The following is a 112631-nucleotide window of genomic DNA, read 5'->3' as shown; positions in this document are numbered from 1 at the left end:
CGCCTGCCCGGCCAGCGCACGGCGCTGGAGCCGGTGGTGGGCGGACTGGTGCGTGTCATGAACAAGGTGCATGCCGGGAGGGGCCTGGACATCAGGGTAGTGCTGCCCGATGCTCCGCTGTTCTTTGCAGGCGAGGCGCAGGATCTGCAGGAAATGCTGGGCAACCTGTTGGACAACGCCTGCAAATGGGCGCAGTCCACCGTGCGGCTGCAGGCGCAGGCCCTCGGCGGGCGGCAGCCACAGGTTGTGGTCAGTGTCGAGGATGACGGCCCCGGCATCGGTGCCGCGCAGCGTGCGCAGGCTGTGGAACGTGGCGTGCGGCTGGACGAGACGGTGCCGGGCACGGGGCTGGGCCTTGCCATCGTGCAGGACCTGGCGGCCATCTACGGCGGGCGGCTGGACCTGGAGCCGGCCGACCTGGGCGGCCTGCGGGTGGTGCTTGCGTTGCCCGCCGCGCGGGAGGCTGTGTAAAAAGGCCTGCTGGAGCGGCACCGGCGTAAAAAAGCCCGCCGAAGCGGGCTAAGGCCCTGACAAATCCCCTCGATCTCTCGAATGTCGCAAAGCCTTGGACTGGACGTGGAGAGCCTATCACCCGCCGTGGCGTTTGACCATCAGGGGAACGATAGGCCGTGCCACGATATTTGGGACCTTGGGCGGCCGGACGGCGCGGCTCGCCGCGCGGTGGGAGGCAAGAAAGCCCTCAGCGCTTGTGAAATATGTCTTGGCTGCTCTTGATTCAGGAGCAGATCAGAGCCTGCTCTCCACGCTGTTGCGCATGGCGATCTGGGCCACGGCATCCAGCGCGCCGTCCACCACGGTCTGCTGGGAGAGCACGTGCAGGGCGCCTTGCTGGATGAGCCGGTCCACCAGCCGCAGGGTCATCGACTGGGTGTGGCCGGAGGCGCTGGTGAAAAGGAAGAAGGTTCCGTTCGAGCCGATCCACGACAGCTGGGTCCGCTCCCACTTGCCTGTCACCAGCAGGTTCACCCAGCTGCCGATGGCCAGCGGGGGGATGCCTGGCGCCTCGCCCGCCTCGGGCGCCGGCACGGGCTCCGGCCTCTCGGACTCGGGAGACTGCGAGGATTCCATGAAGCCCGACTCCCTGGCTTCGGAGGGCGCGACCCAGGGCTCTTCGTCCTCGAGGGGGGCGGGCTGCGCTGGCGCCGCCGCCTTCGCCTCGGCGGGCGGTGCGCAGGGCGCGGGCGGCGCAGCGGCCGGCCTCGGCGTGGGCTTGAAGGCCTGCTGGTGCAGCTGCATCAGCAGCGCGAAGACGGCCTCGGTCCGGTCCGGGGGGTAGTCGATGGACGCCAGCCCCTCGCGCAGCTTGGCCAGCAGCTTGGGAAGCAGGCGCGCGAGCTGGCCCGTGTTCATGCGCGTCAGCTCGGGCTGCGCGCTCCAGATGAGCGCGTCCACCACTTCCTGGTAGCGGCCCGGGTCGGTGCTGCCGGTCTTGTCGGCCAGGCGCGCCTCGGCCATGACCTTGGCCCAGGGGCCGAGCAGGAAGCGGGAGATGGCGTCGGGAACCTTGCCGATGTCGGGCAGCAGCCAGATGTCGCGCGATATCTTGGCCGCCAGGAGGTGGCGCTGCTCCGCGTGCTGCAGCGCCTCGATGGCGCGCAAGCGCTCCTGCTTGCCCGCCTGCTCTTTCTGCTCCCATTTGGCGTGCAGCTGCTGCAGCACCTGCTCGAAATCGTGGGGGCCCTCGATGGTGGCCGTGGCCAGCGGGCCCGCAATGTTCATGAGCGACCGCATGAAGCTCTGGAAACCGGGCGCCTCGGTGCTGTTGAAGGCGAGGCTGCGGTCGGTGATGTCCTGCAGCAGGCGGCGCGCGGAATGCTCCTTGTGGCTGAAGAAACGGGGGTCGGCCAGCGCCAGCTGCATCAGCGCGGGCTCCAGCGCCCGCACGAACTGCTGCACGGGCCACAGCAGCCGGCTGTCGCGCGCGATGTTGTCCACCATCAGCGCGACTACCTCCATGCTCAGGGCCTGACCGAGCCCGCTGGCGTGCCGGCGCGGCGTGGCCGCGGAGCTCGCTCCCTCGCCGCCGCCCGCCGGAGGGCGCTGGTTTCCCAGGCGCTCCATCATGTGGCCGACCTGGTTCATCTCCTGCAGTGCCTCGAAGGCGGCGGGCACGGTGATGGCGAAATCCGTGGGGGGTGGATCGAGCGCCGGAAGCTGATCGGGGTTCTCGAACTCGCGCGCGAACCGCTCGGCGAAGTTCTCCTGGGGCGCAGGCCCGTGCTCCGGTACCGGGGCGGGCTTGTCGCTGAGTTCGCCCAGCAGGAGCCGGCGCAGGCGGTCGAGCGTGAGCAGCGGGTCGGCAGCCCCCCCCGAGGCGGACAGGTCGGTGTCGGCGGCGAAGCCGGGGGACGCGCCGCCCTCGGCCGGCGCGACATAGACGACCTGGCCGTCGGCCTGCCGCATGGCGTAGCCCACGGGCTGCACGCCGCTTTGCCGCAGCTGCGCGGTCTGGGCGAGGTACAGCCCGCGCAGCTCTGTACCCAGCGCCTGCGCCAGGTGCCCCATCCAGTCGTGCCGCACCTGGTCCGTGACCTGCATCTGCGACACCACGGCCTGCAGCGCCTGCAGGAAGACCTCGGGGCGCAGGGGGTTCTGGTCGGGCAGTACTTTCGGCAGCCCCTGCGCCGCGCACACCAGGGCGTCCAGGTCGGCCAGCGGCCCCTCGACGGCGGAGATCAGGATCTGGCGGGCACGGGCACGCTCGACGCTTTCGCTGATCTGCGACTCGTCCATCAGTTCGAGTTCATCGAAATGGACGGTGAACAGGGAGCGCGAGGATTTTTCATCCTTGCGCGTGGTTTCCTGGTCGAGCGCCTTGCGCAGCGCGTCGGGATAGCGCTCGCTCATCACGAAGGCCAGCCGCGAGAGCTGCTGCCGTGCTTCCAGCATGGCATGGTGCTCGCCGGGGGTGCGGGCGGTGTCCAGGCGCGCCTGCAGGGACATGCGCGCGGCCTCGGCGACGAGCTCCATCAGGTGCCTGGACTCCGCCACCATGCCGTGCACGATGCGCTGGTACGGCGAGGCGTGGCTGTCGGAGGGGGCAGGGGCGGACGATGCGGTGTGTTTCAAGGCCATCTTCTCTGAAGAGATACCGGTAGCCATCATGGTACGCGGCAAAAAGGGGCCGAAGCCCCTGGTTGCCCTCTATTCCAGGCGGGTCAGGCCTGGTGACTGCCTGGCGCGGGCGACCTACCCGCCGTGGAACTTGACCACCAGCGGCACGATCAGCAGCGCCACGATGTTGATGATCTTGATCAGCGGGTTGATGGCCGGGCCGGCGGTGTCCTTGTAGGGGTCGCCCACGGTATCGCCGGTCACGGCGGCCTTGTGGGCCTCGCTGCCCTTGCCGCCGTGGTGGCCGTCCTCGATGTATTTCTTGGCATTGTCCCAGGCGCCACCGCCGGTGCACATGCTGATGGCCACGAACAGGCCGGTGACGATGGTGCCCATGAGCAAGCCGCCCAGCGCCTTGGGCCCCAGCAGCAGGCCCACCACGATGGGCACGACCACGGGCAGCAGGCTGGGGATCACCATCTCCTTGATGGCGGCAGTGGTCAGCATGTCCACGGCCTTGCCGTACTCGGGCTTGCCCGTGCCGTCCATGATGCCGGGGATGGTGTTGAACTGGCGGCGCACCTCCACCACCACGGCGCCGGCCGCGCGGCCCACGGCCTCCATGGCCATGGCGCCGAACAGGTAGGGGATCAGGCCGCCGATGAACAGGCCGATGATGACCAGCGGGTCGGACAGGTCGAACGTGATGGCGCGGCCGTAGCTCTCCAGCTTGTGCGTGTAGTCGGCGAACAGCACCAGCGCGGCCAGGCCGGCCGAGCCGATCGCATAGCCCTTGGTCACGGCCTTGGTGGTGTTGCCCACGGCGTCCAGCGGGTCGGTGATGTCGCGCACGCTGCTGGGCAGCTCTGCCATCTCGGCGATGCCGCCGGCGTTGTCGGTGATGGGGCCGTAGGCGTCCAGCGCCACCACGATGCCCGCCATGGACAGCATGGACATGGCCGCCACCGCAATGCCGTACAGGCCCGCGAGCTGGTAGGCCGAGAGGATGGCCAGGCACACGAAGATCACCGGCCAGGCGGTGGATCGCATCGACACGCCCAGGCCCGCGATGATGTTGGTGCCGTGCCCGGTGGTCGAGGCCTGCGCGATGTGCTGCACGGGCGAGTACTGCGTGCCGGTGTAGAACTCGGTGATCCACACCAGCGCGGCCGTCAGCACCAGGCCGGTGGCGCAGGCGCCGAACAGGCGCATCTGGCTGCCGCTGGCCATGATGGCGTTGTCCGGCATGATCCACAGGGTGACGAAGTAGAAGGCGATGAGCGACAGCACGCCCGCGATCGCCAGGCCCTTGTACAGCGCGGGCATCACGTTCTTCATGCCGGGCGAGGCCTTGACGAAGAAGCAGCCGATGATCGACGCCACGATGGACACGGCGCCCAGCGCCAGCGGGTACACCACCGCATTGACCGGAGCCGCCGCCACCAGCAGCGCGCCCAGCACCATGGTGGCGATCAGCGTCACCGCATAGGTCTCGAACAGGTCGGCCGCCATGCCGGCGCAGTCGCCCACGTTGTCGCCCACGTTGTCGGCGATCACCGCGGGGTTGCGCGGGTCGTCTTCAGGGATGCCGGCCTCCACCTTGCCCACCAGGTCGGCGCCCACGTCGGCGCCCTTGGTGAAGATGCCGCCACCGAGCCGCGCGAAGATCGAGATCAGCGACGAGCCGAACGCAAAGCCGATCAGCGGGTTGAGCAGATTGGCCAGGTTGGCCGTGGGCGTGAGGTTGCCGTTGCCCGCCAGGAACCAGTAAAAGCCCGTGACGCCCAGCAGCCCCAGCCCCACCACCAGCATGCCGGTGATGGCGCCGCCACGGAACGCCACGTCCAGCGCCGGGCCGATGCCGTGCGTGGCGGCCTGCGCCGTGCGCACATTGGCGCGCACCGACACGTTCATGCCTATGAAGCCGCAGGCGCCCGAGAGCACCGCGCCCACCACGAAGCCCACGGCCGTGGTGCCGTCCAGAAAGATGCCGATGAGAACCGCCAGCACCACGCCGACGATGGCGATGGTCTTGTACTGGCGGGCGAGGTAGGCGGCGGCGCCGGCCTGGATGGCGGCGGCGATCTCCTGCATGCGGGCGTTGCCGGGGGCCTTGGCCAGGATCCATCCCCGGGCCCAGATGCCATAGGCCACCGCAATCAATCCGCAAACCAGAGCCAGTATCAGAGGGGCAGTCAGCGCTGTATTTCCAGCCATTCGTCACTCCTTGAAATATTCAGTTGCACGGAAGGAAACATCACAACGCGGGACGGTGGTGCTTCCGTTGCGTTGCTTCCTCGTGCTCCCTGGGCATTTCGCGGCAGGAGTCGATTGGCCAACGGGCCCAATTTACAGGCAAACGCCGGTTTGCAAGCGGGCAGAAAGGGGCGTGCGCCTAAAATCAGGGTTAATCCCGACGCTTCATTGCGCTGCGTCAGCGCCGGATGCCTCGCGGGTTATCGTTTTCAAACCACTATCCAAAGACATGTCCCTCAACAACGTCCCCCCAGGCAAGAACGTCCCCGACGCCTTCAATGTCGTCATCGAAATCCCGATGAACGCCGACCCGATCAAGTACGAAGTGGACAAGGAATCGGGCGCCATTTTCGTGGACCGTTTCATGACCACGGCCATGCACTACCCCACGAACTACGGCTACGTGCCGCAGACGCTGTCGGGCGACGGCGACCCGGTGGATGTGCTGGTGATCACGCCTTACCCTCTGTTCCCCGGTGTTGTCGTGCCCTGCCGCCCGCTGGGCATCCTGATGATGGAAGACGAGGCCGGCGTGGACGGCAAGGTCATCGCCGTGCCCACCTCCAAGGTGCTGCCCATGTATGACCACTGGAAGACCATCGACGACGTGAACGCCATGCGCCGCAACGCCATCGCCCATTTCTTCGAGCACTACAAGGACCTGGAAAAGGGCAAGTGGGTCAAGGTGCTGGGCTGGGAAGGCCTGGACGCCGCCAAGAAGGAAATCACGGACGGCATCGAGGCCTACAAGAAGTCCGGCAACGCCTGATTCCCGCACCCGGCCTCCGCACCGGCCGTTCGTGCCGGATTGGAGTCCGTGGAGGCCGCCAGCGATTGATGGTAAATCGCTGGCAGCTATCAAAATAGAAGCAATTGGTGAAAGCGCGCAGGTTCCTGGCCTGTGCGCTTTTTTCATGGCCGGGGGGCGGCACGCCCGCGCGGTGCCGGTCTGCCGCGCCCGGTCCCGTCTGTCATGGTCCCGCAACACGGCCGCCCTAGGCTCTGGCGCTTTCCTGGTTCATTCATTCCATTCAATCAACGGCCCGACAGGGCGGGAGCGGCGGCGATGGCACTGGTGCATTCATGGCGGCGCATGGCCGTGGGCGTGGCAACCGCCGTGGCGATGGCGGCTGCATTGGCGGGCTGCGGTGGCAACGGTGACGATGGCCGCGCACAGCCCATTGCCTCGCTGCGGCTGCTGGGCAGTGCGTCACTGCCCACGGGCACGGTGTTCGAAGGGGTCGAGTTCGGCGGCATCTCGGGTCTGGACCGGGCGGCGGACGGCAGCTACTGGGCGATCTCGGACGACCGAGGCGGCGAGCGGGGCACGCCGCGCTTTTACAACCTGGGCATCGACTACGGTGCCAGCGGCAACGTCACGGTCAAGATCAACCGCCAGGCGAACATGCTGCGCGAGGACGGCACGCCGTTCCCCGCCACGGCCCGCACGGTGGACCCCGAAGCCATCCGCACCGCACCGGACGGCAGCCTGTACTGGGCCTCGGAAGGCAACTGGAGCCCCACGGCCGCCAGCCGCTTCCAGCCGTTCGTGCGGCAGATGACGGCCCAGGGAGCCTTCGTGCGCGAACTGGCGATGCCCGCCATGTACCGCTACGTGGACAACGCCACGGAAGGCGCGCGCAGCAACAAGGTCTTCGAGGCGCTGGCGGTGGCGCCCGACGGCACGGTGTACGCGGCCAACGAGGACGCGCTGGTCCAGGACGGGCCCCTCACCACGCTGCAGGCCGGCAGCGTGGTGCGCGTGACGGCCTTCGACCCAGGCTCCGGCCGGCCCCGGGGCCAGTACGCGTACGCCTTGCCCCCGATTCCGGTGGACGCGGCCCCGGGCGCGCCGTTCGGGCCCGACAACGGCCTGTCGGACCTGCTGGCCGTGGGCAACGGCCAGTTCATCGCGGTGGAGCGTGCCTTTGCCTCGGGCGTGGGCAACACCATCCGCCTGGTGTGGACCGAGATCACCGGCGCCACCACCGATGTGATCGGCACCCCGCGCCTGGCGGGCGCCACCTATGCGCCCATGACGCGGCGGGTGCTGCTGGAGATGCCGCTGGCCTACCAGGGCGTGAAGCTGGACAACATCGAGGCCATCACCTGGGGCCACACGCTGCCCAACGGCCACCGCACGCTCGTGCTGGCGGCCGACAATAACTTCACGGCCGACACCCAGGCCAGCCAGTTCATCGTGTTCGAGGTGCTGCCGCAGTAGCGCCTGGGAGCGGCGCCCGGTTGAGGCGCCCGGCGGCCGCCCGGTGCCCGCCGGCACGGCGTGGGCAGCTATCGAATTGGAAGCGTCTGGAGGCCGCTGCGGCCGCAGGCCGCGCCCGGCGTGGACGCCGAAACCGTGAAACACCTGAGAGAAGATGCCGCGCCGGACTGATAGACTGGCTCAGCATTTTGTTACAAATGGGGGCGGCCGTGGCGGCGCCCTCCGGAAGGGTGATTCATGAAAATTTCCGATCTGCGCATCGGCGTCAAACTGGGCGTGGGATTCCTGTCGCTGGTGCTGTTCACGGCCTTGCTGGGCGCCATCGCGCTGGTGCAGATGTCGCGCATCCATGCCAATGCCGACGAGATCGCCACCAACCTGCTGCCCAGCGTGTCCCAGACCGGCGAACTGCGGGTGCTGCTCAACCGCATGCGCCGCTCGGAGGCGGGGATGGTCACCGCGCGCAACGCGGCCGAGGTCAAGGCGTTCTCCGAACAGGTGGCCGCGCGCCACAAGGACCTGGACCGCGTCGAAACCACGTACGAAGCCCTGATCGACATCCCCAGGGAGCGCGAGGTCTACGGCGCCTACAAGAAGCGCAAGGCCGCCTATGTGGAGCTGCAGGCCAAGCTGATGGACATCGCCCGGAACGTGGACTTCAGCACCACCGAAACCCTGGAGCTCACGAGCGACGCGCTGGGCATGCTCTATGCGGGCGAGTCCGAGGCCGCGTTCGTGGCCACCGCCGAGACACTGGGCGAGCTGCAGAAGATCAACACCGAGGCCGCGCAGCAGGCCAAGGAGGATGCCTACCAGGTCTTCTCGCTGGCGCGTATCTGGGTGCTGGGCACGCTGGCGGTGTGCGTGGCGCTGGCGGCGGTGCTGGGCATCGGCATCACCCGCGCCGTGACGGGCCCTGCGCGCCATGCCGTGCAGGCCGCCCGTGCGATCGCCGGGGGCGACCTCACCTCCGAGGTGCCGCCCGGCGGCAAGGATGAAATGGGCCAGTTGCTCACCGCCCTGGGCGAGATGCGCCACAGCCTGGCGCGCGTGGTCTCGGGCGTGCGCGGCAACGCCGAAGGCGTGGCCTCGGCCAGCTCGCAGATCGCCTCGGGCAACAACGACCTGTCGGCCCGCACCGAGCAGCAGGCCTCGGCGCTGCAGCAGACGGCCGCCTCGATGGAAGAGCTGGGCTCCACGGTGCGCCAGAACGCGGACAACGCGCGCCAGGCCAACCAGCTGGCGATGAGCGCCTCCACCGTCGCCCAGCAGGGCGGCGACGTGGTGGCCGAGGTGGTGGACACCATGAAGGGCATCAACGACAGCAGCCGCAAGATCGCCGACATCATCAGCGTGATCGACGGCATTGCGTTCCAGACCAACATCCTGGCGCTCAACGCGGCGGTGGAGGCGGCCCGCGCGGGCGAGCAGGGCCGGGGCTTCGCCGTGGTGGCGGGCGAGGTGCGCAGCCTGGCCGGGCGCTCGGCGCAGGCCGCCAAGGAAATCAAGGCCCTGATCGGCACCAGCGTGGAGCGCGTGGAACAGGGCACCGCGCTGGTGGACAAGGCGGGCGCCACGATGACCGAGGTGGTCGGGGCCATTCGCCGCGTGACGGACATCATGGGCGAGATCAGCGCGGCCAGCAGCGAGCAGAGCCAGGGCGTGTCGCAGGTGGGCGAGGCGGTCACGCAGATGGACCAGGCCACGCAGCAGAACGCGGCCCTGGTGGAAGAGATGGCGGCCGCCGCCAGCGCGCTCAATGCGCAGGCCGGAGACCTGGTGAATGCGGTGGCGGTGTTCAAGCTGGAGGCCGGGGCGCAGCCCGGAACGGCGGCGCCGGTGCGGCCCCCCGCCGCGGCCATGCCCGCGGCCCGGCGGGTGGCGGCGGCACCCCCGCCGCCCGCGCTGGCCCCGCGCGGCGGCACGGCGGCGGCACGGGATGGCCATCGCAACAGCACGGCCCCTGCCGCCCACCTGCCAGCCCCCCGGCCCGCGGCACCGCCCGCCCCCAAGCCCGCCGCCGCACCGGCGGGCAGCGATGACGATTGGGAGAGCTTTTGAGCGGGAGCCTGCGAAGAATGCAAGCCAAATAGGCTGCTAGCGCTTGATACCCGAGCGCTGGCAGCTATCAAAAACAAAGCACGCGGGAGGAGGAGTCCTCGGGCGTGCTTTTTTTCTTGCGCGGGCGGCTCAGCGTTCCGGGTCGGGGTAGATCAGCTGAAGCCCCGGCAGGCCCGGCCGCTCGAAGGGCTGCCACATGGCGTCCGGCCCGTGGGGCTGTGCCAGCCGGTCGGCCACGGCCCACCAGGCGCTGGGGTTCAGGCCGATGCCGAAGTGGCTGGCGACCACCTCGATGTTCTCGGTGTGGGGGTTGTGCGCGGCTGGCGACTGGATGCTGCCGCGCCAGGCCACCACGCCGTCGGTGCGCGAGTAGATGCTGGTGGTGGGCACGGGCGGGGCCTCGGGCAGGTTGTAGCTCTCGGTTTCGCGCTCGATGCTGCGGCCGCTGGCGAACTGGTAGATGCGCCACGCGTTCGTGGAGGTGTGCGGGCCGGCGAAAGGCGTGCCCAGCGTCACCACGCAGCGCACCAGGCCGGGCATTTCCTTGGCCAGCTCTCGCGCATAGATGCCGCCCAGGCTCCAGCCCACCAGGCTCACCTTGCCGCCGCTGGCCTCGCTGGCCTCCTGCAGCTGGCGCTTGGCGGCTTCCAGCACGCCGTCCCTGGGGCCCAGGTTCAACCCCTGGCCCCAGCCCTGGGTTTCGTAGTTGCGCGACTCCAGGTAGCGGCGCAGCGGAACCGTGGTGGCATCCCCCGCCGTGAGGCCGGGGAACACGATCACCGTGTGGCCATCGCCCAGCGGGGCACGCTGCAGCACGGGCCAGGCGGGCAGCACCGCGCCAAACTCCCAAGGGGCCCGCAGTTCCAGGGCCAGCAGCGGCAGGCCTGGCGGCGGGATGTCGGCGGGATCGGTTTCTTTCTTGCTGAAGAAGGGCATCGGTTCATCATTTCAAACAAAGCGGGGCGCCATGTCGTGTGGCTTGCGGGTGTGCCGTGCAGGGCCTTCCAGGAAAAGAAGGGAAGGGCTGCACGGCGCACCGTGGGCGACGGTAGCATTTTTTCGCGGGCGGGCAGGGCGCCCGAATGGAGCTAGCTCTCCAATTCCAGGCCGCGAGGCCTGCGCTGGCGCCCCGGGGACGGCGGGCCCCGCGCCGCGAGGCAGGTCCTGGCCATCGCCGGCTGCTATGCTGCTGTGCCCGCGCCCGCACGCATCCGCGCGGCCCGCCCCGCCTGCGGGAGACCGTCCAGACGTTCCTCGGCCCCTCCATCCCTTGCTTTCCGAAAGCCCGCGCCATGATCGCAGCCCCTGCCTCCTCGTCCCGTCCCGCCGCAGCGGCCACCGCCGCCGCGCCTGCGGGCGAGTACCTGACCTTCCGGCTGGGGGCGGAGGAGTACGGCATCGACATCCTGCGGGTGCAGGAAATCCGCTCCTACGAGCAGCCGACGCGCCTGGCGCATTCCCCGGTTTTCATCAAAGGAGTGATCGACCTGCGCGGGCGCATCGTCCCCATCCTGGACCTGCGCCTGAAGCTGCAGTGCCCCGAGGCAAGCTACACCGAGTTCACGGTGGTCATCATCCTGGACATCGGCACGGCCGTGGTGGGCGTGGTCGTGGACGCCGTGGCCGACGTGGCCTCGCTGACCGCCGACCTCATCAAGCCCGCCCCCCAGTTCGAGCGCCAGGGCCACGTGGACCCGGCCTTCATCACCGGGATTGCCAGCCTGGGCGAGCGCACGCTGATCGTGATGGACATCGAGGCGCTGCTCAGTAGCGAGGAGACCGGGCTGATCGCCCAGGTCGCCAGGTAGGCCCGCAAGGCCTCACGGCGGGGGCCTGTGGTTTATCGCCCTCACGGCGTTCGCAAACGTAACAGAACGCGCTATGCTGGGTGCCAGGGGCCCCGGCCCGGACCGTGCGCGTGTACCGGTTCCAGGGCGGCGGGCCCGCCCTTGGGACGTGTTGGTCTTCCGCCGGGAGTTCTCTCATGGTTCGCGGCTCCGACTCTGCTGATTCCCGCACTGCCCGCCCGTGGGGCGGTGCCTGCCTGCACGGGCCCCGCATCGCCCGCAATCCCGCTCTCCTTCGCCCGCGCGCGCCATGGCGTCATCGCCTCGACGGGCGCCCCGGGCTGCCGTCCAGTTCCCGGTCCCCTTTCTCTTTCCCCACTTCAGGAGCGCTGCCATGAGCCAGTTCAAGATATCCACGCGCCTCGCCGGCTTGCTGGCGGCGCTGTGCCTGCTCGTTTTGCTGGTGGGCGCGGCGGGCCTGTTCGGCATGGGGCAGTCCAACGCGGGGCTCAAGTCGGTGTATGACGACCGGGTGGTGCCGCTCAAGCAGATCAAGGTGGTCGCGGACATGTATGCGGTCAACGTGGTCGATACCGCGCACAAGGTGCGCGACGGGGCCATGACGCCTGCCCAGGGCCAGCAGTCGGTGGCCGATGCGCGCAAGGCGATCGACACCAACTGGAAGGCCTACCTGGCCACGCACCTCGTGCCCGAGGAAGCCCAGCTGGTCGAGCGCTTCAAGCCCCTGCAGGCCAAGGCCGACGCGGCCGCCGACACGCTGACCGGCCATTTCCGATCGGGCGACACGGCGGCGCTGACGGCGTTCGCCGCCAAGGAGATGTACCCCGCCATCGACCCGCTGCAGGACGTGCTGGGCCTGCTCATGCAGGTGCAGCTGGACCGGGCCAAGGCCGAGTACGACCGGGCCGAATCGAGCTTTCAGGCGATTCGCGCCGTCGCGCTCACGGCCGTCGTGCTGGGCATCGTGCTGGCGGTGCTGATGGGCGGCGCCATGATCCGGCAGATATCGCGCGCCCTGGGCAATGCGGTGCAGATCACCGATTCGGTGGCGCGGGGCGACCTGACGGTGCCGATCGATGCGCGGGGCAGGGACGAGATCTCCCTGCTGCTGGGCGGCCTGACCACCATGCGCGACAACCTGGCCCATGTGGTATCGGGGGTACGCGGGAATGCGCAGGGTGTGGCGTCTGCCAGTGCCGAGATTGCGTCGGGCAACAACGACCTGTCCAGCCGCACCGAACAGCAGGCCAGCGCGCTGCAGGAGACGGCGGCGTCGATGGAGGAGCTCAGCTCCACCGTCAAGCAGAACGCCGACAACGCGCGCCAGGCCAACCAGCTGGCGATGAGCGCATCCACCGTGGCGGGGCAGGGCGGCGATGTGGTGTCGGAGGTGGTCGAGACCATGAAGGGCATCAACGACAGCAGCAAGAAGATCGCCGACATCATCAGCGTGATCGACGGCATTGCCTTCCAGACCAACATCCTGGCGCTCAACGCGGCGGTGGAGGCGGCGCGCGCGGGCGAGCAGGGGCGTGGCTTCGCCGTGGTGGCGGGCGAGGTGCGCAGCCTGGCCGGGCGCAGCGCCGAGGCGGCCAAGGAGATCAAGGCCCTGATCACCGCCAGCGTGGAGCGCGTGGAGCAGGGCTCGGTGCTCGTGGACAAGGCTGGCGTCACCATGACCGAGGTGGTGTCCTCCATCCGCCGCGTGACGGACATCATGGGCGAGATCAGCGCGGCCAGCAGCGAGCAGAGCCAGGGCGTGTCGCAGGTGGGCGAGGCGATCACGCAGATGGACCAGGTGACGCAGCAGAACGCGGCCCTGGTGGAGGAAATGGCCGCGGCCGCCAGCAGCCTGAGCCAGCAGGCCCAGGCGCTGGTGGGCGCGGTGGCGGTGTTCAAGCTCTCGTCCGACCAGTCCCGGCCCGTGGCCGCCGCTGCTGCCGCCGCCGTCGCGGCGCCGCCCCGGCCCGCCCTGCGGGCGGCGGGTGCCGCGATGCGCCCCGCCGGCGGCAAGGCGGCCCCCGCCGCGCGGCCACCTTCCATCGCGGCGGCCAGGCCGAAGTCCCCTGCACCGCAGCCCGTGGCGGCGGGCGCGGAGGATGACTGGGAGAGCTTCTGACAGGCGCCCGGGCTGGAAGGGGCCGGAAGGAGACGGGGCTGGGGCTGCGGCCTCTCCCTCAGCCCGTGCCGGCGCCGTGCGGAGCCAAGGCGGCCCTGGCCTCTGCCCCCGGCGGCGCCTGCCTGAACGGGCTGCGCTCCTGCAGTTCGTCCAGGTAGTGCTGGACGCCTTCGCTTTCGCGCGCCAGGAACCGCTCCACCGCTTCGGCGAAGGCCGGGTGCGCCAGCCAGTGGGCACTGGTGGCCTGCACCGGCAGCAGCGCGCGGGCCATCTTGTGTTCACCCTGGGCACCGCCTTCAAAGCGCCGCGCGCCGTGTTCGATGCACCACTGCAGGGGCTGGTAGTAGCAGGCCTCGAAATGCAGGCAGTCCACGCGCTCCAGCGCCCCCCAGTAGCGGCCATACGCCACGGGTTCATGGGCGTTTGGGCCGCTGGCGCTTGATGAATCCGCGCCGACAGCTATCAGACTGCTGGCAATGGGCCGCCCGTTGCGTTCGGCGATGAAAAGCAGCCAGGCGCCGGGCAGCTGCGCGGCCATGCGCGCGAAGAAGTCGCGCGTGAGGTAGGGCGGGTTGCCGTGCTCGAGGTAGGTGCGCTCGTAGCAGCGGTAGAAGAAATCCCAGTCCGCCTGCGGGATGTCCGTGCCGCGTGCCCACCGGAACGTAACGCCCGCATCGGCCACGCGGCGGCGTTCCTGGCGGATCTTCTTGCGTTTTTCCTGGGACAGGCTGGCGAGGAATTCGTCGAAGCTGCGGTAGCCGTCCCCGCCGCCGGGCGCGGGAGCCTGGTTCTTCCAGTGGAATTGCACGGTGTGCCGCAGCATCAGGTCGCGCCCCGCGCAGGTCCGCGCGTCGTCGTCGCTGGCAAACAGCACATGCACGGAAGAGACGTTTTCCTCCCCGCACCACTGGCACACGGCCTGCACCAGCAGCGCGCGCGTGGCCTCGTCGCGCGCCATCAGGCGCGTACCGGGCACGGGCGTGAAAGGCACGGCCACGACGGCCTTGGGGTAGTACGGCACGCCGTGCTGCTCATACGCGCTGGCCCACGCCCAGTCGAACACATACTCGCCGTACGAATGGCTCTTGAGGTACAGGGGGCAGGCCGCGATCAGCGTGCCGTCCTCCCACAGGGTCATGAACCGGGGGGCCCAGCCGGTGCGTGGGGTGGCGCTGCCGCTTTCGTGCAGGGCGGCCAGGTATTCGTGCCGCATGAAGGGCGTGGGGTGGCTTTGCCGGGCGAGCAGGGCGTTCCAGGCGTCGGCCCCGACGTCGAGCGGGGATGCGAGTACGCGGGCGATAATGGCGGCTTCAGCCATGCGATCCCCCGCTCCACCCCCGGTGCCGCGGGTCCGCAGTGGCGGTATTCAACCTGGCCGCAGGGGCCGATTCCAGTTCCATGACGCTCTCCATTTGCACTGCGCAGCTCAACTTTGTCGTGGGCGACATGCCCCAGAACGCGCAGAAGATCATTGCCGCGGCCCGCGAAGCCCATGCCCGGGGTGCCCGGCTGCTGCTCACGCCCGAACTCGCCATCTGTGGCTATGCCGCCGAAGACCTGTTCCTGCGCCCGGCCTTCATCGCGGCCTGCGATGATGCCGTGAAAACCGTGGCCCGCGAGACGGCAGGGTTGAAAGGCCTGGCCATCGTGCTGGGCCATCCGCAGGCGGTGTCGCCCGATGCGCCTGCGTTCAGCGCCTGCCTCAATGCCGCCAGCGTGCTGCGCGAGGGCCGCATCGAGCAGACCTACGCCAAGCGCGAGCTGCCCAACTACCAGGTGTTCGACGAGCGCCGCTACTTCGTGGCGGGCAGCGCGCCCTGCGTGTTCGAGGTGGAGGGCGTGCGGGTGGGCCTGCTGGTCTGCGAGGACGCCTGGTTCGCCGCGCCGGCGCACGATGCGGCGGCCGCGGGCGCGCAGCTGCTGGCGGTCATCAATGCATCGCCCTTCCACCTGGGCAAGAGCGCCGAACGCGAGCAGACCATGCGCGAACGCGTGGCCGAGACCGGCCTGCCGCTGGTGTACGCCCACCTGGTGGGCGGGCAGGACGAGGTGGTGTTCGAGGGCCGCTCTTTCGCGCTCAACGCCGACGGCTCGGTGGCTGGTCGTGGTCCTGGGTTTGAAGAAAAACTGGTCTTTGCGCAAGTCCAGCAAGCGCAGGATGCTATCAAAATTGAAGCAGACATCGCGCCGGAGAAAAGCCTGGAGGCGGACCTGTGGGACGCCCTGGTGCTGGGGGTGCGGGACTATGTGGGCAAGAACGGATTTCCGGGCGCGCTGCTGGGGCTCTCGGGCGGCATCGACTCGGCCCTGGTGCTGGCCATTGCCGTGGACGCGCTGGGCGCCGACAAGGTGCGCACGGTGATGATGCCGTCGCCCTACACGGCCGACATCAGCTGGATCGATGCGCGCGACATGGCTGCCCGCCTGGGCGTGCGCTACGACGAGATCTCCATCAAGCCGCAGTTCGAGGCCTTCAAGGCCGCGCTGGCGAGCGACTTCGCGGGACTGGCCGAGGACACCACCGAGGAAAACCTGCAGGCGCGCATCCGGGGCACGCTGCTCATGGCGCTGTCCAACAAGTTCGGCGCCATCGTGCTCACCACGGGCAACAAGAGCGAGATGTCCACGGGCTACTGCACGCTGTATGGCGACATGGCGGGTGGCTTCGCGGTGATCAAGGACGTGGCCAAGACACGGGTGTTCGACCTGGCGCGCTGGCGCAACGCCAACGATCCGTATGGCACGGGCGCCAGTCCCATTCCCGAGCGCATCATCACCCGCCCGCCCAGCGCCGAGCTGCGCCCCGACCAGAAAGACCAGGACAGCCTGCCGCCCTACGAAGTGCTGGACGCCATCGTGGCGCGCTACATGGAGAACGATGAGCCCATCGAGTCCATCATCGCCAGCGGTTTTGCGCGCGCCGATGTGGAGCGTGTGACGCGCCTCATCAAGCTCAACGAGTACAAGCGCCGCCAGGCTCCCGTAGGGATTCGCGTCACGCGCCGTAGCTTCGGCAAGGACTGGCGTTACCCTATCACTAGCAAATTCAGGGCGTGACGCTTCGGCGCTGCGCTTTCAGCCCCCATTTTTTACATCCTCCAGGAGACCCGCCATGAAAATGATCACCGCCGTCATCAAGCCCTTCAAGCTCGAAGAAGTCCGCGAAGCCCTGGCTGAATGTGGCGTGACCGGCCTCACCGTGACCGAGGTGAAGGGCTTTGGCCGCCAGAAGGGCCACACCGAGCTGTACCGGGGCGCTGAATACGTGGTGGACTTCCTGCCCAAGGTGAAGGTCGAGGTCGTCGTGAAGAGCGAAGACGTGGACCGCTGCGTGGATGCCATCGTGAGCGTCGCGCGCACGGGCAAGATCGGCGACGGCAAGATCTTCGTCACCTCGGTGGAGCGCGTGGTGCGCATCCGCACCGGCGACCTGGACGACGCCGCGGTCTGAGGGGCCGCGCCCGCCTGGCCGGGGCCGCACGGGCTCCCGCAAGGAAAAGGCACGCAAGACACACAAGGACAAGGCACAAAGCGAAAGGGGCGGAAAACCGCCCCTTTCGCTTTTGTTTTGTTGTGTGGCTGCCGGCAGCGCGATGCGGGGGTGACCCCGTACCCGCGCGGCCCGGCCGTCAGATCACGGCACGCAGCGGCACCGGCGCCTGACCAGGGCCGGCGGACTGTACCAGCGTGCGCAGCAGCGCATCGGCGTCGGCGGACGCATGCAGCAGTCCCATCTGCCATTCGCCCATGAAGCCGCTGGCCACGCTGTGGTCCAGGAAGCCCATCAGCGCGTCGTAGTAGCCCGCGACATTGAGCAGGCCCAGCGGCTTGTCGTGGTAGCCCAGCTGGCGCCAGGTCCACACCTCGAACAGCTCTTCGAAGGTGCCGATGCCGCCGGGCAGGGCCAGGAAGGCGTCGCTGCGCTCGGCCATCATCGCCTTGCGCTCGTGCATGGTCTGCACGATGTGAAGCTCGTCGCACAGGCGGTTGGCCAGCTCCTTGTCCACCAGCGCCTGCGGAATCACGCCCACCACGCGCCCGCCCGCCACGCGGGTGGCCTCGGCCACCGTGCCCATCAGCCCGCTGCGCCCACCGCCATACACCAGCTGCCCGCCACGTTGGCCGATCCACTGGCCCACGGCCTTGGCGGCCTGGGCGAAGGCCGGGTTCTCGCCAGGGCGCGAGCCGCAGTACACACACACTGAAAATGCCGGTTCAACCATGGAAGATCCTCTGAAAAACAGCCGCGCCCCAGATGCCCATGCACAGCAGCAGCGCCAGCAGCACGGCGGCGCTGCCCATGTCCTTGGCGCGTTTTGAAAGGTCGTGCCATTCGGGGCCGATGCGGTCGATGGCGGTCTCGATGCCAGTGTTGAGCAGCTCCACGATCATCACGATCACCACGGAGCCTGCCAGCAGCGCCACCTCCACCCAGCTGCGCCCCAGCCACAGCGACAGGGGCAGCAGCACCATGGCGGCAATGGCCTCCTGGCGGAACGCCTTTTCGTTCCAGCCCGCGCGCAGGCCTTCCAGCGAATAGCCGGCGGCGTGCCAGATGCGGTTCAGGCCCGAGCGGGCTTTCTGGGGGTTGGCGGGCGCGATGGGCTGCGGCGGAGATAGGGACATGGTCCGGGCATTGTCTCGCACCCGCGTGACAGCTGGCACGGCGAAGGGGTGGCGGGGGGCTACTTTTTTGGCAGCTCGAAGTGCACCAGGCGGGTGCCGGCCAGCGCGTCATGCCAGAACTGCCGCTGGGGATGAAACCGGCTCAGGATGGCCCAGATGGCGACCCAGCCGAACAGCAGCACCAGCACCTCGAGGGCGGGCACGCCGAACAGGTAGGCGGCCAGCGGCGGCAGGAACCAGACCCAGCTGAGCAGGTAGCGCAGCAGGGCGCGCGCCTGGGTGATGGGGCGCCCTGCGGTGTCCACCACGCGGATGAGCCAGGTCTTCTGGGCCAGGGTCTGGCCCTTGGCCCAGAACCAGGTGAAATAGATGCCAAACACCACGAACAGGAAGGCCTGCAGGGCATGCCGGTTGTCCAGCGCGTGGCGGGTCTGGCTCAGGGTGCCGAACAGGTAGCCTGCGATGAAGACCACCCCGAACATCAGCATGCCCTCGTACAGCCAGCACGCCATGCGGCGCCACAGGTTGGGCGTCGCGCCGATGCCGGCGGCTGAAGGCGCAGGGGAGGAGGGGGCGGCCGGCGGCGTGCGGGCGGGAGGGGAGGCGGTCATTCCAGGGGGCGAAAGCGAGGCAGGAGCAAGGCGGGAAAGGCCGGCCGGCGGTCTACTGAGGATACAGGCCTGAATTGTCGGGTGTGACGATGGGAGCCGGGGCGGCGGGCGCTTCCGCGGAGCCTGCGCCCAGCGGTGCCAGCGCCGCCGGAACCGCCACGGGTACCGAGATGGGCGCGGTCTCCACCACCGTGGAGGCCGGATTCTGCGTGGGCACGCCCGATGCGGGTGGCGCCGCGGGCGTCACCGGCGCTGCCACGCGCGGGAGGCTGTGGTCCAGCACGGGGGGAATCTTGGGCGCATTCGGACGGCTGGGGTTGGCCTGCGTGGCCGCTGGCACCTGGGCCAGTTTCTTGGGCGACACGGGCCGCAGCGCCGTGGCGGCGCCCTTGGGCTTGGGCGCCGCACGGGCCGCCAGGGCGCGTTTTTCTTCCTCGGACAGGGCCAGGTAGGCCTCCCACTGGGCGCGCTTGTCGTCGGGGGCGAGGCGATTGGTGACCGCGTAGTTGAGCCGGGCCTGGTTGCGCTGCTGGGCGCTCAGGCTGGCCCAGTCCGCCATGCGGTCGTGGAACTTGGCCTGTTCTTCCTCGGGGAGCGCGGAGAAATTGGCCGCCAGCGCGAGCCAGCGGCGTTTTTGCGCCTCGCTGATCAGCGCCCAACGCTCCGCGAGCGGGTACAGCGCCAGCTTCTGGGGCGTGGTCAAGGTCTCCCAGCCCGGACCGGTCTCGACCTGCGGCACCATCGAGGTGCCATGGCGCGTGGGCGAGCGCGCGTTGTTGGGGCTGGCCACGGCCGCTTCCGCGCCGGCGGGCAGCAGGGTGCCGGGTGCCATGCGCATCTGCACCAGCACCTGGCCACCCACCGCCGCGAGCACGCCCAAGAGCGCCAAAGCCAGCACGAAGGCTGGCAGGGCGGGGGAAGCGTCAGAAGGGCTTGGGTGCATGCAGTACGGTGTCGGGCAGCTCAGTTCGGCTGCGCGGAGGTCTTGAGAAATTGTACGAAGCCCGGGTCTGCGTAGGCTGCGGGTGGCAGATCATCGGTCAGCAGCGCGGCATCCACCTCGGCCACGTCATTGGCACTGCTTTCGTCCTGGGCAATGTTGATCACGACCAAGCCCACCACCAGGGCCATCAGGGGAACGGCGGAAACCAGCGCACTCCACCAGCCACCGCCTTCACTGCCGCCGCGGCCCAGCGTGGCGCTGCCGCCCGCGCCGTGGATGACGGCCGCAGGGGCTGCCAGGCGCACTGGCACGATGTCTTTCTTGCGCTTGGCCAGCGCCTGCACGCGCGAGGCGCGCAGCCGCTCGGAAATGTCATAAGGCAATTCGGCGGTGCCGCTGGACAACCGCGACGCGACGCGCAGCGCAAAGCGCTCTGCCGCAGCTTCTGCCTGTGTCGATGGGGTCTGTACAGTGTTCATGGCTCGATTCCTTTGGCCTTCAGTGCCTTGCTGAGGGTTTGTATGGCACGAAAACAGTGCGTCTTGACGCTGCCTTCGGAGCAGCCCATGGCGGCCGCCGTTTCTGCAACATCCATTTCTTCCCAGTAACGCATGAGGAACGCTTCCCGTTGACGTGGCGGAAGCTCGGCGATTTCAGCCTCGATACCGTGGAAGATCTGCGCCCGGCGGGTCAGATCCTCGGCGCTCTCCGCCCGTTCTCCACCATCCGGTCCTGAATACGCCTCCAGCAGATCAAAATCCATGCCATCTTCGCCGGGGCCCTCGAAGTCGCTCATGCTCGAAAACAGTGCATTGCGTGTCTTCTGGCGCCGGAACCAGTCCAGGGTGCAGTTGGACAGGATCCGCTGGTACAGCATGGGCAGCTCCGCCGCCGGCTTGTCGCCGTAGTGCTCCGCCAGCTTGAGCATGCTGTCCTGCACGATGTCGAGCGCCGCTTCCTCATTGCGAACGTGGTAGACCGAACGCTTGAAAGCGCGCTTTTCTACACTTTTGAGGAAGTCGGAGAGTTCTTGTTCGGTTGCCAAGACGGGTCAGCCCGGGAGGGGATCGGTGCCGGTGAGCGCGCAAAAATGTGGCTATCCGACACGTGGAGCCTTTGATTATCGCATCCGCCAGGGTTTTTTTAGGCTGCCTGCGGTTTTACATGTGTTGCAGTGCGATAATCGCTGCTGCAATTCAAAAGGCAAACGGGTCACGGTCCGGCGCGGCAATCATCCCGCCCATGTCCTTGGCCTCAAGTTCCAAGCTGGCTTCACAAGAGCGCGTGCGAGGGGCACCCAAGGTTTTTCGTCAGAGAAATTCACAAAGGTTGATCGATCATGGAAATCTCCAAGGCTGAACTCACTTCAGCTGCCGCTGCCACGCAGGGCAATGCTTCTCCCGCTTCCGGCTCGCAGGACCTCATGGGTTCCGAGATCCTCATCAAGTCGCTCCAGGCCGAGAACGTCCAGTACATCTGGGGCTATCCCGGCGGCGCCGTCCTCTACATCTACGACGCGCTCTACAAGCAAGACACCATCCAGCACGTGCTGGTGCGCCACGAACAGGCCGCCGTGCACGCCGCCGACGGCTATGCGCGCGCCACCGGCGAAGTCGGCGTGGCCCTGGTCACTTCGGGCCCCGGCCTGACCAATGCGGTCACCGGCATCGCCACGGCGTACATGGATTCGATCCCCATGGTGATCATCTCCGGCCAGGTGCCCACGCCCGCCATCGGGCTGGACGCCTTCCAGGAGTGCGACACGGTCGGTATCACCCGCCCCATCGTCAAGCACAACTTCCTCGTCAAGGACCCGCGCGATCTGGCCATGACGATGAAGAAGGCCTTCCACATCGCCCGCACCGGCCGCCCCGGCCCCGTGGTGGTGGACGTGCCCAAGGACGTTTCGTTCAAGAAGGTGCCCTACAGCGGCTACCCGCAGTCGGTGGAAATGCGCTCGTACAACCCCGTGCGCAAGGGCCACGGCGGCCAGATCCGCAAGGCGCTGCAGTTGCTGCTGGCTGCCAAGCGCCCCTACATCTACACCGGCGGCGGCGTGCTGCTGGGCAATGCCACCAATGAGCTGCGCACGCTGGTGGACATGCTGGGCTATCCGGTCACCAACACGCTGATGGGCCTGGGCGCCTATCCCGCGTCGGACCGCAAGTTCCTGGGCATGCTGGGCATGCACGGCACCATCGAGGCCAACAACGCGATGCAGAACTGCGACGTGCTGCTGGCCGTGGGCGCGCGCTTCGACGACCGCGTGATCGGCAACCCCAAGCATTTCGCGCAGAACGACCGCAAGATCATCCACGTGGACATCGACCCGTCGAGCATCTCCAAGCGCGTGAAGGTGGACATCCCGATCGTCGGCGACGTGAAGGACGTGCTCACCGAGCTGATCTCCATGATCCGCGAGAGCAGCACGCGCCCTGACGCAGGTGCTCTGGCCGCCTGGTGGGACACCATCGAAGGCTGGCGCAAGCGCGATTGCCTCAAGTACAGCATGGGCAGCAGCGACGTCATCAAGCCACAGTATGTGGTCGAGACGCTGTGGAACATGACCAAGGATGCGGACACCTACATCACGTCCGACGTGGGCCAGCACCAGATGTGGGCCGCGCAGTACTACCGTTTCGACGAGCCGCGCCGCTGGATCAATTCGGGCGGCCTGGGCACCATGGGCGTGGGCATTCCCTACGCCATGGGCATCAAGCTGGCCAAGCCGGACTCCGAGGTCTTCTGCATCACGGGCGAAGGCTCGGTGCAGATGAACATCCAGGAGCTGTCCACCTGCCTGCAGTACAACACGCCGATCAAGATCTGCTCGCTGAACAACCGCTACCTGGGCATGGTGCGCCAGTGGCAGGAGATCGAATATTCCGGCCGCTACAGCCACAGCTACATGGACGCGCTGCCCAACTTCGTGAAGCTGGCCGAGGCCTACGGCCATGTGGGCATGCTCATCGAGCATCCCAAGGACGTGGAGCCCGCGCTGCGCGAAGCCCGCAAGCTCAAGGACCGCACGGTGTTCATGGACTTCCGCACCGACCCCACCGAGAACGTGTTCCCGATGGTGCAGGCCGGCAAGGGCATCACCGAAATGCTGCTGGGGTCGGAAGACCTTTAAGCAAAATCGGGCTCCAGCGCTTGATTGGCAAGCGCAAGCAGCTATCAATTTGATAGCTATCACTTTTTGACGAATCTATTGCCTGCCAAGCCCGTGCATTACCGTGCACGGGGGAGGGCAGCGAAAAGAGGAATCTCTTCATCATGAAACACATCATTGCCGTTCTGCTGGAAAACGAACCCGGCGCGCTCTCGCGCGTGGTGGGCCTGTTCTCCGCCCGTGGCTACAACATCGAATCGCTCACCGTGGCGCCCACCGAGGATCCATCGCTCTCGCGCATGACGATCCAGACCACGGGCTCCGACGACGTGATCGAGCAGATCACCAAGCACCTGAACCGCCTCATCGAGGTGGTCAAGGTGGTCGACCTCACCGAAGGCGCCTACACCGAGCGCGAGCTCATGATGGTGAAGGTGCGCGCCGTGGGCAAGGAGCGCGAGGAGATGAAGCGCATGGCCGACATCTTCCGTGGCCGCATCATCGACGTGACCGAGAAGAGCTACACCATCGAGCTCACCGGCGACCAGGGAAAGAACGATGCCTTCCTGCAGGCCATCGACCGCACGGCCATCCTGGAAACCGTGCGCACCGGTGCCAGCGGCATCGGCCGAGGCGAACGCATCCTGCGTGTCTGAAAAGGCGCCTGAGCGCTTTCCAGGACAATACCCCGTTTTATTTTTCAACCCGAACAACGCATTTCAACCGGAGCAACCCATGAAAGTTTTCTACGACAAAGACTGTGACCTGAGCCTGATCAAGGGCAAGACCGTTGCCATCATCGGCTACGGCTCGCAGGGCCACGCCCATGCACAGAACCTGAACGACAGCGGCGTGAAGGTCGTGGTCGGCCTGCGCAAGGGCGGTGCCTCGTGGGACAAGGTTGGCAAGGCCGGCCTGAACGTGATGGAAGTGAACGACGCCGTCAAGGCCGCCGACGTGGTCATGATCCTGCTGCCCGACGAGCAGATCGCCGAGGTCTACACCAACAACGTGGCCCCGAACATCAAGCAGGGCGCCTCGCTGGCCTTTGCCCACGGCTTCAACGTGCATTACAACCAGGTCGTGCCCCGTGCCGACCTGGACGTGTGGATGGTCGCTCCCAAGGCCCCTGGCCACACCGTGCGCAACACCTACACCCAGGGCGGCGGCGTGCCCCACCTGGTGGCCGTGCACCAGGACAAGTCCGGCAAGGCCCGCGACCTGGCCCTGTCGTACGCCATGGCCAATGGTGGCGGCAAGGCCGGCATCATCGAGACCAACTTCAAGGAAGAAACCGAGACCGACCTGTTCGGCGAGCAGGCCGTGCTGTGCGGCGGCGCCGTCGAGCTGATCAAGATGGGCTATGAAACCCTGGTCGAAGCCGGCTATGCCCCCGAGATGGCCTACTTCGAATGCCTGCACGAGCTCAAGCTCATCGTGGACCTGATCTACGAAGGCGGCATCGCCAACATGAACTACTCGATCTCGAACAACGCCGAGTACGGCGAGTACGTGACCGGCCCCGAAGTGATCAACGAGCAGTCGCGCGCCGCCATGCGCAATGCCTTGAAGCGCATCCAGAACGGCGACTACGCCAAGATGTTCATCCAGGAAGGCCGCCTGAACTACCCGAGCATGACGGCCCGCCGCCGCAACACCGCCGACCACAGCATCGAAGTGGTGGGCGGCAAGCTGCGCGCCATGATGCCCTGGATCGCCAAGAACAAGCTGGTCGACCAGACCCGCAACTGATCTCCTGTGCGAAGCACGAAAAGGCCACTTCACAGTGGCCTTTTTTGTTGCCGGGCCAACCCCTGGCGCAAAGCCCGCCCGCTACGTGGGCGCGCGCTCACCTGTGCCGGGGGCTGGGGCGCTTCCTTTGGCGGGACGCCTGTTGGCAGGCGCTACACTGCGGCCTTCGCCTTTTGCGCGTGCGGCGCGCCGCCTGTTCCGTGGGTCAGGGTTGAAAACTATAAATTTAATAGCAGCTTGCGCAATATAGGCAAGCGCTGGAGGTCTATTTGATGCATGACGGCAATGAATCCACCGACAACCCCGGTGTGATGGTGCGCAAGCGGCGCAAAGGCATCTACATCCTGCCCAACCTGTTCACGCTGGCGGCCCTGTTCGGTGGTTTCTATTCGATCGTGATGGCCATGAACGGCCGGTTCGACATGGCGGCGGTGGGCGTCTTCTGCGCCATGGTGCTGGACAGCCTGGACGGGCGCGTGGCGCGCATGACCAATACGCAGAGCGCGTTTGGCGAGCAGATGGATTCGCTGTCCGACATGGTCTCGTTTGGAGCGGCGCCCGCGCTGATCGCCTATGAGTGGTCGCTCCAGGGCCTGGGCCGCTGGGGCTGGATCGCCGCGTTCGTGTACTGCGCCTGCGCGGCCTTGCGCCTTGCGCGCTTCAATGTGAATACCAGCGTGGTGGACAAGCGCTACTTCCAGGGACTGCCTTCGCCAGCCGCCGCCGCCCTGGTGGCCGGCTTCATCTGGCTCATGACGGAGCTGGGGGTGCATCCGGGAGAAGACCTGTGGCTGACCTGGACGCAGACCACCTGGGTCATGTTCGCCTTCACGCTGTATGCGGGACTCACCATGGTGACCAACGTGCCGTTCTACAGCTTCAAGGACGTGCAGATGAAGAAGAGCGTGCCCTTTGCCGCCATCGTGCTGATAGCGCTGGGCATCGCGGTCATCAACATCCATCCCCCCATCGTGCTTTTCGGCGTGTTCGTCTGCTATGGGCTGAGCGGCTACGGCGTCTATGCCTGGCGCAAGGCCAAGGGCCAGCACAGCAGCGTGATCAGCACGTCGACCGATGAACCCGATGAGCGCGGACTCCACAAGTGACCACGGCGGCGGGTCGTGACTTGTGCTACATTGCATCGCATGAACACGTTTGCACTGGCCCTACTGCTACCTCCCCACGGGCGGAGACAGTAAGCGCACGCGCACACTTTTTCCACACAGGCCCGTATGCACCCGCAACGGGCCTTTTGTTTTGGGCGCCAGATTTTTGACGTTGCGGGAACCCCACCCACCGATACCAGGAGAACAACATGGCTGACAAACTGATCATCTTCGACACCACCTTGCGCGATGGCGAGCAATCCCCCGGCGCCTCGATGACCAAGGACGAGAAGCTGCGCATCGCGCGCCAGCTTGAGCGCCTGAAGGTGGACGTGATCGAAGCGGGCTTCGCGGCCAGTTCCAACGGCGACTTCGAAGCCGTGCAGGCCATCGCCAATGCGATCAGGGAATCGACCATCTGCTCGCTGTCGCGCGCCAACGACCGCGACATCGCGCGCGCGGCGGAGGCCCTGGCGGGCGCCAACAGCGCGCGCATCCATACCTTCATCGCCACGAGCCCGCTGCACATGGAGAAGAAGCTGCGCATGACGCCCGAGCAGGTGCTGGAGCAGGCCAAGCAGTCGGTGCGTTTCGCCCGCAACCTGGTGGCCGACATCGAGTTCAGCCCCGAGGATGGCTACCGCAGCGATCCCGATTTCCTGTGCCGCGTGCTGGAGGCCGTGATCGCGGAAGGCGCCACCACCATCAACGTGCCCGACACCGTGGGCTACGCCATCCCCGAGCTCTATGGCAACTTCATCAAGACGCTGCGCGAGCGCATCCCCAACAGCGACAAGGCCGTCTGGTCCGTGCACTGCCACAACGACCTGGGCATGGCGGTGGCCAACTCGCTCGCTGGCGTGAAGATCGGCGGTGCGCGCCAGGTGGAGTGCACGATCAACGGCCTGGGCGAGCGCGCGGGCAACTGCTCGCTCGAAGAGGTGGTGATGGCGGTCAAGACCCGCCGGGACTATTTCAACCTCGACCTCAACATCGACACGCAGCACATCGTGGCTGCCAGCCGCATGGTCAGCCAGACCACCGGTTTCGTGGTGCAGCCCAACAAGGCCGTGGTGGGCGCCAACGCGTTCGCACATGCCTCGGGCATCCACCAGGATGGCGTGCTCAAGGCGCGCGACACCTACGAGATCATGCGCGCCGAGGACGTGGGCTGGAGCGCCAACAAGATCGTGCTGGGCAAGCTGAGCGGCCGCAATGCCTTCAAGCAGCGCCTGCAGGAACTGGGTGTGAGCCTGGAGAGCGAAACCGAGGTCAATACGGCGTTCACCCGCTTCAAGGAGCTGGCGGACCGCAAGAGCGAAATCTTCGATGAGGACATCCTGGCGCTGGTCAGCGACGAGAGCGTGACCAGCGAGAAGGAGCAGTACGGCTTTGTCTCCCTTTTTCAGCAGAGCGAAACGGGTGAGCACCCCCGCGCGCGCATCGTCTTCACGGTCGACGGCCATGAGGTGCGCGGCGAATCCGAAGGCAACGGCCCCGTGGACGCCTCGCTCAAGGCCATTGAATCGCACGTCAAGAGCGGGGCGGAGATGGTGCTGTACTCGGTCAATGCCATCAGCGGCTCGACCGAGAGCCAGGGCGAGGTCACGGTGCGCCTGCAAAACAGCGGCCGCGTGGTCAATGGCGTGGGCGCGGATCCGGACATCGTGGTGGCTTCGGCCAAGGCATACCTCAGCGCGCTGAACAAGTTACAAAGTAAAGCTGACCGGGTGGCTGCACAAGGTTGAATGAACAATTTATAATTTCATTCACTTTCTCGGAAAGTCGCGCAAGGCATTGATCTTGCGCGACTTTTTTTGATTCTGTACACTGCTCAACACCTATTACCGTTTGGAGCACTTTGATGCACCATCGCCACCGCGCCGCAGTGAGCCGTTTCTTTCAAATTTTGAGCGTTGTCGCCGTGAGCGCCGTCCTGGCTGCCCCGGCCGCGCACGCAGGCGAGCGCAAGAAAGCCTCGGACAAAAAACAGCAGATCAGCACGGCCACTGCCAAACGGGGCGTTGCGCCCCGCAAGGTGGCTGCTGCCTCCACCAGGGCCGTGCGCGTGACGGCCAGGACCTCCAAGGCCGCCACCCGCGTGGCGTTCGTGCCGGCCAAGCAGTCCTTCGGGCAGATGGCGGGCCTGCACGAGGTCAACGATCCATTGGATCTGAAGTCGAGTGTGGCCCTGGTCATCGACCAGGACACGCATGAGGTCCTGCTGAGCAAGAATGACCATGCGGTGCTGCCCATCGCGTCCCTGACCAAGCTCATGACCGGGATGCTCATTTCCCAGGCCAAGCTGCCGATGGATGAACCGATCACCATCACGCAGGACGACGTCGATACGGAAAAGGGCAGCCGCTCGCGCCTGACGGTGGGTTCTACGCTGACCCGGGGCGAGATGCTGCATCTGGCCCTCATGTCCAGCGAGAACCGGGCTGCGCATGCGCTGGGCCGTACCTACCCTGGTGGCCTGGAGGCTTTCGTGGCGCAGATGAACGCCAAGGCCCGTTTGCTGGGCATGACCGACACCCGCTATGTGGAGCCCACGGGGCTGTCCAGCCGCAACCAGTCCAGCGCCCGGGACCTGGCCACCTTGGTGAATGTGGCGCACAGCGATCCCTTGCTGCGCGAGCTGTCCACGTCTCCGGGCTATGAGGTGGCCGTGGGCCCGAGAACGCTGCAGTACAACAATACCAACGGGCTGGTAAAGAACCCCACCTGGGATATCGGACTGCAAAAGACGGGCTATATCTCCGAGGCGGGCCGCTGCCTTGTGATGCAGACGCAGATCGCCGGGCGCAAGCTCATCATGGTGTTTCTGGATTCCGCGGGCAAGTTCAGCCGGCTGGGGGATGCGGAGCGCGTGCGCCACTGGGTGGAGTCGATGCCATCCCTGGCGACCCCGTTGCAGGCCCGGGCCGGAAGCAATGGCTAGCCGATAGCGGCAGCTAGCTTCCCGCGCCAGCGGCCCCGCCGGGGCCGTGGTGCCATCGAAGCGCATTGATCATCCATGGGCCGACCAGGCATTGCCCGCCTGTGTCGGCTTTTCATTTCATGCGTGGTGGCTTCTGGGGTCGTGGTGCGCCGCTCAGCGAAGGCCTGCACGCAAGCCGGCTTCGCTGGATGCCGATGCCTCGGTGCTGGTGGGTACGTGGCCCAGCGCGAGCGAGATCTCGTTGGCCGTGGCTTGCAATTTGGGCAGCCACCCTTCGTCCAGCCGGTCCGCCGGGGCCGATATCGACAGACCCGCCACCAGCTTGCCTTGGTCATCATAGACGCCGGCGGCCATGCAGCGTACGCCCAGTTCCAGTTCCTCGTTGTCGCGGGCAATCCCGTACTGCCGTGCCTTGGCGAGTTCGCGCTCAAGGTTGGGCAGCTGGGTGATGCTGTTGCGCGTGTGTCCCGCCAGCCCGGTGCGCGTGGCGTAGGCCCGCACGCGCTGGGGATCGTCCAGGGCCAGGAAGAGCTTGCCCGTCGATGTCAGGTGCAGGGGGGCGCGCCCGCCGATGGCGCGTACCACCTGCATGCCCGAGCGCTCGCTGTAGGCGCGCTCCACGTAGACAATCTCATCCCCCTGCCGCATGCTCAGATTGACCGGTTGCTGGATCAGCTTGTGCAGGTTGCGCATGGGGGTCAGGGCGGCATCGCGCACGCTCAGGCGCGCCTTGACGAGGTTGCCCAGTTCCAGCAGGCGCATGCCCAGCCGGTAGCTGCCGGATTCCGGCCGGTCCACGAAGCGGCCGATCGTGAGGTCGTTCAGGATGCGGTGCGTGGTGGAGGGGTGCAGCCCCGTCTTCTCGCTGATTTCCTTGAGGGAGATCGCCTCCTCGCGCGACGCCAGCACATCGATCAGCGTAAACATGCGTTCAAGCACCTGAACGCTGGGTTTGGCAGGAATGCTGGGATCGATTTTTTTCATGGGCGGCGATGCAATGAGGGCCGCAGCATTTTATCTTGTGAAATTCAATCCTGCATTCAGGCGCCTTGTTCGGCGCGGTGCCACGCGCCATCGGTGCGGACTTCGTGGGGGTGAAAGCGGGCCTTGTAGTTCATCTTGGGGCTGGCTTCGATCCAGTAGCCCAGATAGACATGGGGGAGCCCCAGGGAGCGCGCCTGCGCAATCTGCCACATCACGTTGTAGGTGCCGTAGCTGCAGTGGGGCTCGGGCTCGTAGAAGGTGTAGACCGCGGAAAGCCCGTCGTCGAGCACATCCAGGATGGATACCATCTTGAGCGCGCCGGGCTCGCCGCTGGCATCCGTTTCGCGGAACTCCACGAGGCGCGAATTCACCCGGCTTTGCAGCAGGAACTGGGTGTACTGGTCGATGCTGTCATGGTCCATGCCGCCGCCCGCGTGGCGGCCATTCTGGTAGCGCAGGTAGAGCTGGTAGTGCTCGGGCACGAAGCACAGGCGCAGCACGCGCGCCTGCAGGCCGCCATGTCGAACGGTCGCTCGCCGCTGGCTTCGATCGGGTTGGAACTCATTCACGAGCACGCGCAGCGGAGTGCAGGCCTGGCAGCCATCGCAGTAGGGACGGTAGGTGAACATGCCGCTGCGCCGGAACCCCTTGGCGACGAGGTCGGAATACACGTCGCTCTGAATCAGGTGGCTGGGCGTGGCCACCTGCGACCGAGCCTGTCTGTCCGGCAGGTAGCTGCAGGGGTAGGGGGCTGTCGCATAGAACTGCAGGGTTTGCAGTGGAAGGTCGTTGAGTTGCGTCATGCCGTGGACACGGTGGAGGGCAGCAGCCCGTTCCAGTATACGGGGTCGAAGGCCCAGGGCGGTGGCGGAAGGTGCTGGGTCTTCTGGATCTCGGCCAGGAACTGCGCGCGGGGAATCTCCCGGGCTCCCAGGGAGGCGAGGTGGCGCGTGTTCTGCTGGCAGTCGATCATCGCAACGCCGTGGTGGCGGCACAGGCCCACCAGGGCCGCGAGCGCGATCTTCGATGCGTCCGTGGCGTGGGCGAACATCGATTCGCCGAACACTGCCTGGCCGAGGGCCACGCAGTACAGGCCGCCCACCAGCCGTCCTTCAACCCAGGTCTCGACGCTGTGGGCATACCCTGCCGCATGGAGGCGGATGTAGGCTTCGATCATCTCGGGCACGATCCAGGTGCCCACTTGGCCATCGCGTTCCTTGGTGGCGCAGGCCGTGATGACTTCCCGGAAAGCATGGTCCACGCGGATCTGGCAGGCTGCATCGGTGCGGAATGCCTGCAGCGTCCTGCGCAGGGAGCGGTGCAGCCTGAACTCCGCGGTGGGCAGCACCATGCGGGGATCGGGGGCCCACCACAGGATGGGCTGCCCCGGGCCGTACCAGGGAAAGGTGCCTTGGGCGTATGCCGCCCGCAACTGCGCCACCGCCAGCGCGCCACCTGCCGCCAGGAGCCCGGGTGCGGGGTCCTGCGGTCCCCATGCGGTCGCGGGATGCGGCAGACGGTCTTCGGGTTCCAGCCAGGGCAATTGCGGGGGCATGGGATGGTGCGCGGGTAAACAACAACGACAAGGAGACTGGCTTATTGTCCGGCAACCCGGGCGTGCGCGGCGCGGATGAAGCCGGCGACAAAAAAGCCCACCATGCGTGGGCATGGTGGGCTTTCTGAGTGGCTCCTCGACCTGGGCTCGAACCAGGGACCTACGGATTAACAGTCCGGCGCTCTACCGACTGAGCTATCGAGGAATGATCGGTATGTAAAAGGCCCCGCGTACACATGCAGGGCCTGCAAATTCTTGGCTCCTCGACCTGGGCTCGAACCAGGGACCTACGGATTAACAGTCCGGCGCTCTACCGACTGAGCTATCGAGGAACAAGACTTAGATTATATACATAAAAAATGGGCTCCAGCCGCTTCGCTGATGTACCCGACGATTTGCACGGTGCCCCGGCCGGGAGTGCGGGGCGCATGCCTGGCTGTCGATGCTGCCCATTCGCTCACTGCGGCTCGGGCCTGCGCCACAGCCAGGCCAGCACGCACGCCATGCAGGTGATGGCGAGCACGGCGATCCAGGTGCGCGTGCCCGTCGCAAACAGCACGATCCCACTCAGCACCATCAGGCACGTGGCGCTCCATTTGGCGCGCCGGCTCACGCAGCCTCCCTGGGCCCAGTTGCGCAAGAGCGGGCCGAACAGGCGGTGGTTCCAGAGCCAGCGGTACAGCCGGGGCGAACTGCGGGCCGCAGCCCATGCCGCCATGAGAATGAACACCGTGGTGGGCAGCCCGGGAACGATGACGCCGATGATGCCCATCACCAGGCACGCCACGGCAAAGACCAGCAGCAGCCAGCGGGCGGGCCATGGCAAGGGGCGCAGGGGCGGGGCCGTGTCGGTGGAGGCCTGGTCTGGAGGAGAGTCCATGCCGGTATTGTGAATGGGCGCGCCGCTGCGCGGCGCGCCGACACGCGCTATGCTGCCGCAGGCTGGCGCGCGCCAGCCGCTTTCGCAGAAATTTCACACCGATGACCATCCACACCATCCTGAAGATGGGCGATCCGCGCCTGCTGCGCGTTGCCCAGCCCGTGACTGCATTCGATACAGACGATCTTCATCTTCTGGTGCGGGACATGTTCGACACCATGCGCTCCGTCAATGGGGCGGGGCTTGCCGCGCCGCAGATCGGCGTGGATCTGCAACTCGTGATCTTTGGCTCCGGCGAACGCAATCCGCGCTACCCCGAGCGTCCGGTGATTCCTCCCACCGTCCTGCTCAATCCCGTCATCACGCCGCTGGGCGATGAAGAAGAGGAGGACTGGGAAGGCTGCCTTTCCGTGCCGGGGCTGCGCGGCAAGGTCCCCCGGTGGGCGCGCATCCGCTACACGGGGTTCGATCCTTACGGCGACCGCATAGACCGCACGGTGGACGGCTTTCATGCCCGTGTGGTGCAGCACGAGTGCGACCACCTCGTTGGCAAGCTGTACCCGATGCGGGTGCGCGATTTCACGCAGTTCGGCTTCACGGAAGTGCTCTTCCCCGACATTAGCGCCGCCGAGGACGACTGACGGGCGGAACCAGCGCCCGCTTTGGGGTCAACGGTGCACGAGCACCGGGATCTTGCTGTGCGTGAGGACCTTGAGGGTCTCGCTTCCCAGCAGGATGCCCTGGAGGCCGCGGCGGCCATGCGAGGCCATCAGGATCAGGTCGCAGCCCTGCGCGTGCGCGGCGTCGATGATGGCTTCGTAAGGATGGTCGCTGATGCTGGTCAGGGTGTCGCAGGGCACGCTGTACTGTGCCGCGGTCTCCCGGATGTAGTTCAGGACCTCCTCGGCCCTCGCCCGGGCCTGGTCTTCCTGGCTCTTGCGCGTGTGTTCGAGCATGGCGGTGTGGTACGCAAGTGCATGGAATTCGGGCAGGGCATAAAAGCCGGTGACCTTGGCGTGGGCTTCGCGGGCAAAGCGCATGCCGCGCAGGATGGCCGCTTCCGACAGCGCCGTACCGTCGGAGGGCATCAGGATGTGCTTGTACATGCTGGCTCCTTGGGGGCTGCGTGGGCAGTCCCGGCAGGGCGCCGGGTCGCCTGCCCGGGTGCGGTGGCGCAACGCGGCTGGCAGGCACCGTGGGCGCCATGAACGCGCCACATGCATGTGGCTGTTATAGGCTCAAGATGGGCACAAGGCAAGCGCCAGCCCTGGCGCACTTCAGCATTCGACAACAGGGGGAAATGCGCCCTGGCGCCTGATTGGCATGCGATGGATGCTATCAATGGAATAGCATCTTGGCGCGCAGCCTTCTCGTGAGGGGATCCACCGCCTGCCCGGAGGCCGGAGACGGGATGCGGTAGGCCGCTAGTCAGTCAGTCAGCCAGCTCGCGCAGCAGTTCGGTCTCGATCTCGATCTGGCGTGCATTGTTCTGCAGTTCGGGGCCCTGGACCAGGAAGGTGTCTTCGACACGTTCGCCCAGGGTGCTGACCTTGGCCAACTGCACGCTCAGGTGGTGCTGCGCCAGGATGCGCGCCACCAGGTACAGCAGGCCCGCACGGTCGCTGGCGGAAATGGCCAGCAGCCAGCGCTGCGCCTTTTCGTCGGGGCGCAGCGTGACGCGCGGGGCGACCGGAAAGCTCTTCACGCGGCGCGACACCCGCCGGCGCGCGGGTTCGGGCAGCGGCCCGCCCGCCTCGATCACGCGCACCAGGTCGCTTTCGACCATATGGGTCAGTTCGCGGTAGTGCCCCGCCTGCGACGAGGCCACCACCTGGAAGGTGTCGAGCGCATAGCCGTTGTTCGCGGTGTGCACGCGCGCATCCAGGATGCTGAAGCCCGCGCGGTCGAAATAGCCGCAGATGCGCGCGAACAGGTCCGCCTGGTCGGCGGCATACACCATCACCTGCAGGCCATCGCCCGCCAGCGACTGGCGCGCGCGCACCACGGGCCTGGCCGTGCCTACATGGCGCGACAGGTGGCGCGTGTGCCAGGCGATGTCCGCCGCTTCGTGGCGCATGAAGTAGCTCACATCCAGCGTGGCCCACAGGGCCTTGTGGGCCTCGAAGGGCAGGGCGCTCAGGGCCAGCAGCACCAGCGCCTCGCGCTTGCGCGCTTCGATCTCGGCGGCGGCATCCGGGGCCCGGCCACCCAGCGTGCGCAGCGTGGCGCGGTACAGGTCTTCGAGGAGCTTGCCCTTCCAGGCGTTCCACACCTTGGGGCTGGTGCCACGGATGTCTGCCACGGTGAGCAGGTACAGCGCGGTCAGGTAGCGTTCGTTGCCCACGCGCTGCGCGAATGCCGCGATCACGTCCGGGTCGGAGAGGTCTTCCTTCTGGGCGATCCGGCTCATCGACAGGTGTTCGCTGACCAGGAACTCGATGAGCCTGGCGTCTTCACGGTCCACGCCATGTTGGCGGCAGAAGCGCCGCACCTCGACGGCGCCGATCTGCGAATGGTCGCCGCCGCGGCCCTTGCCGATGTCGTGGAACAGCGCCGCGACGTACAGGATCCACGGCTTGTCCCACCCGCCCGCGAGCTGTGAGCAGAACGGGTATTCGTGCGCGTGCTCGGCCATGAAGAAACGGCGCACGTTGCGCAGCACCATGAGGATGTGCTGGTCGACCGTGTACACATGGAACAGGTCGTGCTGCATCTGCCCCACGATGCCCCGGAAGACCCACAGGTAGCGCCCGAGCACCGAGGTCTGGTTCATGAGGCGCATGGCATGCGTGATGCCCGAGGGCTGCTGCAGGATGCGCATGAAGTTGGCGCGATTGACCGGGTCGCGGCGGAACGCGCCGTCCATCACCCCGCGTGCGTTGTACAGCGCGCGCAGCGTGCGCGCCGACAGGTCCTTGAGCCCCACGGTGGTCTGGTAGAGCAGGAAGGTTTCCAGGATGGCGTGCGGGTCGCGCTCGTACAGGTCGTCGCTGGCCACCTCGATCAGGCCGGCCTTCTCGAAGAAGCGCTCGTTGATGGGGCGCGGCTCGTGGGTCGAGGGGTTCAGGCGTTCCTCGATGTTCAGCAGCAGGATCTGGCTGAGCTGCGACACGGCCTTGGCCGCCCAGTAGTAGCGCCGCATCAGGCTTTCGCTGGCGCGCATGGGCAGGCGCGAGCCGTCGGGCGCCTGCGAGCGGTAGCCGAAGGACTCGGCCACGGCGGTCTGCAGGTCGAACACCAGGCGGTCCTCATGCCGCCCGGCGGCTGCATGCAGGCGCGCGCGGATGAGGCAGAGCACGGCCTCGTTGCGCTCGATCTGGCGCACCTCGAAGGCGGTGGCCATGCCGCTGGCGGCCAGTTCCTTCCAGTTGCGGCCCAGGCCCGCGGCCTGCGCCACCCACAGGATCATCTGCAGGTCGCGCAGCCCGCCGGGCGACTCCTTGCAGTTGGGCTCCAGCGAGTAGGGCGTGTTCTCGTACTTGTTGTGGCGCTGGCGCATCTCCAGCGTCTTGGCCACCAGAAAGGCCTGCGGGTTCATCTGCAGGCGGTACTGGCGCTGGAATTCGGCGAACAGCGCCGCGTTGCCGCACACCAGGCGCGATTCGAGCAACGAGGTCTGCACGGTGACATCGCCCGCGCTTTCGGCCAGGCATTCGGCCACGGTGCGTACGCTGGAGCCGATCTCCAGGCCCGCATCCCAGCAGCTGCCGATGAAGCCCTCCAGCCGCGTGCGCAGCTCGCTGCCGGCCTCGGGGGCGCTTCCATCGGGCATCAGCAGCAGGACGTCGACATCCGAATAGGGGAAAAGCTGGTCGCGCCCGAAGCCGCCCACGGCCACCAGCGCCATGTCCGCTGGGAGCTGCGCCCGCTGCCACAGCGTGTGCAGCAGGGCGCCGGCCAGCGTGGAGAGCTTGCGCAGCAGCACGCGGATGCCACGCGTGGAGGCGCCCGTGGCCTGCAAGGCGGCGAGCAGGGCGGCTTTGTCGCTGCGGTAGGCGTCCCGCAGGGCATGGAGTTCGGTCATGGTCGTGGTGCGCGCGGATAAGGTGCCATGAAAAAAGCCATGCAAGAGTTGTGCGAGCCAGTGTGAATGCCGGTCGCGCAGGCGTTGCCGGGCCGGCCGTCAGGTGGCCGTGGCCGTCACGAAGGCGGGCAGCGCGGGCGAGCCGGCCGACAGGGTCATCACCTCATAGCCCGTCTCGGTCACCAGCACGGTGTGTTCCCACTGCGCCGACAGGCTGTGGTCCTTGGTCACGATGGTCCAGCCGTCGTTGCCGAACTCCTTCACCTCGCGGCGGCCGGCGTTGATCATGGGCTCGATCGTGAAGACCATGCCGGGCACCAGTTCTTCCAGCGTGCCGGGGCGGCCGTAGTGCAGCACCTGGGGTTCTTCGTGGAACTTCTGGCCGATGCCGTGGCCGCAGAACTCGCGCACGATGGAGAAACCCTGGCCTTCGGCGAATTTCTGGATGGCGTGGCCCACGTCGCCCAGGTGGGCGCCAGGCTTCACCTGCAGGATGCCGTGCCACATGGCGTCGAAGGTGATCGCGCACAGGCGCTTGGCGGCAATGGAGCACTCGCCGATCTGGTACATGCGGCTGTTGTCGCCGTACCAGCCGTCCTTGGTGATCACGGTCACGTCCACGTTGACGATGTCGCCCTTCTTGAGCGGCTTGTCGTTGGGGATGCCGTGGCACACCACATGGTTGACCGAGGTGCACAGCGAGGCGGGGTAGGGCGGGTAGCCGGGCGGCTGGTAGCCCACGGTGGCCGAGATGGTGCCCTGCTGGGCCATGCATTCGGCACCCAGGCGGTCGATTTCCTTGGTGGTGATGCCGGGCTTGATGTGGGGGGCGATGTAGTCCAGCACTTCGGAGGCCAGGCGGCACGCGAGGCGCATGCCGGCAATGTCTTCTGCGCTTTTGATGGTGATGCTCATGGCGTAATTATCCCATCGCCCCCCGCCGGCTGCTTGGAGGCGGGCGGCGGCCCTGGTCCGCCCGGTAAAATGTCGGGCTGTCCACCCACATGCCCAGGCCAGAGCCCGGGCCCGGGTCGGCGCCTCGACCGTACCCCTCACACCCAACAGGCCGCTACCGTGACCTTGCACATGACCACGCTGGCGGGCGGCAACGCCCTCAGCACCTTCCACGCCCAGCAACTCCAACCCGCCCTGGAGGCCATCCACCCCAAGATCAGCGGCATTGCAGCGCGCTTCGTGCACCTTGTCGCCACCGACGCGCCCCCCACGCCCGCCGACCATGAGCGCCTGGCCGCCCTGCTGACCTATGGCGACCCCTATGCGGGCCCCGCCGAGGGCACCGCCATCATCGTCACCCCCCGCCTGGGCACGCTGTCGCCCTGGGCGTCCAAGGCGACCGACATCGCCCGCAACTGCGGCATCGCCATCCGCCGCGTGGAGCGCATCACCGAATACCGCATCAGCCTCAAGGCCGGCCTGCTGGGCAAGGCGCCCGAGCTGACGGCCGAGCAACTGGCCCAGGTGGCCGCCCTGCTGCACGACCGCATGACCGAGTCCGTGGTGGCCGACCGCGCCGCCGCCGCCGCGCTGTTCACCGAACTGCAGCCCGCGCCCATGGAGCACGTCAACGTGCTCGGCGGCGGCCGCGCCGCGCTGGAGGCGGCCAACACCCGTTTCGGCCTGGCCCTGGCCGACGACGAGATCGACTACCTGGTCAACGCCTTCACGGGCCTGGCGCGCAACCCCACCGACGTGGAGCTGATGATGTTCGCCCAGGCCAACAGCGAACACTGCCGCCACAAGATCTTCAACGCCCAGTTCACCATCGACGGCGTGGCGCAGGACAAATCGCTGTTCGGCATGATCCGCAACACCCACCAGCTGGCGCCCCAGCACACGGTGATCGCGTATTCGGACAACGCCTCGGTCATGGAAGGCGGCGAGGTCGAGCGGTTTGTGGCCAAAATGGCCTCTACCGCTGATTCAGCGGGCGCTACCAGCTATCAAAAAAGTAGCGCCACCCAGCACGTGCTGATGAAGGTGGAAACGCACAACCACCCCACCGCCATCTCTCCCTTCCCGGGCGCATCCACCGGCGCGGGCGGCGAGATCCGCGACGAAGGCGCCACCGGGCGGGGCTCCAAGCCCAAGGCCGGCCTCACGGGGTTCACCGTGTCCAAGCTCTGGGGCAGCACGGTCGGCAAGCCCGAGCACATCGCCAGCCCGCTGCAGATCATGGTGGAAGGGCCCCTGGGTGGCGCGGCGTTCAACAACGAATTCGGCCGCCCCAACCTGGCGGGCTACTTCCGCGAGTACGAGCAGGAAGTCGCTGGCGTGCAGCGCGGCTACCACAAGCCCATCATGATCGCCGGCGGCGTGGGCGTGATCGACGCGGGCCTGACGACAAAGATCGAGTTCCCCGCTGGCTCGCTGCTCATCCAGCTGGGCGGCCCCGGCATGCGCATCGGCATGGGCGGCAGTGCCGCCAGCTCCATGGCCAGTGGCACCAACGCCGCCGAACTGGACTTCGACTCCGTGCAGCGCGGCAACCCCGAGATCGAGCGCCGCGCCCAGGAGGTCATCAACCACTGCTGGGCGCAGGGCGCCGCCAACCCCATCCTCGCCATCCACGACGTGGGTGCGGGCGGCCTCTCGAACGCCTTCCCCGAGCTCACGAACGACGCCGGCCGTGGCGCTCGCTTCGACCTGCGCGCCGTGCCGCTCGAAGAATCGGGCATGGCGCCCAAGGAAATCTGGAGCAACGAAAGCCAGGAGCGCTACGTGCTGGCCATCGCGCCCGAGTCGCTGCCGCTGTTCAAGGCGTTCTGCGAGCGCGAGCGCTGCCCCTTCGCCGTGATCGGCACGGCCACCGAGGAACGCCAGCTGGTGCTGCAGGACACCGCCGTGGAGGCGGGCGACCAGAAGCTGCCGGTGGACATGCCCATGAACGTGCTGCTGGGCAAGCCGCCCAAGATGCACCGCGACGTGGCCACGGTGCAGCGCCAGTTCGCGCCCATCGACCTGACCGGCGTCCCGCTGCAAAAGGCCGTGATCGACGTGCTGGCCCATCCCACGGTGGCGTCCAAGCGTTTTCTCATCACCATCGGCGACCGCACCGTGGGCGGCCTGTCGCACCGCGACCAGATGGTCGGCCCCTGGCAGGTGCCGGTGGCGGACTGCGCGGTGACGCTGGCCGACTACAAGGGCTTTGCGGGCGAGGCGATGAGCATGGGCGAGCGCACGCCGCTGGCCGCGATCAACGCACCCGCATCGGGCCGCATGGCCGTGGCCGAGGCCATCACCAACCTGCTGGCCGCGCCCATCGAGCTGCCGCGTGTGAAGCTGTCCGCCAACTGGATGGCCGCGTGTGGCGAGCCCGGCGAAGACGCTGCCTTGTACGAGACCGTGAAGGCCGTGGGCATGGAGCTGTGCCCGGCGCTGGGCGTCTCCATCCCCGTGGGCAAGGACAGCCTGTCGATGCGCACGCAGTGGAGCGACGGCAGCGACAAGAAAAAGGTCACGTCCCCCGTGAGCCTGATCGTGAGCGCGTTCGCGTCGCTCTCCGACGTGCGCGGCACGCTCACGCCCCAGCTCGATGCCACCGAGGATGACACCACCCTGGTGCTGATCGATCTGGGCAAGGGCCAGAACCGCATGGGCGGCAGCATCCTGGGCCAGACGCTGGAACAAAGCGGCGACGTGGTGCCCGACGTGGACGATCCGCAGGACCTGGTGAACCTGGTCAACGCCGTGAACGCGCTGCGCGCCAAGGGCCATGTCCTGGCCTACCACGACCGCAGCGACGGCGGCCTGCTGGCGGCGGCGGCCGAGATGGCCTTTGCGGGCCATGTGGGCGTGGCGCTCAATGTGGACATGCTCGTGACCGAAGGCGACGGCATCAGCGACAGCCGCATGGAGACCGGGGATGCCAAGAACTGGGCGCAGCAGGTCAGCGCGCGCCGCGAGGAGCTCACGCTCAAGGCCCTGTTCAACGAAGAACTGGGCGTGCTGCTGCAGGTGCGCACCGCAGAGCGCAACGATGTGATGCAGGTGCTGCGCGAGCACGGCCTGTCCAGATTCAGCCACTTCGTCGGCAAGACGCGTCCGCAATCGTCGGGCATCGACGCCGGCAAGGGCGAGCTGCAGGTCTGGCGCGATGCCAAGGCCGTGTTCAGCGCCAAGCTCACCGACCTGCACCAGGTGTGGGATGCCGTGAGCTGGAAAATCTGCCAGCAGCGCGACAACCCCGCGACCGCGGACTCCGAGCACGCCACCGCGGGCGCGGCCGCCGACCCCGGGATGCACGTGCACCTCACGTTCGACGCGGCCGACAACGTGGCGGCGCCGTTCCTGAACCTGGCCAAACCCCGGGTCGCGATCCTGCGCGAGCAGGGCGTCAATTCGCACATCGAGATGGCCTACACCTTCACCGAGGCCGGCTTCGAGGCCTACGACGTGCACATGACCGACCTGCAGACCGGCCGCGTCAAGCTCGAAGACTTCAAGGGCGTGGTCGCCTGCGGCGGCTTCAGCTACGGCGACACGCTGGGGGCCGGTATCGGCTGGGCGCGCAGCATCACCTTCAACCCCGTGCTGGCCGAGCAGTTCCAGGGCTTCTTCGGCCGCACCGACACCTTTGGCCTCGGGGTGTGCAACGGATGCCAGATGTTTGCCGAGCTGGCGGACATCATCCCGGGCGCGCAGGACTGGCCACGCTTCACCACCAACCAGAGCGAGCGCTTCGAGGCCCGCCTGTCGATGGTGGAGGTGCTGGAGTCTCCCAGCCTGTTCTTCGCGGGCATGGCGGGCAGCCGCCTGCCGATCGCCGTGGCGCACGGCGAGGGCTATGCCAACTTCAAGTACCGCGGCAACGCCGGCGCGGCCATCGCCGCGATGCGTTTCGTGGACAACCACGGCGCGCCCACCGAGCAATACCCGTTCAACCCGAACGGCAGCACGGGTGGCATGACCGGCGTGACCACGGCGGACGGCCGTTTCACGGCCATCATGCCGCACCCCGAGCGCGTGTTCCGCAACGTGCAGATGAGCTGGACCTCGGGCGACCGCAGCGAACTCAGTCCCTGGATGCGCATCTGGCGCAATGCCCGCAAGTGGGTGGGGTGACGTAGCACATCCTGCTGAGTCGCTTCGCGCCTTCCCCCTTCTCTCAATGGCTTGCCCTGCGGGAAGGGGCGCAGCCGGTGCACGCCCGCAAAGCGCCGCATACGCAGCTTGGCGGCCCTTGCACGGCTGCACGGGCGTTTGGGGTGCGCGGGCCCGGCGGGCTGCTGGCGGCGCTGTCGCGCCGGGCTGCCCGGCAAGTCCTGCTCAGGCCACTGCAGGGGCGCGCTGATACACCAGCAGCCGCCCTTTGTACGCCGGAACATCGGCCAGCGCGGGGTGGTCCAGGCGCTCTTCCACCACGTCAAAACGCAGCGCGGCCATCTGCTTGCTGAAGGCGGAGCGGTTGCCGCGGTTGGGGTCCACGATCCAGATCTGCGCGCTTTCGGCCGCATGGCGGTCGAGGAAGTTGGCCAGGCTGCCTCGTGCGTCGCGCTCGTACAGGACGTCGCTGCCCATGATGAGGTCGAACCGGCCTTGCACATCGGCGCAGGTGTCGGTCAAGTCGGCTCCCCATTGTCCGGTGCGGTACTTGAGCGGCGACATGCGGTTGAGCCGCACGTTCTCCAGCAGGAAGGCCGATGCCAGGGGGTGGCAGTCGCTGGCGGTCACGTCCACGCCGCGCCGGTGGCACACCAGGCTGGCCAGGGCCAGGCCGCAGCCGATCTCCAGCACGCGCTCACCGCTTCGCAGGGGGCGGCTGGCCATGCGGTGCGCCAGCTGGGCCCCCGATGGCCACAGCAGGCCGAACAGCGGCCAGGCGGCGGAAGAGATGCCCAGCGCTTCGGCGGCACCCTCCGGGTCGGAAAACTGCTGCTTGTCCAGAAGCGAGCGGATGATCAGGTCTGCCGCGCCGGTGATGGCGATGTCTTCTTGCTTGGTCAGGTAGCCGGGCATGGCATGGGCGTGAAGCCCGTGCAGGGGGACAAGCCCCGGGGACCCCAAAGTGGTGGGTGAGGGCGCGAGTATGCGCCTTGCGCGCCGCAGCCCCCATGGCGGGCCGCGAGGAGGGCCACGGCGACGGCCTGCGCAAAAGGCTCCCGGGGCCGGGGGGCGGGCGCAAACGAAGACCGTGCGTTGCTATAGTCCAGCCCACGCGCGGCGGCACGCATGCCGCCTTTTCCATTGCTATCTCAAGGACTTCCCATGGCCTCTGGCAGCCTGCTTGCCCTGTTGGACGACATCGCCACCATCCTCGACGACGTGGCCCTGATGACCAAGGTGGCCGCCAAGAAGAGCGCGGCCATGGCGGACGACGTCTCGGTCATGACGAAGGTGGCCGCGCAGAAGACGGCCGGCGTGCTGGGCGACGACCTGGCCCTCAATGCCCAGCAGGTCACGGGGGTACGCGCCGAGCGCGAGATTCCGGTGGTGTGGGCCGTGGCCAAGGGGTCGTTCATCAACAAGGTGATCCTGGTGCCCGCGGCCTTGCTGATCAGCGCGTTCGCGCCCTGGGCCGTGACGCCGCTGCTCATGATTGGCGGTGCCTTCCTGTGCTTTGAAGGCTTTGAAAAAGTCGCCCACAAGCTGCTGCACGCCCCCCACGAAGACGCCGCCGAGCATGAAAGCCATGTGCTGGCCAATGCCAACCCCGCGGTGGACCTGGTGGCGTTCGAGAAGGACAAGATCAAGGGCGCGGTGCGCACCGACTTCATCCTGTCGGCAGAGATCATCGCCATCACGCTGGGGACCGTGGCGTCGGCGCCGTTTGTGCAGCAGGTCACCGTGCTGTCGGGCATCGCGGTCATCATGACCATCGGCGTATATGGCCTGGTGGCCGGCATCGTCAAGCTCGACGACCTGGGCCTGTGGCTGAACGGCAAGGCCAGCGCCGTGGCCAGGGCGCTGGGCTCGGGCATCCTGCGGGCCGCGCCGTGGCTCATGAAGGGCCTGTCCGTGGCGGGCACCGCCGCCATGTTCCTCGTGGGCGGCGGCATCCTGGTGCATGGAGTGCCCGCGCTGCACCATGCGGTGGATGCCGCTGGCGAGGCCGCCGCGCAATGGCCGGTGGGCGCCCTCTGGCATGTGCTGGTGCCCAACCTGCTCAACGCGGTGGTCGGCATCGTGGCGGGAGGCTTGGTGCTCGCAGCCGTCACGCTGGTGCAGCGCCTGCGCGGGAAATCCGCTGCGCATTGACAAGGGCAGGCCGTTTTTCTTGATGTATGTCTAAGGGTTAATACGAGGGGCTTGAGATAGGGCAAGGCCGGTCGAGGGGCATGGCGGTTCAATGGATGCACGGGGGTCGTCCCCGTCCAACCGATGTGAAATCACCATGAAAAAGAACCTGCTGGCAGTAGCCGCCCTCTGCGCCCTGGCTTCCGGCGCCGCCCTGGCGCAACAGGCTGAAGGACCCTGGATGGTCCGCGCGCGCGCCGTGCACCTGGACAGTGCCAACAAGGACAGCACGCCCCTGGGCTTGACCATCAACGACAAGACCATCCCCGAAGTCGATGTCACGTACTTCTTCAACAAGAACATCGCGGCCGAACTGATCCTGACCGTGCCGCAAAAGCACACGCTGAGCGCCTCCGGCACGGCCATCGGCTCGCTCAAGCACCTGCCGCCCACGCTGCTGCTGCAATACCACTTCGATGCACCCGGCTTCAAGCCCTATGTGGGCGCGGGCCTGAACTACACGCGCTTTTCCGGCGTGAAGCTGCCCGCCGGCGTGGACATTGACCGCAACAGCTTCGGCCCCGCGCTGCAGGTGGGCGTGGACATTCCGCTGCAGAAGAATCTGTACCTCAACTTCGACCTGAAGAAGGTCTTCATCAAGACCGACGTGACGGCAGGCGGCGCCAAGCTGGGCACCTTCAAGGCAGACCCCGTGCTGGTGGGCGTGGGCCTGGGCTGGAGGTTCTAGCCAGGCTCCCCCTGAGGCGCTTCGCGCCTTCCCCCTGAGGGGGACGCCTGCGGTGGACCGGCAAAGCCGGATCCACGGTGGCGCTCGCGTTGACGGTGCGCCAGTTTTCATCGGCTATGACGGATCTACGTCCGTCGGTAGAAGGCCAGCGATCCGGCCAGGGCCAGCAGCGCGCCGCCGCAGCAGCGGTCCAGCCACAGCACCGCGCGGCGGTGCAGCAGCTTGACGGCGCGCGCCCCGATGGCGGCGTAGGCCAGCATCACGGCGAAGTCCAGGCCCGCGAACACGGCTGCAATGGCGGTGTACTGCGGCCATTGTGGTGCGCTGGCATCGATGAATTGCGGCATCAGCGCCGAGCAGAACAGGTATCCCTTGGAGTTGGTCACCGCGACCAGGAAAGAGCGCGTGAAGATGCCGCGCGGCGTGGCCGCAGGCCCGGCGGCCGCGCCGTCCGCTGCGGCCAGGTCCAGCCCCCCCTGCGAGCGCAGCAGCCGCAAACCCAGCCAGGCCAGGTAGGCCGCGCCCAGCCACTTCACCACCGAAAACCAGAACTCGGACGCCGCCAGCAGCGTGCCCAGGCCCAGCGCCACGGCACCGACCAGCACAAAATCCGACGCCACGGCGCCCAGCATGCCGGGCAGCGACCGGCGCACGCCATAGCGCGATCCGTTAGCCAGCGCCAGCAGCACCGTGGGGCCGGGCGTGGCGATGGCCACCAGGGCCACCAGCGAGAAGACCAGCAGGGTCGCGAGCGTCATGCCATCACCCCGCAGCCCTGGGGCTTGAGCACCCGCTCGGTGGATGCGGGGTATTTCGCCAGCCTGGAGGCGGGCCGGCGCGGGCGCTGCACGAGGTCGCCCCCGCAGTTGGGGCACACGTGGCCCAGCCGGGCGCCGGCGCAGTCGCTGCAGAACGTGCACTCGAAGGTGCAGATGCGCGCGTTGGTGGCATCGGGCGGCAGGTCCTTGTCGCAGCATTCGCAGTTGGGGCGCATCTGAAGCATGGCAGGGTCCTTGTGAGAAGTCCGTGGGAAGGGCGAGCGTATGCCGGGCGCGCGCCGTTCACAAGGTACAGATGGACCCGTACCGGGCAGTACACCCCGCCCGCGGCGGCCCCTGGCGGCTGCGCCGCCGGCTTCCGCACCCGAAGGCCCGCCCGCGCCATGGGGATTTGGCCTACACACGGCGCCATCGGCTCGGCTCACAATGGCGGACGCGGTGGGGCTTCGCGCCCTTGCCTGGGTACGTGGCAGCCTGGCGGGCATTGGGCTCCCGGGACGGCCCCGTCGGACAGAACCAGCGGCATTGCCGCGCAAGACGTTTCAAGACCCATGCCTTTGCCCAGCCCCAACGACGACATCACGCGTGGCCTGAACCAGCGGCCCGCGAGCATTTCCCCCAAGTATTTCTACGACCAGCACGGCTCGCAGCTGTTCGAGGAAATCACCCGCCTGCCCGAGTACTACCCCACGCGCACCGAAACCGCCCTCATGCAGCAGCATGCGGCCGACATCGCGCAGGCCGTGGGCACGGGGCGCACGCTGGTGGAGCTGGGGGCTGGCAACTGCCAGAAGGCGCGCACGCTGTGCCGGCTGGTGCAGCCCGCGTGCTTCGTCGGCGTGGATATCTCGGCGGACTTCCTGCAGGCGGCGGTGCGGGGCCTGCGCGACGATTTTCCGGGGCTGGACGCGCGGGCCGTGGGCGGCGACATGACCCAGGGCGTGGCCCTGCCCGAGGACATTCCGCGCACGGGACGGCTGGTGTTCTACCCGGGCTCGTCCATCGGCAACTTCGACCCGCCGCACGCGCTGGATTTGCTGGCCCACATGCGCGAGCTGATCGACGATGACGGCGGCCTGCTCATCGGCATCGACCTGCCCAAGGACGTGGAGGTGCTGGAAGCGGCCTACGACGACGCCGCCGGCGTGACCGCCGCCTTCAACCGCAATGTGCTGCGGCATGTGAATCGATTGATCGGCAGCGATTTCGATGTGGACCAGTGGCGGCACCGGGCGTTCTTCAACCCGGGCGAGTCGCGCATCGAGATGCACCTGGAAGCGATGGCTGACTCCGAGGTGCGCTGGCCCGGTGGCGGGCGCAGGTTCGACCAGGGCGAACGCATCCACACCGAAAACAGCTACAAGTACCCGCTGCACGTGTTCACCGACATGCTGGCGCGCGCAGGCTTCTCGCAGGCCCAGGCGTGGACGGACGACCGTGGCTGGTTTGCCGTGGTGCACGCCAGACCCTGAGGGCCCGTATGACCAATATGGATTTTTGCTCCCCGCTTGCCGTGCTGCTGTCGCGCTACGGCGCTGTGCGGGATCACACCGTGGCCTTGGTGGCACCGCTGTCGGCCGAGGACTGCGGCGCTCAGTCCATGCCCGATGCCAGCCCGGCCAAATGGCACCTGGCGCACACCACCTGGTTCTTCGAGACCTTTGTGCTCGAGCCGAACGAGCCGGGCTTCGCGCCCTTCGAGCCCGCGTTCCGCGTGCTGTTCAATTCCTACTACAACGGCGTGGGCGCCAAGCACCCGCGCCCGCAGCGGGGGCTGCTGACGCGCCCGCCGCTGGACGAGGTGCTGGCCTACCGCGCCGATGTGGACCGGCGGATGGCGCGCCTGGTGCCCGCCGTGCTGCAGAACGCCGCGCTGTGTGCGCTGATCGAGCTGGGCCTGCAGCACGAGCAGCAGCACCAGGAACTGCTGGTGACGGACATCAAGCACCTGCTGTCGTGCAACCCTGTGCATCCCGCCTATGGCGCCGCCGTGGTGCCCGTCGGCGACCAGGCGCTCGTACCGGCGGCCAGGCCCCTGGGCTGGCGGCATCTGGAAGGCGGGCTGGTGGAGGTGGGCCATGGCGGAGACGGCTTCGCCTTCGACAACGAAAGCCCTCGCCACCGCGCCTACCTGGCGCCGTACGCACTGGCCTCGCGGCTGGTGACCAACGCGGAATGGATGGCCTTCGTGGAAGGTGGGGGCTACGACAACCCCGCCCACTGGCTGGCCGAAGGCTGGGACTGGCGCGTGGCCCAGGGGCTTCGGCACCCCTTGTACTGGCACCGGCGGGACGACGGCGCCTGGCACGAGTTCACCCTGGCGGGCCTGCGGCCCGTGCAGAGCGCGATGCCGGTTGTGCACCTGTCGTACTACGAAGCGGACGCCTATGCGCGCTGGGTGGGCGCACGCCTGCCCACGGAAGCCGAATGGGAGCATGCCGCGCAGACCGCAGGGACAACTGACGCGCATGGCCTGGAGCAGCTGTTCGGCGCGGCCTGGCAATGGACGCAGTCGAGCTACGCCGCCTACCCAGGCTTTCGCACGGCCGACGGCGCCGTGGGCGAGTACAACGGCAAGTTCATGGTCAACCAGTACGTGCTGCGCGGCAGCTCCTGCGCCACGCCGCCCGGGCACGCGCGCAGCACCTACCGCAACTTCTTCCCGGCCACGGCCCGCTGGCAGTACACGGGTGTGCGGCTGGCTCGTGACGCATGAGCGGCTTTGCGGCGGTATCTGGCGCGCTCAGGGTTCCATGCGGAAGGTGTGCTGCAGCACCAGGCGGGCGGGCTCCCCATTGCGCAGCAGCGGCGCAAATTTCCAGCGGCGCACCGCATCGATCGCCGGCTTGTGCAGCGCATCCTCCCCCGTTCCTGACAGCACGCGCGCGGTGCCGACCAGCCCGCTGGGCATGATCTCGAACGACACCGTCACATCGCCGCGCGCTTTGAGCGAGGTGTCATTCAGGAGGAAGGACGGGTAGCGCGGCAGCGGTGCCTCCAGCAGCGTCAAAGGCGCATCCAGCGGAGGCGAAACCTGCTTTTGCAGCAGTTGCTCGTCCTCCTTCTGGCGGAAGCTGGTGACGTGGGATTCGGTCACATCCACTCCGCGCGGCGGGATGGATGATGTGGAGCTGCAGCCGGCCAGAATCAGCAGGCCGAGAGTGACCGGGGCAAGAGGGGATAGGCGGGACATGGCGATCTTGAATCAGGGAGCGCCCCGCGATTCGCGGGGCAGGTCCTCCAGTATCCCGCAACTGGCGCCGGCTGTTGCCGTACGCTCAGACAGCCTCGAGTGCCTGCACCAGGTCGGCCTGCAGATCATCGACGTGCTCGATGCCCACCGACAGCCGCACCATGCTCTCGCTCACCCCCGCCTTGGCCAGCTCTTCGGGGTTGAGCTGGCGGTGCGTGGTCGATGCGGGGTGCGTGGCCAGCGATTTCGCGTCGCCGATGTTCACCAGGCGTGTGAAGAGCTGCAGCGCGTCGAGGAAGCGTGCACCGGCAGCCCGCGGGTCCGCATCGGTGCTCTTGAGCCCGAAGCTCAGGATGCCGGATGCCTTGCCGCCGGATTGCCGCTGCACCAGCGCGTGGTCCGGGTGGTCGGGCAGGCCCGCGTAGCGCACCCATTCCACCTTGGGGTGGCCCTGCAGGTACTTCGCCAGCGCCAGCGTGTTCTCGCAGATGCGGTCCATGCGCAGGGCCAGGGTCTCGATGCCCTGCAGGATCAGGAAGGCGCTTTGCGGCGACAGGGCCGCGCCGGTGTTGCGCAGCGGCACCACGCGCGCGCGGCCGATGAAGGCGGCGGGGCCCAGGGCCTCGGTGTAGACCACGCCGTGGTAGCTCACATCGGGCTCGTTCAGGCGTGGGAAGCGGGCCTTGTGCTCGGCCCACGGGAACTTGCCGCTGTCCACGATGGCGCCGCCCACGCTGTTGCCGTGGCCGCCCAGGTACTTGGTGAGCGAATGCACCACGATGTCGGCGCCGTGCTCGATGGGGCGCAGCAGGTAGGGGCTGGGCACGGTGTTGTCCACGATCAGCGGCACGCCATGGTCATGCGCCACCTTGGCGATGGCTGCGATGTCGGTCACGTTGCCCAGCGGGTTGCCGATGGACTCGATGAAGATCGCCTTGGTGCGCGCGTCGATGTGCTGCGCGAAGCTGGCCGGGTCGCGCGGGTCGGCAAAGCGGGTGGTGATGCCCTGCTGCGGCAGGGTGTGGGCAAACAGGTTGTAGGTGCCGCCATACAGCGTGCTGGCCGACACGATATTGTCGCCCGCCTCGGCAATGGTCTGGATGGCATAGGTGATGGCCGCCATGCCCGAGGCCACGGCCAGCGCGGCGATGCCGCCTTCGAGCGCCGCGACGCGCTTTTCGAGCACGTCGGTGGTGGGGTTCATGATGCGGGTGTAGATGTTGCCCGGCACCTTCAAATCGAACAGGTCGGCGCCATGCTGGGCGCTGTCAAACGCGTAGGCCACCGTCTGGTAGATGGGCACGGCCACGGCCTTGGTGGTGGGGTCGGGGCTGTAGCCAGCGTGTACGGCCAGGGTCTCGATTCTCATGAAGGCTGTCTCTTTCGTTGAAGGGAAGGGGGTGGCACCACCGGGCTCCACGCATGGCTGGGCGTTGCCGATGTGCCGATGGCGCGGGCCATTCTGGCACTGCTGGCCCGTGGCGTCATCGAATCGTTGGCTATGTGCTTATGACGTTCTTGTGCGCCGTGGGCTCTTTCAGTCAGAAGGCTCGTCCATGGCGCTGTCCATGGGCTCTGGGGTAGTGCGCCGCGCCTGCTGGCTGCGGCGCCAGGCCTTCTCGATTTCCACCACCACCAGCACCACCAGCGCGGCGCCAATGCACAGCGCCAGCTCGCCCAGGCTCAGCGGCTCGGTGCGGAAGATGGGGTTGAGCCAGGGCACGTAGATGGTGGCCATCTGCAGCGCAAAGGTGAGCAGCACGGCGTAGAGCAGCGGGCGGTTGCTCAACAGGCCCAGGCGCCAGATGGGTTCGGATTCGGAGCGGATGGCGATGACATGCGCCATCTGCGCGAGCGTGAGCACGGTGAACACCATGGTCTGCCAGTGCGCGTGGCCGGTGTGCAGGGCCCAGGCCTGCACCGCCAGGCACAGCCCGCCGATGAGCAGGCCCACGCCCAATATGTGCTGCCACATGCCATGGGCAAACAGGCTTTCGCGCGGCGCGCGGGGCGGGCGCTGCATGATGCCGCGCTCGGCCGGTTCGGCCGCCAGCGCCAGGCCGGGCAGGCCGTCTGTGACCAGGTTGACCCACAGGATGTGGATGGGCAGCAACGGAATGGGCAGCAGCAACAGCGGCGCGAGGAAGATGGTCCAGATCTCGCCCGAGTTGCCCGTCATCGCGTAGCGCACGAACTTGCGGATGTTGTCGTAGATGCGGCGGCCCTCGCGCACGGCCGCGACGATGGTGGCGAAGTTGTCGTCCAGCAGCACCAGGCTCGAGGCCTCGCGCGCCACGTCGGTGCCGCCCTGGCCCATGGCCACGCCGATGTCGGCGCGCTTGAGCGCCGGGGCATCGTTCACGCCGTCGCCCGTCATGGCGACGAAGTGGCCCTGGGCCTGGAGTGCCTCGACGATGCGGATCTTCTGCGCCGGGTCCACGCGGGCGTACACCTGCACCTGCTCCACCTTCGCCCGCAGCGCGGCGTCGTCGAGCGTGGCCAGGTCGGCGCCGGTAAGCACCGGGGCATCGCTACGCTTCACAATGCCCAGGCGGTGCGCAATGGCGCGCGCAGTGGCGGGGTGGTCGCCCGTGATCATCACCGGCGTGATGCCCGCGCTGATGCAGTCGCGGACCGCGGCCTGGGCCTCGGGGCGCGGCGGGTCGATGAGGGCGATCAGGCCCAGCAGCTCCAGCTGGTTTTCCACCGCGTCGATGTCGTTGGTGTCGGGCAGGCGGGCGTGGCTGCGGCGCGCCAGGGCCAGCACCCGCAGGCCCTGTGCGGCAAGCTGCTGGGCGGTGGCGAGGACCTTGGCGGTGTCCAGTGCAGCAGCGCCGTCGGGCGTCCAGTGGGCGGTGCACCGGGGCAAGACCGACTCAGGCGCACCCTTGGTGTAGGCAACAAAACCGTGCGCATCGCGGTGGAAGGTGGTCATACGTTTGCGGTCGGAGTCAAACGGTTGCTCCTGCACGCGGGGGCTGGTGGCGTCGAGCCGGGCCTTGTCCAGCCCACCCGCGTGGGCAGCCAGCACCAGCGCGGTCTCGGTGGGGTCGCCCTGCCAGTGGATGCCCGACGGGCCTTCTTCGTTGTGTACCTGCAGCGTGGCGTCGTTGCACAGCGCGGCGGCGCGCAGGGCCTCGGCATGGGCGGGGCCGGGCAGAGGGTCGCCGGGCACCCAGCGCACGCCGTGGGCCATCAGCAGTTCGGCGTGCATGCGGTTTTGCGTCAGGGTGCCGGTCTTGTCCGAGCAGATGGTGGTGACCGAGCCCAGGGTCTCCACCGATGGCAGGCGCCGCACCAGCGCATGCACGGCCACCATGCGGCGCGCGCCCAGAGCCAGCAGCACCGTGACCACGGCAGGCAGGGCCTCGGGGATGGCGGCCACGGCCAGACTGATGGCGGTGAGGGCCATCAGCAGCGGCGCCTCGCCGCGCAGCACACCCACCACAAAGATCACGAGGCAGATGCCCAGCACCGCCAGCGCCAGCCGTTTGCCAAAGGCTGCGAGGCGCAACTGCAGCGGCGTGCTGCGGTCGCCGGTGTCGAGCAGCGTGGCCACCTTGCCCAGCTCGGTGTGCATGCCGGTGGCCACCACCAGGCCACGCGCCCGGCCGTGGGTGGCGGTCGTGCCCTTGAAGGCCATGTTGGTGCGGTCGCCCAGCGCGCCCACGTCCCCGGCCGCCAGGGCTTCGGTCTGCTTGGCCACGGTGACGGACTCGCCCGTGAGGGCGGATTCATCCACCTGCAGCTGCGCAATCTCGATCAGCCGCAGGTCGGCCGGGATCTGGTTGCCCGCCTCCAGCAGCACGATGTCACCCGGCACCAGCGCCCTGGCGGGCACCACCTGCACGGCTCCGCTGCGCAGCACCGTGGCGTGCGCCGCCGCCAGCTGGCGCAGCGCGGCCATGGCCTGGTCGGCGCGCCAGGCCTGCACAAAGCCGATGACGGCGTTGAGCACCACGATGACGAGGATGACCAGCGTGTCGGTGACCTCGCCCACCAGGCCCGAGATGACGGCCGCCCCCAGCAGCACCAGCACCATGAAGTCCTTGAACTGGTCGGCCAGCAGGCGCCACCAGGGGCGGTCTTGCCCTGCCGCCAGTTCGTTGGCTCCGTGGATGGCGCTGCGGCGCAGGGCTTCGTCGGCGTGCAGGCCTGCGTCAGGGTTGACGCCATGGGCCTGGGCCACGGCCTCGGTGGGGTGCAGGTGCGGGGCGGTGGATGGGGACATGCGGCGATCGGTGAGACGGGCCGCACGCCCGCGCAAGGACTTCTTCGGCCTTGCCTTAGTGCGCGACTTGCGGCCGGGCTTTGTAGAACTGGAGCGGGGCTTCCGGCACCTGGTTCAGCACCTGGCGCTTGATCTTGCCCACCACGTGCATTTCACAGGGCTTGCAGTCAAAGCGCAAGGTCAGCTTTTCCTTGCCGTTGATCAACATCAAGGGTTCGGCCTTGATGGTGCCCTGCACACCCGTCACGCCCTTGGCCTGCTTGGGGCAGAGGCTCATGCTGAAGCGCACGCAGTGCTTGGTGATCATGAGGCTGACTTCGCCTTCTTCCTCGTGCGCCTCGTAGGCCGCATCGATCACCTTGACGCCGTGGCGCACGTAAAAATCGTGCGCCTTGTGGTTGAACACGTTGCCCAGAAAGCTCAGCGTGTCCTCGGGGTAGGGCGCTGGCGGCTCGATGGGCGTGGCGCGCTGCAGGCGCTCGAAGTTGCGCGCGCGGTTTGCTTCCAGGTCGGCCAGCGCATCGCGGCGCAGCGCGTTGAGCACCGAGGCGGGCACGAACCAGGGCTCAGTCAGTTGCAGCGCAATGTCGTGAACCGCGAAGATGGTGGCGCCGAAGCGGCCCAGTTGCTCGCGCAGGCTGGCTTCGGCCTTGGCGGCATCGGTGGCAGGCTGGTGCGGCTGCTGCACATCAGTACAGCCCACGTTGCCATCCTCGTCGGTCAGCATCAGGCTGAAGCCGCAAGGCGTTTCGCTCAGGTGCGCCCACAGGCCGATGCGGCGGTCGCTGGACTTTTTCTCCAGCGTGCGCACCCAGTCCATGTCGCGGTTTCGGTTGACCTCGGTGCCCTTGCGCAGGTCCTTGAAGCCTTCCATCGGGTCCTTGGGGTACACGCGCCACTGGCCCACGCTGCGCGCTGACACGGGCTCGGCCACGTTGATGGCCATGCCCACCAGCTCCTTGTGCAGGTCGTAGTAGCACAGGCCGTCGCCGTTGTGCAGCACGGTGGCGGGGTCGCTCACCTCCAGTTCCACGAAGTCGGGCCCTACCTTGGTCACCCAGCCGATGGGCTGGCCCGGGTTCTTGGGGGTGTCGAACGCGCCGATGTCTTCCTTGCGGCCGGTCACGAAGTAGTCGGTGAACTCGCGGTTGAAGTTCTGCAGCGGGTCGGGCGTGAAGGTGAAGGTGGTACGCCCGCTCGAGGACCGGCCCAGCGGCCGACCTTGCGCCTCGCGCTCTTCCAGGATCTCGTCGATCAGCGTGCGGTAGTGGGCGGTGATGTTCTTCACATAGCCCATGTCCTTGTAGCGCCCTTCGATCTTGAAGCTGCGCACGCCGGCGTCGATGAGCGCGCGCAGGTTGTCGCTCTGGTTGTTGTCCTTCATGGAGAGCACGTGCTTGTCGTGCGCGATGAAGCGGCCCTGCGCGTCGGTCACCTGGTAGGGCAGGCGGCAGGCCTGGCTGCAGTCGCCCCGGTTGGCGCTGCGGCCGGTCTGCGCATGGCTGATGTTGCACTGGCCGCTGTAGGCCACGCACAGCGCGCCGTGGATGAAGAACTCGATGTTGGCGCGGCCTGGGGCATCCACCGGCCCCAGCGCCTTGTGCACGGCGGCGATCTGCTGCACCGTGAGCTCGCGCGCCAGCACGATCTGCGAGAGGCCCGCGTCCTGCAGAAAGCGCGCCTTTTCGGGCGTGCGGATGTCGGTCTGGGTGCTGGCGTGCAGCTGGATGGGCGGCAGGTCGATTTCGAGCAGGCCCATGTCCTGGATGATGAGTGCATCGGCCCCGGCCTCGTACACCTGCCAGGCCATTTTGCGCGCGGCCTCCAGTTCGTCGTCGCGCAGGATGGTGTTGAGCGTGATGAAGATGCGGCTGTTGAAGCGGTGCGCGTGCTTCACCAGGCGCTCGATGTCGCGGATGTCGTTGCCCGCGCTGGCGCGTGCGCCAAAGGCCGGGCCGCCGATGTAGACGGCGTCGGCGCCGTGGTTGATGGCTTCGATGCCGATGTCGGCGTCGCGCGCGGGCGAGAGCAGTTCGAGCTGGTGGGGCAGGAGGGACATGGGGCGTGATTATCCCAGGCAGTCCTGTGTCGGGGCGTCTGGCAGCTGATGTCCGAGTGACGAGTCCACTATTAGCCCAGTTAATGACCTGTCAAGTTGCTATGTTTACATATCATTCGCGCGCAAACCTGGGTGTGAATGGCTAGGATGCGGGGCCGAGCCGTGCCCCAAGGTGGTGCACCGGTGCTTGGCTGCCCTTCCTATCTGTTCTGGAGACTTCCAACGTGTTTCGCCGTGCTTCCCGCCCCTTCGTGCAATTGACCATCGCCGCAGCCTGCGCTGCGGCTGCCCACGCGGCCTTCGCCCAGGACGTGCAAACCGTCAAGATCGCCCACGCGGGCCCGGTGTCGGGCGGCATCGCCCACATCGGCAAGGACACCGAGAACGGCGTGCGCCTGGCGGTGGACGACCTGAACGCCCAGAACCTGGTCATCGGCGGCAAGAAGATCAAGTTCGAGCTGGCGGCCGAAGACGATGCCGGCGACCCGCGCCAGGCCACGGCCGTGGCGCAAAAGCTGTGCGACCAGAAGGTGGCGGGCGTGGTCGGCCACCTGCAGTCGGGCACGTCCATTCCTGCGGCGGCCGTCTATGACAAGTGCGGCGTGCCCCACATCACCGCCGCCGCCACCAACCCGGACCTGACCAAGCCCGGCTACAAGACCACCTACCGCCTGATCGCCAACGACAACGCGTTGGGCGCGGCGCTGGCACTGTTCTCGGCCGACCACTTGAAGCTCAAGAGCGTGGCCATCATCGACGACCGCACCGCGTATGGCCAGGGCGTGGCCTCGGTGTTCAAGGCCACCGCCCTGCAAAAGGGCCTGAAGGTGGTGGGCGAGGAATTCACCAACGACAAGGCCACCGACTTCATGGCCATCCTCACGGCCATCAAGAACAAGAAGCCCGACGCGATCTTCTACGGCGGCCTGGACGCGCAGGCCGGCCCCATGCTGCGCCAGATGGAGCAGGTGGGCCTGGGCAACGTGAAGTTCTTCGGCGGCGATGCGCTGTGCACCGAGAAGCTGCCCGAGCTGTCGGGCAAGAGCCCTGCGCTCAAGAACGTGACCTGCGCCACGGGCGGCGCCTCGGTCGACAAGATGCAGGGCGGGGCGGACTGGAAGAAGCGCTACGACGCCAAGTTCCCCGGCCAGTTCCAGATCTACAGCCCGTACGCCTACGACGCGGCCATGGTGCTGGCCGATGCGATGAAGCGCGCCAACTCGGTGGACCCCAAGGTGTACATCCCCTTCATCGGCAAGACCGAGTACAAGGGCGTGACCGCCAACATCGCCTTCACGGCCAAGGGCGAGCTGACCACGCCCGCCGTGACGCTGTACACCTACAAGGACGGCAACCGCGTGGCGCTCAACTGAGCACCGCGGGCACGGCCCGCCACCGCTACGGCCGCCCCGCGCGGCCGTTTTTCATGGGGGTGCCCACGGCGGTTTGCCATTACAGTCGGGCCGGTAGCAAGCCGGGCAGGGCGGTCCCGCCGGCTGTGGTCCGGGCACCCCGCCCGCCAAGGAGTCTTTTCATGCGTGCTGTAGTAGGTCTGGCCGGGCTGGTGGTGGCGCTGGCCGTGGTGGGTGTCCTTGCCAGAAAGCAGCTGTCCGCCGTCCGCACGCCCGTGCCGTCGCTGCAGACAGCAGCGCCGGCCGGCGGTGCCCCGGCTTCGGCGGCGCAGCCGGCCACGGTGCGCGACCAGAGCCAGCAGATCCAGCAGCAGGTCAAGCAGCAGATGGAAGGCCTGATGCAGCAGGCGCGGCCCATCCCGGACGATGAGAAATAGGATGAAATGGGCTGCTGGCGCTTATCCTTCAAGCGCTGGTAGCTATTATTTGTATAGCAATGAATCCTGACCAAGACGCGCACTGGATGCGCCTGGCCCTGGCCGAGGCGCAAGTCGCCGTGCGCGCGGGCGAGGTGCCCGTGGGGGCCATCGTGGTCAAGGATGGCCAGGTGATCGCCACCGGCCGCAACGCGCCGGTCGAGGGGCACGACCCCACGGCCCACGCCGAGATCGTGGCCCTGCGCGCGGCGGCGCGGCGGCTGGGCAACTACCGGTTGGACGGCTGCAGCCTGTATGTCACGCTGGAGCCGTGTGCCATGTGCAGCGGTGCCATGCTGCATGCGCGCCTGGCGCGCGTGGTGTACGGCGCCGCAGATCCCAAGACGGGTGCGGCGGGCTCGGTGCTGAACCTGTTTGGCCATGCCGAGCTGAACCACCAGACCCAGGTGCGGGGCGGGGTGCTGGCCGACGAGTGCGGCGGCCTGCTCAGCGGCTTCTTCCGGCAGCGCCGCCATCAACAACGCACCGAGGCACTGGCCCGCCATCCGCTGCGCGACGACGCCCTGCGCACGCCCGATGCCGCCTTCGCGGATCTGCCCGGCTACCCCTGGGCGCCGCGCTACCTGAGCGACCTGCCCAGCCTGGCCGGCTTGCGTTTGCACTACCTGGACGAAGGCCCGCAGGACGCGCCGCGCACCTGGCTGTGCCTGCACGGCAACCCGGCCTGGAGCTACCTGTACCGGCGCATGCTGCCCGTGTTCCTCTCGGCCGGGGACCGCGTGGTCGCGCCCGACCTGATCGGCTTTGGCAAGAGCGACAAGCCCAAGAAAGAGTCGGCGCACCAGTTCGAATGGCACCGCCAGGTGCTGCTGGAACTCATCGGGCGGCTGGACCTGCGCAACGTGGTGCTGGTGGTGCAGGACTGGGGCGGCATCCTGGGCCTGACGCTGCCCATGGCCTGCCCCGAGCGGTTTGCGGGCCTGCTGGTGATGAACACCGTGCTGGCCACGGGTGATGCGCCGCTGCCCGCCGGATTCCTCGATTGGCGTGCGATGTGCCGCGACAAGCCGCTGTATGGCGTGGGGCGCCTGCTGGCGCGCGGCAACCCGCACCTGGCCGGGGCGGAGTGTGCCGCCTACGACGCGCCGTTCCCCGACAAGGGCTACCGCGCCGCGCTGCGCGCCTTTCCTGAACGCGTGCCGGCATCGGAGGAGGCGCCGGGGGCCGCGCTGTCGCGCCAGGCGCGTGATTTCTGGCAGCAGCGGTGGCAGGGCCGGAGCCTGATGTTCATTGGCGACAAGGACCCGGTGCTCGGGCCCGCCACCATGCACGATCTGCACCGCCACATTCGCGGTTGCCCCGCGCCCACCGTGCTGGCCGACGCCGGGCACTTCGTGCAGGAGCATGGCGAGCCGATCGCGCGGCAGGCTGTGGAATACTTCTCGTTTCCCGGCGCCGGCCGTGCCACCGGCTGACATGGCGCCAGACGGACTCTCTTTTTGACGGAGCAGGCCCCTTCACGGCCTGAGCGCTTTGCAAGACCATTCACACGATCATCCCGATCACGACCATTCCCAGTGCAGCCACGACCACGGCCCCAAGCACATCTACATCTATTCGCCGTCGAGCGCCGTGCAGGACAAGGCCGCCTTCAAGCGCGGCCTCGCCCGGCTGAAGGCCCTGGGCCATGAGGTCGAGGTGGATGCGGACGCCCTGGCCGTGCACACCCGCTTCGCGGGCGACGACGCCACCCGCCTGGCCGCCATCCACCGTGCCGCGGCCAGCGGCGCCGATGTGGCGCTGATCTCGCGCGGCGGCTACGGGCTGTCGCGCATCCTGCCGGGCATCCGCTACAAGGCGGTGGCCAAGGCGATCGCGGGCGGCACGCGCTTCGTGGGCGTGAGCGACTTCACCGCCTTCCAGACCGCGCTGCTGGCCAAGACGGGCGCCACGTCATGGGCCGGCCCTTCGCTGGGCGCCGACTTTGGCGTGGCCGGCGAGCCCGACGACATCATGGAGGCCTGCTTCGACGATTTGCTGACCGGCCATGGCGAAGGCACGGGCTGGCGCATGAACAATGAAAAGCCCGACGCCGCCACGGGCAAGCCGGCCGTCCCCAATGTCTACGTGAAAAGCGCCACGCTGTGGGGCGGCAACCTGGCGGTGCTGGCTTCGCTGGTGGGCACGTCGTACCTGCCGGCCATCAAGGGTGGCGTGCTGTTCCTGGAAGACGTGCACGAGCACCCCTACCGCATCGAGCGCATGCTCACCCAGCTGCTGCACGCCGGCGTGCTGGCCCAGCAGAAGGCCGTGGTGCTGGGGCAGTTCACCAACTTCAAGCTCGCGCCGCACGACAAGGGCTACAAGCTGCAGTCGGTGGTGGACTGGCTGCGCACGCAGATCAAGGCGCCCGTGCTCACGAACCTGCCCTTCGGCCATGTGGCGACCAAGGTGCTGCTGCCCGTGGGGAGCACGGTATCGCTGTCGGTGGAAGGGCGGGATGCGCTGATCTACTGGGGACACCAGCACTGATTCGGTGCTGCCTTCAATCGCCTGCCTCTGGATTCCTGCCCGCTGGGCCCAGGGGATGCCGGGCGGCATGGCACCTGCCAGCGGCGGGTGTCCGCCCGGGCTGGGGCTCGGGTCAGGCGTTGCCGGGAGGGGGCTGGGCCGGGCGCAGTGCACGTGGCAACTGGCCCTGGAACAGGGGGGTGACCTGGTCGATCACGCCCCGCGCGCCGGTTTCGCCGCGCAAGGGCACGAGCGTGCTGAAGAGATCGGTGCGCAGGTACCACAACGCTTCGATGTCGCCGGCGTAGCGCAGGCGCATGTTCATGCGCGCCACCTCGCAACCGCTCATGCCCGCCAGGCTTTGCAGCATGGCCCGGCGTACCTCCTCCAGCCCGTGGTCGCGCACCCAGGCCGTCGATGACGGCTTGTCACGGCCCAGAAGGTCGTGAAGGTTGTTGCGGAGATTGGGCTTGTTCCAGCGCATGGAGGGAGGCGGACGCATTTTTTGTAACAGGGTCGGCCAAATTAAGCCGGAGCGAGGCGCCACGCAAGGGGCGCGCTACTGTTTTTGCGTAAAGACAACAAACGCACCTTGTTTGTTGCGAACTTTTACGTGTTTGTTGATTTTTTGGGATGGGCGGCAAATCGCGGGTGGCAACCGCCTCCATGTACCGCCGGGCCCACGAAATTCACTTTGCCTGGGGCACCCCCGCGGCGCCGTCAGGTCCCGGGTGGCACCATCGGACGCCTGGCGGCGCCGGGCAACGATTCTTGACGCTTTCAGGGGTGCGCCGTCAGGGCGCTTGCACTAAACTGATTCACATGATGTTACCAATAGGCCGGTGTCCATGAGCGTGCTGTCGACGATGGTCTTTGCGGACATCTCGGGCAGCACCGCCTTGTATGAAGCGCTGGGCAATGAGCGCGCCACCGAGGCGGTGACCCAGGTCACGCAATGGATCAGCGACACCATCCAGACGCACGGGGGGCGGGTGGTCAAGAAGCTGGGCGATGGGGTGCTGGGCGTTTTTGGCGATGCCGCCAGCGCCGTATCCGCCATGGCGGCCATGCTGCGCGAGCACAAGGCCCGCCAGGAGCGCTGGCCCCAGCCCTTGCGCATGGAGGTGCGCGTTGGCGTGGCCAGCGGCGAAGTGGTGGACGTGGATGGCGACTGCTATGGCGATGCCGTCAACGTCGCCTCCAGGCTGTGCGAGCGGGCCGGCCCGGCCGAGATCTGGGCCACCGAGACCACCGTGCTGCTGGCGGGGGCCGCGCCGGATGTCTGGTACCGCAAGCTGGGCATGATGGACATTCGCGGCAAGGCCGAGCTGCTGATGCTCTACCACGTGGAGTGGCGCGAGGACGAGGCGCCCGACTCCCTCACCATGCAGGCTTCCCTTGTCAGCAACTTTGCGCCGGCAGACTCGATCCTGGGGCACATCCAGTTCTCGTGGCATGGCGTGGACCGCACCTTCACCTCGTCCGACGCCCCCGTCCTGGTGGGGCGGGCGCTGCACGCCCAGCTGTGCGTCGACGATCCGCGCGTCTCGCGCCTGCATGCGCGCATCGACTGGCGCAACAGCGGCTTCGTCCTGACGGACATGAGCAGCTTTGGAACCTGGGTGCGGTTCGAGGGCAGCGATTCGCCCGTGCGGCTGCGGCGCGATGCCTGCATCCTGCATGGCACCGGGCACATCGCGCTGGGCGTTTCCTTCACGGAGCCCAGTGCGCCGACCATGAGCTTCCACGTGGCCGGAGGCAGCGTGCGTCTGCGCTGACGGGCTGCGCGAGGGACTTCCGCCATGGGGCTGCCCGGGCGCCGGGCACCTCCTTCGGGCCGGTCGCGGCCCGGGCGATACGGACACACGACACACCCAACAACAGGAGACAACAAAGATGGCATGGATGAAGCGGACGGCCCTGGGGCTGGTGGCGGCGGCGCTGCTGGCAGGCGCGGGCGCGGCGGTGTATGTGCAGCGGAGCTTTGCGAAACTCGACGGCGAACTGGGCGTGGCGGGGCTGGGCAGCGCGGTGCAGGTGCGGCGCGATGGGGCCGACGTGGCCCACATCCAGGCGCGCACGCCACAGGACGCCTGGTTCGCGATGGGGTATGTGCACGCGCAGGAGCGCACCTGGCAGCTGGAGTTCAACCGCCGGGTGATGCATGGCCAGCTGTCGGAGGTCTTCGGCCCCGCGACGCTCGAAACCGACAAGCTGATGCGCGCTCTGGACATCATGGGCGCGGCCCGGCGCCAGTACGCAGGCCTGCCGCCCTATGCCAAGGAGGCCTTGCAGGCCTACAGCAAGGGCATCCACGCGTTCCACCTGAAACGGCCCCAGGCCCTGCCCCCCGAATTCCATGTGCTCGGCGTCCAGCCTGGCGGCGCGGCGGGCGCGGTGTGGGAGCCCGAGGACAGCGTGGGCTGGGCGCTGATGATGGCGCTGGACCTGGGCGGCAACTGGGGAACGGAATTCGCGCGCCTGTCGGTCGCGCGGACGCTGGACACCGACCGCCTGTGGCAATTGATGCCACCCTATCCGGGCGAGAAGCCGGCCGCATCGGCCGACCTCGCCGCGCTGTACCGGCAGCTTGGGGTGTACCGCGCGGCTGGCGCGGGCTCCACGGCGGCCGGGCCGGGCGGTGCCGACGGGCTGGCGGCGGCCAGCGGGGCAGCCAGCCGCAAGGACGAAGGCCTGCTGTCGCGGCAGATCAGCACCGGCATGCTGGCCTGGGCCGATGAATTGACGCGCAACGCGGGCACCAATGAAGGCAAGGGCAGCAACAACTGGGTGCTGGCGGGAACCCGCACCGTCAGCGGCAAGCCGCTGCTGGCCAACGACCCGCACCTGGGGCTGTCGGCCCCGGCCATCTGGTACTTCGCCGGCATGCAGGCGCCCGCCGGCACCGCGTCGGACGGCACGCCCATCGCCGCCATCGATGCCGTGGGGGCCACCTTGCCCGGCCTGCCATTCGTGGTGCTGGGGCGCACCGACCGCGTGGCCTGGGGCTTCACCAACACGGGGCCGGACGTGCAGGACCTGTACCTGGAGCAGATCAACCCGGCCGATGCGGCGCAGTACCGCACGCCAGAAGGCTGGGCGCCCTTCACGGTGCGCAGCGAAACCATCCGCGTCAAGGGCGGGGCCGACGTGCAGCTGGCGCTGCGCAGCACCCGCCATGGGCCGGTGCTGAGCGACGTGCAGAAGTCGCACGCCGAGGTGCTGGACCTGGGCAAGTACGTGCTCGCGCTGCGCTGGAGCGCGCTGGACGCTGACAACCAAACCGTGCTGGCGGGCTTGAAGACCAACCAGGCCAAGAGCGTGGACGAACTCTTCGAGGGGCTGGCGCACTACCACTCGCCCATGCAGAGCGTGGTGGCCGCCGACGACCAGGGCCACATCCGCTTCAAGGCGGCGGGGCGCGTGCCGCTGCGCGATGCCGCCAACGACATCCGCGGCGTGGCCCCGTCCCCCGGCTGGGATGCGCGCTACGACTGGAAGGGCTGGCTGCCCTACGAACAAACCCCGCAGGACGATGGCAAAGGCAGCGCAGATGGCGCCCAAGGCGCCAGGGGCTGGATCGCCACGGCCAACCAGCGCGTGACGGCGCCGGACTACCCGCACTTCCTCACGCAGGACTGGGCCTTGCCCTACCGCTACGAGCGCATCGCGCAGCTCATCGAGGCCACCGAAAAACACGACGCGGCCAGCATGCAGGCCATCCACCGCGATGTGACCTCGCTGGCCACGCGCCGCCTGCTGCCCCACCTGCAACAGGCGCAGTCCGCACACGCGCTGGCGGCCGCCGCCCAGAAAGAGCTGCAAGGCTTTGACGGCGTGATGGACGCGGGCAAGGCCGCGCCGCTGATCTTCGCGGCCTGGACGGACGAACTCGCGCGCGGCCTCATCATTCCGCGCATCGGTGAAGACCGCTTCACCGCGACCTATGGCAAGCGCGACTACCGCGCGGCGCTCGAAGGCATCCTGGAGCGCAACGACACCTGGTGGTGCCAGCCCGCATCGTGTGCCGGGCAATCTGCCGCTGCCCTGGGCCGAGCGCTCGACCGCCTGCAGGCAGCCTATGGGGCGGACCCGGCCCGGTGGCGCTGGGGCACGGCGCACCCCGCGCTCAGCGTGCACCGGCCCTTTGGCAACGTGCCCGCGCTGGCGCGTTTCTTCGATGTGAGCGTGCCTTCGCATGGCGATGCGTACACCGTGAACGTGGGGCAGTACAACGCGGGCGAGGCCACGGGCCCGTATGTGAACCGCCATGCGGCCTCGCTGCGCGCGGTGTATGACCTGGCCGACCTGGAGCAGTCGCGCTTCATCTACCAGACGGGCCAGAGCGGCCTCGTGTTCTCGCCGCGCTACCGCGACATGAGCACCACGTGGGCCGAGACCGGCTACCGCGCGCTGCAGCGCCAGCCCGCGCGCTGGGTGCACGCGCTGACGCTGACCCCCGCAACCCCCGCGCAGTGACGCGCGCCGCGAGGAGCCACGCCATGGGTTTTGTTCCGTTGATCGAAGTCACCCGGGGCGGCCTGGCCGAGTGCCTGCACTGGGGCGCCGTGGCCGTGGCCCACCGCGAAGGCCGGGTGCTGGCGCGGGTGGGCGACCCGTACACGGTCACCTTCACGCGCTCCACCATCAAGGCATTCCAGGCGCTGCCCTTCATGCAGGCGGGTGGCGCACGGGCGCTTGGCTGGGGGCCGGGCGAACTGGCGCTGCTGTGCGCCAGCCACAACGGCGAACCCATGCATGTGGAGCAGGTGGACCGCATGCTGGGCAGCGTGGACCAGGACTACCGCGCGTTGCGCTGCGGCTGCCACCGGCCTCTGTTTGCCGAGCTGGGGCTCGGTTCGTTGCCCGAAGGTTTTGTGCCCGACGAGCGCCACAACAACTGCAGCGGCAAACACGCCGGTTTTGTCGCGCACTGCGTGCGACAGGGGTTGCCGCTGGACGGCCACCTGGACCCGGCCCATCCGCTGCAGGTGGCGATCCGGGAGCATGTCGCGAAGGCAGTGGGGCTCGCACCCCATCAGCTGGCCATGGGCATCGACGGCTGCTCCGCCCCCAACTACGCCATGCCCCTGGCACACCTGGCGCGGGGCTATGCGCGGCTGGCGGGCGGCGCGCCGGATACCGACCTGCACGAGAGCCTGACCGCGCTGGCCGATGCCATGGTCGCGCGGCCCGAGCTGGGCTCGGGCACCGGACGGCACGACCTGGACTTCATGCGCGCAGGGCAGGGCGACTGGGTGTCCAAGACCGGGGCCGACGGCGTGCAGGTGGTGGGCAGCCGCAGCCGGGGCGAAGCCTTCGCGCTCAAGGTCATGGACGGCAACATGGTGGCGCAGGTGGCGGCGGCGGTGGAGGTGATGGACCAGCTCGGCTGGCTCGACACCCGCCAGCGCGAAGCGCTGGCCCCGCGCCGGTCCGCGCGCATCGCCAACGCCAAGGGGCTGCAGGTGGGCGAGCGGAAGGCGGTGTTCAGGCTGGAGCCGGCCGGCGGCTGAAGACCGGGCACGGGGCAAAGCCGGGCCTCCGCGCGGCGCCTGTTCAACGGGTTGTGATAAAAAGTGCCTCCAGCACACTACTGGTAAACGCTGGCAGCTACAAAAATAGTAGCAAATGGCTCCGTATCCGGCAGCACATAGATCACGCCGCGCGACTGGCCGAAAAGCGGCGCGATGAACTGGTTGTAGAACGCCTCGGGCGCATTCACGCAGCCGTAGCTGATGCGCTTGTCCTGCGCGCCCTGGCTGGCCAGGCGCTGGTGGCGGCGCTCGGCGGCGCTCACGCTGCGCACCCGGTGCAGCGACACGGCGGCGTCGTAGTCGATCCAGACGATGTCGTCGCCCTTGAGGTTGCGCCCGGGCTCGGTGACGAAGCGGCCCGCGGGCGTGGTGCGCTCTTCGGGGCGGATCTGCGACAGCGGCCGCTGGCCGATGTCGGGGGCGGACCGGTCGCCCAGCGCCGCACCCAGCAGCACTGGCGCGCTGCCCAGCCATTGCCCCCGGGCCGAGAACACATGGATGCGGGCGGCGGGCTTGTCGATCACGGCAAAAGGCAGGCCCTGGTGGTCGGCGGTGTCGGTGGCCCAGCGCACCAACCGGCGCGCCGTGGGCGAGGCATCCTTGGGCAATTCCGCAGCGCCGACGGGCAGGGTGGCCAGCACACAAGAAGCAGCCAGGGCGGTCAGCGCGAACCGGCGGTTCGCAGTCACAAAAAACATGTCTTCATCCAAAAAAGCGTGCTCATACGCACCGCCGCCGACACTGGCGCGCTGGAGGCCCGTGCACCCGTGGATCTGGCTTCGCCAGTCCACCGGGTGCGTCCCCGTCGGGGGAAGGCGCCATCGGGCGGCTCAGGGTGCTTCCGCCAGGGGGCTTCCTTCCCCCGCCAATGCCCTCAATAATGCCTGCACCCGCGACTCTTGCGAAGCTCCTGCTTCGTCCCTGCAATGTTCGACCGCCTCCGCAAAGCATTCAGCGCATCCGGCAGTTCCGCGTCCACCCCGGGCCGGCCGGTGACCAACCGCGACGTATCCCGCTGGGCGGCCGGCCAGCGGCTGGCGATCGTGGCGCATGCGACCGACGGGCATTTCGACCTGGGCGGCGATATCCACGGCCACCCCTGGCGGCTGGAATGCGGCGCGCCCACGCGCGACTATCTGCAGGGCCTGGAGCTGCGCGGCCGCGCCGACGTGGGCGCCGACCCGGATGCCGCGGTGATGGTGATCAACCGGCCCTTGCAGGAGGTGCTGGAGGGCACCGCCTACGACGCCATCACGGACACATTGCAGACCGCCGTGAGCAGCAGCCTGCCCGAGGAAATGCGCTGGCTTTCGATGTACGAGGAAATGTCCTGGCCCGGCCTGCCCGCGTCGTTCCGCGAGCATTTCACCGTGGTGTCCGAGCGCATCGAGCTGGCCCAGCGCTGGATCCATGCGCCCGTGGTCTCGCAGCTGCTCAACGCGGTGGAAGGCGAGGGCGGCGCCGAGCGGGCGAAATCGCCGCTGGTGCTGATGCTGGCGCGGGGTCGCGTCTATCTGCGCATGGAGCACACGCAGCGCAGCCTGGCCGAGATCGCGCATGCCAAGCAGCTGCTGCTGGTGGCGGGGCAGGCCGCGCTGCAGAACCTGCCGCCCATGTCGGTGGCAGGGCCGGACGACGAGCCGGGCATTGCCGGGTAGCGTTGCAAGCGCCCGCCAAACGAAAACGGGGCCAGTGGCCCCGTTGTTCATGGTGCGGCATGCACCCACCCCGCAAAACTGGCGCGCTCCAGGCGAGTGCACCGTGGAACTGGTGTCGCCAGGCCACCGGGTGTGTCCCCCTCCCGCGTGCTACGCGAGCGAGGGGCTGAGTGCCGCGGCTCCCCGCATGCCTGCGCACGCTGGGATGGCAGCAAAGAGCTGTCGCCTCGGGCGGAGCTTCATCCTCCGCGCGTGATGGGCACGCCCGCGTCGCGGCCGTAGGTGCCGTACTTGCCCAGCTCCCACTTGGCGATCGCGTTGCGGTGCACCTCGTCGGGGCCGTCGGCAAAGCGCAGCGTGCGCGCATTGGCATAGGCATAGGCCAGCGGGAAGTCATCGCACATGCCGCCACCGCCGTGCACCTGCATGGCCCAGTCGATCACCTGGCAGGCCATGCTGGGCGCCACCACCTTGATCATCGCGATCTCGGTCTTGGCGACCTTGTTGCCGGCTACGTCCATGAGCCAGGCGGCCTTGAGCGTGAGCAGGCGCGCCATGTCGATCTTGCAGCGGGCCTCGGCGATGCGCTCCTGCGTCACGGTCTGCTGGGCCACGGTCTTGCCGAAGGCCGTGCGCGACGAGGCGCGCTTGCACATCAGCTCCAGCGCACGCTCGGCCAGCCCGATGAGGCGCATGCAGTGGTGGATGCGCCCGGGGCCCAGGCGGCCCTGGGCGATCTCGAAGCCACGGCCCTCGCCCAGCAGGATGTTGGAGACGGGCACACGCACGTTCTCGAAGGTCATCTCGACGTGGCCATGGGGCGCGTCGTCGTAGCCAAACACATTGAGCGGGCGAATGACGGTGATGCCCTTGGCGTCCGCCGGCACGAGCACCATGCTCTGCTGCGAATGGCGGGGGGCATCGGGGTCGGTCTTGCCCATGGTGACGAACACCGCGCAGCGTGGATCGGCCGCGCCGGAGATCCACCACTTGCGGCCGTTGATGACGTATTCGTCGCCCTGGCGCTCGATGCGCGTTTCGATGTTGGTGGCGTCGCTGGATGCCACGGCCGGCTCGGTCATGGCAAAGGCCGAGCGGATCTTGCCCTCGAGCAGCGGCTTGAGCCAGCGGGCCTTGTTGGCGTCATCGCCGTAGCGCGCGATGGTCTCCATGTTGCCGGTGTCGGGCGCCGAGCAGTTGAACACCTCGCTGGCCCATGGCACGCGGCCCATGATCTCGGCCAGCGGGGCGTATTCCTGGTTGGTCAGGCCCGCGCCGTCGTATCCGGAGGCCGCCGCGCTGTCCACCGGCAGGAACAGGTTCCACAGGCCTGCCGCCTGGGCCTTGGGCTTGAGGTCCTCGATGGTCTTGAGCGCGCTCCAGCGCTTGCCCGCCGCCGTGTTGGCCGCCAGCTCGGCGGAGTAGGTGGCTTCGTTCGGATAGACGTGGTCATCCATGAACTGGAGCAGCCTGGCCTGCAGTTCCTTGGTTTTGGGCGAGTAGTCAAAGTCCATGGGTTTCTTCTCCGTTGGTAATCGTGGGGCGCCTCATCCCCGCTGCGCGAACGACCAGGCCAGCTCGGCCATCGGCCGTGCCGTGTCGCCCGAGGCCTTGGCCTGCGCGCTGGAGGCGGTGCCCGCCTCCACCCGCTTGGCGATGCCCTGCAAGATGGCGGCGATGCGGAACATGTTGTAGGCGAGGTAGAAGTTCCAGTCGGCGCGCAGCGCCTCGGGCGTGGCGATGCCGGTGCGCTCGCAGTAGCGGCGGATGTAGCTGTCTTCGCCGGGAATGCCCAGGGCCGCGAGGTCCTGTCCCGCGATGCCCCGGCCCATGGCGGCGGGGATGTGCCAGCTCATGCAGTGGTAGCTGAAGTCGGCCAGCGGGTGGCCCAGGGTGGACAGCTCCCAGTCGAGCACGGCGATCACGCGGGGCTCGGTGGGGTGGAACATGAGGTTGTCAAGCCGGTAGTCGCCGTGCACGATGGACACGTGGCCTTCATCGCGCGCGCTCGCCGGCATGTGGGCGGGCAGCCATTCCATGAGCCGGTCCATCTCGGGGATGGGCTGGGTGATGGAGGCCACGTACTGCTTGCTCCAGCGGCCGATCTGGCGGTCGAAATAGTTGCCCGGCTTGCCATAGCTGGCCAGGCCCCGGTCGGCGAACTTCACGGTGTGCAGCGCGGCGATCACGCGGTTCATCTCGTCGTAGATGGCGCCGCGCTCGGCGGGCGACATGCCGGGCAGCGACTGGTCCCACAGCACGCGGCCCTGCATGCACTCCATCACGTAGAAGGCGCGGCCGATGACCGACTCGTCCTCGCACAGCACGTGCATGCGGGGCACGGGCACGTCGGTGCCATGCAGGCCGCTCATCACCGCGAATTCGCGCTCGATGGCGTGGGCCGATGGCAGCAGCCTGGCCACGGGGCCGGGCTTGGAGCGCATCACGTAGTGGGCGCCGGGGGTGATGAGCTTGTAGGTGGGGTTGGACTGCCCACCCTTGAACATCTCCACCGTCAGGGGGCCGGCAAAGCCTTCCATGTTCTGCGTGAGCCAGGCTGTCAGCGCGCCGATGTCGAACGCGTGCTGGTCGGAGACGGGACGGGTGCCAACGAAATGGTCAAAGTTGCTCATGGACGGGGCGAGGGTTCGGTCAGTCAGTTGTCGGTTTCAGCAATGCGCATGAGGGCGTCGCGATCGCGCACCACCAGGCCGCCCGGCTCGATGCGGATGGCGTCCTCGCGCTCCATGGCCTTGAGCTCCTGGTTCACCCGCTGGCGCGATGCGCCCAGCAGCTGCGCCAGTTCTTCCTGCGCCAGCTGCAGGCCGATGCGCATCTCGCTGCCGTCCGACAGGCTGGGAATGCCGTAGCTGCGCACCAGGTGCACGAGCTGCTTGGCCAGCCGCGCGCGCAGCGGCAGGGTGTTGAGGTCTTCCACCAGGCCGTAGAGCTGGCGGATGCGCCGCGCATGCAGGCGCAGCATGGCTTCGTAGAACTCGGTATGCGCCGCGAGGATCTTGCGGAAGTCGGCCTTGGCCACGCACAGGATCGTGGTGTCGCCGTGCGCATAGGCATCGTGCGTGCGCCGGTCCCCGTCGAAGATCGCCACGTCGCCGAACCAGATGCCCGGCTCCACATAGGTCAGCGTGATCTGCTTGCCCGAGATGGAGGTGGAGCTCACCCGCACCGCGCCGCGCGCGCACGCAATCCACTCCTCGGGCGGGTCGCCGCGCGCGGCGATGAGGCCGCCGTCCTTGAAGCGTTTGACGTATGCACATCGCAGGATGTCGTGGCGTAGTGAAGGTGAGAGGGAAGAAAACCAGCGACCTGAGTTGATCGCTTCACGTTCTTCGATAGTAAGAATCGGGTCGTCCATGGTCTGTCTTTTGTGTGACTGGAAACAGGCCCATTGTCGCGTCAGGGACCTTCGCGCAGCGTCAGGGTTGTCACCTGCGTGTCTGCAGCAGGCCCGCCATGCAAAAGCCCCTGGGTGCTTGGCGGCATCCCAGGGGCTTCATCGTGGATGGTGGTGGCCGTCGGCGTGCGGTCACCGCCGGCAGCGTGCGGGGCTATTCGTAGCGGGGCACACGCTTTTCAAGGAACGCGGTGATGCCCACGCCGCCGTTGGCATGGTGCAGGTTGGTCACGAAATGATTGCGCTCCTGGCCCAGGTGGTGGGTGAGGCTTGCATGGGGTGCTTCATTGATCAGCTCCTTGATGCTGGCCAGCGCATTCGGCGCACGCGCATTGAGCTGCTCGGCCAGGGCGAGCGCGGCATCGAGTGCGCCCCCAGTTTCGGCAAGTCGGTTGACCACGCCCAGCGCGTGCAGGCGCTCGGCGCCAATGCGGTCGCCACACATCAGGATCTCCGTGGCCACCTGGCGGGGCAGGGCATGCACCAGGCTCCAGCTCGCGCCGCCGTCCGGGGACAGGGCCACGTTGCTGTAGGCCATCACGAACACGGCATTGCGCGCGGACACGATGAAGTCGCAGGCCAGCGCCAGCGAGAAGCCGGCACCGGCGGCGGCCCCCTCCACCGCGGCGATCACGGGCTTGGGATAGGTGCGGATGGTCTCGATCCAGTTGTGCAGCCCCTCGATGCTCTGGGCCTGCACCTCCGGGTCCTGCTGGCGGTTGGCCAGCAGGCGCTGCAGGTTGCCTCCCGAACAGAACATGCCGTCCGCGCCCGTGATGACCACGCTGCGGATGTCGGGGCTGCTTTCGGCCACGCCCAGCGCCTCCACGCCCGCCGCGTACATCGCAGGGTCGATGGCATTGCGCCGTTCGGGATTGCGAAGGGTCAGGATCAGGGTCTGGCCCTGGCTGGTGCTCTGGAGTTCTGCGGGCATGTGCGTGGGTTACCTTGTGAAGGGCTGCGGACGGTTCACGTGGGGGCGTGCAGTCGGTCTGGAAGCAGGGCCCGTGCGGTGCGCGCGGCCAGCGCCAGCGGCCGCCGCGCCCCGCAAGGAGCCTTCATTCATTCATTCATTCCTCCACATGCGTGAGGCTCAGGCCGATCGCGCCGCGCCGGCGCAGCCAGGGGCTGGGGCGGTAGCGGGTGTCGCCATAGACGGTCTGCATGTTGAACAGCACTTCCAGGATGTTGGTGGGACCCCAGCGGTCGCCCATGGCCAAAGGCCCCAGCGGATAGCCCAGGCCCAGCGTGACGGCGGTTTCCAGGTCCTTGGGGGAGCAGATGCCTTGCTGGCAGATGTCGCTGGCGATGTTCACGATGGTGGCCACCACGCGCTGCGTGACGAAGCCGCCGCTGTCGCGGATCACGCTCACCGCCTTGCCGTCGCGGGCGAACAGCGCATGCGCCGCGTTGCGGATGTCCACGCGCGTGGCCGGGTTGGTCGCCAGCACGCGGCGTCTGGTGGCGGCATCGTCGATCAGCATGTCGATGCCGATGGTGCGGGCCGGGTCCAGGCGCTCGACCACGGCGACGGTGGTCACGTCAAAGCCCAGCGGCGCGACGAGCGTGATGGCCTGGGGCGAGGGCGATGGGCCGGTTTCGATGGTGGCGCCCAGGTCCTTCAGCAGCTGGTACAGCTCGGCGCGCCGTGCCGCGCGGGGCGACACCCATACCGGGGGAAGGTCGGTCACCACCGGGGGCGGTGCCTCTGCGGGGATTTGCGCCACGCCCTCCACGTAGCGGTAAAAACCTTCTCCCACCTTCTTGCCCACCACGCCGCCGGCCAGGCGCTGCGCGGTGATCACGCTGGGGCGAAAACGCGGCTCGTCGTAGTACTGGCGGTAGATGGATTCCATCACCGGGTGCGACACGTCCAGCGCGGTGAGGTCCATGAGCTCGAACGGGCCGAGCTTGAAACCCACCTGGTCGCGCAGGATGCGGTCGATGGTGGCGAAGTCGGCCACGCCTTCGCCCACGATGCGCAGGGCCTCCGTGCCGAAGCCGCGCCCCGCGTGGTTCACGATGAAACCCGGGGTGTCCTGCGCCTGAACGGGGGTGTGGCCCATCTCTTTGGCATAGGCCGCCAGGGCGGTGCAAATCGCGGGGTCGGTCTTGAGGCCCGCGATGACCTCGACAACCTTCATCAACGGCACCGGATTGAAGAAGTGAAAACCCGCCAGCCGCTGCGGGCGCTGGAGCGCCGCCCCAATCGCGGTCACGGACAGGGACGAGGTGTTGGTGGCCAGCACGGCATCGCTGCGCACCACGGACTCCAGTTCGGCAAACAGCTTCTGCTTCACATCCAGCCGCTCGACGATGGCTTCGATCACCAGGTCACACGCGGCCAGATCGGCCACTGCCTGCACCGGGTGCAGCCGCGCAGCGAGGGCCGTGGCTTGATCGGCATCAATGCGCCCTTTGGCGACCAGCTTGCTCCATTGGTCTTGGAGCGCAGCCTGGGCGGCCTGGGCGGCGCCTGGGGTTGCGTCGAGCAGAAAAACCTGGCTGCCGGCCTGCGCGGCGATCTGTGCAATGCCCCGACCCATGGCGCCGGTGCCCACGATTGCGATGTTGGGAAACTGAATTTTCATAGCGCCATTATGGCTGTGGCGTTGCGTGGGACTTATGTGCAAGAATGGGCTGCGCCAAAAACAGAATTTATTGTGAAAATCCGTAACACCATTTTTGGGACCGGTCTGTGGGTGGTTGCTGCGGGCGCCTCGGCACTTTCGCTGGGAGGCAGCAGAGGCACGGTGGTGTTGGGTGCACCGGTGGATCTGTCGTTCGATGTGCAGCCCGATCCAGGCACGGACGTGGCCTCTTCCTGTGTGACGGCGCAGCTGAAGGCGGGGGATACGCCGGTTGGCGATGCCAGGGTGCGTGTCGTGCCCCTGCCCGACATGCGCGGGCGTTCACCGGCCGTGCGGGTGCAGGCGGCCATCGCGGTGGATGAGCCTGTGTTGCTGGTCACCTTGTCGGCGGGATGCACGGGCAAGGTCACGCGCACCTACACTTTTCTTGCGGAACCTCCCGTCACGATGGCCCGGTCGGCGGCGCCGATCGATGTCGCGCGGCTGCCTTCTTTCCCCGAAGGTGGCACGGAAGCCCCCGGTGCGTCCCCGGGCGCGGCGGGCCAGCGAGCGGCCAGGCCGGCGGCACCTTCTGCACCATTGCCTTCCGCGATCCGGCCCGCCACGGCACCGCCTCCTGCCGGCGCGGCGGAGCCCGTTTCCCGCAGTGCGCCCGCACGGCAGCCAGCGCGCGGCACGGCACGGCCCCCGGCCAGCGCCGCGTTGCCCCCGGCCAAGGGCACGGCGCAGGTGGCAAGGCCGGTGGACCAGGCCCGGCTCGTGGTCGAGCCGCTCGATATCTGGGTGGACCGGCCGGTGGCATTGCGTTCATCGCCCGGGCTGCTGGCCCTTCCTTCGGAGCAACCCTCCGCGCAGCGTACCGAGGCCGCCGCCGTGTGGAAGGCGCTGAATGCCCAGCCGGATGATGCCCGCCAGGACAGCGGCCGGCTCAAGGCGCTGGAGAACGATGTGGCCACGCTGCGTGCGCAGGCGGCCCGCGACCGGGCCAGCGCGGCGCAGTTGCAGCAGCAGCTGGAACTGGCCGAGAACGACAGATTCCCGGCCACGGTGGTGTATGTGCTGGGCGGCTTGCTGTTGCTGGCATTGCTGCTCGCGGCGTGGACATGGACGCGCTTGCGCAGCGCCTCCGACAAGGCGGTGCGCGCGTGGCGCGATTCCGTGGCGGCGCTGGGCGGGCGCGATGCAATGGCCGCGCACGAAGCCGCCTTGGGCCTTGCGCCCCATCCGGGCGATGCCTGGCTGTCGTCCGGCGAGTCCCCGGCTTCCGAAGCGGCGGCAGTGGCTTCCACCGCATCCGCGGCGCCCGGGCCCGCCTTCGTAGCCACCGCCCCCGTGCCGAGTGCGCCCGCGCCGCTGCCGGCCAGCCCGCCCCCCGCTGCAGCACCGCCCCAGCCCGTGCTGCACATCGTCAGCCCCGAAGAGCTCTTCGACATTCAGCAGCAGGCCGAGTTCTTCATTTCGGTGGGGGAGCACCAGCAGGCCATCGAGGTGCTCAAGAAGCACATCGCCGAGCGGGGCGATACCTCGCCCCTGGCGTATCTGGAGCTTCTGCGGCTTTATCACACGCTGAGCCGGGTGGAGGAGTTCTCGCAACTGCGCGCCCAGTTCATGCGCTCGTTCAATGCGCAGGTGCCCGAATTTACCGGCTTCCACCGCACCGGCCGCATGCTCTATCACTACACCGATGCGCTGGCGGAGATCGAGGCCGAATGGACCTCTCCGTCCGTGCTCGGGCTGTTGGAGAAATTGCTGTTCCGGCAGGACGGCGCGGTGTCGGTGGAGCCGTTTGATCTGGCGGCCTACGACGACCTGCTGCTGCTGCTGGCCATCGCGCAGACCACCCCGGCAAGCGCCCGGGGCGCGCCGGCGCCCCGCAAGCGCACCACGCCACTGGCCGAGCCGCGTGTCGACGCGCAGGTGCTGGCAGCGCCGCCCGTGGCGCCGGCAAGCACAGCGGGGGGCGGCCTGCCGCTGGATTCGCTGTCCGCGAGCCTGGAGTTCGATCTGGGCGAAATGCCTTCGGCCACAGGATGGCCGCCGCAGGAACTGGCGGCCACCGCGCCTTCCATGCCCGACGCTGACACCCGGGGTGCGCCGCTGGACCTCGATCTCTCGGAGCCGCCCCACCTGACGCTCAGCGATTTGCCGCCCGTGCCCGCGACCGCGCCACCGTCCTCGGGCCAGGCGGTGGGCTTCGGCATGGACAACGACCTGGTGGAGCTGCGGCTGGAGCTGGAGCAGAAGAAGGCCGACCGCAGCTAGGCCGCGGCGGCGCGCCCTCCGGCCCCCGCGGGCCTGGCCTTACTCCACCATCCCGCGCATGAGCTGCGCGGCCGCGGCTTCGGGGTCGGAGGCATTGACGATGGCCCGCACGACGGCGATGGACCCCACGCCCGTGGCGCGCACCTGGGCAAACTGCTCCGCCCCGATGCCGCCAATGGCCACCTGGGGGTAGTGGCGCAGCAGGCGCGCATAGGCACCCAGCCGGCCCACGCCCTGTGGCGCCGTGGCCATCTTCTTGAGGGTGGTGGGAAACACGGCACCCATGGCAATGTAGCTGGGCCCCACGGCATCTGCGCGCACCATTTCCGCGTAGCCATGGGTGCTGACCCCCAGGCGCAGGCCCGAAGCGCGCAGCGCCTGAAGCTCGTCGGGGGCCAGTGCATCCAGGTCTTCCTGGCCCAGGTGGATGCCGTAGGCGCCCGCCTGGATGGCCACGCGCCAATGGTCATTGATGAACAGCAGGGCGCCCGTGCCCTCGACCGCCTGCACGGCGGCGTGGACCTCCTGCGCAATCGCGTGCTCGTCGGCGGATTTGAAGCGCAGCTGCACCGTGGGCACGCCCGCGCGGGCCATGCGGCCCACCCAGCCGGCATCCGGCAGCACGGCGTACAGGCCCAGCCTTTCCGGGCAGGGGGCGAACGCATCGGCGCGCGGCCGGGGCACCAGGCCAAAGTCCTGTGGCTCGTCGGGCCACTGGGCTGGCTGGAAGGCGCCCGTGCGCAGGCTCTGCGCCAGCCAGGCCTGGGCCAGGCATTCCGCGTCGTGGGCAATGAAGCCCAGCGTGCTGCAGGCCTGCAGGGCTGCCAGGTAGGCGGGTTCCTGCCGCGTGGGCTCCGGGACAGGCTCGGCGCCAAAGCCCGCGAAGGTGGGGGCGTGGTGCGCAAGAAGGGCCTGCACCATGGCGCTGGTGTCGTCACGCATGTTGTTCATGGTGCCAGAAGGGGGTGCCGAGCACGGGCGTGCTGGGCTGGGCGGCCTCCTGCGCCGCCATGGCACCGGCCTTGCGTGCTGCACGCCCGGCATTCACGGCGTCGGCGAACGCGCCCGCCATGGCCACCGGGTCCTGCGCCAGGGCCACGGCGGTGTTCAGCAGCACGCCGTCATAGCCCCATTCCATCACCTGGCAGGCATGCGACGGCAGGCCCAGGCCCGCATCCACGAGCATGGGCACGTCCAGGCGCTCGCGCAGCGTCTGCAGTGCATAGGGGTTCACGGGGCCACGCCCGGTGCCGATGGGCGCTGCCCAGGGCATGACGGCCTGGCAGCCCACATCGACGAGCCGCTGGCACAGCACCAGGTCTTCCGTGCAGTACGGCAGCACCTGAAAACCTTCCTTGATGAGGTGTTCCGCCACGCCTACCAGGTTCAGCGTGTCGGGCTGCAGCGTGTAGTCGTCGCCGATCAGCTCCAGCTTGATCCACGGTGTGTTGAACACCTCGCGCGCCATCTGCGCGGTGGTGATGGCCTCTTGCGCGCTGTGGCAGCCGGCGGTGTTGGGCAGCACGGGCACGTTGAGCTTGCGCAGCAGCTCCCAGAAGCTGCTGCCGCTTTCGGCCGGGTTGCTGCCCTGGCGGCGCAATGACGCGGTGACCATGGCGGGCTGCGCGCGCAGCACGGCGGCTTCGAGCACCGCAGGGGATGGGTAGCGCGAGGTGCCCAGCAGCAGGCGGCTGGCGAACTGCTGGCCGTACAGCACCAGGGGGTCTTGGGGCGTCGAGGTGGTCATGAATTTACTATCTTTTTAATAGCTGCTCGCGCTTTGTGGAAAAGCGCCAAGGGCCAATTTGTCTCAAGAAAGAAGGCCGGGGGTCAGCCCCCCGTCACGGGCGAGATGATTTCCACGCGGTCGCCGGGCTGCAGGGCCTGCGCGGCGTAGCGGGTGTTGGGCACAAAGTGGGTGTTCACGGCCACCGCAAACGGAGGGCGTGCCGCGATGGCGGCCACGGCATCGGCCACGGTGGCCCCTTCGGGCAGTTCATGCGGGATCTGGTTGATGGAGATGTTCATGCGAAGGCGGCGGCCGCGCTGGTTGGGGGCAGGGGGGCGGGCTCCAGTTCCAGCGCGAGGTCAAAACGTTGCGAAAGCTGCGATTGTCCCGCGTTCAGCACTTCCAGCGTCACGTCCAGCAGGGCGGGCGCGATCATGAAGCCGTGGCGGTACAGGCCGTTGATCTCCAGCACGCCCCGGCGTGGCTGGCGAATGGCGGGCAGGTTGTCGGGCAGCGTGGGGCGGCACTGCGTGGCCAGTTCCAGAATGCGCCCCTCTGCAAAGCCGGGGTGCACGGCGTAGGCGGCGGAGAGCAGTTCCAGCGTCGATCGCACGCTGGCGGGCGAGACGTCGTCCGATTCGATCTCGGTCGCGCCGATCACGAACAGATGGTCTTGTTTGGGCGCGATGTAGATCGGGTAGCGCGGGTGCACCAGCCGCGTGGGGCGCTGCAGCGTGACATCCGGTGCGTGGATGCGCACCACCTCGCCCCGCACACCCCGCAACGCGGGCCATTGGGCCCTGGCACCGAGGCCGCGGCAGTCCAGCACCCAGTCGGGCTGGCCGGGGGCGCCGGGCGCAAAGGCCTCGGGCGACCGGGGCGCGTGCCAGTGCGCGCGCACGGACAGCCGCTGCATTTCTACCACCAGGGCAGCCAGCAGCTGCCGGTTGTCGAGCTGGCCTTCACCGGGCAGGTACAGGCCCTGCGCAAAGCGCTGTGCCAGCGTGGGCTCTGCCTGGGCCAGCGCGGCGCCGTCGAGCTTTTGCAGGGCGGGCAGCTCGGGCACCGTGTGCTGGTTGGCTTCCAGCTGGCGCGTGAGCCGCTGGGCTTCGGCCGCGTCCTGCCGGTGCCACACGATGAGCGTGCCGGCCTGCTGGAAGAACACGGGCTCGGCCAGCGCCGCCAGCAGCTGCGGCCAGCGGGTGAGGGCATGGTGGCCCATGCGCACCACGCCGGGCTCGGTGATGGCCGATTCGGCCAGCGGCGCCAGCATGGCGGCGGCCACGGTCGCGGCCGAATGCTCGGCGGCCGGACTGCCCGCCTCGTAGATGTCCACACGGTGCCCCTGGCGGGCCAGCTCCACCGCCAGCAATCGGCCCATGAGGCCCGCGCCCAGAATGGCAAAAGAAGAGGGTTGAAGTGGCATAAGTCCGTCTGTCTGTCTGTGTGTTGGCTGGCAACCATGGACAAAACGGGGGCAGGGCCGCTCTTGGAAACTCCCCACGCCAGCATGACCTGGATCGGGTAGCGGGGCCAGTACGCGCCGCGCGGTGCGCAGTGTTCTGTGGTGCCCCAGGGTATTTCTCAGTCGCGCACCCAAGAACCTGTTCAGTTCTCGGCCGCGGGACACCCCTGTTTCGTCCGGAAAAATCAATTACAGCACAACCCGTGGCAGCTCTTTTTGCGCTAACGCATAGGCCATAATTTTTGCCATGACTTCATTGATTCCCCCGACCTCCGCAGCACGCCGCTATGTGCGCGTGCTTTCCATCGCCGGTTCCGACAGCGGCGGCGGGGCGGGCATCCAGGCCGACCTCAAGACCTTCAGCGCCCTGGGCTGCTACGGCATGACGGCCATCACCGCCATCACGGCCCAGAACACCTGCGGCGTCACGGGCATCCACGGCATTCCGCCCGAGATGCTCAAGGCCCAGATCGATGCCGTGGTGCAGGACATCGGCGTGGACGCGGTCAAGATCGGCATGCTGCATTCGCCCGAAGTGGTGCGCGTGGTGGCCGATGCCATCCGCACCTACCAGCTGCCGCACGTGGTGCTCGACCCGGTGATGGTGGCCACCAGCGGCGACCGGCTCATCGCCGCGGAAACCGTGAACGTGCTGGTGCAGGAACTGTTTCCGCTGGCCGAGGTGATCACCCCCAACCTGGACGAGGCCGGCTGGCTGCTGGGGCGCACGATCGAGGGCGTGGATGCGCTGGCAGCTGCGGTGGACGGGCTGCTGGCCCTGGGCGCCCCGGCGGCGCTGCTCAAGGGCGGCCACCTGCCCGGAGACTGGGTGGTGGATGTCCTGGCCACACGCGGCGGCGTGCGGCAGCGGCTGGAGTCCGCACGCATTGCCACGCCCAACGGGCATGGCACGGGCTGCACCCTGTCATCGGCCATCGCTGCACACCTGGCGCGGGGCCTGCCCTTGCAGCAGGCGGTGGAGCGCGCGCGTGCCTACATTCTGGGCGCCATCGCGGCAGGGGCCGATGTGACCACCGGCCGTGGCCATGGCCCGCTCAACCACGGCCATGCGCCCGTGGCGCAGCTGGTGCTTTAAAGGTTTGATTGTTTTTGGCCTCTGGCGCTTATCCATTAAGCGCTAGGTGCTCACAAAATAGCGATTCAACGCACCCGTGGCCGTGTGGCCCAGGCCAGCACAAAACTGAACGCCAGCGCCGGCAGCGCCGAGCCCGCGCCCGGCACCACCTGCGGGGCCAGGTGGTAGACGGCAATCCCCACCAGCCAGATCGCCACCGGGGCCGCATTCACCCGGCGTGCCGCAGCGAGCAGCGCGGGTGCGTTGGCGCCAAAGGCCAGCCGCCCCAGGATCACGCCGAACAGCGGCACGAACACCGAGCTGAGCAGCAGCAAAAATGGCTCCAGGCTGTGCATGGGCAGCACCAGCGCGAGGCCGGTACACACCGCAGCCATGGCCAGGCCCCACTTGCGCACGCCCCAGCGTGGCAGCAGGCTGTGTGCCGACACTGCGCCCGAATACGTGTCGCCATAGGCGTTGTCCACCTCGTCGATCAGGATCAGCGACAGCGCGATCAGCCCGCCCTGGGCCAGCAACAGGGCCTGCACCAGATCCTTGCTGGGCAAGGTCAACGCCACCAGCACACCGAGCGTGTAGCACCACATGTTGGCCAGCGCGTAGCCGAGCCAGGTGCCGCGCAATGCGGAGCCGCCGTTCTTGCCGTGGCGCGCATAGTCGGCCACCAGCGGCAGCCACGAGATGGGCATGGCGATCACCAGGTCCAGCGCGGGCAGCACGCCCATGCCGCCTTCGCCCTTGCGCGTCCACAGCGCTTCAAAACCCTGGGCCTGCGCCAGCGACAGGAACTGCCACGACAGCCACAGCAGCGACAGCACCACCAGCGGCAGCGCCACGCGCGCGATCACCTTGCGCACCAGCTGCACCATCGATCCGCTGATGAGCAGCATCACCACGCCGCCCCACAGCAGCGTGGCCAGCACGGGCCAATGCGCGCCGGCCATGGTGCCGGACTGCTGGCCGATGGCCACCGTAGCGTCGCGCATCACCACCAGCTCGAACGTGCCCCAGCCGACCAGCTGCACGATGTTCAGGATGATCGGCAGGCTGGCGAACGTGCGGCCATAGACGGCATGCATCAGCCCGGCGCTGGCCAGGCCGCTGTCGCAGCCCAGCTTGGCCACCCAGCCCAGCAGGCCCGCGCCCACGATGGAGCCGCAGACGATGGCGATCAGCGCCTCTTGCGTGCCCAGCGCGGGCATCAGGTAGGCGCCCACCTGCATGACCAGCAGGCCCACGCCCAGGCTGAACCAGAGCGAGGCGTGGTCGTGCCATTGGAAGACGCGGCGGTCGGGGGAGACGGGGGCCAGCGCTTCGTTGGTGGCGGGCGCGGCGGGGGATGAGGACATGGCAGGCTCCGTGGCAGTACAGAGCAGGGGCGGCCCACGTTGCCGGTGCCCGGCGAAGCTCGGGTGCGGCGTTGGAGGACGTGCTTCCCTGCGCGAGGATGATCTCACGCGCACAAATCAAGACTGTGCGCAACAGGTTCAAAGGGTGTGATCTCAGCCCCGTTCTGGCGGGACACCCCTAGCATTCACTGCCCTGAGGCAGCGGCGCGATTGTGCCATGCCTGTTGCCGGCCCTGGCAATGTCAACGGAGGGTGCTCGCGCTTTCGTGCAATGACTGAGCTCGGTTATGGTGGGCAATCGCAAGGCGTGCGTTCAGGCCAACAAGGAAAACGCAGTGGCTGGGCGGGAGCCGGTGTGCCTGTGTCTCAACTCCAGGGCTGGCGGCTCGGCGGATGCGTGCCCTGCGCAATGAAGAAGTGCATGCTGGAACCCACGGCACAGTAAGAGGTGGCGTGATTTAAGCAGCAAGGGTGATTGCTGCTGATTGATAGCAAAGGAGGCTCTAAAAATAGCCTCCGGGAAGATCAATCGCCTTGTCTCTGGTCCTCCAGTCCTGAGCGGTATTTTGGGGCTAGCGCCGCTATGATCCGGCCATGATTTCGCGCTTGCCCGGCCTCTCCCTGCCCGAACGCGTGTGGAACACCGCGCGGCGCTGGGCGGTCGCGTGGTGGCGCATCCTGTACCTGGGCGCCGTCGTGCTCGTGCTGGTGCTGTCTCCGTCCAGCTACGGCAAGGGCACGCGCAGGGCGCTGGCGCGCCATCTGTACCTCGATACGGCACCCGTGCTGCTGGGGTTCACGGTGCTGGCGGCGCTGATCAGCCTGGTGCTGACGCGCATCGTCGTGGTCACGGCGCTCAGCTATGGCCTTTCGCGCTATGCGCTGGAGATGGTGATCCGCGTGCTGGTGCTCGAGCTGATCCCGCTCACGGCCGCGCTGTTCGTGGCGATGCGCTGCACCATTCCCAACGGCACGCAGATCACCCGCCTGCGGCAGAACGGCCGGTTCGACGCGCTGCGCGCCCAGGGCTCGGACCCGGTGCGCATCGAGCTTCTGCCGCGGGTGATCGCGGGCGTATTCGCGTGCATCACGCTCGCCGCGCTCAGCTGCGTGGTGGCACTGGTGCTGGCCTATCTGGGGGTGTATGGTTTCAACTTGGCGGGGGCTCCCAGCTACACGCGCATGTTCGGCCAGGTGTTCACGCCCAGTGTGACGATGGTGTTCGTGCTCAAGACGGTGTTCTTCAGCCTGGCCGTGGCGCTCATTCCCATGGCTGCGGGCCTGTACGACACTGGCGACCGCACCCAGCCCGATTCGGAGCTGGGGGGCTTGGCCCGCATGTTCGCCGTCCTGCTGCTGATCGAGGTCGCCTCGCTCATGGGCAACTACTACTGACTCCTGCCTGCCGACATCCGCCAGACCCTTACATCCCGCGACCCACGCCCGGCATCCATGAACGACCAGAACCCCCACCACCGCCCCACACTGCCCCCCGGGCCAGCGCCAGCGCCTGCGGCCGCCGACGTGCCGCCGGTGGAAACCTTGCGCCCGGTAGCCTACCTGGAGCTCAAGGCGGCGGCGCTGCTGCTGTTCACGCTGGCGCTCATCGTGGGATCGGGCCTGTACCTGCTGTACGCGCGCGGTGCGTTCGAGCCCACGCAGACCCTGGTGCTGACCGCCGACGACTCCGAAGGCGTGGTGGTGGGCATGGACATGACCTTCTCCGGTTTCCCCATTGGCCGCGTGCGCCGCATCGAACTGGCCGAAACCGGCAACGCCCGCATCATCGTGGACGTGCCGCGCAAGGACGCCCACTGGCTGCGCGAATCCAGCGTGTTCACACTGGTGCGGGGCATCGTGGGGGGCACCAACATCCGCGCCTACACGGGCATGCTGAACGACAAGCTCCTGCCGGACGGCTCCGTGCGCCCTGTGCTGCGCGGAGATGCCACCGCCGAGATCCCGCAGCTCATGGCCTCGGCCCGCGAACTGCTGTCCAACCTCAATGCCCTCACCGCGCAGGACGCGGCCCTGGGCGGCAGCCTGGCCAACGTGCGGGCGCTGACCGACCGCATCAACGGCCCGGGGGGCGTGCTGGGCGTGCTGATGGGCAACGAGGCCGATGCGAAGAAGATCGTGGCCACGCTGGAACGCACCAACGCACTGCTCGCGCGCCTGGATGGCATGGCGGCACGTGCCGATAAACAGGTGTTTGGGGCCGATGGCAGCAAGGACGCGCTGGTGCCCGAAGTGCGGGCCACGGTGGCCCAGCTGGGGGGCCTGCTGGCCGACACCCGCGCGAGCCTGCAGAAGGTGGACGCGGTGCTGGTGGAGGCGCAGGCCATCGGTGCCAATGCGCGGGAAGCCACGACCGACCTGGGCGCATTGCGCGCCGAGGTGGAAAGCAACCTGCGCAAGGTGGAGAGCCTGGTCAATGAGATCAACCGCAAATGGCCTTTCGCGCGGGACACGGAGCTCAAGCTGCCATGAAGCGTCTTATCCCCACGCCCCCTGCTGTGCTGCGGCGGCACCTGACCCATGCCGCGCTCCTGGCGGCGGCGCTGCTGCTGTCCGCCTGCTCCGGCAAGCCCCGGGTGCCCGACTGGCAGATGAACGCCCAGGCCTCCGCGCAAAAGGCGCTGGAAGCCTATCTGTCAGGCAATGACCGTGTCGACAGGCTGGAGTGGGACCGCGCCCGCGCGGAGGTCGCCCGCACGGGCCGCCCGGATCTGCTGGCCCGCCTGGAGCTCATGCGCTGCGCGGCGCAGGTCGCCAGTCTGGTGGCTGGCCCGTGTGAACGCTTTGAGCCATTGCGCGCGGATGCGGCGGCGCCGGAGCGTGCCTATGCCGACTACCTGGCCGGCAGCTTGCCGCCGCAAGGGGCAAGCCTGCTGCCCGAAGCGCAGCGCAAGGTGGCCGTGTCGGGGGATGGGGCGGCCTTGTCCGCCATCGAGGATCCGCTCTCGCGCCTGGTGGCGGCCGGGGTGCTGTTTCAGGCAGGGCGTGCCAGCCCGGCCGTGATTGGCAACGCCATCGATGCCGCGTCCACACAGGGCTGGCGGCGGCCTTTGATGGCCTGGTTGACGCTGCAGGCGCAGCGCGCTGACGCTGCAGGAGACGCGGAGTCGGCATCGGCGCTGCGGCGGCGCATTGCCATCGTGGAGCAGGGCGCCGCAGGCTTGCGCTAGCGGGCCGGGACTCCAGGGGCGATTCTCAGCGCAACCGTGCCTGCAGCTGTGTTTCGATGTGGTCCCGCTCCGAGGCAAACTGCTGGGCGCTGATTTCATTCGCCTCGTATTTGCGCGCCGTGGAAAGCAGAAGCACGGTGTTCTCCAGCCGTGTGTCTTGCTGCAATGAAGGGGGCAGGGCCGTCAGGCGGTCGAAGCTTTGTTTGTAGAGTTCGCTCCAGCTCAGCGTCCCCGCCTGGGCCTGGGCGCGGGCGCCATCATGCCAGCGGGCGAACTCTTCGAGGGAGCTGTCGCGCGGGCTCGTGCAGCCCAGGAGGCCCGCCATCAGCGCCAGGACGGACCAACGCCATGCGATGGCGTGAGAGGAAGAGGAATTCAGGCCTGCAGAGATTCGAAAACGTGTGGTCACGATCGTCCTCCATTCTTGAATGACAACGAAAATGCCGTTGTGCAGCGCCAGATGGTACTCCGATGCTATGATTTTTTCTACTTTGCCAAAAAAGTGCAGAAGCGCGCACCGGATGTGGTCAATCTACGTGCCCTGGCAACCCAGTGCCGGCAGTCCGCTACTGGAACAGGCTCGTGGGCAGGAGCTGGTCCAGCCCATGGGGCAAGAGCGACATGGAGTCCACCGACTGCACCGCCACATCGGGCATCAACAAGGATGCCGCTGCAAGTACCGCAAGCACGACCGTACCGGCAAACGCTGCCAGTGCGCGGGCTCCGGGGGGCAAAGGGTGGCGTTTCATGATGGTTCCTTTGTCAAAAAAGGTGGGAGTCGCAATGACCTCCCGGGCCAGCCTCAATGGCTGATAGCGGAGATTTCAGCAAAGCAACCGGTGTGCGTCTGTCAGACAACTGCGATACCGGGCGCTGGCTGGACGCTGTTGCCTTTGGTTGCAATTGCTGGGATGAAGAGCCCCCGGGTGTCCGGGTGCTCGCAGGGGTGAATCTGTAGGACCCGGCCCATGGCGGATGGGCAAGGCTTCCGACCTGCCGGCCGGGCAAGGCACTCCCACAATCACCGCAGCCCGGCAGGGCCCTTCATGCGAGGGCTGGCGCGACCGGGCTTTCCCCTTGGCTGCTTGCAGGCCGTGCGCTGCGGATCGGCGGCGGCAGCCCTCCGGTCCTTGACCAGTCAGCGAGAAAGGAAGTCCCCATGAAAGAGCCACTACTGCAGCAGGGCGAGGGCACGGATGCGATGGGTGCCATGCCTTCGACCAGCAGCCCGTCTTACGCCACCCGTACCTCCGTGCAGGCGGCCTTTGACCATTTCGCATCGCATGTCACGCGGTGGGCCGGATCTCCCGGCATGTTCTGCGCCGCGCTCCTCATGGTGCTGGCCTGGGCCGTCACCGGGCCGATCTTTCACTTTTCAGAGAACTGGCAACTGGTCATCAACACGGGAACCACCATCGTGACGTTCCTGATGGTGTTTCTCATCCAGCAAAGCCAGAACAAGGACAGCGTGGCCATTCACCTCAAGCTCAATGAGCTGCTGGCGGCCAATCGGCATGCGAGCAACCGCATGATCGGCATCGAGGACCTGGACGAACAGGACCTGCGCGAGGTCGCGAGCTTCTATGTGCGCTTGGCCGAACGGGCCAGACAGGCCGGCAGGGACAAGTGCGCGCACTCCATTGACGAAGAAGGCATGTCCGCTTCGGCCATGGACGCGCATCGCCCCGCCCATGCGCGCGAGGCCGTTGCGGTTCTCGGCGCAGGCTGCAGTGGGCGGGAAGGGGCTTTGTGAGTTGGGGGCGCGGATCCTGCACGCCCACCTTGAAAACGTCCGCAGGTGCTAGGAATCCAATGTCGTCCGTGTCGCATCGCGTTCCATGCGGCAGCTGTCCAGCGAGGGCAGCCAGTCGGGAATGATGGAGCCGGAAGACAAGGTGGCGGTGAACCTGAAGGCGTGGTGGGGATAGGCTTTTGCCAATGCCGCGCGACCTTGCTGGGAAATGCCGAAGACCTCCGCCACCTGGTCGCGGGCCCCCACATCCGGGAGCCGGACGTCAACAAGCTGCGCGGCCGCCAGCACCCGAAGCTTGTCCACGTCGCAAGGCTTCTCGACGGTCTTGGGCAACTCGGTCTGTGCAAGGGCGAACAGTAGCTCCATGGGCATGTTGCACTCCATAGGGGGTGGAGTGACTTATTGTGAATAGAGCAGATTCTCATGACAACAGATCGCACTTTTTGAAGCAAATTATGCAATTTGTTGCAATTTCGGTTGTGTTGCCACGACCACGTGTCCGACTGGCGGGCAGGCATATGACTGACATCCGCGCACGAACGCGGGGCATTCAATGAAGCTTGCATGACGGGCCCGTGGGGCGATTGCCAGCGCTGGAGACAGCACCGAGAAACGGGCCCCCTGGTGATGAGAATGCGAGGCTGAGATGCAAAATGACCTGTTGAATCAAGCGCACGTCCGGGAATCCATTGCCGGGGAGGAGGATCCGGGCGCCGCGCTGGACGTGGTAAGGGCCATGGTGGGCCGAAATCCTGATGAGGCGCATTCCCCGCATGGGGTCAACGCAAAAATCAATTTCAGCTGCAGTGATGGCAAGGAGAACATCGCCGTCGACGTGGTCTGGCCGCGGCACCATGCAAAGGAAGATGTCGCAAAGCTGCTGGGGCTTGTGATGGCCCACCATGGCGCCATCGCGGACACGGCCTGGTCCTTGTTTGCCGCCACCGGAAAGAGCCCCATGGAGCTCGAGGTGGACGAGGGACAGGACGGCGTCTTCTATATCAATCGCAGAGATGCGTGAGGCGAAAGCAGGGGCGGTCGATGACGTTCCTGGCGGAGTTTTCATCGATTTTTGAAGCGGCGTGTCTTCGTCGAATGGAGTTTTAGGGTGGCGCGGCTTCAGTCCAGCGCTTTCAGGGCGCTGGATATCGACACCGCAGCCTGCCCATAGCCCTCCCAGGCGCCGTTGCCCACGGGCAAACGTGGCCCTACGTTCTGGATATTCCAGTGCGCACCGCTGCCCAGCATGTCCAGTTCCGGCCACGATACCGGGACCGATATGCCCATCCCGGGGCGTGCGCGGGCCGTCCAGGCGCTTGCTGTCGTCGCTCCGAAACCATTGCGAAGGTAGTCCACGAAGACCTTGCCCACGCGGTTTTTGGGCCCGCTCTTGGCCACGAACCGCTGTGGAATCGTCTGTGCCAGATGCCGCACCACCGCCTGGCTGAATCCCTTGACCGTTTCCCAGTCATGAAGCCGCTTGATCGGCACGACGATGTGCAGGCCTTTGCCTCCGCTGGTCTTGAGAAAGGCGGGCAGGCCCAGCTCGGTGAGCATCAGGCGCACCAAGGTCGCTGCTTCCTGCACGTGGGTCCAGGGCACTCCCTCGCCGGGGTCCAGGTCAAAGGTCATCCGGTCCGGTCGCCCTATCCTGTCCTTGCGGGCATTCCATGTATGCAGCTCGACCGTGTTCATCTGCGCGGCCGACAGCAGCCCTTGTGGGCCCGCGATTTCAAGCAGAGCAGGGTGCCCGGGAAAAAGGCTCTCCGCGAGCTGCCGCACGCCCTCCATGCGGCCAGTCTCCAGGTGCTTCTGAAAGAACAGTTCACCGCTCACCCCGTCTGGTGCTCGGACGAGGGAAACCGGGCGGCCTTCCAGGTGGGGCATCAGCAGCGGCGCCACGGTGGCGTAGTAGCGGATGAGGTCGATCTTCGTGGTGCCGGTGGATGGGTCAATGACCCGCTCGGGATGCGATACGCGCAACGAACCGATCCCGGAGCCGGCGGCGGCCGGGTGTTTCGCCCACTGCTTCGGCCTTTCCTGGACAATGGCCTGGGGCGGCTTGTCATCGCGCAGGCCATGAAACACGGAGTGCCGGATTCTGCCTTCCTTTGTCCATTCTCCAAACGAGACTTCGGCGAGGAGCTTCGGCTCGACCCAGTGGGCTTTTTTCCCGATGGCGCGCGGATTGGCGAACGGGCTCGCGCTGGTGCGCAGCGCACGGAGCCTTCGGCTCAGATCGGCCAGGACGCGTTCACTGAACCCCGTACCCACATTGCCCGCATAGCGCAGTGCGCCGGTGTCGTCGTGGACACCGAGCAGCAAGGACCCAATCCCCGTGCGAGATCCCTGCGGGTCGGTGTAGCCGCCGATCACGAACTCCTGGCGGTGGGTGCACTTGAGCTTGATCCACTCCGCGCTGCGCCGAGAAGCGTACCCGCCGGTCTTGAGTTTTCCGATGACCCCCTCAAAGCCCAGCTTGCAGGCCGAGGAAACCAGGTCGGCCGGCCGCGCTTCAAAGGCCTCGCTGAAGCGCACCCGGTCGGTGGGTGCCCCTTCCACGACCTTGCGAAGATGCTCCCGCCGCTCCACGAGAGGAAGCGCACGAAGGTCATGGCCATCCGCGTAGGGCAAGTCGAACACATAGAAAACCAGTGCTTGCGTGGACTGGCCATCGAATGCATTTTGCAGCGCCTGAAAGTCTGGGACGCCATGGGCATCGGGCATGAGCACTTCACCGTCGATCCAGCCGGACTTCAACGCAAGCCTGGCGATGGCCGCCGCCAGGTCCGGCATCCTGGCCGTCCAGTCATTGCCGTTGCGGGTGAACAGCCGCGCCTTGCCTCGTTCCACGCGGGCCAGGAGGCGGTAGCCGTCGAACTTCAGCTCCCAGATCCAGCCCGTGGTGTCATGGGGTGGACCGTCCACCAAGGTGGCGAGCTGGGGCGACAGCGTCTCCGGGAGCGGCGCTCTGGGCGCCGTCATCGCGCTCGCCTGGCGCTTGGCGGACGGCGCCACGTCGCCGGGCCTTGCCGGGGCCTTTCGGGGCGCGGAGACCGCGGGCGCCGCCGCGACGCTGTCGGGCATTTCATCCACCACGCTGAACTCGTGGCCGGGGCGTTCCAGCCCGTCGTGTTCCTTGATGAGCAGCCAGGGGGGCTGCTTCTCCCCTGCGCGGCCGTGCATGCGCACCAGCGTCCAATGGCCCTGGAGCTTGTGCCCGTGAAGCTCGAACTTCAATTTCCCCTTGCGGTAGCCCTCGTGGGGGTCCCCGACCGGCACCCAGTAGCCGCGATCCCAGATGATGACCCGGCCGGCACCATACTGCTTCGCCGGAATCTGGCCTTCGAAGCTGTTGTAGGCGATGGGATGGTCTTCCACCTGCACCGCCATGCGCTTGTCGGCCGGATCGTAGCTCGGCCCTTTGGGCACGGCCCAGCTCTTCATCGTGCCGTCCAGTTCAAGCCGCAAGTCATAGTGCAGGCGGCTGGCCCAGTGCTTCTGGATCACGTACTGCAGGGCATCGCCGCCCGGCACACCGCCTTCCGCGGGCTCCGGCGTCAGCGCAAAGTTGCGCTTCTTCCTGTACTGGGCCAAGGGCTCCTTCATGGTGGCTCGAGGCGACTATGCCGCAGAACGGCGTCCGGGGTGGGCGCGTTGCCTTGGGGGTGCCATGGCAGGCCCCACTACCGCGAAACCAGGTACTCGCGGACCTTGTCGGCGGACGGGCCGGCCGGGGCTTCCGCGACGCCCAGGCTATGGGTCCAGTCGCGCACTTCACAGGGTTCGCTGAGGTTGATGAAACGGCGGTCCTGTACCGTCTGGCTTTTGTCATCGCTCATTGCCGGCTCCTTGAGTGAACGGCCAAAGCTATCACGTGGGTATTTCAGAGGTTGTAGGACAGGAGGTGCTCCGGCACAGGCTCCGCCTGCATGCGGCGGCATCGTTTTGGCCCGCTGTACCGAATCAGTGCCCTTGGTGGGAGCCGCCTTTTCACCTTGCCGGAAAACCACATGCGGATGGGCTCTTGTCTGACACGGCAAAAGGCTCCGCCGCGTTAACTTGGGGGCTCCAGAGAGAAGGGTCACCACCATGAACACACCAGCCAATTCTTCCCGCATGCAACACGTTCTCGTGGATACGGATCCAGAACTGGGCATGTACGACACCCGCGTCTTCTGGCTTGCCGCAGTGGTTGCCACGGTGGCGGTGCTGGCGGTGGCGTATTTCAAGATGGGCTATTGAATCGTTCCATGCGCCGTCGCCTGGGCCGCCGTTCCCGTCTGCTGTCAACCGCATCGCCAAGCGTGGTGCTTCATCGCGCTGGTGCTATCTCTTGAGTGCAAGCGGCACCGCTGGGCTTGATTCTTGACGTATCCCCTGTATACCAGCAGCGCTGCACGGCGCATGACATGGCTGGCACTTTGCACCCACCAAAGGCCGCGCGGCCCATCTCTGCCGCAGCACTTCGCGACCCTGATCGCGCCGCCCTCCTGAGCGGCAAGAAAGTTCATCCCCATCCCCTTCGAAGCACCGGCGCCACGCGGTGCGGGCCGACCTGAGCTGCTTTCGCCGAAGCCGCCCGCTAGCTAGAAGTGGGGCGGCGGGTCTTGCACCGGGGGTGTGCCTGGCTGCGCTGGCGGATCGACCTGGGGTGGCTCGGGCGTCCAGGGGGGCGGGGTGTCCACGGGAGGGAAGGGGGGTACGGGGGAGGGGGCGGGTACGTGGGTGTGAAGCATCGCGGTCTTTCCTTTCGAGTGGACCTGGGCAATGGCCTCACGTTATCGCCTTCCCGTGGCGCTTTGTGCCAGCCAACACGCCGACCCGGCCTCAGCCTCGTGCGATAGGCCCGGGCAGGGGCCGTTACGTCTCGACAGGCAAGTTGCTTGCGTTGTCAGCGCGTAACGCCGATAGGGGCCTACGATGCTTCTGTCAGGCTCTCTCCCTGACACCTCCCCTCCTCTTGCTTTTTTTCATGCGAGAGTTCGGCCCGCCTGGTGCGGGCTTTTTTTTGCCTGGGCTGAGGGCCTCCCCACGCGCGCCGCGCGCCTGCCCCTGGGGTGCAACGCCTGCCACTGCGGGCAGGCGTCAGCCCATGCCCGGAGCGGGTGAGGCGGCACCTGCGGGCACCAGGGGGCTGCCTTGCGCGTGCAGGCGCACCTGTGGGAGGCAGTCGGGATGCTCGCGCTGGATGAAGGTCACCAGTGCCTCGCGCACGCGGCACCGCAGGTCGAAGGCCAGGCCCGAAGAGCGCGCGGAAACCAGCACGCGTATCTGGAGGGTGCGCTCGGTCACGTCGGTCAACTGAAGAATGCCGACGCGCCGGTCCCATTCGGGGGCCGCCTCCAGCACGCGCTGCAATTCGGCGCGCAGGGGATCGAGCGGCAGGCGGTAGTCGGCGAAGAGGAACACGGTGCCCAGGATCTCGGAACTGGTGCGCGTCCAGTTCTGGAACGGGTGTTCGATGAACCACTGCAGCGGAATGATCAGGCGCCGCTCGTCCCAGATGCGCAACACCACATAGGTGCCGGTGATCTCTTCCACGCGGCCCCATTCGCCCTCGATGATGAGCACGTCGTCGATGCGAAGCGGCTGGGCCAGCGCGATCTGCAGGCCCGCGATCATGTTGCTGAACACCGGGCGCGCTGCGATGCCGGCGACGATGCCCACCACGCCGGCCGATGCCAGCAGGCTGGCGCCCACCTGCCGCGCCCCTGGAAAGGTCATGAGCATGAGGGCCACGCCGGCCATCACCACGCCGGTCATCGCGGTGCGAGACAACACGCGTGCCTGCGTGGCGATGCGCCGCGCCGTGAGGTTGTCCTCCACATCCGCGGGATGCTGCGCGATGACGCCATTGGCAAGTCCGCCAATGGCCGCGATCAGCAGCCAGCACGCTCCGCCGATCACCAGCAGGCCGTTGAGATGCCGCACGCTGCCGATGTACCTCAAGTCGTCGCTGGCCGCCTGCCAGACGAGCTGGAGCGCGATCAGCGGCAGCAGAACCCGCATGACGGGAATGCAGGCGATAACCACCGCGCGCACTACCGGAACCGGGGCCGTGGCACGGCGCAGCACCACCGCGGCGATGCGGTGGGCCATGGCGGCGACGGCCACGGCCAGGAGGGCGGCGAGGGCGGTGGCAGACCAGGGAGACAGGTGAAGTCCTTCGGGCATGGCAGGGCAGGGTGGGGCGAGGCCGCGAACGGCAGATGGGCGGGAACAGCGACTCTCGCATCGGCACCGGGCGCTGTCTGTCGGACGGGGCGCCGCGCCTGTTCGCCGTGCATGCGCGTGGGCCCCGCCATGGGCTGGTCGGCAGGCGGGCGCACAACCCGTTGCAGGCGCCCCTGCGGCAGGGGTGGACAAGTTGCCATCAGGGTATTCCTTTGCAATTGCCGGGGCTCTCCCTCCCTAGAATGTGTTGCACTGCAATACATGGGTTTCCGAGCCCGAGGAGTTCGTTGTGTCCGAACAGAAAAGTGCCGCGTCCAAATCGGCCCAGCGCGTGATCAAGAAATACCCCAACCGTCGTCTGTACGACACGGATACCTCCACCTACATCACGCTGGCCGAAGTGCGCCATCTGGTGATGGATCACCAGAGCGTGGTGGTGCGCGACGCCAAGACGGGCGAGGACCTCACGCGCAGCATCCTGCTGCAGATCATCCTGGAGGAGGAGGCCGGCGGCGCCCCCATGTTCACCGAGGCCGTGCTGGCCAACATCATCCGTTTCTATGGCCATGCCATGCAGGGCTTCATGGGGGCCTACCTGGAGAAGAACGTCCAGGCTTTCACCGACATCCAGGCCAAGCTGGCCGAGCAGTCGCAAAGCGTGACCCCGGAGATGTGGGCGCAGTTCATGAGCCTGCAGTCGCCCATGCTCAAGGGCATGATGGGCAACTACGTGGAGCAGTCGCAGTCCATGCTCACGCAGATGCAGGAGCAGATGCAAAAGCAGACGGAGCAGATGCTGGGCGCCTTCGGCATCAAAAGGTAAGCCCCTGAGCCACTGGCGACGCGGATTCCACGGCGTCCGCTGGCCCCGGGCGCGCCGGTTTCACGGGCCGCCGGGCACGGCAAGCGTTCGGGAAATGGGCAATCCCACCCTGTTGCACGCCGGAACTGGGACAATACGGGGATATGAGCGAAGTACTGTCCCCCACGAAAACACCCAAAGTCGGTTTTGTGAGCCTTGGCTGCCCCAAGGCCCTCACGGATTCCGAACTGATCCTCACGCAGCTGAGCGCCGAGGGTTACGAAACCTCCAAGACCTTCCACGGGGCTGACCTCGTCATCGTCAACACCTGCGGCTTCATCGACGATGCCGTGAAGGAAAGCCTGGACACCATTGGCGAGGCCTTGGCCGAGAACGGCCGGGTGATCGTCACCGGCTGCCTGGGCGCGCGCGCGGGCGAGGATGGCGGCAACATGGTGCGCCAGATGCACCCCAGCGTGCTGGCCGTGACCGGTCCGCACGCCACGCAGGAGGTGATGGACGCTGTCCACCTGAACCTGCCCAAGCCGCACGACCCCTTCATCGACCTGGTGCCCGGCAACTTCGGCATCGCGGGCATCAAGCTCACGCCCAAGCACTACGCCTACCTCAAGATCAGCGAGGGCTGCAACCACCGCTGCACCTTCTGCATCATCCCCTCGATGCGCGGCGACCTGGTGTCGCGCCCCATCGGCGACGTGCTGAGCGAGGCCAAGGCCCTGTTCGAAGGCGGCGTGAAGGAGCTCTTGGTGATCAGCCAGGACACGTCTGCCTACGGCGTGGACGTGAAGTACCGCACCGGCTTCTGGGACGGCAAGCCCGTCAAGACCCGCATGCTGGAGCTGGTGCAGACCCTGGGCGAGATCGCCGAGCCCTACGGCGCCTGGGTGCGGCTGCACTATGTGTACCCCTACCCGAGCGTGGACGAGGTGCTGCCGCTCATGGCCACGGGCAAGGTGCTGCCATACCTGGACGTGCCGCTGCAGCACAGCCACCCCGATGTCCTGAAGCGCATGAAGCGCCCGGCCAGCGGCGAGCGCAACCTGGAGCGCATCCAGCGCTGGCGCGAGGTGTGCCCGGAGCTGGTCATCCGCAGCACCTTCATCGCCGGCTTCCCCGGTGAGACGGAAGAAGAGTTCGCGCACCTGCTGGACTTCGTGCGCGAGGCGCAGATCGACCGTGCGGGCTGCTTTGCCTACAGCGACGTGAACGGCGCCGCCGCCAACGAACTGCCCGGCATGCTGCCCATGGAAGTGCGCGAGGAACGCCGCGCCCGCTTCATGGCCGTGGCCGAAGAGGTCTCCATCGCCCGCCTGCAGCGCCGCGTGGGCGCCACCATGCAGGTGCTGGTCGACTCCGCCCCGGGCCTGGGCCGCAAGGGCGGCGTGGGCCGCACCTACGCCGATGCGCCCGAGATCGACGGCACGGTGCAGCTGCTGCCGCCCGAGAAGATCAGCAAGACCATGAAGGTGGGCGAGTTCACCAGGGCCCGCATCGTGGGCGTGCGCGGGCACGACCTGGTGGCACAGCCTATCTGAATGGGTGATTGAAAAAAGTGAGCTGCCAGCGCTGGTGTGTAGAGGGTTTCAAGGTGTTTTCTCCTGGAAACCTATAGGCAGCAAGCGGCGGCAGCTCATTTTTTGATAGAGCCGTGGGGCAGGACCCCATGAAAAAAGGCTTCCCGAGGGAAGCCTTTTTGCTGGGTGCCACACGATGCTTACACGCGCTTGCGGTATTCGCCGGTGCGGGTGTCGATTTCGATCTTGTCGCCTTGCGAGACGAACAGGGGCACGGGCACTTCGAAGCCGGTGGCGATCTTGGCGGGCTTGAGCACCTTGCCGGACGTGTCGCCCTTGACGGCGGGCTCGGTCCAGGTGATTTCGCGCTCGACGCTGGTGGGCAGTTCGACCGAGATGGCCTTGCCGTCGTAGAACACCACTTCCAGGGACATGCCGTCTTCCAGGTAGTTCAGTGCGTCGCCCATGTTTTCGGCTTCGACTTCGTACTGGTTGAACTCGGTGTCCATGCAGACATACATGGGGTCGGCGAAGTAGGAGTAGGTGCACTCCTTCTTGTCCAGGATCACGTTGTCGATCTTGTCGTCGGCCTTGAACACGTTTTCGGTGCCGAAGTTGCCGATCAGGCTCTTGAGCTTCATGCGCACGGTGGCGGCACCGCGGCCGCCGCGGGCGTATTCGGTCTTCAGGACCACCATGGGGTCCTTGCCGTGCATGATGACGTTGCCGGCGCGGATTTCTTGAGCGATTTTCATAGCAAGTTGCTTGGGTTGGGGCCGCTCAACGCGCGGGCCGGCAAATTCGCTGGGTGGACCAGCTGGTTTTGCCCTGCCGATGCATGTTCCGCGGCGGGAATGCGCCAGGGCTGGACACCGGTGTGCCGCCCCTGTTTTGCGCAAAGCCCTGGATTTTACCGTTTTTCAGCGACAAAGCCCAAAAGCTGTGCGACGAGATTGTCCTGCGTCAGCAGCCGTGCACGGGCCGCCTGGATGCACGCGGTCCATTCCGCCAGGGTGGCGTCATCGGGCCACTGCAGCGCAGCCTGGTCCAGTCCGTTCCAGGTGGCATGAAACCGCCGCAGCGAAGGCGGCGCCTGCAGCCAGTCCAGGAACGCCCGCAGCTTGTCGTGGTGCGCGTTGTCGTGCTGGGGATAGATCTGCCAGACCAGCGCCTGCCCGGCCCAGAGTGCGCGCACCAGCGAGTCCTCGCCCCGCACGGCGTTGAAGTCGCAGGCCCACAGCATCTCGTCGAAGGCGGGCTGGGGCCGGTGGGGCAGGTATGAAATGCAGAGCTGCTCGCGCTTGTCGGACAAGGGCTGGCGGTCAATTTGGCTCGTCGTCTTGGCGCTGTCTTCCGCCAGCGCTGCCCGCACGGCGGCGGTGGGGCGACCGGGTGTGACGAGCAACTGCGTGGGCTGTGCCTGGCTGTGGCGCAGCAGCTCAGGCAGGGCGGCGGGTTCGTAGCAGAACAGCGAAACCCAGCGCTGCTCGGGGCCGCCATGGCCCAGGCCGAACGCTGACGCGTGCCGTGCACGCCAGGCGCTGCGGTCAAACGCCACGCGCCGTGCCATCAGGCCGGGCTCGCGCAGCAGCCCGCCCGTGCCGGGGGTGAAGCCGGGATAGAAGAACCAGCGTGTCCAGCCGGCAGCGGGGCCGGACGAGAGGAGCGAGGAGAGCCTGTGATGGCGCTCCACATAGCTTTCAGCCGACAGGTATTCCAGATTGATCCAGACCGGTTTTGGGTGCTTTGGGCTCATGGCGCTTGCCTGGCAAGCGCTGTAAGCTATGAATTCAGGAGCAATATCGCAACCGAACGCTTCCACCATCACATCGGGCGGCGGCTCGCCGGGGCCGGGCGGTGGCGAGCCCCAGGCGCGCAGCTCCACGCCGGGGCAGCCTGTGGGAGCCATCCATTGCAGGGCCGAGGCGTCGTCCACCCACAGCCGAACGCGGTGGCCCAGGCCGGCCAGCTGCGCCACCAGGCGCCAGCACACGCCAATGTCGCCAAAGTTGTCGATCACGCGGCAGAACACGTCCCACTGCAGGGGGGCGGAAGACTGGGTCATGGGGCGGGGGGGGATGGCGGGGGGCTGCGCAGGTGATCGACCAGCAGCCGGGCGACGCTGGAGAGCGCCTCTTCCGAGCGCACGCACAGCGCCAGCCGCCGGTGTGCCCAGGGCTCGTTCAGCGTGAGGGTGCGCACGGCCAGCTTGCCCTGGTACAGCGCGGCGCTGCCGCGCGGCATCACGCCCACGCCCAGGCCGGCGTTGACCATGAGGCACAGCGCGTCGTAGCTGGTCACCTGGATGCGCAGGCGCAGGGGCAGCCCCGCCGCGGAGGCCGCCCGGGCCAACTGGTTGTTGATGGCGCTGTTGGGGTGGGCACCCACGAAGTCGAACGGGAGGGCATCGGCCAGCCGCACCGCCTTGCGGCGCGCCAGCGCGTGGCCGGTGGGAACCACCAGCACCAGTTCGTCGGTGCGGTAGGGCAGCAGCGTCACGCGCTCGCCGTAGTGGCCTTCGTTGAGGATGCCCACGTCGGCCGCGTTCTCGGCCACGGAATGGGCGATGGCACTGCTGATCTGCTCCTGCAGGCGCACATCCACCTGCGGGTGCAGCGCCATGAAGCTCTGCAGCTCGGCCGGCAGGAACTGCGTGATGGCCGAAATGTTGGCCACCACGCGCACATGGCCGCGCACGCCCGTGCCGTAGTCATGCATCTGCGTGGCAATGCCGTCCAGGTCGTTGAGCACGCCCCGTGCCATGTTCAGCAGCGCGAACGCGGCGGCGGTGGGCTCGGTGCCCTTGTTGCTGCGGGTGAACAGCTCCACGCGCAGGGCCGCCTCCAGGTCGGCCAGGCGGCGGCTCACGGCCGAGGCGGCCAGGTGCTCGCGCGCGGCGGCGGCGGCGATGGTGTTTTCTTCCATCACGGCCACGAACAGGCGCAGGGAGACGGGGTCGAGTTTCATGGACCGTGGATGGTACCCCGCCATGCTGGTTTGCGATGGCAGCTTCGTGCTTGAGCGATTTACGGCGCCGCGCGTGCTGCGCATGATTCGCGCACACCGGCCCGGAGCGAGGCCGCAGGAGAATGTATTTCCATGGATTCCGTTGCTTCCCCCGCCGCGCTGCAAGGCGTGCGCGTCATCGAAATGGGCCAGCTCATCGCCGGGCCCTTCTGCGGCAAGACGCTGGGCGAGTTCGGCGCCGATGTGATCAAGATCGAGGCCCCGGAGACGGGCGACCCGCTGCGCAACTGGCGCCTCATCAAGGAAGGCACCTCCGTCTGGTGGCAGGTGCAGTCGCGCAACAAGCGCTCGGTGGCGCTGGACCTGCGCCAGAAGGAAGGCCAGGACATCGCCCGCCAGCTCATCGCCGAGGCGGACGTGCTCGTCGAGAACTTCCGCCCCGGCACGCTCGAAGGCTGGGGCATGTCGCCCCAGGAGCTGCACGCGCTCAACCCCGGCCTGGTCATGCTGCGCATTTCGGGCTACGGCCAGACGGGGCCGTACCGCGACCTGCCCGGTTTTGGCGCCATTGGCGAGGCCATGGGCGGCCTGCGCCACCTCACGGGCGAGCCCGGCCGCGTGCCGGTGCGCGTGGGCGTGTCGATCGGCGACACGCTGGCGGCGCTGCACGGCACCATCGGCGTGCTCACGGCGCTGTACCACCGCAAGGTCAACGGCGGCAAAGGCCAGGTGATCGACGTGGCGCTGCACGAGGCGGTGTTCAACGTGATGGAAAGCCTGATCCCCGAATACAGCGCCTTCGGTGCCGTGCGCGAGGCCGCGGGCAGTGCGCTGCCGGGCATCGCGCCGTCCAACGCCTACCCCTGTACCGACGGCTGGGTGCTGGTGGCGGGCAATGGCGACAGCATCTTCAAGCGCCTGATGGACGCGATTGGTCGGCCCGACCTGGGCGCCGCGCCCGACCTGGCCAACAACACCGGCCGCGTGGCCCGCGTGGAAGAAATCGACGCCGCCATCGGCGCCTGGAGCGCGCAGCGCACGGTGCAGCAGGTGCTGGACGCCCTGGGCGCTGCCCGCGTGCCCGCCGGCAAGGTCTACACCGCCAAGGACATTGCGCAAGACCCGCACTACCGCGCCCGCGACATGCTGCTCACGCAACAGACGCGCGACGGCTACAGCGTGGAGGTGCCCGGCATCGTACCCAAGCTCTCGGCCACGCCGGGCAGCATCCGCAGCAGCGCTCCGCACCTGGGCGACGACACCGATGCGGTGCTGGCCGAGGCAGGCCTCACGGCCGAACAGATTGCGCTGCTGCGCAGCAAGGGGGTGATTCAATGAGTGCATCCAATACGGTGTGGCAGGGCGCAGGCCGCCGCATCCACATGCAGGAAGTCGGCCTGCGCGACGGCCTGCAGATGGAGAAGGCCTTCGTGCCCACGGCCGACAAGATCGCACTGTGCAATGCGCTGTCGGCAGCGGGCCTGGCCAAGATCGAGGTGACCTCGTTCACCTCGCCCACGGCCATTCCTGCGCTGAAAGACGCCGAGATCGTGATGCGCGAGATCACGCGCCGCCCGGGCACGGTCTACACCGCACTGGTGCCCAACCTGCGCGGGGCCGAGCGCGCCATCGAGTCGCGCACGGACGAGCTGAATCTCGTCATGTCGGTGAGTACCACGCACAACCTGGCTAACCTGCGCATGACGCAGGAACAGTCGTTCGCGGCGTTGGCGCAGGTGGTGTCCCTGGCGCAGGGCGCCAACGTGGCGGTGAATGTGTCGCTGTCCTGTGTGTTTGGCTGCCCCATGGAGGGTGATGTGGCCCAGGCCGATGTGTTCGGCTGGGTGCAGCGTTTTGTGGATCGGGGCGTGCGTGGCATCACGCTGTGCGACACCACGGGCATGGCCTACCCCACGCAGGTGCACCAGCTCACCGCGGCAGCCCGCGCGCGCTGGCCGGGGGTGGAGTTCACCCTGCATTTCCACAACACGCGCGGCATGGGGCTGGCCAATGTGCTGGCGGCCATTGACGCAGGCGCAGACCGGTTCGATGCCTCGCTGGGCGGCCTGGGCGGCTGCCCCTATGCGCCGGGCGCCAGCGGCAATGTGTGCAGCGAAGAGATCGTTCATGCACTGGCGCTGATGGGCTATGACACCGGGGTGGATCTGGCGCAACTCGTGGCGGTGGCGCGGCAACTGCCTGCGTTCATCGATCACGACATTCCCAGCCAGATCGCCAAGGCGGGTCCGCGCCTGGCGCTGCACCCGGTGCCTGCCGATTTCGAGGCGATCCGCGAAAGGGCGCTTGCCCGCTGAACACGGGCGAGCCCGCATTACCCCAATAACACGAGGAGACAAACGCCATGACATTTCACACCCCGCTGTCCCGCCGCATCTTTACCGCCGCCGTGCTGTGCTCCGCCGCCTTGGCCGCGGGCGCGCAGGACAAGTACCCCTCCAAGCCCATCACCGTGGTGGTGCCCCAGGCGGCGGGCGGCGCCAACGACGCCATTGCGCGCGTGGTGGCGCAAAAGCTCGGCGAGCAACTGGGCCAGAGCGTGATCGTGGACAACCGCCCCGGCGCGGGCGGCACGCTGGCCACGGGCGCCACGGCCCGTGCGCGCAACGATGGCTATACCTTGCTGCTCACGGCCGACAGCGCCCATGTGATCGGCCCCGCGCTGTACAAGAACCCGGGGTTCGATCCCGTCAAGGACTTCGCGCCCGTGGCGCCCGTGGCCACGGCGGGCTATGTGTTGGTGGCACACCCATCCTTCCCCGCCAGCACGGTGGCTGAAATGGTCGCATTGGCCAAGGCCAGCCCCGGCAAATATTCGATCGCCTCGGCCGGCAATGGCACGCTGAACCACCTGATCGGCGAGATGCTGCAGAAGGCCGCCGGCATCCAGCTGCAGCACATTCCCTACAAGGGCTCGGCGGCGGCGGCCACCGACGTGGTGGGCGGACAGGTGCCGCTGTCGGTGCAAAGCCTGCCGTCGGCCATTGCGTTCATCAAGGCGGGCAAGCTCAAGGTGCTGGGCGTGGTCAATGAAAAACGCGTGGCGGCCTTGCCGGATGCCCCCACCATTGGCGAAACCCTCAAGGGCTTTGGCCAGGCGCCCTGGTATGCGCTGTTTGCACCCGCCGGCACGCCTGCGCCCATCGTGGCGCTGCTGCAGGCCGAGGTGGCCCGCGCGCTGGAGCACAAGGACGTGGTGGACAAGCTGGCCACCGTGGGCTGCGAGCCCTTCAAGGGCACGGCGGCGCAGCTGGCCGCGCTGGTGCAATCCGATCTGCCCAAGTGGAGCCGTGTCGTCAAGGACACGGGGGCGACGGTCGATTGAGGGGCGGCCGCCGCCCCTTTCGGCTTTTCACTTTTTTGGGGGTCAAACCCTTCGCAACAACGACAACGGAGACATCGCGTTCATGAACACAACCCGCAAACAATTCACCATCCTGGCCCTCGCGGCCCTGGGCACCTGCTGTGTTGGCAGCGTGGGGGCGCAGGGCGCTTACCCGTCCAGGAACGTGACCCTGGTGGTGCCCACCGCCGCCGGCGGCACCACGGACCTGTCGGCCCGCATGCTGGCGCAGGCGCTGGCGCCCGTGCTCGGCCAGTCGGTGGTGGTGGACAACAAGGGCGGCGGCAACGGCAACATCGCGGCATCCGCCGTGAAGCGCGCCGAGGCCGACGGCTACACGCTGCTGATGCAGTACTCCGGCTACCACGTGATCTCGCCCCACATCACCAGGCAAAAGCAGTGGGACCAGGCGGATTTCCAGCCCGTGGCTAACGTGATCTCGGCCCCGCAGATCATCGTGGTGCGCAACGACCTGCCCGTGAAGACGCTGGCCGAGCTCATCGCCTACGCCAAGGCCAACCCGGGCAAGCTCAACTACGCCTCGTCGGGCAATGGCTCGCTGCAGCATGTGACCGGCGCCATGCTGGAGCAGCAGGGCGGCGTGAAGATGGTGCACGTGCCCTACAAGGGCACGGGCCCCGCGCTGCAGGACCTGCTGGGCGGCCAGGTGGACCTGACCTTCGGCACCGCGCCCCCGTTCATGCCCCACATCGCCAGCGGCAAGCTGCGCGTGCTGGCCGTGACCGGCAAGCAGCGCCTGCCCAGCCTGCCCGACGTGCCCACCACCGCCGAGGCGGGCTACCCCAAGGTCGATGCCACCTCGTGGTTCGCGGTGTTCGCCCCGGCCGCTGTGCCCAAGGCCGTGGTGGACAAGCTCACGGCCGACATCCGCACCGTGGTGCAGAACCCGGCCTTCCAGCAGAAGGCCCAGGAGCAGGGCGCCACGGCCGACTACCAGTCGCCCCCGCAGCTGGGCGAGAAGGTCAAGGCCGACCTGGCCAACTGGGCCTCGGTGGTGAAGACCTCGAAGATCGAAGCGGAATAAGGATCAAATTGGCCGTCGGCACTTGATTGACAAGCGCCAGTAGCTATTATTTCTGTAGCATGCCGGGTGGAGGTGGCTGTGCGCTGTCCTGCGCGCAGCCACAATATGCGGCATGTCTGATGTGCATTCCGAAGAACTGCTGGCGCAGGTGGCTGCGCTGCCCGCGCTGCCCGGTGTCTACCGCTATTTCGACGCCCAGGGCGCGCTGCTGTATGTGGGCAAGGCGCGCCACCTCAAGCGCCGCGTATCGAGCTACTTCACCAAGAACCATGGCGGCACGCGCATCGGCCACATGGTCGGCAAGATCGTGCGCATGGAGACCACGGTGGTGCGCTCCGAGGCAGAGGCGCTGCTGCTCGAAAACAACCTGATCAAGACGCTGAACCCCAAGTTCAACATCCTGTTCCGCGACGACAAGAGCTACCCCTATCTCAAGATCACCGGCACGCCGGGGGCTGCCGGGGCGGGCCGCGGGGATTCGCCCTCGCAGGTTTTTCCGCGCATGGCGTACTACCGGGGCGCCGTGGACAAGAAGCACCGCTACTTCGGCCCGTACCCCAGCGCCTGGGCGGTGAAGGAGTCCATCCAGCTGCTGCAGAAGGTGTTCCGCCTGCGCACCTGCGAGGACACGGTGTTCGCCAACCGCACGCGGCCCTGCCTGCTGTACCAGATCAAGCGCTGCACGGGGCCGTGTGTCAACCTGATATCGCCCGAAGCCTATGCCGCCGACGTTGCGCATGCCGAGGCCATGCTGCGCGGCGAGACGCAGGAGGTGCTGCAGGCCATGGAGGCGCGCATGATGGCGCACTCCGGCCAGCTTGAGTTCGAGCAGGCCGCAGAGGTGCGCAACCAGATCCAGGCGCTGTCGCGCGTGCTGCACCAGCAGTCCATCGAGACCGCTCATGACAAGGACGTGGACATCCTGGCCGTGCGGGTGTTGGGCGGCCGTGCCTGCGTGAACCTGGCCATGGTGCGCGGCGGGCGGCATCTGGGCGACCGCCCGTACTTCCCCGTGCATGTGGAGGACGCCGCGGCCGTGTTCGAGGAAGAGGGGGGCGAGGGCGCCGACGACGCCACCCCCACCCGCGTCGCCCGCCGCGTGGAGGTGCTGGTGCTCGAGGCCTTCATTGCACAGCACTACATCGGCGTGCCCGTGCCCCCGGTACTGGTCACCAGCGAGCCGGTGGACAAGGCGCTGCTGGAAGCCCTGGGGGACCAGTGCGGCCTGCGCGTGACCGCCGTGCACCAGCCCCGCGAGCAGCGGCGCGCCTGGCTGGACATGGCGCAAAAGAACGCCGACCTGCAGCTGGCGCGCCTGCTGGCGGAAGAGGGCTCGCAGCAGGCGCGCACGCGCGCCCTGGCCGAAGCGCTGGACCTGCCGCCCGAGGACCTGGACCAGCTCACCATCGAGTGCTTCGACATCTCGCACACGGCCGGCGAGTCCACCCAGGCCTCGTGTGTGGTGTTCCACCACCACAAGATGCAGAGCAGCGAATACCGCCGCTACAAGATCGAAGGCATCACCGGGGGCGACGACTACGCCGCCATGCGGCAGGTGCTCACGCGCCGCTACAGCAAGGTGGCCGAAGCCGCGCGCGAGGCGGGGGGCATCGACTTTGCGGCCAACCCGGCGCCAGGGGCCGGCGAGCCCGTTCAGCCCCGCGGCGTGGCCCGCCTGCCCGACCTGGTGCTGATCGACGGCGGCAAGGGCCAGGTGGGCGTGGCACGCGAGGTGTTCACCGCGCTGGGGCTGGACCTTACCCGCATCGTGGGCGTGGAAAAGGGCGAAGGACGCAAGGTGGGGCTGGAGGAGCTGGTGTTCGCCGACGGGCGCGAGAAGGTCTACCTGGGCAAGGACTCGGCCGCGCTGATGCTGGTGGCCCAGATCCGCGACGAGGCCCACCGCTTCGCGATCACCGGCATGCGCGCGGCGCGCGCCAAGGTGCGCGTGGGCGGGGGCCAACTGGAGGAGATCGCCGGAGTGGGCCCCAAGAAGCGCGCCCGGCTGCTGCAGCGCTTTGGCGGTGTGCGGGGCGTGGCATCGGCCAGCGTGGAAGACCTGGCCACGGTGGACGGCATTTCGCGCGAGCTTGCCGAGGAAATCTACCGCGCATTGCGCTAGACGCCGTGCCGATCGCGGCGCACCCGGAGTTCCCCGTGCCGCCGTGACACAATCGCCGCCATGTTCTGGACTATCCCCACCTTGATGACCTGGACGCGCATCGTCGCGATACCTTTGATCGTGGGGGTGTTCTATGCGCCGCTGGACCCCGCCACGCGCAACCTGATCGCCACCGTGATGTTCGTGGTGTTTGCCGCCACCGACTGGCTGGACGGCTATCTGGCCCGCAAGCTGAACCAGACCTCGTCCTTTGGCGCCTTCCTGGACCCGGTGGCCGACAAGTTCCTGGTCTGCGCGTCGCTCCTGGTGCTGGTCCATCTGCAGCGCGCCGATGTGTTCGTGGCGCTCATCATCATCGGGCGCGAGATCGCCATCTCGGCCCTGCGCGAGTGGATGGCGCAGATCGGCGCGAGCAAGAGCGTGGCCGTGCACATGATCGGCAAGGTCAAGACGACGGTGCAGATGATCGCCATCCCGTTCCTGCTGTACGACGGGCGTCTGTTCGGAATGATCGACACCGGGGTGTGGGGCACCTGGCTGATCTGGGCATCCGCCGTGCTCACGGTCTGGTCCATGGTCTACTACCTGCAAAAGGCATTGCCCGAGATCCGCGCGCGCGTGAAGTGACATGGAACCGTGGGCCGCAGGCGCCATGGCCTGGGCCAGGCCCGACTTTTCGCCCCCTTTCGGCGCGCGCCCTGGCCGGGGCGCCGGCTCCCTGGGGGGCGGGGGCCGCGTACTTCTTGTCACCCCGCCGACGCCCTGCATTCCGGTGCGCGGCAACGTGTTTCAGCCCGCCGTGCAGTGCTGGAACTGGGGTGTCAATACGGAATGCTGCCCATACGGCATGTTTGAGACAAAAACGCCCCACAAGCCCTGTCGCAGCGTGAAATACGACTAGAATTCGACGCAACGCTGCTCCAAAGCAGCGTGTTGTATTGACACCCGGAAACTCGATGGCTTTAATCTGATGCAGCAGCCACTGCTGTGTATGCCAGTCATTCCCCCGTCTGTTTTCAACCAGCCCTTGGCTGTGCTTTCGGACGTGTGAAGACCAGATATCCGCGAGACATTCCATCAACTCTTTTCCGAGAGGCTTCTTGTGAACAAAACCGAACTGATTGAGCACATCGCTACCAACGCCGACATCTCCAAGGCCGCTGCTGCTCGTGCCCTGGAATCCACGATCGAGGCCGTCAAGAAGACCCTGAAGAAGGGCGGCACCGTTTCGCTCGTCGGTTTCGGCACTTTTGCGGTCGGCAAGCGCGCTGCCCGCACGGGCCGCAATCCCCGCACGGGCGCAACGATTAAAATCAAAGCTGCTAAAGTTCCGAAGTTTCGTCCTGGCAAGGCATTGAAAGATGCCTTGAACTGAGGATCAGTTTAGGTGGGGTCCTTAGCTCAGTTGGTAGAGCGGCTCCTTTACACGGAGTAGGTCGGCGGTTCGAGACCGTCAGGACCCACCATCACCGAACAAAGGCGAACGCAAGTTCGCCTTTTGTTTTTTGCCTTCTGAAAGATCGACCATGTTTGAATCCATCCGCAAGCACTCCAAGATCGTCATGGTCTTATTGTTCTTGCTGATCATTCCATCGTTTGTGCTGGTGGGCATTGACAGCAACTACTTCTCTGAAAAGAGCCCTGTGGTCGCGCGCGTCGATGGCAACAAGATCAACCAGACCGACTGGGACAACGCACATCGCATGGAGACTGACCGCATGCGCGCGCAGTCTCCCTCGGTCGATCCCAAGCTCCTGGACTCGCCGCAGGCCCGCTATGCCACGCTGGAGCGGCTGGTGCGCGACCGGGTACTGGCCGCCGCCGCGAAGGACATGCACCTGGTGACGAGCGACTCGCGCCTGGCTCGCAGCCTGCAGGAGATCCCCGCGATCGCCGGGCTCAAGCGCGCGGACGGCACGCTCGACGCGGAGGCCTACCGGGCCCTGGTGGGTACGCAGGGCCTGACACCCGAAGGCTTCGAGGCGAACGTACGGCGTGATCTTTCCACCAGCCAGGTCCTTGGCGGCGTGATGGGTTCGGTGTTCGGCACCAATGCCCAGGTCAAGGTCGCGCTGGATTCGCTGTACGAGCAGCGCGAAGTCCAGGTGGCCCGTTTCAAGTCCACGGACTTCGCCGGCAAGGTGGTGCCCACGGATGCGGACCTGGAGGCGTACTACAAGACCCACTCCGCCCAGTTCCAGCAACTGGAGCAGGCCGCGGTGGAGTACGTGGTGCTGGACCTCGACAGCGTGCGTTCCGGCATCACGCTCAATGAGGATGATCTGCGCACCTACTACAAGGAAAACGTGGCGCGCATGGCAGGCAAGGAAGAGCGCCGTGCCAGCCACATCCTGATCAATGCCCCCAAGGAGGCCTCTTCGACCGACCGCGAGAAGGCCAAGGCCCGCGCCACCGAACTGCTGGCACAGGTGCGCAAGGCGCCCGCCACGTTCGCGGAGGTTGCCAAGAAAGCTTCGGACGACAAGGGTTCGGCCACGGGCGGCGGCGACCTGAATTTCTTTGGGCGTGGCGCCATGGTCAAACCGTTTGAAGACGCGGCCTTTGCGCTCAAGAAGGGCGACATCAGCGATGTGGTGGAAACAGACTTCGGCTACCACATCATTCAGCTGACCGACATCAAGGCGCCCCGCCAGCCTTCCTTCGAAGAGCTACGCCCCGCCATGGAGGCGGAGCTCAAGCAGCAGCAGGCCCAGCGCAAGTTCGCGGAAGTGGCCGAAGCGTTCACCAATGGTGTGTACGAGCAGGCTGACAGCCTCAAGCCGGTGGCCGACAAGCTCAAGCTGAAGGTGCAGGCGGCATCCGGCATCACCCGCACGCCGGCGCCCGGTGCGGCTGGCCCGCTGGCCAATGCCAAATTCCTCGAAGCCCTCTTTTCTTCGGACTCGCTGCAGAACAAGCGCAATACCGAGGCCGTGGAAGTCGGGCCCAGCCAGATGGCAGCCGGCCGCGTGGTGCAGTACACCCCCGCCAGGACACTGCCGCTGGAAGAGGTTCGCGCCCGCGTGCGGGAGCTTTACATTGGGCAGAAGGCCTCGGAGCTGGCGCGCAAGGAAGGCGAAGCCAAGCTGGCAGCGTGGAAGGCGACTCCGTCCAGCGCCAGTGGCTTGAGCGCCCCTGTCCAGATCTCACGCGAGCAGGTGCAGAGCCTGCCCCGGCCGGTGATTGATGCCGCGCTGCACACACCCACGGAACCCCTGCCGGCCTGGACTGGCGTGGACCTGGGGGCTGAAGGCTACGCGGTGGTGAAGGTCAACCGTGTGGTGCCACGCCAGGCCCCCGATGCGCAGCGTGCCCAGCAAGAACGTCAGCAATACCTGCAATGGTGGGCATCGGCCGAGGGCCAGGCGTACTACGAGATGCTGAAAAAGCGCTTCAAGGCAGAGATCAAGGCGCCTCGTCCGTCCGCCCTGGCACAAGCTACCGCAGAAAATTGATCAAATTGGCCGTGGGATGAAAATCCCAGGCTATAATACAAAGCTACGGTGGCTGTAGCTCAGTTGGTAGAGTCCAGGATTGTGATTCCTGTTGTCGTGGGTTCGAGCCCCATCAGCCACCCCATATAAGCAAAGCCGCTGCAACTATCAAAGTTGCAGCGGCTTTTGTCATTTATTCCCATGATGGGAATATTCACCTCAAGTGCCTCACGGCCGAGCGCGCATCAGTGCTTCTGCACCTGGATCCTGTGATGTGAACCCTGAATCCTGCGCGTCTCCGGCCAGTCTCTGTGAGCCCCACCTATGCAGAGCTGCTCGATGCCGTTCTCTGCGCATTACGAACTCTCGCGCCCGATGATCGCGAAGCCGATGTCCACCACCGGTTCGGCCACGGGGCGGCCCTCGGCGCGGTCGGCGATCAGTCGGGCAGCCGTCTGGCCCATGCGCGTGCCGTCGATGCGCACGGTGGAGAGGCTGGGGCTCACGGTCTGCGCGAAATCGATGTCGCCAAAACCCATCACGGCCAATTGTTCCGGCACGGACATGCCGCGCACGCGGGCTTCGGTCAGCACGCCCAGAGCCAGCATGTCGGAACTGCAGAACACGGCGTCGATGTCGGGGTGCCCGGCGAGCAGCGCGGCCAGGCCGTCGCGCCCATCGGCATGCGTGGTGGGTGACTTGCCCAGACGCACGGCAGGCGCGCGCAGGCCCAGGCGCTCGGCAGCGGATTCGAAGCCCCGTGCGCGGCGTGCGGCGCGCTCGTCGCCGCCACTGAGCAGTGCCAGGCGGCGCCGGCCTCTGGAGTACAGATGCTCGCACACGGCAGCGCCCAGCTGTTCGTGCCGCAGCCCCACCAGCATGTCGATGGGCGTGGAGGTGAAATCCCAGGTCTCCACGATGGGGATGCCCGATGCGATGAGCATGCGGCGCCCTTCGGGCGAATGCATGATGCCGGTGACCACGATGCCGTCCGGGCGCCGGCCGACGATGGCGCGCAGCAGCTCGTCCTCGCGCGAGTGTGCATAGCCGACCTGGCCCACCATCACCTGGAACCCTCGCAGCTCCAGCGCATCGGTGAGCGCCTGCACCATCTCGCCGAACAGCGGCCCCGTGAGCGTGGGCACCAGCGCGGTGACCACATGGCTGCGCGCCGATCGCAGGCCCCCGGCGACCAGGTTGGGCACGTAGCCCATGCTGGAGACGGCCTCCTGTACGCGCACCCGCGTCGCCTCCGACACCTGGTGCGGTGTGTTGATGGCGCGCGAGACGGTGATCATCGAGACCCCGGCCCGCTCGGCCACCTCGCGCAGCGTGACCGAAGGACGGTCGCGGGTGGCGGGCGCAAGGGAGGGGGAGGGCGGGGAGGCTGGCATGCGGGGAAGTCTATAAGAACCTGTTCAGTCTCCTTGGGGAGTCGCATAAGTGCTTTGCCGGGACGGGATGCCAGGCGCGGTGCGCAGCCGATGGCCCGTGCTATCGGCAAGCGCCGCAACGCCGCAGACCGCCCGGCAAGGCTGTTGCCCTTCTGTTTGGAGTGAAATCGGGCGATTGGACGCCCAGGCTGCCTGCATGGGCATGAGCCCACGCGGCGCACCCGACGCGCCCACTCATCCCGATTGCCCTCCGATGCGACCTCCAAAAAGAGACTGAGCCGGTTCTGAGACCCGTCGCGGCGGATGGCAGGCGGAGGCGGCCAAATGTCATTGCATCGACAGTCACGGACGGCGTCCATGCCTAGCATGCCGCCATGACCTGTTCGCCCCCATGCACATCCCCAGCCGCGCCAGCGGCAAGCCGGGTTTCCGCCGCCCCCACCTCCCTACCAGAGCTGCGGCAGGCGGTGGACTGGGCCATCGTCTCGCGGCGCAGCATCCGCGCATTCCTGCCCACGCCGGTCTCCCGCGAAGAGGTGCATTCCATCCTCGACGTGGCGCGCCATGCGGCCTCGGGCATGAACACGCAGCCCTGGCGCGTGCACGTGCTCACGGGGGCCGCGAAGGAGCGGCTGAGCACCGCCATCGCCGCCGTGGACAACGATGAGGATGAGGCTGCGACCCTCACCGAGCCCTACCACTACTACCCGCTCGAATGGGTATCGCCCTATGTCAACCGGCGCCGCAAGGTGGGATGGGACCTGTATGGCCTGCTCGGCATCGCCCGGGGCGACAAGGCGCGCATGCACGCCCAGCACGGCCGCAACTACCGCTTCTTCGATGCGCCCGCGGGGCTGATCTTCACGGTGAACCGGGTGATGCAGGCCGGCAGCCTAATGGACTACGGCATGTTCCTGCAGAGCGTGATGGTGGCGGCCCGCGCGCGCGGGCTCGACACCTGCCCGCAGGTGGCGTTCACCAAATTCCACCAGGTCATTGCCGCCGAACTGGGCATCCCCGATACCGAGATGGTGGTCTGCGGCATGAGCCTGGGCCACGCCGACCCGGCGGGCATCGAGAACACGCTGGTGACGGAGCGCGAGAGCGTCGAGTCGTTCACCACCTACCACCCATGAACGCGCAAAACAGGAGACCAGCATGAGCCAAGCAGCCCCCCACAGCCCCTACCAGCACGGCCTGGAACGCACCCCCGCCAACCACCTGCCGCTCACGCCGCTGGGCTTTCTGGACCGCAGCGCGCAGGTGCATCCCGAAGGCATCGCCGTGGTGCATGGCGGCACCACGCAGACCTGGGCGCAGACGCGCGAGCGCGCCTACCGCCTGGCCAGCGCACTGGCACAACGCGGCGTGCAGCGCGGCGACACCGTGGCCATCCTGGCGCCCAACACGCCCGCGATGCTGGAGGCGCACCTGGGCATCCCCCTGTGCGGTGCGGTCATCAACGCCGTCAACTGCCGGCTCGACGCCGAGGCCATCCGCTTCATCCTGCGCCACGGCGAGGCGCGCGTGCTGCTGGTGGACAGCGAATTTTCGGCGCTCGCGGCCAGGGCCGTCGAGGGCCTGGCGCAGCAGCCGCTGGTGATCACCATCCACGATGCGGGCCTGCCCGCGCAGCCGGCCCTTGGCGGGCTCGACTACGAAGCCCTGCTGGCCGAAGGCGACCCGGCCTTCGAAGGCCTGTGGCCCGAGGACGAGTGGGACCCGATCGCACTGAACTACACCTCGGGCACCACCGGCGACCCCAAGGGCGTGGTGCCCAGCCACCGCGGGGCCTACCTCATGAGCCTGTTGCAGATGACCGACTGGGCGATGCCGCGCCGCCCGGTGTATCTGTGGACGCTGCCCATGTTCCACGCCAACGGCTGGTGCTTCACCTGGGCCGTCACGGCGGCGGGGGGCACGCATGTGTGCCTGCGCAAGGTCACGGCCAAGGCCATCTTCGAGGCCATTGCCGAGCACGGTGTGGACCATTTCTGTGCCGCGCCCACCGTGCTGGCCATGCTGGCGAATGCACCGGCGCACGAGCGCATCGCGCTGCCGCGCCCGGTGCGCGTGCTCACAGCGGGCTCGCCACCGCCGGCCGCCATCCTGCAGGCGATCGCCGCGATGGGCTTCGATGTGGACCACGTGTACGGCATCACCGAGGTCTCGGGCACGCCCGTGAGCTGCGTGCGCCAGCCCGGCTGGGCGGCCCTGCCCGAAGCCGGGCGTGCCCGGCTGCAGGCGCGCCAGGGCGTGCGCGCCGCGGCGCTGGAGCACCTGCGCGTGCTCAACCCCGACACGCTGGAGCCCGTGCCGGCGGACGGTGTGACGGCTGGCGAAATCATGATCCGGGGCAACACCGTGATGAAGGGCTACCTCAAGAACCCCGGCGCCACGGCCAAGGCCTTTGCCGGCGGCTGGTTCCACACCGGCGACATCGCGGTGCTGCACCCCGACGGCTATGTGCAGATCACCGACCGCTCCAAGGACGTGATCATCTCGGGCGGCGAGAACATCTCCTCGGTGGAGGTGGAAGACGTGCTGCACCGCCACCCCGCCGTGCTGCTGGCCGCCGTGGTGGCCCAGCCCGACGAACGCTGGGGCGAGGTGCCCTGCGCCTTCGTGGAGCTCAAGCCCGATGCCGCAGGCAGCGTCAGTGCCGAGGAGCTGATCGAGTTCTGCCGCTGCCATCTGGCGCGCTTCAAGTGCCCGCGCCAGATCGTGTTCGAGGTCTTGCCCAAGACCGCCACCGGCAAGATCCAGAAGTTCCGCCTGCGCGAGATCGCGGGCAGCCGCGAGGCCATCACGCGGCTGGCGCAGATTCAGACCGAGCCCGCAGGCTGAGCGTTCAGCCTTCGCGGGCAATCGACTGCAGCACCTTCAGGTCGATCACCTCGATCGAGCCATAGCCCAGGCGGATCGCACCCCGGTCCTGCAGTTCCTGCAGCGCCCGGTTGGCCACCTGGCGCGACACGCCCGACAGGCGCCCCAGCTCCTCCTGCGACAGCGTGATGCGCCGCGCGGTGTTGGGGAACAGCGCATCGTTGAACAAGCCCGACAGGCTGTAGGCCACCTGCGCCGTGGTGTCGCCCAGCCGGTCGGTCTGCACCTGCGCCACGTAGTGCGCCAGACGCGCGTTGAGCTGCCCGATCAGCCACAGCGCAAAAGGGTGGCTCTCTTGCAGCAGCCGCAGGAACTCGCTGCGCGGCAGCAGGGCCACCACGCTGTCGGTCAGCGCCGTCACGGCGTAGGGACGGGGCTCGTCCTTGAGCACCGAGCCCTCGCCAAACCAGGCGCCCGAGGGCACGCCCGCGAAGGTGCTGGTGCGGCCTTCGGCGGTGATGTTGTCCAGCTTGAGCATGCCTTCCATCACCCCGGCCCAATGCGCGGTGGGCGTGCCCTTCGAGAACACCGCGCCGCCCGCAGGGTAGTTGCGCACCGTGATCGCCCGGCGCACGCGTGCGGCCTCCTCGGCGGTGAGGGCGGACACCCAGGGCGACTGGGCAAGGAAGAGGTCGAGGGGATCTGCGGTCATGGTGGCGTGGAAACAGGCACCGCCGGATTCTGCGGGAGATCACGCTCCGCGCCAATGGGGCCGGCCCGAAGGTTCAGGCGATGCCCGTCACATGGTCGCGCAGCAGCGGCACATGCACGATCAGCGAGCCCTTATTGGGCTCGATGCGCACGATGCCCCGGGGCTTGAACACGCTGAGCGCCACGTTCACCCGCTGGCGCGAGAGCCCGCAGATCAGGGCCAGTTCCTGCTGCGAGATCAGCAGCTCCTGCACCGCCTCGCCCTGGCTGTCGGCCAGCATCAGAAGGGCCCGGGCCACCCGTGTCTCGGGACCCCGCAGGCGCGATGCCTCCAGCATGCCCACGAACACCCCATGCGCGCGTTCATGATGTCGCAGATCACATGGTTGAACGCGATGGACGACTGGCGCAGCGTTTCGAAGGTCTCCACCGGCACCAGGCACAGGTGGGCCGGCGTGAGCGAGCGCAGGTCGTACTGGCGCAGTTCCTTCTTGAGCAGCGAGCCCTCGCCGCCCCATTCGCCCTCGCGCAAACAATACAGCATGGTTTCGGCACCGTCCGACGCCACCACGTACATCTGCAGGAAGCCGCGCACCAGCCCGTACCAGGGCGAGCTGTTCTGGGGCGGCGACCGCATGGAGTTGCTGGCACGGCGCCTGGAGGCCTTGCGCAACAGTGCAGATGCCAGTTGACGTGCGGCGAAACCAGCCAGAGGACGGGTGGTGCGGGATGTGCAAGCAGGTGTGAGGGTGGTGGGGCGGGCCCGGCCCATGGCGTCAGAATGACCCATTGCCCAAGCACTACTGGAAAGCCCCATGCCCCGCTGGAATGCCCTGTTGATGAAGGCTGTGCTGGCCGCCACCGCTCTCGGGCTGGTACATGCTGCGCTACCCGGGCCCGCTGCACGGGCGCGGACCGGTGGGTGTTGCTGAGTAGCGTGGCCGGCGTCGAGGCCTGACAGCGCCGGCGGTGCCAACGTGCAGGGCGTGTACCTGGTAGCCACCGGGGCCGACGGCTACCAGCCCTGGTGTCGCTGGACAACCAGCGCGTGCTGATCGCCTGTCGGCTGGACGGCCAGCCACTGGCACGCGGTATGGCGCGGCTGGTGGTAGCGGGCGATGGCAAGGCCGGCCGCCCGGTCTCGGCGCTCGAAACCATCGAGGTGTTTGCGGCCGCGCCTGCGGTGCGGTAGCCGAGAAGGGGTCACGCCGTCGGCACAACGGTCTCGTACCCGGCGTCCTCGGGGCATCGAAGGGGCCGTTCGGGCCGGCTCCGGTCAGCCCACACCCCTTCCGCAATTTCCCAAGATGTCGCATAACAAAGGGTTTTCCCTATAGTTTGTGGAAATGTTAACGTTAACATTCGTGTGTTGCTGCCGTTTAGGCATGGTCTGAAGCGGGTTTTCAAGCCGCTTTGGTCGGTCTGAAAGGCGGCTCGCCCCCTTGAACACTGCTTGAAACCGCTGAAGGCAGCGTGCTGCAAGCCGCTTGTACGACCTGTTGATACGCCCTGACCACCCACCAGACCTGATACCACCATCCATGACCCCGCAAGAACTCAAATCCATCATGGGCTCCGGCCTGCTGTCGTTCCCCATCACGGACTTCGACGAGCAGGGTGAATTCCGCCCCAG

98 protein-coding genes and 4 tRNA genes (1 of these 102 running past the window's edge) are annotated in these 112631 nt (G+C 67.5%); 51 read left to right on the top strand and 51 right to left on the bottom strand.

Features of this window, described 5'->3' with window-relative positions:
- A protein-coding gene (locus AC1RCS_RS17030) for a sensor histidine kinase (RefSeq protein ID WP_492245476.1) crosses the window boundary here: on the top strand, positions 1-471 show its 3' end. It extends 945 nt beyond the left edge of the window; only the last 471 of its 1416 coding nucleotides appear in the window; its start codon lies off the left edge, out of view; it ends in the stop codon at positions 469-471.
- A 276-nt stretch (positions 472-747) separates the two neighbouring features.
- Here the strand turns inward: AC1RCS_RS17030 and AC1RCS_RS17025 are convergent, their stop codons facing one another.
- Both AC1RCS_RS17025 and AC1RCS_RS17020 read right to left on the bottom strand, forming a co-directional pair.
- Entirely contained in the window at positions 748-3096 is a 2349-nt protein-coding gene (locus AC1RCS_RS17025; protein ID WP_492245518.1) for a DUF1631 family protein, read from the bottom strand.
- A gap of 114 nt (positions 3097-3210) precedes the next feature.
- Entirely contained in the window at positions 3211-5292 is a 2082-nt protein-coding gene (locus tag AC1RCS_RS17020; RefSeq protein WP_492245477.1) for a sodium-translocating pyrophosphatase, read from the bottom strand.
- Positions 5293-5560: 268 nt separating this feature from the next.
- On the opposite strand from AC1RCS_RS17020, the gene ppa reads away from it, so the two are divergent.
- The 3 genes from ppa (at position 5561) to AC1RCS_RS17005 (ending at position 9616) form a co-directional block, all read left to right on the top strand.
- A complete protein-coding gene (ppa, locus tag AC1RCS_RS17015; protein ID WP_218297607.1) occupies positions 5561-6100 on the top strand; it encodes an inorganic diphosphatase in 540 nt (179 codons plus the stop codon).
- 297 nt (positions 6101-6397) lie between these two features.
- Entirely contained in the window at positions 6398-7555 is a 1158-nt protein-coding gene (locus AC1RCS_RS17010; protein ID WP_492245478.1) for an esterase-like activity of phytase family protein, read from the top strand.
- 237 nt (positions 7556-7792) lie between these two features.
- Positions 7793-9616: a methyl-accepting chemotaxis protein gene (locus AC1RCS_RS17005; protein WP_492245479.1), complete on the top strand. Its 1824-nt coding sequence runs from the start codon at positions 7793-7795 to the stop codon at positions 9614-9616.
- Positions 9617-9745: 129 nt separating this feature from the next.
- On the opposite strand, the gene AC1RCS_RS17000 is transcribed toward AC1RCS_RS17005, so the two are convergent.
- Positions 9746-10552: an alpha/beta fold hydrolase gene (locus AC1RCS_RS17000; protein ID WP_218340960.1), complete on the bottom strand. Its 807-nt coding sequence runs from the start codon at positions 10550-10552 to the stop codon at positions 9746-9748.
- A gap of 356 nt (positions 10553-10908) precedes the next feature.
- Here AC1RCS_RS17000 and AC1RCS_RS16995 point away from each other — a divergent pair, with 356 nt between their 5' ends.
- A complete protein-coding gene (locus AC1RCS_RS16995) occupies positions 10909-11424 on the top strand; it encodes a chemotaxis protein CheW (protein WP_369642754.1) in 516 nt (171 codons plus the stop codon).
- 373 nt (positions 11425-11797) lie between these two features.
- A complete protein-coding gene (locus AC1RCS_RS16990; protein ID WP_492245480.1) occupies positions 11798-13543 on the top strand; it encodes a methyl-accepting chemotaxis protein in 1746 nt (581 codons plus the stop codon).
- Positions 13544-13601: 58 nt separating this feature from the next.
- On the opposite strand, the gene AC1RCS_RS16985 is transcribed toward AC1RCS_RS16990, so the two are convergent.
- Positions 13602-14861, bottom strand: coding sequence for a GNAT family N-acetyltransferase (locus AC1RCS_RS16985; protein WP_218294488.1), 1260 nt, complete (start codon positions 14859-14861; stop codon positions 13602-13604).
- 80 nt (positions 14862-14941) lie between these two features.
- Here AC1RCS_RS16985 and AC1RCS_RS16980 point away from each other — a divergent pair, with 80 nt between their 5' ends.
- Both AC1RCS_RS16980 and AC1RCS_RS16975 read left to right on the top strand, forming a co-directional pair.
- A complete protein-coding gene (locus AC1RCS_RS16980; RefSeq protein WP_369642752.1) occupies positions 14942-16600 on the top strand; it encodes an NAD+ synthase in 1659 nt (552 codons plus the stop codon).
- Positions 16601-16655: 55 nt separating this feature from the next.
- Positions 16656-16994, top strand: coding sequence for a P-II family nitrogen regulator (locus AC1RCS_RS16975; RefSeq protein WP_218294490.1), 339 nt, complete (start codon positions 16656-16658; stop codon positions 16992-16994).
- A 178-nt stretch (positions 16995-17172) separates the two neighbouring features.
- Here the strand turns inward: AC1RCS_RS16975 and AC1RCS_RS16970 are convergent, their stop codons facing one another.
- From AC1RCS_RS16970 to AC1RCS_RS16945, 6 genes are read right to left on the bottom strand one after another with little or no spacing between them, the layout of a single operon-like run.
- Positions 17173-17766, bottom strand: coding sequence for an LOG family protein (locus AC1RCS_RS16970; protein WP_218294491.1), 594 nt, complete (start codon positions 17764-17766; stop codon positions 17173-17175).
- Positions 17759-18169 (bottom strand): diacylglycerol kinase, encoded by a 411-nt coding sequence (locus AC1RCS_RS16965; RefSeq protein ID WP_492245481.1) that lies wholly within the window; start codon positions 18167-18169, stop codon positions 17759-17761. Before AC1RCS_RS16965 ends, AC1RCS_RS16970 begins: the two co-directional genes overlap by 8 nt.
- A gap of 59 nt (positions 18170-18228) precedes the next feature.
- A complete protein-coding gene (locus tag AC1RCS_RS16960) occupies positions 18229-18780 on the bottom strand; it encodes an RDD family protein (protein ID WP_492245482.1) in 552 nt (183 codons plus the stop codon).
- Positions 18781-18832: 52 nt separating this feature from the next.
- Positions 18833-19723 (bottom strand): DUF3106 domain-containing protein, encoded by an 891-nt coding sequence (locus AC1RCS_RS16955; RefSeq protein ID WP_218340963.1) that lies wholly within the window; start codon positions 19721-19723, stop codon positions 18833-18835.
- Between the two features lie 20 nt (positions 19724-19743).
- Positions 19744-20202, bottom strand: a complete 459-nt coding sequence (locus tag AC1RCS_RS16950) for a DUF3619 family protein (protein WP_218294495.1) — start codon at positions 20200-20202, stop codon at positions 19744-19746.
- Complete coding sequence (locus AC1RCS_RS16945) at positions 20199-20768, bottom strand: RNA polymerase sigma factor (RefSeq protein ID WP_218294496.1); 570 nt, start codon at positions 20766-20768, stop codon at positions 20199-20201. Before AC1RCS_RS16945 ends, AC1RCS_RS16950 begins: the two co-directional genes overlap by 4 nt.
- A gap of 294 nt (positions 20769-21062) precedes the next feature.
- Here AC1RCS_RS16945 and AC1RCS_RS16940 point away from each other — a divergent pair, with 294 nt between their 5' ends.
- The 6 genes from AC1RCS_RS16940 to pbpG all read left to right on the top strand — a co-directional run bounded on the left by AC1RCS_RS16940 (position 21063) and on the right by pbpG (position 28637).
- Positions 21063-22856: an acetolactate synthase 3 catalytic subunit gene (locus AC1RCS_RS16940; protein WP_369642750.1), complete on the top strand. Its 1794-nt coding sequence runs from the start codon at positions 21063-21065 to the stop codon at positions 22854-22856.
- A gap of 143 nt (positions 22857-22999) precedes the next feature.
- Positions 23000-23491, top strand: a complete 492-nt coding sequence (gene ilvN / locus AC1RCS_RS16935; RefSeq protein WP_218294498.1) for an acetolactate synthase small subunit — start codon at positions 23000-23002, stop codon at positions 23489-23491.
- Between the two features lie 79 nt (positions 23492-23570).
- Positions 23571-24587: a ketol-acid reductoisomerase gene (gene ilvC, locus AC1RCS_RS16930; RefSeq protein ID WP_218294499.1), complete on the top strand. Its 1017-nt coding sequence runs from the start codon at positions 23571-23573 to the stop codon at positions 24585-24587.
- Positions 24588-24859: 272 nt separating this feature from the next.
- A complete protein-coding gene (gene pssA, locus AC1RCS_RS16925; RefSeq protein ID WP_218294500.1) occupies positions 24860-25693 on the top strand; it encodes a CDP-diacylglycerol--serine O-phosphatidyltransferase in 834 nt (277 codons plus the stop codon).
- A gap of 209 nt (positions 25694-25902) precedes the next feature.
- Entirely contained in the window at positions 25903-27441 is a 1539-nt protein-coding gene (locus AC1RCS_RS16920; protein ID WP_218340965.1) for a 2-isopropylmalate synthase, read from the top strand.
- 116 nt (positions 27442-27557) lie between these two features.
- Positions 27558-28637, top strand: a complete 1080-nt coding sequence (pbpG, locus tag AC1RCS_RS16915) for a D-alanyl-D-alanine endopeptidase (protein ID WP_492245483.1) — start codon at positions 27558-27560, stop codon at positions 28635-28637.
- A 153-nt stretch (positions 28638-28790) separates the two neighbouring features.
- On the opposite strand, the gene AC1RCS_RS16910 is transcribed toward pbpG, so the two are convergent.
- The 6 genes from AC1RCS_RS16910 to AC1RCS_RS16885 form a co-directional block, all read right to left on the bottom strand.
- Positions 28791-29621 carry an IclR family transcriptional regulator gene (locus AC1RCS_RS16910; protein WP_218294503.1) on the bottom strand — a complete coding sequence of 277 codons (831 nt, stop codon included), beginning with the start codon at positions 29619-29621 and terminating at the stop codon, positions 28791-28793.
- 56 nt (positions 29622-29677) lie between these two features.
- The gene (locus tag AC1RCS_RS16905) at positions 29678-30424 is read right to left on the bottom strand and encodes an arginyltransferase (RefSeq protein WP_369642749.1); all 747 of its coding nucleotides are present in this window, start codon (positions 30422-30424) and stop codon (positions 29678-29680) included.
- A complete protein-coding gene (gene aat, locus AC1RCS_RS16900; RefSeq protein ID WP_218294505.1) occupies positions 30421-31176 on the bottom strand; it encodes a leucyl/phenylalanyl-tRNA--protein transferase in 756 nt (251 codons plus the stop codon). Before aat ends, AC1RCS_RS16905 begins: the two co-directional genes overlap by 4 nt.
- A gap of 129 nt (positions 31177-31305) precedes the next feature.
- Positions 31306-31381, bottom strand: a tRNA-Asn gene (locus AC1RCS_RS16895).
- Positions 31382-31432: 51 nt separating this feature from the next.
- A tRNA-Asn gene (locus AC1RCS_RS16890) sits at positions 31433-31508 on the bottom strand.
- A gap of 125 nt (positions 31509-31633) precedes the next feature.
- Complete coding sequence (locus tag AC1RCS_RS16885; RefSeq protein ID WP_218340967.1) at positions 31634-32056, bottom strand: YbaN family protein; 423 nt, start codon at positions 32054-32056, stop codon at positions 31634-31636.
- Positions 32057-32157: 101 nt separating this feature from the next.
- Between AC1RCS_RS16885 and def the strand changes: the two genes are divergently transcribed.
- Entirely contained in the window at positions 32158-32697 is a 540-nt protein-coding gene (gene def, locus AC1RCS_RS16880) for a peptide deformylase (RefSeq protein ID WP_218294564.1), read from the top strand.
- 27 nt (positions 32698-32724) lie between these two features.
- On the opposite strand, the gene AC1RCS_RS16875 is transcribed toward def, so the two are convergent.
- The 3 genes from AC1RCS_RS16875 to map all read right to left on the bottom strand — a co-directional run bounded on the left by AC1RCS_RS16875 (position 32725) and on the right by map (position 36995).
- The gene (locus AC1RCS_RS16875; RefSeq protein WP_218294565.1) at positions 32725-33162 is read right to left on the bottom strand and encodes a universal stress protein; all 438 of its coding nucleotides are present in this window, start codon (positions 33160-33162) and stop codon (positions 32725-32727) included.
- Between the two features lie 326 nt (positions 33163-33488).
- Positions 33489-36080 carry a [protein-PII] uridylyltransferase gene (locus AC1RCS_RS16870; protein ID WP_369642747.1) on the bottom strand — a complete coding sequence of 864 codons (2592 nt, stop codon included), beginning with the start codon at positions 36078-36080 and terminating at the stop codon, positions 33489-33491.
- A 99-nt stretch (positions 36081-36179) separates the two neighbouring features.
- Positions 36180-36995, bottom strand: coding sequence for a type I methionyl aminopeptidase (gene map / locus AC1RCS_RS16865; protein ID WP_218294567.1), 816 nt, complete (start codon positions 36993-36995; stop codon positions 36180-36182).
- A gap of 159 nt (positions 36996-37154) precedes the next feature.
- Between map and purL the strand changes: the two genes are divergently transcribed.
- Entirely contained in the window at positions 37155-41162 is a 4008-nt protein-coding gene (purL, locus tag AC1RCS_RS16860) for a phosphoribosylformylglycinamidine synthase (protein ID WP_492245484.1), read from the top strand.
- Between the two features lie 204 nt (positions 41163-41366).
- Here purL and AC1RCS_RS16855 read toward each other — a convergent pair whose 3' ends face one another.
- Entirely contained in the window at positions 41367-42056 is a 690-nt protein-coding gene (locus tag AC1RCS_RS16855) for a class I SAM-dependent methyltransferase (RefSeq protein ID WP_369642745.1), read from the bottom strand.
- 249 nt (positions 42057-42305) lie between these two features.
- On the opposite strand from AC1RCS_RS16855, the gene AC1RCS_RS16850 reads away from it, so the two are divergent.
- Positions 42306-43295, top strand: a complete 990-nt coding sequence (locus AC1RCS_RS16850; protein ID WP_369642744.1) for a DUF808 domain-containing protein — start codon at positions 42306-42308, stop codon at positions 43293-43295.
- Between the two features lie 136 nt (positions 43296-43431).
- Positions 43432-44022, top strand: a complete 591-nt coding sequence (locus AC1RCS_RS16845; RefSeq protein ID WP_218294571.1) for an OmpW/AlkL family protein — start codon at positions 43432-43434, stop codon at positions 44020-44022.
- A gap of 125 nt (positions 44023-44147) precedes the next feature.
- On the opposite strand, the gene AC1RCS_RS16840 is transcribed toward AC1RCS_RS16845, so the two are convergent.
- A complete protein-coding gene (locus AC1RCS_RS16840; protein WP_492245485.1) occupies positions 44148-44780 on the bottom strand; it encodes a LysE family translocator in 633 nt (210 codons plus the stop codon).
- The gene (locus AC1RCS_RS16835; protein ID WP_218340971.1) at positions 44777-45025 is read right to left on the bottom strand and encodes a DUF1272 domain-containing protein; all 249 of its coding nucleotides are present in this window, start codon (positions 45023-45025) and stop codon (positions 44777-44779) included. Before AC1RCS_RS16835 ends, AC1RCS_RS16840 begins: the two co-directional genes overlap by 4 nt.
- A 327-nt stretch (positions 45026-45352) precedes the next feature.
- On the opposite strand from AC1RCS_RS16835, the gene egtD reads away from it, so the two are divergent.
- Positions 45353-46273 carry an L-histidine N(alpha)-methyltransferase gene (gene egtD / locus AC1RCS_RS16830; RefSeq protein WP_218340972.1) on the top strand — a complete coding sequence of 307 codons (921 nt, stop codon included), beginning with the start codon at positions 45353-45355 and terminating at the stop codon, positions 46271-46273.
- A gap of 8 nt (positions 46274-46281) precedes the next feature.
- Complete coding sequence (egtB, locus tag AC1RCS_RS16825; protein ID WP_492245486.1) at positions 46282-47517, top strand: ergothioneine biosynthesis protein EgtB; 1236 nt, start codon at positions 46282-46284, stop codon at positions 47515-47517.
- Positions 47518-47544: 27 nt separating this feature from the next.
- On the opposite strand, the gene AC1RCS_RS16820 is transcribed toward egtB, so the two are convergent.
- The 4 genes from AC1RCS_RS16820 to AC1RCS_RS16805 form a co-directional block, all read right to left on the bottom strand.
- Positions 47545-47994, bottom strand: a complete 450-nt coding sequence (locus AC1RCS_RS16820; protein ID WP_218294576.1) for an energy transducer TonB — start codon at positions 47992-47994, stop codon at positions 47545-47547.
- A gap of 85 nt (positions 47995-48079) precedes the next feature.
- Complete coding sequence (locus AC1RCS_RS16815) at positions 48080-49363, bottom strand: O-acetylhomoserine aminocarboxypropyltransferase/cysteine synthase family protein (protein WP_492245487.1); 1284 nt, start codon at positions 49361-49363, stop codon at positions 48080-48082.
- 168 nt (positions 49364-49531) lie between these two features.
- Positions 49532-52225, bottom strand: coding sequence for a cation-translocating P-type ATPase (locus AC1RCS_RS16810; protein ID WP_492245488.1), 2694 nt, complete (start codon positions 52223-52225; stop codon positions 49532-49534).
- Between the two features lie 55 nt (positions 52226-52280).
- Positions 52281-54284, bottom strand: coding sequence for a peptidase U32 family protein (locus AC1RCS_RS16805; RefSeq protein ID WP_492245489.1), 2004 nt, complete (start codon positions 54282-54284; stop codon positions 52281-52283).
- 224 nt (positions 54285-54508) lie between these two features.
- Here AC1RCS_RS16805 and AC1RCS_RS16800 point away from each other — a divergent pair, with 224 nt between their 5' ends.
- The 4 genes from AC1RCS_RS16800 to AC1RCS_RS16785 all read left to right on the top strand — a co-directional run bounded on the left by AC1RCS_RS16800 (position 54509) and on the right by AC1RCS_RS16785 (position 58605).
- Positions 54509-55657, top strand: coding sequence for a branched-chain amino acid ABC transporter substrate-binding protein (locus AC1RCS_RS16800; RefSeq protein WP_492245490.1), 1149 nt, complete (start codon positions 54509-54511; stop codon positions 55655-55657).
- Between the two features lie 161 nt (positions 55658-55818).
- Positions 55819-56073: a hypothetical protein gene (locus AC1RCS_RS16795; RefSeq protein ID WP_218294581.1), complete on the top strand. Its 255-nt coding sequence runs from the start codon at positions 55819-55821 to the stop codon at positions 56071-56073.
- 59 nt (positions 56074-56132) lie between these two features.
- The gene (tadA, locus tag AC1RCS_RS16790; protein ID WP_492245491.1) at positions 56133-57548 is read left to right on the top strand and encodes a tRNA adenosine(34) deaminase TadA; all 1416 of its coding nucleotides are present in this window, start codon (positions 56133-56135) and stop codon (positions 57546-57548) included.
- 58 nt (positions 57549-57606) lie between these two features.
- Entirely contained in the window at positions 57607-58605 is a 999-nt protein-coding gene (locus AC1RCS_RS16785) for an LD-carboxypeptidase (protein WP_492245492.1), read from the top strand.
- A gap of 112 nt (positions 58606-58717) precedes the next feature.
- On the opposite strand, the gene AC1RCS_RS16780 is transcribed toward AC1RCS_RS16785, so the two are convergent.
- The gene (locus AC1RCS_RS16780; RefSeq protein WP_369642735.1) at positions 58718-59086 is read right to left on the bottom strand and encodes a hypothetical protein; all 369 of its coding nucleotides are present in this window, start codon (positions 59084-59086) and stop codon (positions 58718-58720) included.
- Between the two features lie 346 nt (positions 59087-59432).
- Between AC1RCS_RS16780 and AC1RCS_RS16775 the strand changes: the two genes are divergently transcribed.
- The 3 genes from AC1RCS_RS16775 (at position 59433) to AC1RCS_RS16765 (ending at position 64100) form a co-directional block, all read left to right on the top strand.
- Positions 59433-60362, top strand: coding sequence for an adenylate/guanylate cyclase domain-containing protein (locus AC1RCS_RS16775; RefSeq protein WP_218294584.1), 930 nt, complete (start codon positions 59433-59435; stop codon positions 60360-60362).
- A 118-nt stretch (positions 60363-60480) separates the two neighbouring features.
- Positions 60481-63063, top strand: coding sequence for a penicillin acylase family protein (locus AC1RCS_RS16770; RefSeq protein ID WP_492245493.1), 2583 nt, complete (start codon positions 60481-60483; stop codon positions 63061-63063).
- Between the two features lie 23 nt (positions 63064-63086).
- Positions 63087-64100 carry an asparaginase gene (locus AC1RCS_RS16765; protein WP_492245494.1) on the top strand — a complete coding sequence of 338 codons (1014 nt, stop codon included), beginning with the start codon at positions 63087-63089 and terminating at the stop codon, positions 64098-64100.
- 77 nt (positions 64101-64177) lie between these two features.
- On the opposite strand, the gene AC1RCS_RS16760 is transcribed toward AC1RCS_RS16765, so the two are convergent.
- On the bottom strand, positions 64178-64819 hold the full coding sequence (locus AC1RCS_RS16760; RefSeq protein ID WP_218294587.1) for a hypothetical protein: 642 nt from the start codon (positions 64817-64819) through the stop codon (positions 64178-64180).
- Positions 64820-65047: 228 nt separating this feature from the next.
- Between AC1RCS_RS16760 and AC1RCS_RS16755 the strand changes: the two genes are divergently transcribed.
- On the top strand, positions 65048-65779 hold the full coding sequence (locus tag AC1RCS_RS16755; RefSeq protein WP_492245495.1) for a hypothetical protein: 732 nt from the start codon (positions 65048-65050) through the stop codon (positions 65777-65779).
- A gap of 239 nt (positions 65780-66018) precedes the next feature.
- Here the strand turns inward: AC1RCS_RS16755 and AC1RCS_RS16750 are convergent, their stop codons facing one another.
- The 5 genes from AC1RCS_RS16750 to AC1RCS_RS16730 all read right to left on the bottom strand — a co-directional run bounded on the left by AC1RCS_RS16750 (position 66019) and on the right by AC1RCS_RS16730 (position 71785).
- Positions 66019-67293 (bottom strand): acyl-CoA dehydrogenase family protein, encoded by a 1275-nt coding sequence (locus AC1RCS_RS16750; protein WP_218294589.1) that lies wholly within the window; start codon positions 67291-67293, stop codon positions 66019-66021.
- Positions 67294-67326: 33 nt separating this feature from the next.
- Positions 67327-68412 carry a phosphotransferase gene (locus AC1RCS_RS16745; protein WP_492245496.1) on the bottom strand — a complete coding sequence of 362 codons (1086 nt, stop codon included), beginning with the start codon at positions 68410-68412 and terminating at the stop codon, positions 67327-67329.
- 23 nt (positions 68413-68435) lie between these two features.
- Positions 68436-69155, bottom strand: coding sequence for a Crp/Fnr family transcriptional regulator (locus AC1RCS_RS16740; RefSeq protein ID WP_218294591.1), 720 nt, complete (start codon positions 69153-69155; stop codon positions 68436-68438).
- Positions 69156-69348: 193 nt separating this feature from the next.
- Complete coding sequence (locus AC1RCS_RS16735; protein ID WP_218340984.1) at positions 69349-70128, bottom strand: oxepin-CoA hydrolase, alternative type; 780 nt, start codon at positions 70126-70128, stop codon at positions 69349-69351.
- 136 nt (positions 70129-70264) lie between these two features.
- Entirely contained in the window at positions 70265-71785 is a 1521-nt protein-coding gene (locus AC1RCS_RS16730) for a 3-hydroxyacyl-CoA dehydrogenase (protein ID WP_218294593.1), read from the bottom strand.
- A gap of 72 nt (positions 71786-71857) precedes the next feature.
- On the opposite strand from AC1RCS_RS16730, the gene AC1RCS_RS16725 reads away from it, so the two are divergent.
- Positions 71858-74047: a type IV pilus assembly protein FimV gene (locus AC1RCS_RS16725; RefSeq protein ID WP_492245497.1), complete on the top strand. Its 2190-nt coding sequence runs from the start codon at positions 71858-71860 to the stop codon at positions 74045-74047.
- A gap of 39 nt (positions 74048-74086) precedes the next feature.
- On the opposite strand, the gene thiE is transcribed toward AC1RCS_RS16725, so the two are convergent.
- The 4 genes from thiE to AC1RCS_RS16705 all read right to left on the bottom strand — a co-directional run bounded on the left by thiE (position 74087) and on the right by AC1RCS_RS16705 (position 77202).
- Positions 74087-74989, bottom strand: coding sequence for a thiamine phosphate synthase (thiE, locus tag AC1RCS_RS16720; protein WP_492245519.1), 903 nt, complete (start codon positions 74987-74989; stop codon positions 74087-74089).
- The gene (locus tag AC1RCS_RS16715; protein ID WP_218294595.1) at positions 74982-75794 is read right to left on the bottom strand and encodes a thiazole synthase; all 813 of its coding nucleotides are present in this window, start codon (positions 75792-75794) and stop codon (positions 74982-74984) included. Before AC1RCS_RS16715 ends, thiE begins: the two co-directional genes overlap by 8 nt.
- Before the next feature lie 83 nt (positions 75795-75877).
- On the bottom strand, positions 75878-76075 hold the full coding sequence (thiS, locus tag AC1RCS_RS16710) for a sulfur carrier protein ThiS (protein WP_057272784.1): 198 nt from the start codon (positions 76073-76075) through the stop codon (positions 75878-75880).
- The gene (locus AC1RCS_RS16705) at positions 76072-77202 is read right to left on the bottom strand and encodes an FAD-dependent oxidoreductase (protein ID WP_492245498.1); all 1131 of its coding nucleotides are present in this window, start codon (positions 77200-77202) and stop codon (positions 76072-76074) included. Before AC1RCS_RS16705 ends, thiS begins: the two co-directional genes overlap by 4 nt.
- 286 nt (positions 77203-77488) lie before the next feature.
- Here AC1RCS_RS16705 and thiD point away from each other — a divergent pair, with 286 nt between their 5' ends.
- Entirely contained in the window at positions 77489-78337 is an 849-nt protein-coding gene (gene thiD, locus AC1RCS_RS16700; protein WP_369642727.1) for a bifunctional hydroxymethylpyrimidine kinase/phosphomethylpyrimidine kinase, read from the top strand.
- Between the two features lie 65 nt (positions 78338-78402).
- Here thiD and AC1RCS_RS16695 read toward each other — a convergent pair whose 3' ends face one another.
- Complete coding sequence (locus AC1RCS_RS16695; protein ID WP_492245499.1) at positions 78403-79683, bottom strand: purine-cytosine permease family protein; 1281 nt, start codon at positions 79681-79683, stop codon at positions 78403-78405.
- Positions 79684-80277: 594 nt separating this feature from the next.
- On the opposite strand from AC1RCS_RS16695, the gene AC1RCS_RS16690 reads away from it, so the two are divergent.
- Genes AC1RCS_RS16690 through AC1RCS_RS16680 form a run of 3 tightly spaced genes read left to right on the top strand, consistent with a single transcriptional unit; the run spans position 80278 to position 82871 of the window.
- Positions 80278-81078: an MlaE family ABC transporter permease gene (locus AC1RCS_RS16690; RefSeq protein ID WP_218294271.1), complete on the top strand. Its 801-nt coding sequence runs from the start codon at positions 80278-80280 to the stop codon at positions 81076-81078.
- A 57-nt stretch (positions 81079-81135) separates the two neighbouring features.
- A complete protein-coding gene (locus AC1RCS_RS16685; protein WP_492245500.1) occupies positions 81136-82173 on the top strand; it encodes an MlaD family protein in 1038 nt (345 codons plus the stop codon).
- A complete protein-coding gene (locus tag AC1RCS_RS16680; protein WP_369642264.1) occupies positions 82170-82871 on the top strand; it encodes a hypothetical protein in 702 nt (233 codons plus the stop codon). The genes AC1RCS_RS16685 and AC1RCS_RS16680 overlap by 4 nt, the downstream gene beginning before the upstream one ends.
- A 25-nt stretch (positions 82872-82896) precedes the next feature.
- Here the strand turns inward: AC1RCS_RS16680 and AC1RCS_RS16675 are convergent, their stop codons facing one another.
- Positions 82897-83280, bottom strand: a complete 384-nt coding sequence (locus tag AC1RCS_RS16675; RefSeq protein WP_492245501.1) for a hypothetical protein — start codon at positions 83278-83280, stop codon at positions 82897-82899.
- Positions 83281-83437: 157 nt separating this feature from the next.
- Complete coding sequence (locus AC1RCS_RS16670) at positions 83438-83620, bottom strand: hypothetical protein (RefSeq protein ID WP_218294274.1); 183 nt, start codon at positions 83618-83620, stop codon at positions 83438-83440.
- A gap of 410 nt (positions 83621-84030) precedes the next feature.
- Between AC1RCS_RS16670 and AC1RCS_RS16665 the strand changes: the two genes are divergently transcribed.
- Complete coding sequence (locus tag AC1RCS_RS16665; RefSeq protein ID WP_218294275.1) at positions 84031-84624, top strand: low affinity iron permease family protein; 594 nt, start codon at positions 84031-84033, stop codon at positions 84622-84624.
- 48 nt (positions 84625-84672) lie between these two features.
- Here AC1RCS_RS16665 and AC1RCS_RS16660 read toward each other — a convergent pair whose 3' ends face one another.
- Entirely contained in the window at positions 84673-84990 is a 318-nt protein-coding gene (locus AC1RCS_RS16660; protein ID WP_492245502.1) for a hypothetical protein, read from the bottom strand.
- Between the two features lie 280 nt (positions 84991-85270).
- On the opposite strand from AC1RCS_RS16660, the gene AC1RCS_RS16655 reads away from it, so the two are divergent.
- Positions 85271-85645 (top strand): glycosyltransferase family protein, encoded by a 375-nt coding sequence (locus AC1RCS_RS16655; protein ID WP_218294277.1) that lies wholly within the window; start codon positions 85271-85273, stop codon positions 85643-85645.
- Between the two features lie 98 nt (positions 85646-85743).
- Here AC1RCS_RS16655 and ligD read toward each other — a convergent pair whose 3' ends face one another.
- Both ligD and AC1RCS_RS16645 read right to left on the bottom strand, forming a co-directional pair.
- Positions 85744-88233, bottom strand: a complete 2490-nt coding sequence (gene ligD / locus AC1RCS_RS16650; RefSeq protein ID WP_492245503.1) for a DNA ligase D — start codon at positions 88231-88233, stop codon at positions 85744-85746.
- A 77-nt stretch (positions 88234-88310) separates the two neighbouring features.
- Complete coding sequence (locus AC1RCS_RS16645) at positions 88311-88466, bottom strand: DUF3606 domain-containing protein (RefSeq protein ID WP_369642268.1); 156 nt, start codon at positions 88464-88466, stop codon at positions 88311-88313.
- Positions 88467-88743: 277 nt separating this feature from the next.
- Here AC1RCS_RS16645 and AC1RCS_RS16640 point away from each other — a divergent pair, with 277 nt between their 5' ends.
- Positions 88744-88869 (top strand): hypothetical protein, encoded by a 126-nt coding sequence (locus AC1RCS_RS16640; RefSeq protein ID WP_492245504.1) that lies wholly within the window; start codon positions 88744-88746, stop codon positions 88867-88869.
- A gap of 843 nt (positions 88870-89712) precedes the next feature.
- Here the strand turns inward: AC1RCS_RS16640 and AC1RCS_RS16635 are convergent.
- A complete protein-coding gene (locus AC1RCS_RS16635) occupies positions 89713-90801 on the bottom strand; it encodes a mechanosensitive ion channel family protein (protein ID WP_218338990.1) in 1089 nt (362 codons plus the stop codon).
- A gap of 289 nt (positions 90802-91090) precedes the next feature.
- Here AC1RCS_RS16635 and phaR point away from each other — a divergent pair, with 289 nt between their 5' ends.
- On the top strand, positions 91091-91624 hold the full coding sequence (gene phaR / locus AC1RCS_RS16630) for a polyhydroxyalkanoate synthesis repressor PhaR (RefSeq protein ID WP_218294234.1): 534 nt from the start codon (positions 91091-91093) through the stop codon (positions 91622-91624).
- Positions 91625-91767: 143 nt separating this feature from the next.
- Positions 91768-93159, top strand: coding sequence for a 30S ribosomal protein S12 methylthiotransferase RimO (rimO, locus tag AC1RCS_RS16625; protein ID WP_218294235.1), 1392 nt, complete (start codon positions 91768-91770; stop codon positions 93157-93159).
- Between the two features lie 179 nt (positions 93160-93338).
- Here the strand turns inward: rimO and efp are convergent, their stop codons facing one another.
- From efp to AC1RCS_RS16610, 3 genes are all read right to left on the bottom strand, one after another.
- Entirely contained in the window at positions 93339-93893 is a 555-nt protein-coding gene (gene efp / locus AC1RCS_RS16620) for an elongation factor P (RefSeq protein ID WP_057223504.1), read from the bottom strand.
- A gap of 155 nt (positions 93894-94048) precedes the next feature.
- The gene (gene earP / locus AC1RCS_RS16615; RefSeq protein WP_492245505.1) at positions 94049-95203 is read right to left on the bottom strand and encodes an elongation factor P maturation arginine rhamnosyltransferase EarP; all 1155 of its coding nucleotides are present in this window, start codon (positions 95201-95203) and stop codon (positions 94049-94051) included.
- Positions 95200-96105: a LysR family transcriptional regulator gene (locus AC1RCS_RS16610; protein ID WP_218338936.1), complete on the bottom strand. Its 906-nt coding sequence runs from the start codon at positions 96103-96105 to the stop codon at positions 95200-95202. Before AC1RCS_RS16610 ends, earP begins: the two co-directional genes overlap by 4 nt.
- A 132-nt stretch (positions 96106-96237) precedes the next feature.
- Here AC1RCS_RS16610 and AC1RCS_RS16605 point away from each other — a divergent pair, with 132 nt between their 5' ends.
- The 10 genes from AC1RCS_RS16605 to AC1RCS_RS16560 all read left to right on the top strand — a co-directional run bounded on the left by AC1RCS_RS16605 (position 96238) and on the right by AC1RCS_RS16560 (position 106212).
- The gene (locus tag AC1RCS_RS16605) at positions 96238-97443 is read left to right on the top strand and encodes a CaiB/BaiF CoA transferase family protein (protein WP_369642244.1); all 1206 of its coding nucleotides are present in this window, start codon (positions 96238-96240) and stop codon (positions 97441-97443) included.
- Positions 97440-98420, top strand: a complete 981-nt coding sequence (locus tag AC1RCS_RS16600; RefSeq protein WP_492245506.1) for a hydroxymethylglutaryl-CoA lyase — start codon at positions 97440-97442, stop codon at positions 98418-98420. The genes AC1RCS_RS16605 and AC1RCS_RS16600 overlap by 4 nt, the downstream gene beginning before the upstream one ends.
- Positions 98421-98467: 47 nt before the next feature.
- Positions 98468-99448, top strand: a complete 981-nt coding sequence (locus AC1RCS_RS16595; RefSeq protein ID WP_218338933.1) for a Bug family tripartite tricarboxylate transporter substrate binding protein — start codon at positions 98468-98470, stop codon at positions 99446-99448.
- Positions 99449-99530: 82 nt separating this feature from the next.
- Positions 99531-100511, top strand: coding sequence for a Bug family tripartite tricarboxylate transporter substrate binding protein (locus tag AC1RCS_RS16590; RefSeq protein WP_492245507.1), 981 nt, complete (start codon positions 99531-99533; stop codon positions 100509-100511).
- 112 nt (positions 100512-100623) lie between these two features.
- Positions 100624-102633: an excinuclease ABC subunit UvrC gene (uvrC, locus tag AC1RCS_RS16585; protein WP_492245508.1), complete on the top strand. Its 2010-nt coding sequence runs from the start codon at positions 100624-100626 to the stop codon at positions 102631-102633.
- Positions 102634-102693: 60 nt separating this feature from the next.
- Positions 102694-103260: a CDP-diacylglycerol--glycerol-3-phosphate 3-phosphatidyltransferase gene (gene pgsA, locus AC1RCS_RS16580; protein ID WP_218294243.1), complete on the top strand. Its 567-nt coding sequence runs from the start codon at positions 102694-102696 to the stop codon at positions 103258-103260.
- Between the two features lie 475 nt (positions 103261-103735).
- Entirely contained in the window at positions 103736-104008 is a 273-nt protein-coding gene (locus AC1RCS_RS16575) for an HU family DNA-binding protein (RefSeq protein WP_008906675.1), read from the top strand.
- A gap of 15 nt (positions 104009-104023) precedes the next feature.
- Positions 104024-104099: transfer RNA gene (locus AC1RCS_RS16570), tRNA-Val, on the top strand.
- A gap of 60 nt (positions 104100-104159) precedes the next feature.
- A complete protein-coding gene (locus AC1RCS_RS16565; protein ID WP_492245509.1) occupies positions 104160-106088 on the top strand; it encodes a SurA N-terminal domain-containing protein in 1929 nt (642 codons plus the stop codon).
- A 48-nt stretch (positions 106089-106136) separates the two neighbouring features.
- Positions 106137-106212: transfer RNA gene (locus tag AC1RCS_RS16560), tRNA-His, on the top strand.
- A gap of 211 nt (positions 106213-106423) precedes the next feature.
- Here AC1RCS_RS16560 and AC1RCS_RS16555 read toward each other — a convergent pair.
- Positions 106424-107461 (bottom strand): LacI family DNA-binding transcriptional regulator, encoded by a 1038-nt coding sequence (locus AC1RCS_RS16555; RefSeq protein WP_492245510.1) that lies wholly within the window; start codon positions 107459-107461, stop codon positions 106424-106426.
- A gap of 374 nt (positions 107462-107835) precedes the next feature.
- Here AC1RCS_RS16555 and AC1RCS_RS16550 point away from each other — a divergent pair, with 374 nt between their 5' ends.
- Both AC1RCS_RS16550 and AC1RCS_RS16545 read left to right on the top strand, forming a co-directional pair.
- Positions 107836-108597, top strand: a complete 762-nt coding sequence (locus AC1RCS_RS16550) for a nitroreductase (RefSeq protein ID WP_492245511.1) — start codon at positions 107836-107838, stop codon at positions 108595-108597.
- A 22-nt stretch (positions 108598-108619) separates the two neighbouring features.
- Positions 108620-110308, top strand: coding sequence for an acyl-CoA synthetase (locus tag AC1RCS_RS16545; protein ID WP_492245512.1), 1689 nt, complete (start codon positions 108620-108622; stop codon positions 110306-110308).
- 4 nt (positions 110309-110312) lie between these two features.
- Here AC1RCS_RS16545 and AC1RCS_RS16540 read toward each other — a convergent pair whose 3' ends face one another.
- From AC1RCS_RS16540 to AC1RCS_RS16530, 3 genes are all read right to left on the bottom strand, one after another.
- On the bottom strand, positions 110313-110999 hold the full coding sequence (locus AC1RCS_RS16540; RefSeq protein WP_492245513.1) for a Crp/Fnr family transcriptional regulator: 687 nt from the start codon (positions 110997-110999) through the stop codon (positions 110313-110315).
- A 73-nt stretch (positions 111000-111072) separates the two neighbouring features.
- Positions 111073-111279 (bottom strand): helix-turn-helix domain-containing protein, encoded by a 207-nt coding sequence (locus AC1RCS_RS16535; protein WP_492262015.1) that lies wholly within the window; start codon positions 111277-111279, stop codon positions 111073-111075.
- Positions 111279-111635, bottom strand: coding sequence for a Crp/Fnr family transcriptional regulator (locus AC1RCS_RS16530; protein ID WP_492245515.1), 357 nt, complete (start codon positions 111633-111635; stop codon positions 111279-111281). The genes AC1RCS_RS16535 and AC1RCS_RS16530 overlap by 1 nt, the downstream gene beginning before the upstream one ends.
- Before the next feature lie 411 nt (positions 111636-112046).
- On the opposite strand from AC1RCS_RS16530, the gene AC1RCS_RS16525 reads away from it, so the two are divergent.
- The gene (locus AC1RCS_RS16525) at positions 112047-112190 is read left to right on the top strand and encodes a hypothetical protein (RefSeq protein ID WP_218294223.1); all 144 of its coding nucleotides are present in this window, start codon (positions 112047-112049) and stop codon (positions 112188-112190) included.
- The last annotated feature ends 441 nt before the right edge of the window (positions 112191-112631 follow it).

The sequence above is a fragment of the Acidovorax sp. GW823-FHT01C06 genome, from assembly GCF_058798375.1.
The sequence above is the reverse complement of the archived record's forward strand: the minus strand, read 5'-3'. Positions and strand labels throughout refer to the sequence as shown.

Coding starts and splice junctions, on each gene's coding strand:
- AC1RCS_RS16815 (WP_492245487.1), bottom strand. CDS start 49,363: ATGAGAATCGAGACCCTGGCCGTACACGCTGGCTACAGCCCCGACCCC.
- AC1RCS_RS16955 (WP_218340963.1), bottom strand. CDS start 19,723: ATGCACCCAAGCCCTTCTGACGCTTCCCCCGCCCTGCCAGCCTTCGTG.
- AC1RCS_RS16685 (WP_492245500.1), top strand. CDS start 81,136: ATGAACGACCAGAACCCCCACCACCGCCCCACACTGCCCCCCGGGCCA.
- AC1RCS_RS16970 (WP_218294491.1), bottom strand. CDS start 17,766: ATGGTTGAACCGGCATTTTCAGTGTGTGTGTACTGCGGCTCGCGCCCT.
- AC1RCS_RS16740 (WP_218294591.1), bottom strand. CDS start 69,155: ATGGACGACCCGATTCTTACTATCGAAGAACGTGAAGCGATCAACTCA.
- AC1RCS_RS16730 (WP_218294593.1), bottom strand. CDS start 71,785: ATGAAAATTCAGTTTCCCAACATCGCAATCGTGGGCACCGGCGCCATG.
- AC1RCS_RS16530 (WP_492245515.1), bottom strand. CDS start 111,635: ATGCGGTCGCCGCCCCAGAACAGCTCGCCCTGGTACGGGCTGGTGCGC.
- AC1RCS_RS16635 (WP_218338990.1), bottom strand. CDS start 90,801: ATGCCCGAAGGACTTCACCTGTCTCCCTGGTCTGCCACCGCCCTCGCC.
- thiE (WP_492245519.1), bottom strand. CDS start 74,989: ATGCGTGACGACACCAGCGCCATGGTGCAGGCCCTTCTTGCGCACCAC.
- AC1RCS_RS16950 (WP_218294495.1), bottom strand. CDS start 20,202: ATGAACACTGTACAGACCCCATCGACACAGGCAGAAGCTGCGGCAGAG.
- AC1RCS_RS16640 (WP_492245504.1), top strand. CDS start 88,744: ATGCAACACGTTCTCGTGGATACGGATCCAGAACTGGGCATGTACGAC.
- AC1RCS_RS17000 (WP_218340960.1), bottom strand. CDS start 10,552: ATGCCCTTCTTCAGCAAGAAAGAAACCGATCCCGCCGACATCCCGCCG.
- AC1RCS_RS16605 (WP_369642244.1), top strand. CDS start 96,238: ATGGATTCCGTTGCTTCCCCCGCCGCGCTGCAAGGCGTGCGCGTCATC.
- AC1RCS_RS16760 (WP_218294587.1), bottom strand. CDS start 64,819: ATGTTTTTTGTGACTGCGAACCGCCGGTTCGCGCTGACCGCCCTGGCT.
- AC1RCS_RS16670 (WP_218294274.1), bottom strand. CDS start 83,620: ATGAAACGCCACCCTTTGCCCCCCGGAGCCCGCGCACTGGCAGCGTTT.
- AC1RCS_RS16990 (WP_492245480.1), top strand. CDS start 11,798: ATGAGCCAGTTCAAGATATCCACGCGCCTCGCCGGCTTGCTGGCGGCG.
- AC1RCS_RS16960 (WP_492245482.1), bottom strand. CDS start 18,780: ATGACCGCCTCCCCTCCCGCCCGCACGCCGCCGGCCGCCCCCTCCTCC.
- AC1RCS_RS16905 (WP_369642749.1), bottom strand. CDS start 30,424: ATGACGCAACTCAACGACCTTCCACTGCAAACCCTGCAGTTCTATGCG.
- AC1RCS_RS16980 (WP_369642752.1), top strand. CDS start 14,942: ATGACGCTCTCCATTTGCACTGCGCAGCTCAACTTTGTCGTGGGCGAC.
- AC1RCS_RS17005 (WP_492245479.1), top strand. CDS start 7,793: ATGAAAATTTCCGATCTGCGCATCGGCGTCAAACTGGGCGTGGGATTC.
- AC1RCS_RS16765 (WP_492245494.1), top strand. CDS start 63,087: ATGGGTTTTGTTCCGTTGATCGAAGTCACCCGGGGCGGCCTGGCCGAG.
- AC1RCS_RS16835 (WP_218340971.1), bottom strand. CDS start 45,025: ATGCTTCAGATGCGCCCCAACTGCGAATGCTGCGACAAGGACCTGCCG.
- AC1RCS_RS16875 (WP_218294565.1), bottom strand. CDS start 33,162: ATGTACAAGCACATCCTGATGCCCTCCGACGGTACGGCGCTGTCGGAA.
- AC1RCS_RS16805 (WP_492245489.1), bottom strand. CDS start 54,284: ATGTCCCTCCTGCCCCACCAGCTCGAACTGCTCTCGCCCGCGCGCGAC.
- rimO (WP_218294235.1), top strand. CDS start 91,768: ATGAGCGAAGTACTGTCCCCCACGAAAACACCCAAAGTCGGTTTTGTG.
- AC1RCS_RS16885 (WP_218340967.1), bottom strand. CDS start 32,056: ATGGACTCTCCTCCAGACCAGGCCTCCACCGACACGGCCCCGCCCCTG.
- AC1RCS_RS16920 (WP_218340965.1), top strand. CDS start 25,903: ATGGCTGACAAACTGATCATCTTCGACACCACCTTGCGCGATGGCGAG.
- AC1RCS_RS16855 (WP_369642745.1), bottom strand. CDS start 42,056: ATGCCCGGCTACCTGACCAAGCAAGAAGACATCGCCATCACCGGCGCG.
- AC1RCS_RS16565 (WP_492245509.1), top strand. CDS start 104,160: ATGTTTGAATCCATCCGCAAGCACTCCAAGATCGTCATGGTCTTATTG.
- AC1RCS_RS16645 (WP_369642268.1), bottom strand. CDS start 88,466: ATGAGCGATGACAAAAGCCAGACGGTACAGGACCGCCGTTTCATCAAC.
- uvrC (WP_492245508.1), top strand. CDS start 100,624: ATGTCTGATGTGCATTCCGAAGAACTGCTGGCGCAGGTGGCTGCGCTG.
- AC1RCS_RS16940 (WP_369642750.1), top strand. CDS start 21,063: ATGGAAATCTCCAAGGCTGAACTCACTTCAGCTGCCGCTGCCACGCAG.
- egtB (WP_492245486.1), top strand. CDS start 46,282: ATGACCAATATGGATTTTTGCTCCCCGCTTGCCGTGCTGCTGTCGCGC.
- AC1RCS_RS16975 (WP_218294490.1), top strand. CDS start 16,656: ATGAAAATGATCACCGCCGTCATCAAGCCCTTCAAGCTCGAAGAAGTC.
- pbpG (WP_492245483.1), top strand. CDS start 27,558: ATGCACCATCGCCACCGCGCCGCAGTGAGCCGTTTCTTTCAAATTTTG.
- aat (WP_218294505.1), bottom strand. CDS start 31,176: ATGCCCCCGCAATTGCCCTGGCTGGAACCCGAAGACCGTCTGCCGCAT.
- AC1RCS_RS16660 (WP_492245502.1), bottom strand. CDS start 84,990: ATGGAGCTACTGTTCGCCCTTGCACAGACCGAGTTGCCCAAGACCGTC.
- def (WP_218294564.1), top strand. CDS start 32,158: ATGACCATCCACACCATCCTGAAGATGGGCGATCCGCGCCTGCTGCGC.
- ppa (WP_218297607.1), top strand. CDS start 5,561: ATGTCCCTCAACAACGTCCCCCCAGGCAAGAACGTCCCCGACGCCTTC.
- AC1RCS_RS16795 (WP_218294581.1), top strand. CDS start 55,819: ATGCGTGCTGTAGTAGGTCTGGCCGGGCTGGTGGTGGCGCTGGCCGTG.
- AC1RCS_RS17010 (WP_492245478.1), top strand. CDS start 6,398: ATGGCACTGGTGCATTCATGGCGGCGCATGGCCGTGGGCGTGGCAACC.
- AC1RCS_RS17020 (WP_492245477.1), bottom strand. CDS start 5,292: ATGGCTGGAAATACAGCGCTGACTGCCCCTCTGATACTGGCTCTGGTT.
- AC1RCS_RS16745 (WP_492245496.1), bottom strand. CDS start 68,412: ATGAGCAACTTTGACCATTTCGTTGGCACCCGTCCCGTCTCCGACCAG.
- earP (WP_492245505.1), bottom strand. CDS start 95,203: ATGACCCAGTCTTCCGCCCCCCTGCAGTGGGACGTGTTCTGCCGCGTG.
- egtD (WP_218340972.1), top strand. CDS start 45,353: ATGCCTTTGCCCAGCCCCAACGACGACATCACGCGTGGCCTGAACCAG.
- AC1RCS_RS16600 (WP_492245506.1), top strand. CDS start 97,440: ATGAGTGCATCCAATACGGTGTGGCAGGGCGCAGGCCGCCGCATCCAC.
- AC1RCS_RS16780 (WP_369642735.1), bottom strand. CDS start 59,086: ATGCGTCCGCCTCCCTCCATGCGCTGGAACAAGCCCAATCTCCGCAAC.
- ilvN (WP_218294498.1), top strand. CDS start 23,000: ATGAAACACATCATTGCCGTTCTGCTGGAAAACGAACCCGGCGCGCTC.
- AC1RCS_RS16535 (WP_492262015.1), bottom strand. CDS start 111,279: ATGCTGGCCGACAGCCAGGGCGAGGCGGTGCAGGAGCTGCTGATCTCG.
- AC1RCS_RS16690 (WP_218294271.1), top strand. CDS start 80,278: ATGATTTCGCGCTTGCCCGGCCTCTCCCTGCCCGAACGCGTGTGGAAC.
- AC1RCS_RS16965 (WP_492245481.1), bottom strand. CDS start 18,169: ATGTCCCTATCTCCGCCGCAGCCCATCGCGCCCGCCAACCCCCAGAAA.
- AC1RCS_RS16555 (WP_492245510.1), bottom strand. CDS start 107,461: ATGCCAGCCTCCCCGCCCTCCCCCTCCCTTGCGCCCGCCACCCGCGAC.
- ilvC (WP_218294499.1), top strand. CDS start 23,571: ATGAAAGTTTTCTACGACAAAGACTGTGACCTGAGCCTGATCAAGGGC.
- AC1RCS_RS16655 (WP_218294277.1), top strand. CDS start 85,271: ATGCAAAATGACCTGTTGAATCAAGCGCACGTCCGGGAATCCATTGCC.
- AC1RCS_RS16995 (WP_369642754.1), top strand. CDS start 10,909: ATGATCGCAGCCCCTGCCTCCTCGTCCCGTCCCGCCGCAGCGGCCACC.
- AC1RCS_RS16810 (WP_492245488.1), bottom strand. CDS start 52,225: ATGTCCCCATCCACCGCCCCGCACCTGCACCCCACCGAGGCCGTGGCC.
- AC1RCS_RS16590 (WP_492245507.1), top strand. CDS start 99,531: ATGAACACAACCCGCAAACAATTCACCATCCTGGCCCTCGCGGCCCTG.
- AC1RCS_RS16870 (WP_369642747.1), bottom strand. CDS start 36,080: ATGACCGAACTCCATGCCCTGCGGGACGCCTACCGCAGCGACAAAGCC.
- AC1RCS_RS16540 (WP_492245513.1), bottom strand. CDS start 110,999: ATGACCGCAGATCCCCTCGACCTCTTCCTTGCCCAGTCGCCCTGGGTG.
- AC1RCS_RS16610 (WP_218338936.1), bottom strand. CDS start 96,105: ATGAAACTCGACCCCGTCTCCCTGCGCCTGTTCGTGGCCGTGATGGAA.
- AC1RCS_RS16755 (WP_492245495.1), top strand. CDS start 65,048: ATGTTCGACCGCCTCCGCAAAGCATTCAGCGCATCCGGCAGTTCCGCG.
- AC1RCS_RS16695 (WP_492245499.1), bottom strand. CDS start 79,683: ATGTCCTCATCCCCCGCCGCGCCCGCCACCAACGAAGCGCTGGCCCCC.
- thiD (WP_369642727.1), top strand. CDS start 77,489: ATGACTTCATTGATTCCCCCGACCTCCGCAGCACGCCGCTATGTGCGC.
- AC1RCS_RS16845 (WP_218294571.1), top strand. CDS start 43,432: ATGAAAAAGAACCTGCTGGCAGTAGCCGCCCTCTGCGCCCTGGCTTCC.
- AC1RCS_RS16750 (WP_218294589.1), bottom strand. CDS start 67,293: ATGGACTTTGACTACTCGCCCAAAACCAAGGAACTGCAGGCCAGGCTG.
- AC1RCS_RS16985 (WP_218294488.1), bottom strand. CDS start 14,861: ATGGCTGAAGCCGCCATTATCGCCCGCGTACTCGCATCCCCGCTCGAC.
- AC1RCS_RS16665 (WP_218294275.1), top strand. CDS start 84,031: ATGAAAGAGCCACTACTGCAGCAGGGCGAGGGCACGGATGCGATGGGT.
- AC1RCS_RS16840 (WP_492245485.1), bottom strand. CDS start 44,780: ATGACGCTCGCGACCCTGCTGGTCTTCTCGCTGGTGGCCCTGGTGGCC.
- thiS (WP_057272784.1), bottom strand. CDS start 76,075: ATGAACATCTCCATCAACCAGATCCCGCATGAACTGCCCGAAGGGGCC.
- AC1RCS_RS16735 (WP_218340984.1), bottom strand. CDS start 70,128: ATGCCCGCAGAACTCCAGAGCACCAGCCAGGGCCAGACCCTGATCCTG.
- ligD (WP_492245503.1), bottom strand. CDS start 88,233: ATGAAGGAGCCCTTGGCCCAGTACAGGAAGAAGCGCAACTTTGCGCTG.
- pgsA (WP_218294243.1), top strand. CDS start 102,694: ATGTTCTGGACTATCCCCACCTTGATGACCTGGACGCGCATCGTCGCG.
- map (WP_218294567.1), bottom strand. CDS start 36,995: ATGAGCATCACCATCAAAAGCGCAGAAGACATTGCCGGCATGCGCCTC.
- pssA (WP_218294500.1), top strand. CDS start 24,860: ATGCATGACGGCAATGAATCCACCGACAACCCCGGTGTGATGGTGCGC.
- tadA (WP_492245491.1), top strand. CDS start 56,133: ATGAATCCTGACCAAGACGCGCACTGGATGCGCCTGGCCCTGGCCGAG.
- efp (WP_057223504.1), bottom strand. CDS start 93,893: ATGAAAATCGCTCAAGAAATCCGCGCCGGCAACGTCATCATGCACGGC.
- AC1RCS_RS16550 (WP_492245511.1), top strand. CDS start 107,836: ATGACCTGTTCGCCCCCATGCACATCCCCAGCCGCGCCAGCGGCAAGC.
- AC1RCS_RS16850 (WP_369642744.1), top strand. CDS start 42,306: ATGGCCTCTGGCAGCCTGCTTGCCCTGTTGGACGACATCGCCACCATC.
- AC1RCS_RS16910 (WP_218294503.1), bottom strand. CDS start 29,621: ATGAAAAAAATCGATCCCAGCATTCCTGCCAAACCCAGCGTTCAGGTG.
- AC1RCS_RS16715 (WP_218294595.1), bottom strand. CDS start 75,794: ATGACCACCTCGACGCCCCAAGACCCCCTGGTGCTGTACGGCCAGCAG.
- AC1RCS_RS16820 (WP_218294576.1), bottom strand. CDS start 47,994: ATGTCCCGCCTATCCCCTCTTGCCCCGGTCACTCTCGGCCTGCTGATT.
- AC1RCS_RS16595 (WP_218338933.1), top strand. CDS start 98,468: ATGACATTTCACACCCCGCTGTCCCGCCGCATCTTTACCGCCGCCGTG.
- AC1RCS_RS16545 (WP_492245512.1), top strand. CDS start 108,620: ATGAGCCAAGCAGCCCCCCACAGCCCCTACCAGCACGGCCTGGAACGC.
- AC1RCS_RS16770 (WP_492245493.1), top strand. CDS start 60,481: ATGGCATGGATGAAGCGGACGGCCCTGGGGCTGGTGGCGGCGGCGCTG.
- AC1RCS_RS16705 (WP_492245498.1), bottom strand. CDS start 77,202: ATGCCACTTCAACCCTCTTCTTTTGCCATTCTGGGCGCGGGCCTCATG.
- AC1RCS_RS16775 (WP_218294584.1), top strand. CDS start 59,433: ATGAGCGTGCTGTCGACGATGGTCTTTGCGGACATCTCGGGCAGCACC.
- AC1RCS_RS17025 (WP_492245518.1), bottom strand. CDS start 3,096: ATGGCCTTGAAACACACCGCATCGTCCGCCCCTGCCCCCTCCGACAGC.
- AC1RCS_RS16680 (WP_369642264.1), top strand. CDS start 82,170: ATGAAGCGTCTTATCCCCACGCCCCCTGCTGTGCTGCGGCGGCACCTG.